Origin of the sequence: Streptomyces sp. NPDC050509 (genome assembly GCF_044457965.1) — a bacterium.
Taxonomy (GTDB): domain Bacteria; phylum Actinomycetota; class Actinomycetes; order Streptomycetales; family Streptomycetaceae; genus Streptomyces.
The window spans coordinates 1-115,343 of record NZ_JBITHL010000010.1 but is presented as its reverse complement, the minus strand read 5'-3'; the positions used below and the strand labels follow the sequence as shown (position 1 = coordinate 115,343).

Annotated in this window: 91 protein-coding genes and 1 pseudogene (1 of these 92 running past the window's edge); 56 read left to right on the top strand and 36 right to left on the bottom strand. The window is 71.9% G+C overall.

Annotated features, from left to right (window positions below; genetic code table 11):
* The 3 genes from ACIBJC_RS27755 to ccrA form a co-directional block, all read left to right on the top strand.
* Positions 1–15,767, top strand: partial view of an amino acid adenylation domain-containing protein gene (locus ACIBJC_RS27755; protein ID WP_399296980.1) — the 3' portion only. 2,119 nt of this gene lie to the left of the window's left edge; only the last 15,767 of its 17,886 coding nucleotides appear in the window; its start codon lies beyond the left edge, outside the window; its stop codon occupies positions 15,765–15,767.
* Positions 15,764–15,979, top strand: coding sequence for an MbtH family protein (locus tag ACIBJC_RS27750; protein WP_399296978.1), 216 nt, complete (start codon positions 15,764–15,766; stop codon positions 15,977–15,979). The genes ACIBJC_RS27755 and ACIBJC_RS27750 overlap by 4 nt, the downstream gene beginning before the upstream one ends.
* 193 nt (positions 15,980–16,172) lie before the next feature.
* Positions 16,173–17,495: a crotonyl-CoA carboxylase/reductase gene (ccrA, locus tag ACIBJC_RS27745; RefSeq protein WP_399296976.1), complete on the top strand. Its 1,323-nt coding sequence runs from the start codon at positions 16,173–16,175 to the stop codon at positions 17,493–17,495.
* A gap of 137 nt (positions 17,496–17,632) precedes the next feature.
* Here the strand turns inward: ccrA and ACIBJC_RS27740 are convergent, their stop codons facing one another.
* On the bottom strand, positions 17,633–18,664 hold the full coding sequence (locus ACIBJC_RS27740) for a superoxide dismutase (protein WP_399296974.1): 1,032 nt from the start codon (positions 18,662–18,664) through the stop codon (positions 17,633–17,635).
* A 287-nt stretch (positions 18,665–18,951) separates the two neighbouring features.
* On the opposite strand from ACIBJC_RS27740, the gene ACIBJC_RS27735 reads away from it, so the two are divergent.
* The 3 genes from ACIBJC_RS27735 (at position 18,952) to ACIBJC_RS27725 (ending at position 22,097) form a co-directional block, all read left to right on the top strand.
* The gene (locus ACIBJC_RS27735; RefSeq protein WP_399297329.1) at positions 18,952–19,689 is read left to right on the top strand and encodes an NPP1 family protein; all 738 of its coding nucleotides are present in this window, start codon (positions 18,952–18,954) and stop codon (positions 19,687–19,689) included.
* A 445-nt stretch (positions 19,690–20,134) separates the two neighbouring features.
* On the top strand, positions 20,135–20,737 hold the full coding sequence (locus tag ACIBJC_RS27730; protein WP_399296972.1) for a SigE family RNA polymerase sigma factor: 603 nt from the start codon (positions 20,135–20,137) through the stop codon (positions 20,735–20,737).
* 58 nt (positions 20,738–20,795) lie between these two features.
* Positions 20,796–22,097: a hypothetical protein gene (locus ACIBJC_RS27725; RefSeq protein WP_399296970.1), complete on the top strand. Its 1,302-nt coding sequence runs from the start codon at positions 20,796–20,798 to the stop codon at positions 22,095–22,097.
* A gap of 24 nt (positions 22,098–22,121) precedes the next feature.
* Here ACIBJC_RS27725 and ACIBJC_RS27720 read toward each other — a convergent pair whose 3' ends face one another.
* On the bottom strand, positions 22,122–23,828 hold the full coding sequence (locus tag ACIBJC_RS27720) for a bifunctional 3'-5' exonuclease/DNA polymerase (protein ID WP_399296968.1): 1,707 nt from the start codon (positions 23,826–23,828) through the stop codon (positions 22,122–22,124).
* 243 nt (positions 23,829–24,071) lie between these two features.
* Here ACIBJC_RS27720 and ACIBJC_RS27715 point away from each other — a divergent pair, with 243 nt between their 5' ends.
* Together ACIBJC_RS27715 and ACIBJC_RS27710 are read left to right on the top strand one after the other, a co-directional pair.
* Positions 24,072–24,986: an NADP-dependent oxidoreductase gene (locus tag ACIBJC_RS27715; protein ID WP_399296966.1), complete on the top strand. Its 915-nt coding sequence runs from the start codon at positions 24,072–24,074 to the stop codon at positions 24,984–24,986.
* Positions 24,987–25,124: 138 nt separating this feature from the next.
* Positions 25,125–25,601, top strand: a complete 477-nt coding sequence (locus ACIBJC_RS27710; protein ID WP_399296964.1) for an ATP-binding protein — start codon at positions 25,125–25,127, stop codon at positions 25,599–25,601.
* A 53-nt stretch (positions 25,602–25,654) separates the two neighbouring features.
* On the opposite strand, the gene ACIBJC_RS27705 is transcribed toward ACIBJC_RS27710, so the two are convergent.
* Positions 25,655–26,269 carry a sugar O-acetyltransferase gene (locus ACIBJC_RS27705; RefSeq protein WP_399296962.1) on the bottom strand — a complete coding sequence of 205 codons (615 nt, stop codon included), beginning with the start codon at positions 26,267–26,269 and terminating at the stop codon, positions 25,655–25,657.
* A 322-nt stretch (positions 26,270–26,591) separates the two neighbouring features.
* Between ACIBJC_RS27705 and ACIBJC_RS27700 the strand changes: the two genes are divergently transcribed.
* Both ACIBJC_RS27700 and ACIBJC_RS27695 read left to right on the top strand, forming a co-directional pair.
* A complete protein-coding gene (locus ACIBJC_RS27700; protein ID WP_399296960.1) occupies positions 26,592–27,854 on the top strand; it encodes a DUF2786 domain-containing protein in 1,263 nt (420 codons plus the stop codon).
* Between the two features lie 79 nt (positions 27,855–27,933).
* Positions 27,934–30,225: an FUSC family protein gene (locus ACIBJC_RS27695; protein WP_399296958.1), complete on the top strand. Its 2,292-nt coding sequence runs from the start codon at positions 27,934–27,936 to the stop codon at positions 30,223–30,225.
* 73 nt (positions 30,226–30,298) lie between these two features.
* On the opposite strand, the gene ACIBJC_RS27690 is transcribed toward ACIBJC_RS27695, so the two are convergent.
* Genes ACIBJC_RS27690 through rpmB form a run of 3 tightly spaced genes read right to left on the bottom strand, consistent with a single transcriptional unit; the run spans position 30,299 to position 31,414 of the window.
* A complete protein-coding gene (locus ACIBJC_RS27690) occupies positions 30,299–30,817 on the bottom strand; it encodes a hypothetical protein (RefSeq protein ID WP_399296956.1) in 519 nt (172 codons plus the stop codon).
* Between the two features lie 55 nt (positions 30,818–30,872).
* Positions 30,873–31,178, bottom strand: coding sequence for a 30S ribosomal protein S14 (gene rpsN, locus ACIBJC_RS27685; RefSeq protein WP_399296954.1), 306 nt, complete (start codon positions 31,176–31,178; stop codon positions 30,873–30,875).
* Positions 31,178–31,414 (bottom strand): 50S ribosomal protein L28, encoded by a 237-nt coding sequence (gene rpmB / locus ACIBJC_RS27680; RefSeq protein WP_399297327.1) that lies wholly within the window; start codon positions 31,412–31,414, stop codon positions 31,178–31,180. Before rpmB ends, rpsN begins: the two co-directional genes overlap by 1 nt.
* A gap of 67 nt (positions 31,415–31,481) precedes the next feature.
* On the opposite strand from rpmB, the gene rpmG reads away from it, so the two are divergent.
* From rpmG to ACIBJC_RS27660, 4 genes are all read left to right on the top strand, one after another.
* The gene (rpmG, locus tag ACIBJC_RS27675) at positions 31,482–31,646 is read left to right on the top strand and encodes a 50S ribosomal protein L33 (protein WP_329822222.1); all 165 of its coding nucleotides are present in this window, start codon (positions 31,482–31,484) and stop codon (positions 31,644–31,646) included.
* A 59-nt stretch (positions 31,647–31,705) separates the two neighbouring features.
* Positions 31,706–31,972 carry a type B 50S ribosomal protein L31 gene (locus ACIBJC_RS27670; RefSeq protein ID WP_399296951.1) on the top strand — a complete coding sequence of 89 codons (267 nt, stop codon included), beginning with the start codon at positions 31,706–31,708 and terminating at the stop codon, positions 31,970–31,972.
* The gene (locus ACIBJC_RS27665) at positions 31,972–33,210 is read left to right on the top strand and encodes a CobW family GTP-binding protein (RefSeq protein ID WP_399296949.1); all 1,239 of its coding nucleotides are present in this window, start codon (positions 31,972–31,974) and stop codon (positions 33,208–33,210) included. The genes ACIBJC_RS27670 and ACIBJC_RS27665 overlap by 1 nt, the downstream gene beginning before the upstream one ends.
* 326 nt (positions 33,211–33,536) lie before the next feature.
* Positions 33,537–33,779: a DUF397 domain-containing protein gene (locus ACIBJC_RS27660; protein ID WP_329822219.1), complete on the top strand. Its 243-nt coding sequence runs from the start codon at positions 33,537–33,539 to the stop codon at positions 33,777–33,779.
* Between the two features lie 219 nt (positions 33,780–33,998).
* On the opposite strand, the gene ACIBJC_RS27655 is transcribed toward ACIBJC_RS27660, so the two are convergent.
* Positions 33,999–34,556: an ATP-binding protein gene (locus tag ACIBJC_RS27655; RefSeq protein WP_399296947.1), complete on the bottom strand. Its 558-nt coding sequence runs from the start codon at positions 34,554–34,556 to the stop codon at positions 33,999–34,001.
* 318 nt (positions 34,557–34,874) lie between these two features.
* On the opposite strand from ACIBJC_RS27655, the gene ACIBJC_RS27650 reads away from it, so the two are divergent.
* The 3 genes from ACIBJC_RS27650 (at position 34,875) to ACIBJC_RS27640 (ending at position 38,038) form a co-directional block, all read left to right on the top strand.
* Positions 34,875–35,756 carry a helix-turn-helix domain-containing protein gene (locus ACIBJC_RS27650; protein WP_399296945.1) on the top strand — a complete coding sequence of 294 codons (882 nt, stop codon included), beginning with the start codon at positions 34,875–34,877 and terminating at the stop codon, positions 35,754–35,756.
* 70 nt (positions 35,757–35,826) lie between these two features.
* Complete coding sequence (locus tag ACIBJC_RS27645; protein WP_399296943.1) at positions 35,827–37,293, top strand: aldehyde dehydrogenase family protein; 1,467 nt, start codon at positions 35,827–35,829, stop codon at positions 37,291–37,293.
* 79 nt (positions 37,294–37,372) lie between these two features.
* Positions 37,373–38,038, top strand: a complete 666-nt coding sequence (locus tag ACIBJC_RS27640) for a PadR family transcriptional regulator (protein ID WP_399296941.1) — start codon at positions 37,373–37,375, stop codon at positions 38,036–38,038.
* Positions 38,039–38,116: 78 nt separating this feature from the next.
* Here ACIBJC_RS27640 and ACIBJC_RS27635 read toward each other — a convergent pair whose 3' ends face one another.
* Both ACIBJC_RS27635 and ACIBJC_RS27630 read right to left on the bottom strand, forming a co-directional pair.
* Entirely contained in the window at positions 38,117–39,553 is a 1,437-nt protein-coding gene (locus tag ACIBJC_RS27635) for a glutamate decarboxylase (RefSeq protein ID WP_399296939.1), read from the bottom strand.
* A gap of 102 nt (positions 39,554–39,655) precedes the next feature.
* On the bottom strand, positions 39,656–41,050 hold the full coding sequence (locus tag ACIBJC_RS27630; RefSeq protein WP_399296937.1) for an ion channel protein: 1,395 nt from the start codon (positions 41,048–41,050) through the stop codon (positions 39,656–39,658).
* 217 nt (positions 41,051–41,267) lie between these two features.
* Here ACIBJC_RS27630 and ACIBJC_RS27625 point away from each other — a divergent pair.
* A pseudogene (locus ACIBJC_RS27625) lies at positions 41,268–42,005 on the top strand (DedA family protein); the annotation flags it as partial.
* Positions 42,006–42,279: 274 nt separating this feature from the next.
* Here ACIBJC_RS27625 and ACIBJC_RS27620 read toward each other — a convergent pair.
* Complete coding sequence (locus ACIBJC_RS27620; RefSeq protein ID WP_399297325.1) at positions 42,280–43,971, bottom strand: threonine/serine exporter ThrE family protein; 1,692 nt, start codon at positions 43,969–43,971, stop codon at positions 42,280–42,282.
* Between the two features lie 325 nt (positions 43,972–44,296).
* A complete protein-coding gene (locus ACIBJC_RS27615; RefSeq protein WP_003968257.1) occupies positions 44,297–44,791 on the bottom strand; it encodes an inorganic diphosphatase in 495 nt (164 codons plus the stop codon).
* Between the two features lie 160 nt (positions 44,792–44,951).
* Between ACIBJC_RS27615 and dacB the strand changes: the two genes are divergently transcribed.
* The 6 genes from dacB to folE all read left to right on the top strand — a co-directional run bounded on the left by dacB (position 44,952) and on the right by folE (position 52,464).
* A complete protein-coding gene (gene dacB / locus ACIBJC_RS27610) occupies positions 44,952–46,418 on the top strand; it encodes a D-alanyl-D-alanine carboxypeptidase/D-alanyl-D-alanine-endopeptidase (RefSeq protein ID WP_399296935.1) in 1,467 nt (488 codons plus the stop codon).
* A 72-nt stretch (positions 46,419–46,490) separates the two neighbouring features.
* On the top strand, positions 46,491–47,618 hold the full coding sequence (locus ACIBJC_RS27605) for a zinc-dependent metalloprotease (RefSeq protein WP_399296933.1): 1,128 nt from the start codon (positions 46,491–46,493) through the stop codon (positions 47,616–47,618).
* A gap of 187 nt (positions 47,619–47,805) precedes the next feature.
* Positions 47,806–48,858 (top strand): tRNA lysidine(34) synthetase TilS, encoded by a 1,053-nt coding sequence (gene tilS, locus ACIBJC_RS27600; RefSeq protein WP_399296931.1) that lies wholly within the window; start codon positions 47,806–47,808, stop codon positions 48,856–48,858.
* A 114-nt stretch (positions 48,859–48,972) separates the two neighbouring features.
* Positions 48,973–49,512, top strand: coding sequence for a hypoxanthine phosphoribosyltransferase (hpt, locus tag ACIBJC_RS27595; protein ID WP_399297323.1), 540 nt, complete (start codon positions 48,973–48,975; stop codon positions 49,510–49,512).
* 201 nt (positions 49,513–49,713) lie between these two features.
* Positions 49,714–51,741, top strand: coding sequence for an ATP-dependent zinc metalloprotease FtsH (gene ftsH, locus ACIBJC_RS27590; RefSeq protein WP_399296930.1), 2,028 nt, complete (start codon positions 49,714–49,716; stop codon positions 51,739–51,741).
* 117 nt (positions 51,742–51,858) lie between these two features.
* Positions 51,859–52,464: a GTP cyclohydrolase I FolE gene (folE, locus tag ACIBJC_RS27585; protein WP_329822206.1), complete on the top strand. Its 606-nt coding sequence runs from the start codon at positions 51,859–51,861 to the stop codon at positions 52,462–52,464.
* Between the two features lie 79 nt (positions 52,465–52,543).
* On the opposite strand, the gene ACIBJC_RS27580 is transcribed toward folE, so the two are convergent.
* From ACIBJC_RS27580 to ACIBJC_RS27555, 6 genes are all read right to left on the bottom strand, one after another.
* Entirely contained in the window at positions 52,544–53,041 is a 498-nt protein-coding gene (locus tag ACIBJC_RS27580) for a DUF3180 domain-containing protein (RefSeq protein WP_399296927.1), read from the bottom strand.
* A 49-nt stretch (positions 53,042–53,090) separates the two neighbouring features.
* A complete protein-coding gene (folK, locus tag ACIBJC_RS27575; RefSeq protein WP_399296925.1) occupies positions 53,091–53,705 on the bottom strand; it encodes a 2-amino-4-hydroxy-6-hydroxymethyldihydropteridine diphosphokinase in 615 nt (204 codons plus the stop codon).
* Complete coding sequence (folB, locus tag ACIBJC_RS27570) at positions 53,702–54,061, bottom strand: dihydroneopterin aldolase (RefSeq protein WP_399296923.1); 360 nt, start codon at positions 54,059–54,061, stop codon at positions 53,702–53,704. The genes folK and folB overlap by 4 nt, the downstream gene beginning before the upstream one ends.
* Positions 54,062–54,254: 193 nt before the next feature.
* Positions 54,255–54,743, bottom strand: a complete 489-nt coding sequence (locus tag ACIBJC_RS27565; RefSeq protein ID WP_399297321.1) for a nuclear transport factor 2 family protein — start codon at positions 54,741–54,743, stop codon at positions 54,255–54,257.
* Positions 54,744–54,751: 8 nt separating this feature from the next.
* Positions 54,752–55,654 (bottom strand): dihydropteroate synthase, encoded by a 903-nt coding sequence (folP, locus tag ACIBJC_RS27560; RefSeq protein WP_399296921.1) that lies wholly within the window; start codon positions 55,652–55,654, stop codon positions 54,752–54,754.
* Between the two features lie 61 nt (positions 55,655–55,715).
* On the bottom strand, positions 55,716–57,527 hold the full coding sequence (locus tag ACIBJC_RS27555; RefSeq protein ID WP_399296919.1) for a phosphatidylglycerol lysyltransferase domain-containing protein: 1,812 nt from the start codon (positions 57,525–57,527) through the stop codon (positions 55,716–55,718).
* A 355-nt stretch (positions 57,528–57,882) separates the two neighbouring features.
* Here ACIBJC_RS27555 and ACIBJC_RS27550 point away from each other — a divergent pair, with 355 nt between their 5' ends.
* Positions 57,883–58,995, top strand: a complete 1,113-nt coding sequence (locus ACIBJC_RS27550; protein ID WP_399296917.1) for an alpha/beta hydrolase — start codon at positions 57,883–57,885, stop codon at positions 58,993–58,995.
* A 55-nt stretch (positions 58,996–59,050) separates the two neighbouring features.
* On the opposite strand, the gene ACIBJC_RS27545 is transcribed toward ACIBJC_RS27550, so the two are convergent.
* Positions 59,051–60,238: an ABC transporter ATP-binding protein gene (locus ACIBJC_RS27545; RefSeq protein WP_399296915.1), complete on the bottom strand. Its 1,188-nt coding sequence runs from the start codon at positions 60,236–60,238 to the stop codon at positions 59,051–59,053.
* A 153-nt stretch (positions 60,239–60,391) separates the two neighbouring features.
* On the opposite strand from ACIBJC_RS27545, the gene ACIBJC_RS27540 reads away from it, so the two are divergent.
* From ACIBJC_RS27540 to ACIBJC_RS27525, 4 genes are all read left to right on the top strand, one after another.
* A complete protein-coding gene (locus ACIBJC_RS27540) occupies positions 60,392–61,084 on the top strand; it encodes an ABC transporter permease (RefSeq protein WP_329822198.1) in 693 nt (230 codons plus the stop codon).
* A 2-nt stretch (positions 61,085–61,086) separates the two neighbouring features.
* Positions 61,087–61,851: an ABC transporter permease gene (locus ACIBJC_RS27535; RefSeq protein WP_399296913.1), complete on the top strand. Its 765-nt coding sequence runs from the start codon at positions 61,087–61,089 to the stop codon at positions 61,849–61,851.
* Between the two features lie 59 nt (positions 61,852–61,910).
* Positions 61,911–62,900: an ABC transporter substrate-binding protein gene (locus ACIBJC_RS27530; RefSeq protein WP_399296911.1), complete on the top strand. Its 990-nt coding sequence runs from the start codon at positions 61,911–61,913 to the stop codon at positions 62,898–62,900.
* Positions 62,901–63,075: 175 nt separating this feature from the next.
* Complete coding sequence (locus ACIBJC_RS27525; protein WP_399296909.1) at positions 63,076–64,209, top strand: coiled-coil domain-containing protein; 1,134 nt, start codon at positions 63,076–63,078, stop codon at positions 64,207–64,209.
* A 36-nt stretch (positions 64,210–64,245) separates the two neighbouring features.
* Here the strand turns inward: ACIBJC_RS27525 and ACIBJC_RS27520 are convergent, their stop codons facing one another.
* Together ACIBJC_RS27520 and ACIBJC_RS27515 are read right to left on the bottom strand one after the other, a co-directional pair.
* A complete protein-coding gene (locus ACIBJC_RS27520) occupies positions 64,246–65,397 on the bottom strand; it encodes an NADH-quinone oxidoreductase subunit D (protein WP_399296907.1) in 1,152 nt (383 codons plus the stop codon).
* Between the two features lie 75 nt (positions 65,398–65,472).
* Complete coding sequence (locus ACIBJC_RS27515) at positions 65,473–66,453, bottom strand: SAM-dependent methyltransferase (protein WP_399296905.1); 981 nt, start codon at positions 66,451–66,453, stop codon at positions 65,473–65,475.
* A 191-nt stretch (positions 66,454–66,644) separates the two neighbouring features.
* Here ACIBJC_RS27515 and ACIBJC_RS27510 point away from each other — a divergent pair, with 191 nt between their 5' ends.
* Together ACIBJC_RS27510 and ACIBJC_RS27505 are read left to right on the top strand one after the other, a co-directional pair.
* Complete coding sequence (locus ACIBJC_RS27510) at positions 66,645–67,844, top strand: histidine kinase (protein ID WP_399296903.1); 1,200 nt, start codon at positions 66,645–66,647, stop codon at positions 67,842–67,844.
* Positions 67,845–67,977: 133 nt separating this feature from the next.
* A complete protein-coding gene (locus ACIBJC_RS27505; RefSeq protein WP_399296901.1) occupies positions 67,978–68,649 on the top strand; it encodes a response regulator in 672 nt (223 codons plus the stop codon).
* 177 nt (positions 68,650–68,826) lie between these two features.
* Here the strand turns inward: ACIBJC_RS27505 and ACIBJC_RS27500 are convergent, their stop codons facing one another.
* A complete protein-coding gene (locus tag ACIBJC_RS27500; RefSeq protein ID WP_399296899.1) occupies positions 68,827–70,068 on the bottom strand; it encodes a threonine aldolase family protein in 1,242 nt (413 codons plus the stop codon).
* A gap of 152 nt (positions 70,069–70,220) precedes the next feature.
* Between ACIBJC_RS27500 and ACIBJC_RS27495 the strand changes: the two genes are divergently transcribed.
* From ACIBJC_RS27495 to ACIBJC_RS27450, 10 genes are all read left to right on the top strand, one after another.
* Positions 70,221–71,174, top strand: a complete 954-nt coding sequence (locus ACIBJC_RS27495; RefSeq protein ID WP_399296897.1) for a Rossmann-like and DUF2520 domain-containing protein — start codon at positions 70,221–70,223, stop codon at positions 71,172–71,174.
* A 122-nt stretch (positions 71,175–71,296) separates the two neighbouring features.
* Positions 71,297–72,346, top strand: a complete 1,050-nt coding sequence (panC, locus tag ACIBJC_RS27490) for a pantoate--beta-alanine ligase (RefSeq protein ID WP_399297319.1) — start codon at positions 71,297–71,299, stop codon at positions 72,344–72,346.
* Positions 72,343–74,223, top strand: a complete 1,881-nt coding sequence (locus ACIBJC_RS27485) for an L-aspartate oxidase (RefSeq protein ID WP_399296895.1) — start codon at positions 72,343–72,345, stop codon at positions 74,221–74,223. Before panC ends, ACIBJC_RS27485 begins: the two co-directional genes overlap by 4 nt.
* A 2-nt stretch (positions 74,224–74,225) precedes the next feature.
* A complete protein-coding gene (nadC, locus tag ACIBJC_RS27480) occupies positions 74,226–75,287 on the top strand; it encodes a carboxylating nicotinate-nucleotide diphosphorylase (RefSeq protein ID WP_399296893.1) in 1,062 nt (353 codons plus the stop codon).
* Positions 75,287–76,084 (top strand): type III pantothenate kinase, encoded by a 798-nt coding sequence (locus ACIBJC_RS27475; protein WP_329822185.1) that lies wholly within the window; start codon positions 75,287–75,289, stop codon positions 76,082–76,084. Before nadC ends, ACIBJC_RS27475 begins: the two co-directional genes overlap by 1 nt.
* Before the next feature lie 254 nt (positions 76,085–76,338).
* On the top strand, positions 76,339–76,971 hold the full coding sequence (locus tag ACIBJC_RS27470; protein WP_399297317.1) for a hypothetical protein: 633 nt from the start codon (positions 76,339–76,341) through the stop codon (positions 76,969–76,971).
* A 14-nt stretch (positions 76,972–76,985) separates the two neighbouring features.
* Complete coding sequence (locus ACIBJC_RS27465; RefSeq protein WP_329822184.1) at positions 76,986–77,174, top strand: hypothetical protein; 189 nt, start codon at positions 76,986–76,988, stop codon at positions 77,172–77,174.
* Between the two features lie 113 nt (positions 77,175–77,287).
* Entirely contained in the window at positions 77,288–77,767 is a 480-nt protein-coding gene (locus tag ACIBJC_RS27460) for a BlaI/MecI/CopY family transcriptional regulator (protein WP_399296890.1), read from the top strand.
* Positions 77,768–77,776: 9 nt separating this feature from the next.
* Complete coding sequence (locus tag ACIBJC_RS27455; protein ID WP_399296888.1) at positions 77,777–78,316, top strand: amino-acid N-acetyltransferase; 540 nt, start codon at positions 77,777–77,779, stop codon at positions 78,314–78,316.
* A gap of 143 nt (positions 78,317–78,459) precedes the next feature.
* A complete protein-coding gene (locus ACIBJC_RS27450) occupies positions 78,460–78,795 on the top strand; it encodes an Lsr2 family protein (RefSeq protein WP_383008360.1) in 336 nt (111 codons plus the stop codon).
* Here ACIBJC_RS27450 and ACIBJC_RS27445 read toward each other — a convergent pair.
* Positions 78,774–79,484, bottom strand: coding sequence for an SCO3374 family protein (locus tag ACIBJC_RS27445; RefSeq protein WP_399296886.1), 711 nt, complete (start codon positions 79,482–79,484; stop codon positions 78,774–78,776). The genes ACIBJC_RS27450 and ACIBJC_RS27445 overlap by 22 nt on opposite strands.
* Before the next feature lie 433 nt (positions 79,485–79,917).
* Here ACIBJC_RS27445 and ACIBJC_RS27440 point away from each other — a divergent pair, with 433 nt between their 5' ends.
* The gene (locus ACIBJC_RS27440; protein ID WP_399296884.1) at positions 79,918–82,440 is read left to right on the top strand and encodes an ATP-dependent Clp protease ATP-binding subunit; all 2,523 of its coding nucleotides are present in this window, start codon (positions 79,918–79,920) and stop codon (positions 82,438–82,440) included.
* 95 nt (positions 82,441–82,535) lie between these two features.
* On the opposite strand, the gene ACIBJC_RS27435 is transcribed toward ACIBJC_RS27440, so the two are convergent.
* Both ACIBJC_RS27435 and ACIBJC_RS27430 read right to left on the bottom strand, forming a co-directional pair.
* Complete coding sequence (locus ACIBJC_RS27435; protein WP_399296882.1) at positions 82,536–85,766, bottom strand: NACHT domain-containing protein; 3,231 nt, start codon at positions 85,764–85,766, stop codon at positions 82,536–82,538.
* Positions 85,763–86,176 carry a trypco2 family protein gene (locus ACIBJC_RS27430; RefSeq protein WP_399296880.1) on the bottom strand — a complete coding sequence of 138 codons (414 nt, stop codon included), beginning with the start codon at positions 86,174–86,176 and terminating at the stop codon, positions 85,763–85,765. Before ACIBJC_RS27430 ends, ACIBJC_RS27435 begins: the two co-directional genes overlap by 4 nt.
* 363 nt (positions 86,177–86,539) lie before the next feature.
* Here ACIBJC_RS27430 and ACIBJC_RS27425 point away from each other — a divergent pair, with 363 nt between their 5' ends.
* Positions 86,540–87,223, top strand: a complete 684-nt coding sequence (locus ACIBJC_RS27425; RefSeq protein WP_399296878.1) for a M23 family metallopeptidase — start codon at positions 86,540–86,542, stop codon at positions 87,221–87,223.
* Positions 87,224–87,259: 36 nt separating this feature from the next.
* On the opposite strand, the gene ACIBJC_RS27420 is transcribed toward ACIBJC_RS27425, so the two are convergent.
* The gene (locus tag ACIBJC_RS27420; RefSeq protein ID WP_399296876.1) at positions 87,260–87,841 is read right to left on the bottom strand and encodes a TetR/AcrR family transcriptional regulator; all 582 of its coding nucleotides are present in this window, start codon (positions 87,839–87,841) and stop codon (positions 87,260–87,262) included.
* Positions 87,842–87,986: 145 nt separating this feature from the next.
* Here ACIBJC_RS27420 and ACIBJC_RS27415 point away from each other — a divergent pair, with 145 nt between their 5' ends.
* Positions 87,987–89,648 carry an MDR family MFS transporter gene (locus ACIBJC_RS27415; RefSeq protein WP_399296873.1) on the top strand — a complete coding sequence of 554 codons (1,662 nt, stop codon included), beginning with the start codon at positions 87,987–87,989 and terminating at the stop codon, positions 89,646–89,648.
* 132 nt (positions 89,649–89,780) lie between these two features.
* Here ACIBJC_RS27415 and cseC read toward each other — a convergent pair whose 3' ends face one another.
* From cseC to ACIBJC_RS27385, 6 genes are all read right to left on the bottom strand, one after another.
* On the bottom strand, positions 89,781–91,094 hold the full coding sequence (gene cseC, locus ACIBJC_RS27410; protein ID WP_399296871.1) for a two-component system sensor histidine kinase CseC: 1,314 nt from the start codon (positions 91,092–91,094) through the stop codon (positions 89,781–89,783).
* Positions 91,091–91,804, bottom strand: coding sequence for a two-component system response regulator CseB (cseB, locus tag ACIBJC_RS27405; RefSeq protein WP_399296869.1), 714 nt, complete (start codon positions 91,802–91,804; stop codon positions 91,091–91,093). Before cseB ends, cseC begins: the two co-directional genes overlap by 4 nt.
* Before the next feature lie 77 nt (positions 91,805–91,881).
* A complete protein-coding gene (locus ACIBJC_RS27400; RefSeq protein ID WP_399296867.1) occupies positions 91,882–92,514 on the bottom strand; it encodes a hypothetical protein in 633 nt (210 codons plus the stop codon).
* A gap of 128 nt (positions 92,515–92,642) precedes the next feature.
* Positions 92,643–93,242 carry a SigE family RNA polymerase sigma factor gene (locus tag ACIBJC_RS27395; protein WP_399296865.1) on the bottom strand — a complete coding sequence of 200 codons (600 nt, stop codon included), beginning with the start codon at positions 93,240–93,242 and terminating at the stop codon, positions 92,643–92,645.
* Positions 93,243–93,434: 192 nt separating this feature from the next.
* Complete coding sequence (locus ACIBJC_RS27390; RefSeq protein ID WP_399296864.1) at positions 93,435–94,400, bottom strand: A/G-specific adenine glycosylase; 966 nt, start codon at positions 94,398–94,400, stop codon at positions 93,435–93,437.
* A 171-nt stretch (positions 94,401–94,571) separates the two neighbouring features.
* Positions 94,572–95,222, bottom strand: a complete 651-nt coding sequence (locus tag ACIBJC_RS27385) for a phosphatase PAP2 family protein (protein WP_399296862.1) — start codon at positions 95,220–95,222, stop codon at positions 94,572–94,574.
* A 169-nt stretch (positions 95,223–95,391) separates the two neighbouring features.
* Between ACIBJC_RS27385 and ACIBJC_RS27380 the strand changes: the two genes are divergently transcribed.
* Positions 95,392–96,288, top strand: coding sequence for a hypothetical protein (locus ACIBJC_RS27380; RefSeq protein WP_399296860.1), 897 nt, complete (start codon positions 95,392–95,394; stop codon positions 96,286–96,288).
* 106 nt (positions 96,289–96,394) lie between these two features.
* On the opposite strand, the gene disA is transcribed toward ACIBJC_RS27380, so the two are convergent.
* Together disA and radA are read right to left on the bottom strand one after the other, a co-directional pair.
* Complete coding sequence (disA, locus tag ACIBJC_RS27375; RefSeq protein ID WP_329822168.1) at positions 96,395–97,519, bottom strand: DNA integrity scanning diadenylate cyclase DisA; 1,125 nt, start codon at positions 97,517–97,519, stop codon at positions 96,395–96,397.
* Between the two features lie 44 nt (positions 97,520–97,563).
* Entirely contained in the window at positions 97,564–98,970 is a 1,407-nt protein-coding gene (gene radA, locus ACIBJC_RS27370; protein ID WP_399296857.1) for a DNA repair protein RadA, read from the bottom strand.
* Positions 98,971–99,190: 220 nt separating this feature from the next.
* Between radA and ACIBJC_RS27365 the strand changes: the two genes are divergently transcribed.
* Positions 99,191–101,098, top strand: a complete 1,908-nt coding sequence (locus ACIBJC_RS27365) for a hypothetical protein (RefSeq protein WP_399296855.1) — start codon at positions 99,191–99,193, stop codon at positions 101,096–101,098.
* Positions 101,099–101,123: 25 nt separating this feature from the next.
* On the opposite strand, the gene ACIBJC_RS27360 is transcribed toward ACIBJC_RS27365, so the two are convergent.
* Positions 101,124–101,990, bottom strand: coding sequence for a hypothetical protein (locus tag ACIBJC_RS27360; protein ID WP_399296853.1), 867 nt, complete (start codon positions 101,988–101,990; stop codon positions 101,124–101,126).
* A 39-nt stretch (positions 101,991–102,029) separates the two neighbouring features.
* Here ACIBJC_RS27360 and ACIBJC_RS27355 point away from each other — a divergent pair, with 39 nt between their 5' ends.
* From ACIBJC_RS27355 to ilvD, 4 genes are all read left to right on the top strand, one after another.
* Positions 102,030–102,959, top strand: coding sequence for a Ppx/GppA family phosphatase (locus ACIBJC_RS27355; protein WP_399296851.1), 930 nt, complete (start codon positions 102,030–102,032; stop codon positions 102,957–102,959).
* Positions 102,960–103,077: 118 nt separating this feature from the next.
* Entirely contained in the window at positions 103,078–104,073 is a 996-nt protein-coding gene (locus ACIBJC_RS27350; RefSeq protein ID WP_399297315.1) for a sugar phosphate isomerase/epimerase family protein, read from the top strand.
* Positions 104,070–104,687, top strand: coding sequence for a TetR family transcriptional regulator (locus ACIBJC_RS27345; RefSeq protein ID WP_399296849.1), 618 nt, complete (start codon positions 104,070–104,072; stop codon positions 104,685–104,687). Before ACIBJC_RS27350 ends, ACIBJC_RS27345 begins: the two co-directional genes overlap by 4 nt.
* A 136-nt stretch (positions 104,688–104,823) precedes the next feature.
* The gene (ilvD, locus tag ACIBJC_RS27340; protein WP_399296847.1) at positions 104,824–106,674 is read left to right on the top strand and encodes a dihydroxy-acid dehydratase; all 1,851 of its coding nucleotides are present in this window, start codon (positions 104,824–104,826) and stop codon (positions 106,672–106,674) included.
* 43 nt (positions 106,675–106,717) lie between these two features.
* On the opposite strand, the gene ACIBJC_RS27335 is transcribed toward ilvD, so the two are convergent.
* Positions 106,718–109,081, bottom strand: coding sequence for a protein kinase (locus ACIBJC_RS27335; RefSeq protein WP_399296845.1), 2,364 nt, complete (start codon positions 109,079–109,081; stop codon positions 106,718–106,720).
* Positions 109,082–109,207: 126 nt separating this feature from the next.
* Between ACIBJC_RS27335 and ACIBJC_RS27330 the strand changes: the two genes are divergently transcribed.
* The 6 genes from ACIBJC_RS27330 to proC all read left to right on the top strand — a co-directional run bounded on the left by ACIBJC_RS27330 (position 109,208) and on the right by proC (position 113,788).
* Positions 109,208–109,522 (top strand): peptidase, encoded by a 315-nt coding sequence (locus tag ACIBJC_RS27330; protein ID WP_399296843.1) that lies wholly within the window; start codon positions 109,208–109,210, stop codon positions 109,520–109,522.
* Positions 109,523–109,840: 318 nt separating this feature from the next.
* A complete protein-coding gene (locus tag ACIBJC_RS27325) occupies positions 109,841–110,311 on the top strand; it encodes a hypothetical protein (protein ID WP_399297313.1) in 471 nt (156 codons plus the stop codon).
* Positions 110,312–110,344: 33 nt separating this feature from the next.
* The gene (locus ACIBJC_RS27320; protein WP_399296841.1) at positions 110,345–111,151 is read left to right on the top strand and encodes a class I SAM-dependent methyltransferase; all 807 of its coding nucleotides are present in this window, start codon (positions 110,345–110,347) and stop codon (positions 111,149–111,151) included.
* A 144-nt stretch (positions 111,152–111,295) separates the two neighbouring features.
* Positions 111,296–112,069: an ABC transporter ATP-binding protein gene (locus ACIBJC_RS27315; RefSeq protein ID WP_399296839.1), complete on the top strand. Its 774-nt coding sequence runs from the start codon at positions 111,296–111,298 to the stop codon at positions 112,067–112,069.
* Entirely contained in the window at positions 112,066–112,878 is an 813-nt protein-coding gene (locus ACIBJC_RS27310) for an ABC transporter permease (protein ID WP_399296837.1), read from the top strand. The genes ACIBJC_RS27315 and ACIBJC_RS27310 overlap by 4 nt, the downstream gene beginning before the upstream one ends.
* A 100-nt stretch (positions 112,879–112,978) precedes the next feature.
* Positions 112,979–113,788: a pyrroline-5-carboxylate reductase gene (proC, locus tag ACIBJC_RS27305; RefSeq protein WP_399296836.1), complete on the top strand. Its 810-nt coding sequence runs from the start codon at positions 112,979–112,981 to the stop codon at positions 113,786–113,788.
* A gap of 33 nt (positions 113,789–113,821) precedes the next feature.
* On the opposite strand, the gene trpS is transcribed toward proC, so the two are convergent.
* Positions 113,822–114,820: a tryptophan--tRNA ligase gene (trpS, locus tag ACIBJC_RS27300; RefSeq protein WP_399296835.1), complete on the bottom strand. Its 999-nt coding sequence runs from the start codon at positions 114,818–114,820 to the stop codon at positions 113,822–113,824.
* Positions 114,821–115,343 lie beyond the last annotated feature (523 nt).

Genomic DNA, 115,343 nt, shown 5'->3' with positions numbered 1-115,343 from the left:
TGCCGCTCTCCGCCGAGCGGGCCGAGGCGCTGCTCGGGCGGTGGCCGGGGCGGCTGTGGGTCGCGGTGATGAACGGCCCGGAGTCGACGGTCGTCACGGGGGACGTCCCGGCGCTGGAGGAACTCGCCGCGTCGTGCGCCCGGGAGGGGATCGACTTCCGTACCTTCTCCGCCGCGTACGCCTCGCACTCGCCGCGCGTGGAGGAGCTGCGCGAACCGCTGCTGGAGGCGCTGGCGGGCATCACCCCGCGCGCGGCGGACATCCCGTTCTACTCCACCGTGGACGTCGCCGCCGTGGACGGGACCGGGCTCGACGCCGCGTACTGGTACCGCAACATGCGCGAGCCGGTCCGCTTCGATCCGGCCGTCCGGCTGCTGCTCGACGCCGGGTACGACGTCTTCGTCGAGCCGTCCGCGCATCTGATGCTGGGCAGCGCCGTCCGCGACATCGCGGCGTCGGCCGGGGCCGAGGCCACCGTCACCGGCACGCTGCGCCGCGGCCACGGATCGCCGCGCCAGTTCCTGTCGGCCGCCGCCGGTCTCCATGTCGCGGGCGGCGCCGTCGACTGGTCCGCGCTGCTGCCCGGTGCGCGGGCGACGGAACTGCCCACCTACGCCTTCCAGCACCGGTCGTTCTGGACGCGGCCCGCGCCGCGGGCCACCGGGCGGTACGGCGACGACCACCCGCTGCTCGACACGGTCATCCCGCGCCCGGACGGCGCGGGCTGGACGATGACCGGGCGGCTCTCGCCGTCCGTGCACCCCTGGCTGGCCGACTGCGGTGGTGCGGCGGTCCTGCTGGAGCTGGTGATCGCCGCCGGGGACCGGGCGGGCTGCGACCGGATCGACGAACTGACGGTCGGGACACCGCTGGCCGTCGAGGCGGGCGGCCCGGCCGACGTGCATGTCACCGTGGACCCGGACGGCGAGGGCCGCAGCGCCGTCGTCGTACACCTCCGGCAGGGCAACGGCTGGGTCCGGGGCGCCTCCGGTGTGCTGAGCGCCGGCACCGGGCGCGCCGAGGTGCCCGTACCGGACGACGACGAGGGCGTCGTGGTGGCGGCGGAGGCGGCCGAGGAGCGGGAAGCGGACGCGTTCGCCCTCCATCCGACCCTGCTCGACCCGGTGCTGCGGCCCTTCGGCGCGCCCGTCACCCTCACCGGCGTGGACCTGCGGGCGGCGGGGGCCTCGGCCGTCCGGGTGCGGACGACGGTGGTGGACGGCGTGACGTCGCTGCTGGTCACGGACGAGTCCGGGATGCCGGTGCTGACCGTGGACTCCGTCGCCCCGCGCTCCCCGGCACCGCCCGCCGCGAGCGGTTCGCTCTTCCGGCTCGGCTGGATGCCGCTGTCCGGCCGCGCTCCCGTGGCCGGACGGTGGCGGGTCCGGGCCCTCGGAGCCGACCCGTGGGACCTCGCCCGGGACGAGGGCGGGCCGGTCGCGGAGCCGGTCACCGCGCCACCCGTCACGGTCGTGCCGTGTGTCGGCGTACGGGACGGCGTCACCGTGCCCGGTCAGGGGTACGAGGCCGCCCTGCGCGTGCTGAAGCTGGCGCGGGAAACCCTCGCGGACGAGCGGGCCCGGCTCGTCGTGGTGACCCGGGGAGCCGTCGCCACCACGGACGGCGTGGTGGACGATCCGGCGATGTCCCCGCTGTGGGGCCTGGTGCGCTCGGCGGCCTCGGAGCACCCCGGGCGGTTCCTGCTGGTCGACGCCGACCGGGAGGCCGGGGCCGAGGACGTCCGCCGGGCGGTCGCGGTCGCGCTGGAGCGGGACGAGCCGCAGATCGCGGTCCGGGCCGGGCGCCGGTACGTGCCACGCGTGACGGAGGATGCGGAGGCTTTCGTACACCCCACCGCGCCCACCGCGCCCACAGCCCCCGCAACCCTCGGACATCCCACCTTCCCCACGGAGGGAACCGTCCTGGTCACCGGCGGCACCGGCGCGCTCGGCTCGCTGGTGGCGCGCCGGCTCGTGGAGCGGCACGGCGTACGGAGCCTCGTCCTGGTGAGCCGGCGGGGGCCCGCCGCCGACGGCGCGCGGGACCTGCGGGACGGACTCACCGCGCTGGGCGCGCGGGTACGGATCGCCGCGTGCGACGTCGCCGACCGCGCCGCGCTGGCCGGGACGGTGGCGTCCGTCCCCGACCTGGCCGCCGTCGTCCACACCGCCGGTCTCATCGACGACGCGCCCCTGGCCGACATCACCCCGGAACGGCTCGCCGGTGTCTTCGCCGCGAAGGCCGAAGCGGCCTGGCACCTGCACGAACTCACCGCGGACCGCGGCCTGTCGGCGTTCGTCCTCTTCTCCTCGTTCTCCGGGCTCATGGGCAACGCGGGCCAGGCGGGCTACGCGGCGGCCAACACCTTCCTCGACGCGCTGGCGAGCCACCGCCGCGCCCTCGGCCTGCCCGCGCTCTCCCTGGCCTGGGGGCTCTGGCGCACCGTCGCAGCGGGCGGTCTCACCCCGGCGGACCTGGCGCAACTGAACCGGTCCGGCATCACGGCGATGACGGAGGAGACGGGGCTGGCGCTCTTCGACCGCGCCCTGGGCGCGGCCGGCCCCCTGGTCGCCCCGGTCGAGGTGGACCGGGCCGCGCTGCGGGACCGCGCCGTCTCCGGCGAACTCCCGGTGGTGCTGCGCGGACTGGTGCCCCGGCCCCGCCGGACCGTCGCGCGGCAGACCGGGACCGGCGAGTGGGACGGCCGGGAACGCCTCGACACGGCCGCCGAGTGGCTGCGCCGCCGCCCCGGGGTGACCCAGGCCGTCGCCGTACCGAGGGAGAACGGCCGCATGGCGGCGTACGTGACCGTCGAGAGCGACGCCGCCCTCGCCGCGCTCCACGCCGAACTGCCCACCTACCTCACTGCGGACGCCGTGGTGACGACGGCGGCGACCCGGCTCCCCCTCCCCGAGCACGCCCCGGCGGGGGAGCGCCCGCCGGGCACGGCGCGCGAGGAGCAGCTGTGCGGGCTCTTCGCCGAACTCCTCGGCCTGACCTGGGTGAACGTCGACGACGGGTTCTTCGACCTGGGCGGGCACTCGCTCCTCGCGACCCGGCTCGTCAGCCGGATCCGCAGCGTGCTCGACACCGAGATCCCCGTACGCGCCCTGTTCGACACCCCCAGCGTCGCCGGTCTCGCCGCCCGCCTCGGCGGCCAGGACCGCCGCCGGGCGGCGCTGGTGCCGATGGAGCGGCCGGACGTCGTACCGCTGTCGTTCGCGCAGCAGCGGCTCTGGTTCCTGTACGCGCTGGAGGGCCCTTCGGCGACGTACAACATCCCGCTCGTGCTGCGGCTGACCGGCGAGGTCGACCCGGTGCCGCTCCGGCAGGCGCTGGACGACATCGTGGAGCGCCACGAAAGCCTGCGCACGGTCTTCCCCGACGTGGACGGCCGCCCGCACCAGCGGATCCTGGAACCAGGTGCCGCCTCCCTCGACTTCGATGTCGTCCGGACCACCGAGGACGCTCTCGACGAGACGGTGGCCGCGGTGGCGTCCCGCGGTTTCGACCTGGCCACCGAGATCCCCGTACGGGTACGGCTCCTCCGGTACGGACCGGACGCGTCCGTGCTGGTCGTGGTGGTGCATCACATCGCGGGCGACGGCTGGTCCGTCGGGCCGCTGGCGCGTGACCTCACCACCGCGTACGCGGCCCGTCGCGCCGGCGTGCGCCCGTCGTGGCAGGCGCTGCCCGTGCAGTACGCCGACTACACGCTCTGGCAGCGCGGCCTCCTCGACGAGGGCGGAAACCTCCTGGCCGACCAGGTCGCCCACTGGACGGAGCGACTGGCCGGCCTCCCCGACCAGCTCGACCTCCCGTTCGACCGGCCGCGCCCCGCGGTGGCCTCGTACGCGGGCGACCTGGCCCGGTTCACCCTCGACGCCGACCTGCACCGGCGGCTGGTCGACCTCGCGCGCACCGGCGACGCCACCGTGTTCATGGTGCTGCAGGCCGCACTGGCCGCCCTGTTCACCCGGCTCGGCGCGGGGACGGACATCCCGCTCGGCGCACCGGTGGCGGGCCGGACCGACGACGCGCTCGACGACCTGATCGGCTTCTTCGTCAACACCCTGGTACTGCGCGCGGACACCTCCGGCGATCCGTCGTTCACCGAACTGCTCGCCCGGGTCCGGGAGACGAGCCTGGCGGCCTACGCCCACCAGGACGTGCCGTTCGAGTACCTGGTGGAACTGCTCAACCCGCAGCGGTCCACCGCCCACCACCCGCTCTTCCAGGTGGCCCTGGCGCTCCAGAACAACGAACAGGGCCGGTTCGAGCTGCCGGGCCTCACCGTGCGCCTCGACGTCGCGTCCACCCGGACCGCACGCTTCGACCTGTTCTTCAGCGTCACCGAGGAGACCGGACCGGACGGCGCCCCCGCCGGCGTGTCCGTCCTGGTCGAGTACGCCACCGCCCTCTTCGACGCCGGAACGGTCTCGGCCCTGGTGGCCCGCTGGGAGCGGCTGCTGCGCGCCGTCGCGGCCGACCCCGGCGCGGCCATCGGCGGCGCCGACCTCCTCACGCCGGAGGAACGGGCCGCGCTGCTCGCCGTACCCGAGCCGGTCACCGTCGACCGCCTGCTGCCGGACCTCTTCGAGGAACACGTAAGGGAACGGCCGGACGCCGTCGCCGTCGTCTCCGGGGACACCCGCTGGACGTACGCGGAGCTCAACGCGCACGCCAACCGCGTGGCCCGGCTGCTGCGCGACGAAGGCGTCGGCCGGGAGGACCGGGTGGCGCTGCTGCTGCCCCGCTCGGCCGGACTCGTCGCGGCGATCCTGGGCGTGCTCAAGGCGGGCGCCGCGTACGTGCCCGTCGACCCGGACTATCCCGCCGAGCGCGTCGCGTACCTCCTCGGCGACGCAGGCCCGAGCCGCGTCCTGGCGACGACGGCCGCCGTGGCCGCCCTCGCGGACACCGCGACGCCCGTCACCGGGGCCCTCGTCCTCGACGCGCCGGAGGTGCTGGCGGCGCTGGCGGCGTACCCCGGCACGGACCCGTGCGTGCCGGGCGACCCCGGGCAGGCCGCGTACGTGATCTACACGTCCGGCTCGACCGGCGCGCCCAAGGGCGTGGTGGTGCCCCACCGCAACGTCGTACGGCTGCTGGAGACCGCGCAGCGGTCCTTCCGGTTCGGCCCCGAGGACATCTGGACGATGTTCCACTCGGCGTCCTTCGACTTCTCCGTCTGGGAGCTGTGGGGCGCGCTGGCCCGGGGCGGCTCGGTCGTCGTGGTGTCCTACGAGGTCAGCCGGTCCCCGGAGAAGTTCGTCGGGCTGCTCGCCGACGAGCGGGTCACGATCCTCAACCAGACGCCGTCGGCCTTCTCCCAGTTGATCGAGGCCGACCGCGAACGCCCGCGGCCACTGGCCCTGCGCACGGTCGTCTTCGGCGGGGAGGCGCTGGACACCTCCCGGCTCGCCGCCTGGTACGAGCGCCACGACGAGCGGGCCCCGCTGCTGGTCAACATGTACGGGATCACCGAGACCACCGTCCACGTCACCCGCCTGGACCTGGACCGCCGCTCCGCCGCCGGGGCGGCACCGGGCGCGATCGGCACGCCGCTGCCCGACCTGACGGCCTATGTGCTCGACGCACGGCTGCGCCCCGTGCCGCCCGGTGTCATCGGCGAGCTGTACGTGGCGGGGGCCGGCGTCGCCCGGGGCTACCTCGGCCGCCCCGGCCTGACCGCGGGCCGGTTCGTGGCGGACCCCTTCGGCGCACCCGGGTCCCGGATGTACCGCACGGGGGACGTGGCGCGCTGGAACCGGAGCGGGGGGCTGGAGTTCGCCGGCCGGGCCGACGACCAGGTCACGGTACGCGGCTTCCGGATCGAGCCGGGCGAGGTCGAGGCCGTACTGCGTGCGCACCCCGCCGTCGCACAGGCGGTGGTGGTCGCGGGCGACAACCGGCTCGTCGCCTACGTCACCTATGTCGTCCCCGGCGACCAGGACACCGGCGACCAGGGCACCGGCGACCAGGACACCGGCGACCAGGGCACCACCGGCGACCAGGGCATCGGCGCCCTGCGGCGGTACGCGCGCACCCGGCTCCCGGACCACCTGGTGCCGTCGGTGGTGGTACCCGTACCGGAGATCCCGTTGACCGCGAACGGAAAGCTGGACCGCGCGGCGCTTCCGGCGCCGGAGCCGCCGGTCCCGTCAGTGCCGTCAGTGCCGTCGGAACGGGCAGCGGCCGGGCGTGCGCCGTTGACGCCGCAGGAGGAGATCCTGGCCGGGCTGTTCGCCGAGGTGCTCGGCGTGCCGACGGCCGGCCCCGACGACGACTTCTTCGACCTGGGCGGGCACTCGCTCCTCGCGACCCGGCTGGTCAGCCGGATCCGCGCCGCACTGGAGGTCGAACTCCCGGTGCGGACGCTCTTCGAGACGCCGACCCCGGCAGGGCTCGCCGAACGCCTCTCGGCGGGTGGCACGGCCCGGCCCGCGCTGGTGCGCCAGGAACGTCCCGAGGCACTGCCGCTCTCCTTCGCACAGCAACGGCTCTGGTTCCTGCACAAGTTCGAGGGCCCTTCGGCTACGTACAACATCCCGCTGGCACTGCGCCTGACCGGGGAGGTGAACCGGGGCGCGCTCGAAGCGGCGCTGAACGACGTCGTCACCCGCCATGAATCCCTGCGCACCGTCTTCCCCGAGCGGGACGGCCGCCCGGGGCAGCGCGTCCTGGACACGGAGCTGTCGCTGCGGATCGAACGGGTCGGCGCGGACGGCCTCTCCGAGGCGCTGGGGGCGGCGGCGCGGTACGCGTTCGATCTGGCGGGGGAGATCCCGGTACGGACGACGCTGTTCGAGGTGGACGAGTCGCCGTCAACATCGACATCGCCGTCGACATCGGTGTTGCTGGTGTTGGTGCATCACATCGCGGGTGACGGCTGGTCGATGGGGCCGCTCGCGCGCGATCTCGTCACGGCGTACACGGCCCGGTGCGAGGGCGCCGCGCCCGCCTGGGCGCCGCTCCCGGTGCAGTACGCGGACTACACGCTCTGGCAGCGGGCGCTGCTCGGCGACGAGTCCGACGCGGAGAGCCTGTTCGCGCGGCAGGTCGCCTACTGGACCGACCGTCTCGCCGGCCTGCCCGACCAGGTGACGATCCCGCTGGACCGACCCCGGCCCGCCGTGGCCTCGTACTCCGGTGAGGTCACCTGGTTCGAGGTGGACGCGGATTTGTGCGGTGCGTTGGGGGCGGTGGCCCGGTCGGTGGGGGCGTCGCTGTTCATGGTGTTGCAGGCAGGGCTGGCGGTGCTGGTCTCGCGGTTGGGTGGGGGAAGCGACATCGCGGTCGGATCGCCGATCGCGGGGCGGACCGACAGCGGGCTCGATGATCTGGTCGGGTTCTTCGTGAATACGTGGGTGTTGCGGACGGATGTGTCGGGGGATCCGTCGTTCGAGGAGTTGGTGGGGCGGGTTCGTGAGGCGAGTCTGGGTGCGTACGAGCATCAGGATGTGCCGTTCGAGTTGCTGGTCGAGCGGTTGAATCCGCGTCGTTCGTCGGCGCACCATCCGCTGTTCCAGATCGCCCTGGCCCTCCAGAACAACGAGGAACCACGCTTCACCCTGCCGGGGCTGGACGTCCGCCCCGAGACCGCGCTCCTGGACACCGCGCGCTTCGACCTGTTCCTGAACCTGGCGGAACGGCCCGACGGCGGCCTCGCGGGCGCCGTCGAATACGCGACGGAGCTGTTCGACCGGGACACCGTCGCCGACTTCACCGAACGCTGGCTCCGCGTCCTGCGGGCCATGGTCGAGCACCCGGACCGCTCGATCAACGACATCGGCATCCTGACGCCCGAGGAGAGCGCACCGCTCACCGCCGCCCCCGCACTGCCCGCCCCCGTCCGCACTCTGCCGGAGTTGTTCCGGGTGTGGGTGGAGCGGGATCCGGGTGCGGTCGCGGTGGTGGCCGGGGGGACGGAGCTGTCGTACCGGGAGGTGGATGAGCGGGCGAACCGTCTCGCTCACTGGCTGATCGGTGAGGTGGTGGGCCCGGAGGGTCGGGTGGTGTTGCTGCTGGAGCGGTCGGTGGATCTGGTGGTGGCGATTCTGGCGGTGGTGAAGGCGGGCGGTGCGTATGTGCCGGTGGATCCGTCGTATCCGGAGGAGCGGATCGCCGTACTCCTGGATGACGTGGATCCTGTGCTCGTACTGCGTGAACTGCCGGACGTGACGGGCCAGTCGCCGTCCGATCCGGACATTGCCGTACGACCGGAGAACTTGGCGTACGTGATGTTCACTTCGGGGTCGACGGGGATGCCGAAGGGTGTCGCGGTGACGCAGGCGGATGTGGTGGGCCTGACCTCGGACGGTTGCTGGGATGAGGCGCAGCGCCGGGTGCTGGTGCACTCGCCGCACGTGTTCGACGCCTCGACCTACGAGCTGTGGGTTCCGCTGACGCATGGCGGCACACTGGTCCTCGCGCCGTCCGGGGAGTTCGACGCGGCGGTGCTGGCACGGACCGTCGCCGATGGGCGCGTCACCGGACTGTGGCTCACCGCCGGGCTGTTCACCCTGATGACCGAGCACCACATGGACTGCTTCGCAGGCGTGGAGCAGGTGTGGACCGGAGGCGATGTGGTGTCGCCCGAGGCGGTCCGCCAGCTCTTCGAGACGTATCCCGGTATCTCGGTGGTGGACGGTTACGGTCCGACGGAGACGACGACGTTCGCGACCCGTCACGTCATGTCACGGGAGAACGCCCCGCACACCACGGTCCCGATCGGTGTCCCCATGGAGGCCATGCGCACCTACGTCCTCGACGAACGGCTGCGCCTGGCCGCGCCGGGCGTCCCCGGCGAGCTGTATGTGACCGGGGCCGGGGTCGCGCGCGGCTACCTCGGCCGTCCCGGCCCCACGGCGGACCGGTTCGTGGCCGATCCGTTCGGCGCGCCCGGGTCCCGGATGTACCGCACCGGGGATGTGGTGCGGTGGAACCGTGGCGGCGAGCTGGAGTTCGTGGGCCGGGCCGACGACCAGGTCAAGGTCCGGGGCTTCCGCGTCGAGCCCGGCGAGGTCGAGGCCGCGCTGCGCGAACAGCCCGAGGTCGCGGGCGCCGTGGTCGTCGCGCGGGAGAACCGCCTCGTCGCCTATGTCGTCCAGGCGCCCGACGCGGCCCCCGAGGTGGGGGAGGAGCAGGTGGACGAGTGGCGTGATGTGTACGACACGATGTACGGGTCGGACGAAGTCGGTTCGCTGGGTGGGGACTTCACGGGGTGGAACAGTTCGTACTCCGGTGAGCCGATTCCGTTGGCGGAGATGGAGTCGTGGCGGGCGGCTGCGGTGGCCCGGATCCGGGAGTCGGCTCCGCGTCGGATCCTGGAGATCGGCGTCGGCTCCGGGCTGTTGCTCGGGCCGTTGCTGAACGAGGTCGAGTCGTACTGGGCGACGGACTTCTCGGCGCCGGTGATCGAGCGGCTGCGCGGCCAGGTCGGTGGGGCGGAACATGTGGAACTGCGGTGCCGGCCGGCGGATGACGTGACCGGGTTGCCGGTGGAGTACTTCGACACGGTGGTGCTGAACTCGATCGTCCAGTACTTCCCGGACGGCGCCTATCTGGCCCGTGTTCTCGACGGCGCCTTGGGGCTGCTGGCGCCCGGCGGCCGGATCTTCATCGGTGACGTACGGCATCAGCGCACGGTCCGTGCCCTGCACACCGCGATACGGGCGGAGCGGGCCGAGTCCGTCGAGGGGTTGCGGACGGCGGTCGAGCAGGCGGTGCTGCTGGAGAAGGAACTCGTCCTGGACCCCGGGTTCTTCGCCTCCTGGGCCGAGGAGAAGAAGGTTGGCGTCGACATCCGGCTGAAGCGGGGTGAGCCGCACAACGAGCTGACGCGGCACCGGTACGAAGTCGTCATCCACCGCGACCCCGAGATGGCGACATCGTTCGCCGACGTACCGGAGCTGAGCTTCACCAGCCTGGACGAACTGCCGGACCCCGATGGTCCCGTACGGCTCACCGGCATCCCCAACCCCCGCCTGACCGGGGAACTGGCCGCCTCCCGGGCCCTGACCCGGCACGCGTCGCTCGACGACATCCGCGCCCACCTCCGCACGGGGACGGGACTGGACCCGGAGGAACTGCACACCTGGGGCGAGCGGGCCGGTCACCGCGTCGTGACCACCTGGTCCCCCGACGACCCCGCCATGTACGACGCCGTACTCCTCCCCGTGCGGAGCGCCGACCGGCTGACCGGCGTGTACCGCTCCCCGGAGGGCCGACGGCCCCGGTCCGCGCTGGTGAACAACCCGCTCGGCTCCCGGACCACCGGCCACCTCCTGGCCCGGCTGCGGGACCGGCTCGCCGGGCGGCTGCCGGACTACCTCGTCCCGACCACCTTCCTCGCCCTCGACGCGATCCCGCTGACCGGCAACGGCAAGGTGGACCGGGCGGCGCTGCCCGAACCCGGCCACCACCAGGTCACCGGCCGTGCCCCGCGCACCCCGCAGGAAGAGGTGCTGTGCGGACTCTTCGCGGAGATCCTGGGGCGGCCGACGGTCGGTGTGGACGACAGCTTCTTCGACCTGGGCGGGCACTCGCTCCTCGCGACCCGGCTGGTCAGCCGGATCCGTGCGGTCCTCGGGGTCGACCTGCCGGTCCGCGCGCTCTTCGAGGCGGCCACCGTGGCCCGGCTCGCCGCGCGCGTCCACGGCGGGTCCGACCGGCCCGCGCTGGCGCGGCAGGAGCGTCCCGGGGTGCTGCCGCTGTCGTTCGCGCAGCAGCGGCTGTGGTTCCTGCACAAGCTGGAGGGGCCGTCGGCGACGTACAACATCGCGCTCGCCCTGCGGCTCACCGGCGACCTGGACCGTGTGGCCCTGGAGGCGGCGCTCGGTGATGTCGTCGGACGGCACGAGACCCTGCGGACCGTGTTCCCCGAGATCGACGGCCATCCGCGCCAGCTCGTCACCGAGGACCGTCCGACCCTGCGTCTCGACCGGGCGTCCGAAGGCGAACTGCCCCAGGCGCTGGGGGCGGCGGCGCGGTACGCGTTCGATCTGGCGGGGGAGATCCCCGTAAGGACGACCCTGTTCGAGGTGGACGAGTCGCCGTCAACATCGACATCGCCGTCGACATCGGTGTTGCTGGTGTTGGTGCATCACATCGCGGGTGACGGCTGGTCGATGGGGCCGCTGGCCCGCGATCTCGTCGCCGCCTACACCGCCCGTCGCAACGGCGTCGTACCCGCGTGGGCGCCGCTGCCCGTGCAGTACGCCGACTACACGCTCTGGCAGCGCACCCTGCTCGGCGAGGAGTCCGACGCCGAGAGCCTGTTCAACCAGCAGGTCGCCTACTGGACCGACCGCCTCGCCGGGCTGCCCGACGAGTCCACCGTGCCGCTCGACCGGCCGCGCCCGGCTGTCGCCTCGTACGAGGGCGACACGGTGTGGTTCGAGGTGGACGCGGGGTTGTGCGGTGCGTTGGGGGCGGTGGCCCGGTCGGTGGGGGCGTCGCTGTTCATGGTGTTGCAGGCGGGGCTGGCGGTGCTCGTGTCGCGGTTGGGCGGCGGGAGCGAGGGGGATGTCGCGGTCGGTTCGCCGATCGCGGGGCGGACGGACAGCGGGCTGGACGATCTGGTCGGGTTCTTCGTGAATACGTGGGTGTTGCGGACGGATGTGTCGGGGGATCCGTCGTTCGAGGAGCTGGTGGGGCGGGTTCGTGAGGCGAGTCTGGGTGCGTACGAGCATCAGGATGTGCCGTTCGAGTTGCTGGTCGAGCGGTTGAATCCGCGCCGTTCGTCGGCGCAGCATCCGCTGTTCCAGATCGCGCTGGCCCTCCAGAACAACGAAGAGGCCCACTTCGACTTCCCGGGCCTGCACGCACGACTGGAACTCGCGCCCACCTACACCTCCCGGTTCGACCTCTTCTTCAGCCTCACCGAGAAGTTCGACGCGTCCGGTGCCCCGGCGGGCATCACGGCGATGGTCGAGTACGCGACGGAGCTTTTCGACCGGGAGACCGTGGAAGAGCTGTCCCACCGTTTCGTCGGCCTGCTGCGGTCCCTCGTCGCGCACCCGGCCCGCCCGATCGGCGCAGCCGAGATCCTCTTCCCGGCCGAACGTATGCGGCTGCTGTCGGCGCCCCAGGAACCCGCCCCCGCACTGCCCGCTCCCGCTCGCACTCTGCCGGAGTTGTTCCGGGCGTGGGTGGAGCGGGATCCGGAGGCGGTCGCGGTGGTGGCCGGGGGGACGGAGCTGTCGTACCGGGAGGTGGATGAGCGGGCGAACCGTCTCGCTCACTGGCTGATCGGTGAGGGGGTGGGCCCGGAGGGTCGGGTGGTGTTGCTGCTGGAGCGGTCGGTGGATCTGGTGGTGGCGATTCTGGCGGTGGTGAAGGCGGGTGGTGCGTATGTGCCGGTGGATCCGTCGTATCCGGAGGAGCGGATCGCCGTACTCCTCGATGACGTGGAACCTGTGCTCGTACTGCGTGAACTGCCGGACGTGACAAGCCAGTCGCCGTCAGATCCGGACATCGCCGTACGACCGGAGAACTTGGCGTACGTGATGTTCACTTCGGGGTCGACGGGGATGCCGAAGGGTGTCGCGGTGACGCAGGCGGACGTCGTGGGCCTGACCTCGGACGGTTGCTGGGATGAGGCGCAGCGCCGGGTGCTGGTGCACTCGCCGCACGTGTTCGACGCCTCGACCTACGAGCTGTGGGTCCCGCTGACCCATGGCGGCACACTGGTCCTCGCGCCTCCGGGCGAGTTCGACGCGGCGGTGCTGGCACGGACCGTCGCCGATGGGCGCGTCACCGGACTGTGGCTGACGGCCGGGCTGTTCACCCTGATGACGGAACAGCACCTGGACTGCTTCGCGGGGGTGGAGCAGGTGTGGACCGGGGGTGATGTGGTGTCGCCCGAGGCGGTCCGCCGGCTCTTCGAGACGTATCCCGGTATCTCGGTGGTGGACGGTTACGGTCCGACGGAGACGACGACGTTCGCGACCCGTCACGTCATGACGCGGGAGAACGCACCACAGGCCACGGTCCCGATCGGTGTCCCGATGGAGGCCATGCGGGCCTACGTCCTCGACGAACGGCTGCGCCTCGTGCCCCCCGGTGTCGTCGGTGAGCTGTACGCGGCCGGGGCCGGGGTCGCCCGCGGCTACCTCGGCCGACCCGACCTGACCGCCCCGCGGTTCCTGCCCGATCCGTACGGCATACCGGGGTCCCGGATGTACCGCACCGGCGACCGCGTCCGGTGGAACCGCCGTGGCGAGCTGGAGTTCGTCGGCCGGGCCGACGACCAGGTCAAGGTCCGGGGCTTCCGCGTCGAGCCCGGCGAGGTCGAAGCCATGCTGCTCGCCGAGCCCGAGGTCGCCCGCGCCGTCGTCCTCGCCAGGGCCGACCGTCTGGTCGCGTATGTCGTCCCGGAGACCACGGCCGTCCCCGAGGTGGGGGAGGAGCAGGTGGACGAGTGGCGTGATGTGTACGACACGATGTACGGGTCGGACGAAGTCGGTTCGCTGGGTGGGGACTTCACGGGGTGGAACAGTTCGTACTCCGGTGAGCCGATTCCGTTGGCGGAGATGGAGTCGTGGCGGGCGGCTGCGGTCGATCGGATCCGGGAGTCGGCTCCGCGCCGGATCCTGGAGATCGGTGTCGGCTCCGGGCTGTTGCTCGGCCCGTTGCTGAACGAGGTCGAGTCCTACTGGGCGACGGACTTCTCCGCTCCCGTGATCGAGCGGCTGCGCGGCCAGGTCGGTGGGGCGGAACATGTGGAACTGCGGTGCCGGCCGGCGGATGACGTGACCGGGTTGCCGGTGGAGTACTTCGACACGGTGGTGCTGAACTCGATCGTCCAGTACTTCCCGGACGGCGCCTATCTGGCCCGTGTTCTCGACGGCGCCTTGGGGCTGCTGGCGCCCGGCGGCCGGATCTTCATCGGAGACGTACGGCACCAACGCACGGTCCGTGCCCTGCACACGGCGGTGCACGCCCGGCGGGCCGAGTCGGTCGAACGGCTCCGGGGCTCCGTCGAGCAGGCGGTGCTGCTGGAGAAGGAACTCGTCCTGGACCCCGGGTTCTTCGCCTCCTGGGCCGAGGAGAAGAAGGTTGGCGTCGACATCCGGCTGAAGCGGGGTGAGCCGCACAACGAGCTGACGCGGCACCGGTACGAAGTCGTCGTCCACCGCGATCCGGCGCGGGTGGCGTCGGTGGCGGACGTACCGGAGCTGAGCTTCACCAGTCTGGACGAACTGCCCGGCATCGCCGGCCCCGTACGGCTCACCGGCATCCCCAACCCCCGCCTGACCGGGGAACTGGCCGCCTCCCGGGCCCTGACCCGGCACGCGTCGCTCGACGACATCCGCGCCCACCTCCGCACGGGGACGGGACTGAACCCGGAGGAGCTGCACGCGTGGGGCGAGCGGGCCGGCCACCGCGTCGTGACCACCTGGTCCCCCGACGACCCCGCCACGTACGAGGCAGTGGTACTCCCCGCCGGGCAGGACGGGCCGCTGACCGGTGTCCACCGTGCGCCGGCCGGACGCCCGCTGTCCGCGCTGGCCAGCAACCCGGTCGGGTCGCGCTTCACGGGCAGGCTGCTGGCCGGCCTGCGCGACCGCCTCGCCGCACGGCTGCCCGTCCACCTGGTGCCGTCGGCGGTCCTCGCCATCGACGCGATCCCGCTGACCGCCAACGGGAAGGTGGACCGGGACGCCCTGCCGGACGGGCTGCCCGCGACCACCGATCGCGCGCCGAGGACCCCGGTCGAGGAGGTCCTGTGCGGACTGTTCGCCGAGATACTCGGCCGGGCCACGGTCGGTGTGGACGACAGCTTCTTCGATCTGGGCGGGCATTCGCTCCTCGCGACCCGGCTGGTCAGCCGGATCCGGGCGGTCCTCGGGGTCGACCTGCCGGTCCGCGCGCTCTTCGAGGCGGCCACCGTGGCCGGTCTGGGCCGGCGGATCCAGGACGGTGGCGAGGACACCGCGTTCGATGTCGTCCTGCCGTTGCGGCGCGGCGGGACCCGGCCACCGCTGTTCTGCGTGCACCCGATCAGCGGGCTGAGCTGGACCTATTCCGGGCTGCTGCGGCACCTGAGCCCCGAATTCCCGGTGTACGGCCTCCAGTCGCGCGGCCTCGCCGACGGCGGCGAGCTGCCACGCTCGGTGGAGGAGGTCACCCAGGACTATGTGGACGAGCTCACCCGCGTCCAGCCGGAGGGGCCGTACCACCTGCTGGGCTGGTCGTTCGGCGGGATGGTGGCCCACGCGATCGCCGCGGAGCTGCAACGCCGTGGCGAGGAGGTCGCCCTGCTCGTGATGCTCGACGCGAGCCCGGCGAAGCCGTGGACGTCCGACGAACTCACGGTCGCCCGCGACATGGACCGTACCGGCGCCTATACGCGGATGCTCGCCGCGTTCGGTATCAACGCCGAGGGCCTGGCCGGGGAGAGCCTGACCCACGAACGGTTCCAGGAGATCGCCCGCGAGCGGAACATCGTGCTGGCGAGCCTGGAGGAGGACCACGTCACCGCGCTGATGCGGGTGATGCGGAACAACGCCGACATCATCGGCAGGCTCCGCCACGAGCCGGTCGCGGTCGACACCCTGCTGTTCGTGGCGGCGGACGAGCCGGAGCCGCTCACCGCCGATGTCTGGGCCGATTACCTCAAGCGGGAGGTCGAGGTGCATCCGGTGCCCTGCGACCACATCGGCATGACACTGCCGGAATCGCTGGCGGTCATCGGCCCGGCGCTGGAACGAAAGCTGCGCGCAGTGGCGCGGAACCGACAGGAAAGGAACAACTCATGACGAATCCGTTCGACGACGCCGACGGCTCCTTCAAGGTGCTGGTCAACGACGAGGGCCAGCACTCGCTGTGGCCCGCCTTCGCGGAGGTGCCCGCCGGGTGGACGGTGGCGCACGGCGAGGACACGCGCGCGGCCTGCCTGGAGTACGTGGAGCAGCACTGGACCGACCTGCGGCCGACGAGCCTGGTCCGCGCCATGGGCGAGGCCCGCTGACGGAGGGCTGCTGGCACGAGCCGTTGACGCGAACCGCTGACGGAGGCCGCTGACCAGAGCCGTTGACGGAGGCCACCGGCACGAGCCGTTGACGGTGACCACCGACAAGAGCCGCCGACGGAGGCCACCGACAAGAGCCGCTGATGAACCCCACTTTCGGAAGCCGCTGACCGAATCCCCTGGAGGGTGCCCCATGTCCGAACTCATCGAGGCCGTGCTGGCCGACGCTCCCGGCGAGCGGCTCGCCGGGCTCCCGGTGCCGGACCGCTACCGGGCGGCCTACATCCGTAAGCAGGACGTCAGCATGTTCGGTGCCGACGAGCAGGATCCCGACGTCCGCCGGTCCGTCCACGTGGGCGAGGTCGCCATGCCCGAACTCGCGCCCGACGAGGTGCTGATGGCGGTGATGGCCTCGGCGGTCAACTTCAACACGGTGTGGTCGGCCACGTTCAGGCCGGTCCCGACCTTCGCCTTCCTGGAGCGCATCGGCAGGCAGAGCGCGCGCGCCGCGCGCCACGACCGCCCCGAGCAGGTGATCGGCTCCGACGCCTCGGGCGTGATCGTACGGACGGGGGCGGCCGTGGAGAACTGGGTGCCGGGTGACCGTGTGGTCGTCAGCCCGACCTACACCAGCGGCCAGGTGACCTCAGGATCCGGTGACGGCATGATCGCCGACGACATCCTCGCCTGGGGGTACGAGACGAACTTCGGCGGGATGGCCGATTTCGCCGTGGTGAAGGCGAACCAGCTCCTGCGCAAGCCCGCGCATCTGACATGGGAGGAGTCCGCGGCCAACATGCTGTGCGGGATGACCGCGTACCGGATGCTGGTCAGCCCCAACGGCGCGCGGATGAAACAGGGCGACATCGTGCTCATCTGGGGCGCAGCGGGCGGCCTCGGCGGCTACGCGGTGCAGATGGTGAAGAACGGCGGCGGGATACCGGTCGCCATGGTCGGCTCCGAGGAGCGCGTCGGCCTCCTGCGGGAACTCGGCTGCGAAGCGGTCATCAACCGGCAGGAGTTCATGAACGCGCCGGGCGGCCTCAAGAACCCGAAGGTGCTGCGGCGGATGGGCGAGGCGATCCGGGGGCTCGTCGGCGAGGACCCGCACATTGTGTTCGAGCACACCGGCCAGGAGACGTTCGGCGCGTCCGTCTATCTCGCGCGGCGCGGCGGCACCGTCGTGACCTGCGGTTCCAGCAGCGGGTACCAGCACGACTACGACAACCGCTACCTGTGGATGAAGGTCAAGCGCATCGTCGGCAGCCACGGCGCGAACACGGCCGAGGCACATGAGGCCAACCGCCTGCTCAGTCTGGGGATGATCGTGCCGACGCTGTCGGTCACCTATCCGCTCACCGAGGCGGGCGAGGCGACCAGGGCCGTCCAGCTCGGCAGGCACGCCGGCAAGGTCGGCATCCGCTGCCTGGCACCGAAGGACGGCCTCGGGGTGGAGGATCCGGCGCTGCGCGCCCGGGTCGGCGAGCGGCGGCTCGGGCTGTTCCGTACGCACTGAGGACGGCGGACGGCCAGCGGTCGGCGGAGGACGGCCGTGGCGCCGGCCCCGTACATAGGGGGCCGCGGCGCCACGGGTCGGGACCGGACTGGACTGGTCGTGACCGGACTGGTCGGGACTGGTCGGGACGGGACGGGTCAGAGCGGAACGGCGACGCCGTTGAACGTCGTCTCGGGCGTCTGCGGCGTGGTGAAGCGGGCGTTGACCAGGTAGAGGCGGTCGTCCCAGCGGGCGACGGTGGTGGGTACGTCGAAGCGCGGGTCGGTGATCGTGCGGCGCAGGGTGGCGGAGCGGAGGCCCGCGTCGAGTGTGAACACGCTGATGAGGTTCAGCCGGTTCTGTACGACGTACAGCGTGCGGCCGAGCCGGAGGAGACCGTCGCCGTTGGCGACGTCCGCCGCGCCCTTCAGGGCCAGCTCCGTCGCGTGACCGGTTGTCAGCTCCACGTGGTAGAGCCTGCCGGGCTGGCTGCTGACGACGATCAGCCCTCGGCCGCCGGGGGCGGTGACGATGCCGTTGGCGTTGTTCACCTCGGGTGTCTGCACCCAGTCGCCGCCGAGGGGGAGGCTGCGGATCCCTCCCCTGCCCCCGGCCGCTCGCGCCCGACCGCGCGGGACGCCGTACAGCACGCTGTCGCGTGAGTCGGTGAACCAGGCGCGGTCGCCGAGCAGGATCACGTCGTTGATGAAGTGACCGGTCGCGGGCGTCGGCTGGTACGTGGCCACGAGGCGGCCGGTACGGGTGTCGAGGACCCTCGCCGATCCGCCGCCGCCTCCGGCCACGTAGAGCAGCCCGTCGTCGTCCAGTTCGACCCCGACGGCCGCCGTGCCCGTCTCGCCCGGGTAGAGGACCGCGCCCTCGCCGGTGCGCAGATCGGTGCGGTACACGGCGCCGTTGGCGCGCGAGCCCATGTACGCGTACGGCCTGCTCCCGATGCTGATCCCCTCGGGGAGGAAGCCGTCGGGCAGCGGGAACCCGGTCGGCCACGCGGGGGCCGGGGTGCCGGTGGCGGCGCTCGCCGGGCCGGTGCCGGCCGTCAGGGCGAGCGCCGCGAGGGCGGTGCCGCCGAGCAGGGCGCGCCGGGACGGGGAAAGCGCGGTGCGGGGGTGCTGGTGGGGTTGCTGGTGGGAGTGTTGGTGGGGGTGTTGGTGGGGGTGGTTCCGGGTCATGGTTCAGGGCCTCCGTGAGACGTGGGGTGAGGGAAGCGGGGAACGCTGCGGACTCGGTGACTCCAGGGGAGAACTCGGCCGGCGGGGCTTCGAACCGGCTTCAGCTCGACGTCAGTTCGACGTCAACTCGGCTTCTGCTGCCGTTCGTTGCTCTGCCCAAGGCTCTGTTTCGTTCGTAACGAGCTGTCATGTGCCGGAGTTCCCCGTGTATGAAGTGGGCATGTCAGTAAGGCCGTCGGCCCCACGTCGCGGTCCATCAGGAGGACGCAGTGAAGAGAAGCTCGCCCATGGTCAAGGCCGCCCTCACCCTCGGTAGCGCCGTCGCGCTGGTCATCGCCCTCCCGGGCAGCGCTTTCGCCGCCCCTCCGGCGGCCCTGTCCGCCAACGCGGACGAGTTGGAGCGCGCGTACCAGCCCGCCTACGACTACGACACCGACGGCTGCTACCCCACCCCGGCCATCGGGCCCGACGGCACCCTCAACGGCGGCCTCAACCCGTCGGGCGCGCCCCAGGGCGAGTGCCGCGACCAGGCGGACCTCGACAACACCAACGGGTACGCGCGCTCCAAGTGCAACAACGGCTGGTGCGCGATCATGTACGGCCTCTACTTCGAGAAGGACCAGGCGTCGGTCGGCGGGCACCGCCACGACTGGGAGCACGTCGTGGTGTGGGTGCAGAACAATCAGGCCCAGTACGTCTCCACCTCCGCGCACGGCGGATTCACCGTCCACAACCGCGACCAGATCCGCTGGGACGGCGCGCACCCCAAGATCGTTTACCACAAGGACGGCCTGAGCACGCACGCCTTCCGCGCCGCCAACGCCAACGACGAGCCGCCGGAGAACCACTACCGCGCATGGCAGTACCCCAGCCTCGTCGGCTGGAACGGCTACCCCGCGGGTCTGCGCGACAAGCTCAGCCAGGCCAATTTCGGCAGCGCCACCTTCGGCCTCAAGGACGGAAGCTTCAACAGCCACCTGGAGAAGGCCAAGCCGGCCGCCATCCCGTTCGACCCGAACGCCTGACGGGCATTCCGACGCCCGACAGGAGCCCTCACGCCTCACGCCTCACGCCTCGCGGACGTGGGGGCTCCTCCCCGCGTCGGCTGTCCGCGCGCCGGGCGCCACCCCGGTCCGCGACGGTGACAGCCGCCCCGGTCCAGCGACGGTGACAGCCACCGCGGTCAGCGCGGCGGGCCGACGGCGATCTGGCCGTACAGGTCAGCGGCCTCGGCCATCAGGTCCTTCGACCGGTGACCGCCGGCCGTGAAGGTGGGAGCAGCGGTACCACCGTTTCCACGGCCGATGGCTTCCGCAGCCGATGGTTTCCGCATGTCGGACGGGGCCGCCGAGTGGGCCTCCTCTTTTTTCTCAGGCCGCTGAAACATTTCCGCCGGGTCACCGCGTCGATGAGGTGGAAGGCGGGGCGGACGCGGGGGAACCGGGCGCCACGGGGGAGACGGGGGAGTCGATGCGGCGCACGGCGTGGACGGGGTGGACGGGAGGTGCGGGGCGTACGGGCAGAGAGACCGCTCGTACGGCCCGTACCTCCCGGGAGGAGGACTTCCGGGAGTTCGCGGCCGGTCGTACGAACCAACTCTTCCGCTCCGCCTGCCTGTTGGCCGGCGGTGACACCTACCTGGCCGAGGACCTGGTGCAGGAGACGCTCGGCCGGATGTACGCGCTGTGGGGGCGCGTCTCCCGGATCGACAACCCGGCGGCGTACGCCCAGACCGTCCTCGTCCGTACGTTCCTCACCCACCAGCGGCGCCGTTCGGCCGGTGAGAGACCGCTCGGGGAGCTCCCCGAGCCCGCCCCGGGGGTAGGCGGACCCGGTGGTTCCGGCGGCCCGGACGACGATCCGGCGCTGCGGATCGCCCTGCTCGGCGCGCTCGGGCGACTCGCGCCCAAGGACCGCGCGGTGGTGGTGCTGCGGTACTGGGAGGACCGCAGCGTCGAGGAGACGGCCGAGGCCATGAACGTCAGCTCCGCCGCCGTACGCACCCGATCGGTGCGCGCGCTCGCGAAACTCCGGGAGCAACTGGGCGGGCACTACGCCGAGTTCGCGGCCTGACGAGATCTTCGGCAACTGATTCTGTCCAGTGGGAAACGAGAGAGAAGTGGGGTCGACCATGCCCTCGGAAAGTTCACAAAAGCCATGTGAAGCGTCGGAAACGGCACCGTTCGAGGGCGAACTCGGCGAGGCGCTGCACCGTACGGGCAGCAGCTTCACGCCCGTCGACCGGGCGGCCCTGGTCGACGCCGGGCTGCGCCGGGGCCGCCGCAGACTGGCCCGGCGGCGCATCGCCGTGGTCACGGGCGGCGCGCTCGTGCTGGGCACGGTCGTGCTGGGCACGGTCGGGTTGGGCGGGATGTACGGGGACCGGCTGCCCGGCGGTACGGCGGCGGACAGCTCCACCGCGTCGGAGGCCGCGACCGGGGCCGCGACCGCCGAGCCCCGCGCGCTGGTCACCGGGGCCGGGGCGGCCTCGGGCGGGGGCCTGACCGGGGCGCTGGCGCGGCTGCTCCCGGAGGGCGAGCTGAGCGACACGGCGGAGAGCCGGAACGGCGGGGCGACGGTGCGCGGCGTCTTCGACGACGGCGAGGGCAGGGCCGAGGTCTCGGTCGGGCTCTCCCGCGTGAACGCCACGGAGGCCGGCGACCAGGTCACCTGCCCGGCCCGCGCCTACACGCCGTACGACTCCTGCGACACCACCGAACTGACCGACGGTTCCCAGCTCATGATCCTCCAGGGATACGTGTATCCGGACCGGCGCGAGGACACCAAGAACTGGCGGGCCGTGCTGCTGACCTCCGACGGTTTCCTGGTCGACGCGAGTGAGTACAACGCCCCGGCGGAGAAGGGCGCGGAGATCAGTCGGCCTGATCCGCCGCTGGACCGGGCGACGCTGAAGGCGCTGGTCACCTCGGACGAGTGGCGCGGAACGGCGGCCCGGCTGCCCGCGCCGCCGCGCGGCAGGGGGCCCGGCGGTGGTGACGGCGGCGGCTCGGCCGGGCGGAGCGACGTGCAGGTCGGTACGGTGTTCGCCTCGCTGCTGCCCACCGCACTGAAGGTGTACGACCAGGGCCGGCAGGAGAACGAATTCGCGTACGCCGTGGTCGACGACGGCAAGGGGCGCAGCCTCGTCCAGATCAATGTGCAGCCCGGCATGTCGGGTGTCGTGGGCGAGTTGTTCGGCGGCGCCACGACCCTGCCGGACGGTACGCAGGTGAAGGCGACAAAGCAGAACGGCGAGAAGGGCGGCGCCGGGGTCGTGCAGTGGACCGTCGACACCATCAGGCCCGACGGGCTGCGGGTCGTCGTCTCCGCCTTCAACTCCGGTGCGCAGAACACCCCGGCCACCCGCGCGACGCCCGCGCTCACCCTCGAACAGCTCACCACGATCGCGACCAGCGAGAAGTGGCTCGGCTGAGACGGGACGCCGGCGGTTCACCGCTCACTTCGCGTCGGAGTACCGCTCCACCGTCGCCGTCGTGAACGTGAACCGCACCGGCGTCTCGCCGAAGGCGATCCTCCCGGCCAGCGCCCCGGCCGCGTCGATCGCCTCCGCCACCGCCTCGGCCTCCTCCGCCGGGCAGTGCACGATCACCTCGTCGTGCTGGAAGAAGACCAGCTCGGCGCGCATCCCCGCGAGCGCCCGGCGCAGCGCCGCCAGCATCAGCAGCGCCCAGTCGGCCGCGCTGCCCTGCACGACGAAGTTACGGGTGAAGCGGCCGCGGGCCCGGCCGTTCGACGAGGCGTACCCGGGGGTGAACTCGCCGCCGGAGGAGTCGGCGGACGCCGGGCCGTCCGGCTCCGGTATCTCCTGCGGAATCCCGGCCTCGTCGTCCTCCGCCCCGGCCGCGCGCGGACTCGTCCGCCCGAGCCAGGTCCGTACGATCCTGCCCTCCTCGCCCGCCCTGGCCGCGTCGTCCACATACGCCACGGCGAGCGGGAACCTCCGGCGCAGCGCCGCCAGATTCTTCAGCCCGTCGCCGGACGTCTGGCCGTAGATCGCTCCCAGCAGGGCGAGCTTCGCGTGGTCCCGGTCGCCCGAGAACCCCCGGTCGGACAGGGCCGTGTACAGATCGCCGGGATGTCCCGCCACCTCCATCAGCCCCGGGTCGCGGGAGATCGCCGCCAGGACGCGCGGCTCCATCTGATCGGCGTCCGCCACCACCAGACGCCACCCCTCGTCGGCGACGACCGCCCGGCGGATCACCCGGGGGATCTGGAGCGCCCCGCCGCCGTTGGTGGTCCAGCGGCCCGAGACCGTACCGCCCGGCTGGTACTCCGGGCGGAACCGGCCGTCCCGTACCCAGTCCTGGAGCCAGCTCCAGCCGTGCGCCGTCCAGATCCGGTACAGCTTCTTGTACTCGATCAGCGGCTCCACCGCCGGATGGCCGATCTCCGCCAGCTCCCAGCGCCGCGTCGACTTCACCCGGATGCCCGCCTGGGCGAACGCCTTCACCACATCCGCCGGCAGGTCCGGCCGCACCCGCCGGCCGAACGCCTCCGACACCGCGTCCGCCAGCTCCGCCAGCCGCCGCGGCTCGCCCCCGCCCGCGTACCGCTCGCCGAGCAGCTCGCGCAGCACCTCCCGGTGCACGTCCGCCCGCCAGGGCAGCCCCGCCCTGCGCATCTCGGCGGCCACCAGCATGCCAGCGGACTCGGACGCGGTGAGCAGCCGCATCCGCCCGGGGTGCTCGGCCGCCGAGTGCCGCCGCTGCTGCTCCGCGTACACCTCCACCAGCGCCTCGAACGGGATCTCCAGCCCCGCGCGCGGCTCGAAGAGCGAGGACTGCGAGCCCGGCTCCGCCGAGCGGGGCGGCGGGTCGGGCGGCACCGGCCCGTTCCGCAACCGCGCCCATGCGGCCGCCGCCGACCGGGGCTCTCCGAGCCGTCCCTCGTGGGCCAGCAACAGCGACTCGCTCGCCTCGATGTCGTAACACCGCTCGACCCGCACCCCCGCCGCCAGCAGGCGCGGATACACCAGCGAGGTGGCCCGCCACACCCAGCGCTCCACCTCGGGCAGACGCGCCCCGACCGCCGTGGCGAGATCCGGCTCCCGCAGTACGGGGCCGGCCGCCCGGCCGTCCTCGCCCAGCGGGACGAGCAGCGCGCCGCCGCCGTCCGTCGGAGCCACCGCCCATCGTCCGGTCATGGGAGCGAGTCTCGCAGGAGGGTCTGACAACGGCCTTCGGCCCCGGCCCGGCACCGCGCGCCGGCCGCCCGGGAGGCGGGCGCGTCCGGTCACCGGGAAGATCGGTCCTGAAGTCGGAACACGGGCACCGGACCGGGTGTTGACAGCTCCGACGGGCCCACGGAGCACGTAAAGCATGTACGGCACGTAGAGCACGTAGAGCACGCAGGACATGTAGAGCACATGAGATCTGTGGAGGTTCAGATGCGCGCGGTCGTTTTCGAGGAATTCGGCGGGCCCGAGGTGCTGCACGTCCAGGACATGGACGAACCGCACGCGGGCCCCGGTGAGGTCCGGGTGGCCGTACGGGCCGCCGGTGTCAACCCGGTGGACTACAAGATCCGCCACGGATGGATGGAAGCGGTCTTTCCCACCCCGCTCCCCGCCGTCCCCGGTGTGGAGTTCGCCGGGATCGTGGACGAGACCGGTGAAGGGGTGACCGACTTCGCCGTCGGCGACGAGGTGCTGGGCTGGTCCGCCACCGGCGCCTACGCCCCGTACGCCCTGGCGGGCATCGTCGTCGCCAAGCCCGCAGGACTGAGCTGGGACGAGGCAGCGGCGCTCCCCGTGGCGGGGGAGACCTCGCTGCGCGTCCTCGACGCGCTCGGGGTCCGGGACGGCGAGACCCTGCTGCTGCACGGCGCGGCGGGCAGTGTCGGTGCCGTGGCCGCCCAGCTCGCGGTGGCGCGCGGCGCCACCGTGATCGGCACGGCCTCCCCGGCCAACCACGACTACGTACGCTCGCTCGGCGCCGTACCCGTGACGTACGGGGACGGCCTGGTCGAGCGGGTCCGCGCGGCGGCGCCCCAGGGGATCGACGCCGTCTTCGACGTGTCGGGGAAGGGGGCGCTGCCCGACTCGATCGAGCTGCGCGGCGGCACCACGGACCGGATCATCACCATCGCCGACATGGCCGCGCAGGAGCTGGGGGTGACCTTCTCCTCCGGCGGCACGCCGCCCGAGAAGCAGCGCGCCGGCCTGGCGGAGAACGCCCGGCTGGCGACGGAGGGCGCGCTGCGCGTACGGATCGCGGGGACCTTCCCCCTTGAGGAGGCCGCGAAGGCGCAGGAGGCGAGCGAGGAGGGGCACGCGGGCGGAAAGCTCGTGATCACGCCCTGAGGGACGGAGGCGATCGTCGGGCCGAGTGCGTCGGATCGCCCGGCCCGACAGGGCCCGGAAGCGGTGATGTGGCACGGCGGTGCTCCTCTCATGCACGATAGGTTGCCCTCTGTGATCTATTGATGTCCGAGAGTAGCGATGCTCACTGACAGTGGACCTGCGCACGACGTCTACGACTCCGGCCGGTCGTGGCTCTCGCTCACCCGGATCCCCCTCCGGCACCAGCCGGAGGCGGCCGGGCGGGCCCGCCGTCACACCCGCGAGGTGCTCGCGCTGCGCCGGGTGGGCGGTGAGTCCGCGGCCACCGTCGAACTGGCGGTCAGCGAACTCGTCACCAACGCCGTGCGGCACGGCGTCTGCGTCTGCGGCTGCACGCGCGGCGCCGTCACCCTCGCCCTGCTGCGGTCGCCGGACGGCGGCTGCCTGCGCGTCGAGGTCGCCGACCCCTCGCGTACGCCGCCGAGATGGCCGACGGGCGTCGAGTCGGTCGACGCGGAGGCGACGGAAGGCAGGGGACTGCTCCTGGTCACCGCCCTGGCCTCGGACTGGGGCGACCACACCGGCCCCACGCGGGGGAAGGTGGTGTGGTGCGAGTTCGCGCCCGGGGAGAGGTAGGGCGGGGCGCCCGGACGTGGTGGACGCGGGTGTGGAGGTGGTGGCGGGCGGGCTCAGTCCCGCCGCTCGTCCGGCCGCACACCGGGCCGTACACCGATGCGCTCGTCCGATCCGGTCAGCTCGCGTATGACCCGCGCCGGGTTCCCCACGGCCAGGACGCCCGCCGGCAGGTCCTTCGTGACGACGGATCCCGCGCCGACCACCGTGTTCTCGCCGATGGTGACCCCGGGGCAGACGATGACCCCGCCGCCCAGCCAGACGTTGTCCCCGATCGTCACCGGTGACGCCTTCTCCCAGCCCGCCCGGCGGCGCTCCGTGTCCAGTTCATGGGTGGGAGTGAGCAGCTGGACATTCGGGCCTATCTGGACGTCGGAGCCGATGGTGATCGGCGCGGCGTCCAGGAAGACCGCGTTGAAGTTGACGAACGTACGGGCCCCGACGCTGATGTACGTCCCGTAGTCGCACTGGAACGGCGGCCGGATCCGGACGTCCTCGCCCACCGAACCCAGCAGCTCCCCGAGGATCTTGGCGCGATCGCCGGGCGCGGCGCCGCCGTTCGCGTTGTACGCCGCGCAGAGCGTGAAGCGGCGCTCGGTGTCCGCCCCCAGCTCCTCGTCGTCGGGGAGGTACCACTCGCCGTCCAGCATGCGCCGCTTGTTCTCGCCCATGGATGCTCCTCCGCGGATGAGAGCCCTCGGATGGAAGCCCTCGGTCGACAGGAGCCCCCAGACTAATCGGCGGCACGGACAGCCAGTTGGTTATCCACAGGCTGTGGACAGGATGGGGCGATGGGGGCCGGGGACGCCACCCCGGTCCCGCCCGGGACGCCCCCCGGGCCCCGGCCCGGAACGGCCCCGCCCCCGGCCGGGTGCGGTCCTGGGCCCCGGACCTGCGACCATCGGGAACGAGAGGCACACGGCACGTCCGTCGGAGGAGACACCCCATGGCCATGGAGCACCGCGAGGCCGCGGCATGCGCGAGGCCCGCGGCATGAGTGAGAAGCATGCCACCGGCGACCCCGTGCGCACGGTCGAGCGCGCCGTCGCCGCGATGCTCGCCACGGGCCCCGACGGCATCGACACCGGCGCCTCCCTCCTCGCCGCCGCCCCCGACGCCGACGCCGAACTCCGGCGGCGCGGCGAGCAGTTCCTGCGCCTGGCCTGGGAACGCGGCTGGCAGCCCGCCGACGTGGCCCGCCTCGTCCGCCGCGATCTGCACGGCCCTCATCCCCGGCTCCTCGCCGAACTGGCGGCCGGGGAGGCGCGGCGGTACGAGCGGCTGCCGCCGCGCTGGGCGGCCCAACTCGCCGACCTCGACCAGGAGTCGGGGCCCGGAGCGGGCGGCGCCGGTTCGTACCGGGCCGACCGTTTCTCGTACGCCACCACCGTCCTGGAGCTGTATCTGCTGCTCGCCCGGCTGCCCGCGATCGAGCCGGTCGGCCCGGTGCCCGGTACGCCCCTCCATCTGCCGCCCGCCGACGGTGAACCGCGCATGCTCACCCGGATCCGCGCGCTGCTCGCCAAGGCGGAGGCCACCGGTTACCCGCAGGAGGCCGAGGCGCTCACCGCCAAGGCGCAGGAGCTGATGGCGCGCCACAGCATCGACGAGGCGCTGCTCGCGGACCGTACGCACCGCGGTGATGTGCCCGGTGCGTGCCGGATCGGCGTGGACGCCCCGTACGAGACGGCGAAGGCGATCCTGCTCGACGCGGTCGCCTCCGCGAACCGCTGCCGTGCGGTCTGGAACAGCGCGTACGGCTTCTCGACGGTCGTCGGGTTCGAGCCGGACCTGGAGGCGGTCGAACTGCTCCACACCTCCCTGCTGGTGCAGGGCACCTCGGCGATGACCCGCGCGGAGGCGGCCCAGCGCGCGGGCGGCCGCAAACGGACGAAGACCTTCCGGCAATCGTTCCTGATGGCGTACGCGTACCGCCTCGGCGAACGCCTGGCGGCGGCGACGGAGCAGGCGACGGGCGAGGCCACGGAGCGGCTGGAGGAGGGCGACGGAGCGGCGCGCGGTGGCCCCGGGCTGCTCCCGGTCCTCGCGGCACGGGAAGCCGCGGTGACCGACCGTACGGACCGGATGTTCCCGGAGACGGTCGCGACGCGCGTGCGCGGCGTGACGGACGCCGAGGGGTGGACCCACGGCGTCTCGGCGGCGGACGCGGCCCACGTGCCCGGCGACGGAGGCGACAAGGGCGGTAGGAGCGACAGGAGCGGTAAGGACCGACGGGGCCGGATCCGCCCCGCCTGACCCCGACTCCTCCAGCGGTCCCTCCCGCGCCGCTTCCCTCTTAGCGCTCCATTCCGGGAGAAATCGCTACCCTCACCCCATGAGCTGGCTCCGGGCGTTGAAGGAGACCGCCCGTTCCGGGTTCAGCATCGAGCGGCGGCGGCTCGAACCGCTCGTCGCGCTGCGCGGGGCCGCCGGTCTCGCCGTGGTCGTGTGCGGCACGCTCGCGCTCTTCGGACCGACCGTCGCCGCCAGCGCCGCGTTCGGCGCGTTCCAGGCGGGGATCGCCACCTTTCAGCGCAGTTGGCGCCCCCGGCCGGTGCTCGCGCTCGCCTCAGGTGCGAGCCTCGCTGTCAGCACGTTCCTCGGCTACCTCACCGGCGCCCACTTCGCGCTGTTCCTCGCCCTCCTCGCGCTCTGGACCTTCCTCGCCGGGCTCGCCTGGACGGCCGGGCCGACCGCGGGGGTGATCGCGTCGTCCAATGTCGCGATCATGCTGGTGACGGTCACCCTCCCGACCTCCGTCGCGACCGCCGCGGGCCACGCGGCCGTGATCGCCGCCGGTGGTCTCGTCCAGGCCGGGATGATCGTGCTCTTCCCCGTCAGACGCTGGGGGCTCCAGCGCGACGCGCTCGCCGACGCCCTCGCCGCGCTGGGCGACTACGCCCGCCGGCTGCGGCACGACCCGACCGCCCCGTTCGACCCGGAACCCCTGATGACGGCCCGCAGCGCCGCCGCCGTCACCCCGTGGCAGGCGCGCAGGCGCCCGGCCGAACTGCACGGCGCACGCGGGCTCGCCGAGCGGATCAGGCCCGTACTCGCCTCGCTCGCCGATCCGGAGGTGGGGGCCGAGGCGGAGGGCCCGGAGCGGGACCGGGTACGGGAACTCCTCGCCGCGGCCGGTTCCGTACTGGACTCCACCGCGCGCGCCGTCCGCCACGGCACGCCGGTCCATCTCGCCCCCGCCGCGGTCGCCGCTCTGCGGACCCCCGACACGGAGACGCTGCTCACCGGCCCGGCCCACCGCGCCGCCACCCGGCTCGTCTCGCTGCTCGACCTGCTGGACGACGTGGTCGAGACGGACGTCGTCGCGACGGACACGGGCGTGAACGCGGACACGGACGGGGACACGGACGGGGACGGGGACACCGTCACGAACACCAACACGGACACGGACACCGGCACACCGGACGTGGATTCCGGCCCGCCCGACGATGTCCGCCCGGCGTCCCGCCCGGCCACCCACCGTGACCGCCCCAGTCTGCTGCGCCTTCTCCCCGTCGTCCTGCGCGACATACGGGGCGAACTCCACCGCGACTCCCCGATCCTGCGGCACGCCGTACGCGTCACGGCCGTCACCTGCGCGGGGTATGTCCTCGGCGCCGCGTTGCCGCTGGGCCACGGCTACTGGGCGCCCATGACCGTCGTCATGGTGATGCGCCCCGACTTCCTCCAGACGTACGGCCGCTCCGTGGCCCGCTTCGGCGGCACCCTCGTCGGGGTCGCGCTGGCCACCGGCATCGTCCAGGCCGCCCATCCCGGCGGTTACGTCTCCGCCGCGCTCGCCGTCGTCAGCGCGGGCCTGATGTATCTGCTGCTGCGCACCGGCTACGCGATCAGCCAGATCTTCGTCTCCGCCTATGTCGTCTTCCTGCTCGGCATGGCGGGGGCCGGGGTCTCGCAGACCGTACGGGACCGGGCCCTGCTCACCCTTCTCGGCGGGCTGCTCGCGATGATCGCGTACGCCGTCTTCCCCGCCTGGGAGACCCCGAGGCTGCGCGCCCGCCTCGCCGACTGGCTGCTCGCGGACGGGCGGTACGCCGCCGCGGTCGTGGGCCACTACGCGCGGCCCGGCGACCGCGGTGGCCCCGACGCGCGCGAGGTGCGCGAGACCCTGCTCGCGACCCGTACGGCGCGGGTCGCCTGGCACACGTCCGAGGAGCGGGCCACGCACGAACCGGTGCGGCACCGGGGCCTGTCACGTACCGCCGCCGACCACGCGGAGCACGCGCTCGCCCAGCTCGCCCGGGTCGCGATGCTGATGGAGGCGCACCTTCCGGAGCGCGGCGCCACGCCCGTACCGGCGGCGGCAGGGCTCGCCGAGACGCTGCGGGAAGCCACGGAACAGGGCGCGAAGGACGTACGGGAACGGCGCGTTCCGCGCTGGGACGCGGTCCGCGAGGAACTGGCGCGCTGGGACGGCGAAGGCGTCCCCGACCAGGTCGTACGGGGCGGGGCGGGCCTGCTCCTCGAAGCGCTGGAGGAACTGTCGGAGGCCCTGGATGTAGGCGCGGGCGAAGGCGTGGACAAGGACCGCGCCGGGAACGGCGGCGGGCCGCGGCCCCCGAAGGGATCCGCGGCCCGCGCACCGGAACAGGGCCCGTCGGCCTGACGCGACAGGCGCGGTGACCAGCGGGCGGTGGAGGAACGTCAGCCGGCGGAGGACCAACGGCCGGCGGAGAACGTCAGCCGGTCGGAAGGTCCGTCGGGAGATCCGTGGGCAGGCCGGTCGGAAGGTCCGTCGGAAGGCCGGTCGGCAGCGAGCCGGCCTCGGTCTTCTTCAGGGTGTCCTTCTTGCCGCCGGTCCAGGAGATCACCAGGGTCTCGCCGTCGTTGGACTCGATCGAGCCCATCGTGCGCTCGGTGTTGCCGTCGCCGCACTTCAGCGTGAGCATCGGCTCGCCGCTCATGTCCTCCACCGCGCCCTGGCAGACGTGCTCGGCGGCCACGAGCGCGACCTTCCCCGAGGAGACGGCCAGCGCCACCGACTTGCCGTCCGTCAGCCCGGCCCACGTTCCCTCGACGCTCGCGGCGTCCACGCCGGAGCCCGCGCCCGATCCCGAGGCGTCACCGCTCGGCGCGGTGGCGCCGGTGTCCTTGCCCGAGTCGCCGCCGTCACTGTCGCTGCCGCACCCTGTGAGCGCGAGTGAGAGCGCGACGACGAGACCGGCCGCGGCGGCGCCGTTCCGTACGAGCTTCTGCACGTTCTTCTCCCCCTGGTCGGTGGTCGGACCTGGCCGTCGGCCAGACCGCGCCAAGCTACCAGGACGACTTGCGCACGCCAGGAAGGAATCCGGCGTGCGCCTGTTCGCGCAGCCGGACCCTGGAGAGGCCGAATTTCCGCAGGTGTCCGCGCGGCCGGCCGTCCACGCTGTCACGGTTCCTCACCCGTGTCGCGCTGGCGTCGCGCGGCTGACGCCGCAACTCGCGCTCCGCCGCGATCCGTTGCTCGGCGGTGGTGCCGGGGTGCCGCAGGATCTCCTTCAGTTCGGCCCGCCGTACGGCGTGGCGCTCGACGGTCAGCTTGCGCCGCTCATTGCGGACGATCTTGCTCTTCTTCGCCATCAGACCTTCACCCCGCGGGCACGGATCCGGGCGACGGCCGCCTCGATGCCGATGGTGTCGAAGGTCCTGATCGCTTTCGTGCTCAGCGTGAGCCGGACATGCCTGCCCTCGCTCGGGAGCCAGTACCGCTTGCGCTGGATGTTGGGGTCGAAGCGGCGGGAGGTGCGCCGGTGCGAGTGGGAGATCTGGTTGCCGAAGCCGGGCTTGGCCCCGGTGAGCTGGCAGTGGGCGGACAACGTCACACCCCTCTCTCGTGGGAAACAAGCTGTTTGGAAATGGGAATCATTTCCATATACTAGCCCCATGGCCCGCAACGAACTCCGCCCGATCGTCAAGCTCCGCTCCACCGCGGGGACCGGCTATACGTACGTCACCCGCAAGAACCGCCGTAACGACCCCGACCGCATGACGCTGCGCAAGTACGACCCGCTCCTGCGCCGGCACGTCGACTTCCGCGAAGAGCGCTGACGCGCCCTCGCCCTCGCCCCCGCACGCTCACCACCACCACGACATGAGGACCGACTGAGATGAAGCCCGGAATCCATCCCGTGTACCGGCACGTCGTCTTCCGCGACAAGGCGGCCGGCTTCGCCTTCCTGACCCGGTCGACCGCCGCCGCCGTCGGCGGCAGAACGGTCGTATGGGAAGACGGCACCACCTACCCCGTGATCGACGTGGAGATCTCCTCGGCGAGCCACCCCTTCTACACGGGCACCGCCCGCGTCATGGACACCGCAGGCCGGGTCGAGCGCTTCGAGCGCCGTTACGGTCGCGGCCGTCCAGGGGCCCGCTGATGGCGGGCGGGGCCGACCTGCCCGTCGCGATCGTCGGCGGACTCCACAGCGACGCGCGCAGGGCCGCCGTGCAGCGGCTGCTGGACACCGTGCCCGGCAGCGTCGCGCTCCACCACGACCTGTCGACGGCCGGGCGCGGCACGGTCCTGCGGACCGTCCGCGACGCCACCGGGACGCTGTCCTACGGGGACGCGCCCCTGGTCAACGACTGTGCCTGCTGCGCCCTGCGCGAGGATCTCGTACCGGAGCTGGAGCGCCTCGCGGACACCGGGCTCACCCGGCTCGCGATCGTCGAACTCTGGGACTCCGTCGAGCCCCGGGCGATGGCGGAGGTCGTGGCTGCCCACGGGGAGGGGCTGGTCGTCAGCTCGGTGATCACGGCGGTCGATCCGGCGCTGGTGCTGCCCTACCTCGGCAACGGCGACGACCTCGCGGACGCCGGGCTCGCCGCCGCGGCCTCGGACCGGCGGACGATCGCCGACACCTGGGCGCGGCAGATGGAGTACGCGCCGGTGCTCGCCCTCGCCGACAGCCCGCTGGCGGACGACGAGGACCGGGCGCTCCTCGCCCAACTGCATCCGACCGCACAGCAGGTGGCGATCGAGGAAGGCGCCGAGGGCACAGGCGCAGGCACCGGCACCGCCGCAGGCCCAGGCCCAGGCCCAGGCCCCGGCACCGGCAGGGGCGCCCGCGACGGTTCCGGGGCGCTCGCCGCCGCGGCCCTCGCCGGTTTCGACGTCGAGGCCGCCGCCGCCCGTCAGCACCCGGCCTGCGCCCTGCTGCCGCAGGAGGCCGACGACCGCGGCGTCACCACGTACGTCTGGCACCGCCGCCGCCCCTTCCACCCCGGCCGGCTCTACGAGGCGCTGGAGGAGCTGTGCTGCGGGGCGGCCCGCAGCCGCGGCAGGTTCTGGCTCGCCGACCGGCCCGACACCCTGCTGGCCTGGGACGCCGCGGGCGGCGCGCTCTGCGTGGAGAGCGCGGGGCCCTGGCTCGCTTCGCTCTCCGACGCCGACTGGGAGGGCGTACCGCCGCTGCGCCGGGCCGCCGCCGCGCTGGACTGGGACCCGCGCCACGGTGACCGCTGCCAGCACCTGGTCTTCGTCTCGCCCGCCCTGGACCGCGACGGGATCGAGCGGCTGCTCGACTCCTGTCTGCTGACCGACGCCGAGTACGGCGCGGGCCCCGCCGCCTGGAAGCGGCTGCCGCCCGTCTTCGACACCTTCCTGGAGGTCTGATGTCCAGCCCCTGTTCGGCCACTTCGTGCCCGGGCCGGGGGAGTCGCCTGTCCGCGCCGGGGTAGCCGCCAGACGTGACCCCGTCGTCGCGGACTGGACCAATATGTGGAGACTGGGCCCGACAGGGATCCTCAGGGGCTTGTTCCGCGTCTCTTTCCGTAGAGCGGGGATTCACGTCTCCGCACGCGGGCGCGGGTATCCGGAAGGGCACCTGTAACCAAGGAACCACCCCGCGTGCACGTGCATCTGCTCATGCATCGGCACATGAAACACAGCTATGATCCGAGACAGTTGACACCTGCACCTTGCAACTCGGGGAGCGACCTGTGCACCACGTGTACAACGGCATAGCGGCCACAGAGCTTCACGGAGTCGTCTGGCAGAAGAGCAGGCACAGCAACTCCCAGGGGTCCTGCGTGGAGTTCGCCAAGCTGCCGAGCGGTGACGTGGCGGTACGCAACTCACGCCACCCCGACGGGCCCGCGCTCGTCTACACCCTCGCCGAGATCGAGTCGATGCTCATCGGCGCCAAGGCGGGCGAGTTCGACCATCTCGTGGCGGGCGCCTGAAGGCATGGCTTGTTACCGACGGTCGCACCCTTGGCCGACGGTAAATCGCACCTCAGTGCGATGAGAACGCGCCAAATTTGGCTGCGTCATGGCCGAAAAATCATGGACAAGGTCCAGACCAATCGGTGCGTTCTTCAGGGAAAAGGGCCTACCGACGACGTTTTTCAGCCAGTCGGCAGGCCCTCACGCTTCGCGCCCGGTCGGCACCCGGGCGCCCTGTCATCGCCCTGTCATCGCCCCGTCGACCGACCCGTCGGCCGGTCCGTCGTCGACCCGGCCGGTCCGGTCGGCCGCCAGGTGGAACAGCGCCCAGACCACCTTGCCGTGCAGCGACCCGGCCAGCGGGTGCCACCCCCAGGTGTCGCTGAACGACTCCACCAGGAACAGCCCCCGGCCGGACTCCGCCGCGCAGTCCTCGTCCGTCTCCCGGGTCGCCGGGCTCGTGACGCTGGGGTCCCGTACCGCGCACACCAGCCGTGACGACCACCGCATCAGATGCAGGCGTACGGGGGGCTCGTGCGGCTCGCGCGGGGTGTCGGCCGGCAGGGCGTGCCGCAGCGCGTTCGTGACCAGTTCGGAGACGACCAGCGCGACATCGTCGAACCGCTCGCTCAGCTCCCACTGGGAGAGCGTGGTCCGGGTGAACTGCCGGGCCCCGCGCACCGCCTCGTACCGGGCGGGCAGGGCGCACGAGGCCGAGCCCGCAGCCCCTGCGGGATCGATCGGGGGAAGCCCTTGCCTTAAAGGCTCAAGCATGGTCGATCCATTCATCCCCATGCGAGCACTCCCGGGGTTCGCGGCCGTAGCGATACTGCGGGTGGTTCAGGCTGCACAACGCGTCACACACGATCCAGCACGCTGGTGCGCGGGGCCCATGGTTCCGAATGCGTACGGCAGATGCAAGGGCAGATGCACGTGCACGCGCCCGCCTTCACCACTCCCGTACCGGTTCTGGCCCATTTCTTCCTGTGACCAGTTTCGCCCTCTCCGCAAAGCCTTCTTATTTCCGTAATCGAATGAGTACGGGGCGAAGCGTTTTGATGGCAGAATCCGGCACTTGGAGTTCCGGGGGTACTCCGAGGAGAACCACATGCGATGGGGAGGGTTGGAGACGTGACCGCAGCCGAATCGGGCGGTTCCGTGGTGCGGCGCATCCTGCTGGGCTCACAACTGAGACGCCTGCGCGAGTCGCGCGGCATCACACGTGAGGCAGCGGGCTACTCGATCCGCGCATCCGAGTCCAAGATCAGCCGTATGGAGTTGGGACGGGTGAGCTTCAAGGCCAGGGACATCGAGGACCTGCTGACTCTCTACGGAGTCGCCGAAGAGGGCGAACGCGCCGCCCTGCTCGGCCTCGCCCGGGAGGCCAATGTCGCGGGATGGTGGCACAGCTTCGGCGATGTGCTGCCCGGCTGGTTCCAGACGTACATCGGTCTCGAAGGCGCCGCCTCCCTCATCCGTATCTACGAGGTGCAGTTCGTGCACGGGCTGCTCCAGACCGAGGCGTACGCGCACGCCGTCGTCACCCGTGGCCAGCCCGACGCCCCCTGCGCCGAGGTCGAGCGCCGGGTCGCCCTCCGGCTGGAGCGGCAGAAGGCCCTCGTCTCCGAACGCGCGCCCCGTTTCCACGCCGTACTCGACGAGGCGGCGCTGAGACGGCCCTACGGCGACCGCGCCGTCATGCAGGGGCAGCTCAAGCACCTCATCGAGATCTCCGAGCAGCCGAACATCACGCTCCAGGTGATGCCGTTCAGCTTCGGCGGCCACGCCGGCGAGAGCGGCGCCTTCACCATGCTGAGCTTCCCCGAGTCCGACCTCTCCGACGTCGTCTTCCTGGAGCAGCTCACCAGCGCGCTCTATCTGGACAAGAACGAGGAGGTCGCGCAGTACGAACGGGTGATGGAACGACTGCAGTCGGACAGCCCGGGTCCCGAAGAGAGCCGCGATGTCCTTCGCGGACTGCTCCAACTGATCTGACGACATCAGTACGATGACATCGCATCAGGAGTACGCACCCGTCGTAAGGGATCGCACCGTAAGGGATCGCATGTCCTACTTCACCGACCTGGCCCACCAGTACATCGACGGCGAGTGGCGGACCGGCAGCGGCTCGTGGGACATCATCGACTTCAACCCGTACAACGGGGAGAAGCTCGCCGCCATCACGGTCGCGACGGCCCGCGAGGTCGACGAGGCGTACCGCGCCGCCGAGCGCGCGCAGCGCCTGTGGGCCGCGACCAACCCGTACCAGCGCAGGCCGGTCTTCGAGCGGGTGCTCAGACTGGTCGAGGAGCGCGAGGACGACATCGTCGAGGCGATCGTCGACGAGCTGGGCGGTACCCGTCTCAAGGCGCGGTACGAGGTCAGCGCGGCCCGGGAGTTCCTGCGCGAGGCGATCCAGCTCTCGCTGCGCCCGGAGGGCCGGATCCTGCCGTCCCCGGTCGACGGCAGGGAGAACCGCGTCTACCGGCTGCCGGTGGGCGTCGTCGGTGTGATCAGCCCCTTCAACTTCCCCTTCCTGATAACGATCAGGTCGGTGGCGCCCGCGCTCGCGCTCGGCAACGCCGTCGTGATCAAGCCGAACCAGAACGCGCCGGTCACCGGGGGCGGTCTGCTGGCCAAGCTCTTCGAGGACGCGGAGCTGCCGGCCGGACTGCTCAACGTCCTCGTGACGGACATCGCGGAGATCGGTGACGCGCTGATCGAGCACCCCGTCCCGAGGGTGATCTCGTTCGCGGGCTCGGACCGGGTGGGCCGCCACATCAGCGCCGTCGCTGCCGGTCACTTCAAGCGGACGGTGCTCGAACTGAGCGGCAACAGCGCCCTCGTCGTCCTCGACGACCTGGACGAGGCCGGTCTCGACCACGCGGTGGACGCGGCGGTCGCCAGCCGGTTCTCCTACCAGGGCCAGGTCTGTATGGCCGCCAACCGGATCCTGGTGGACCGCAGCGTCGAGGCGGCGTTCACCGAGAAGTTCGTGGCACGGGTGTCGGCGCTCAGGACCGGCGACCCGCGCGATCCGGAGACCCAGATCGGCCCGGTGATCAACACCTTCCAGGCGGACGCCCTGACGGCGCTGGTCGACCAGGCCCTCGCGGAGGGCGCGACGGCGCTCGTACGGGGGCGCACGCGGGGCAATCTCGTGGAGCCGACGGTGCTGACCGGGCTGCCGGACGACTCGACGCTGCTGGAGCAGGAGATCTTCGGTCCGGTGGCGCTGCTGATCCCGTTCGACGGGGAGGAGGAGGCGGTACGGATCGCCAACAACACCCCGTACGGGCTGAGCGGCGCCGTGCACACGGCGAACGTGGAGCGGGGCGTCTCCTTCGCGCAGCGGGTCGTCACGGGCATGATGCACGTCAACGGCTCGACCGTGCAGGACGATCCGATGGTCGCCTTCGGCGGGGAGAAGTCCTCGGGGCTCGGCAGGCTCAACGGGGACTCGACGGTGGAGGCGTTCACCACCCAGAAGTGGATCTCGGTGCAGCACGGCCGTACGGAGTACCACCTCTGAGCCGCCCTCGCGGGGCCCCCGCGCGGTGACGGCGCGGGCCCGCCGGGGGCGCGGCACCCCGGGGTCATAACCTGGCCCCATGTCAGCGATCCGTTTGCTCGTGCTCGCCGCGGTCCGTCAGCACGGGCGGGCCCACGGCTATCAGGTCCGCAACGACCTGGAGTACTGGGGCGCGCACGAGTGGTCCAACGCCAAGCCGGGCTCGATCTACCACGCGCTGAAGCAACTGGCGAAGCAGGGCGTCCTGCTCGCGCACGAGGTCGCGCCGAGTACGGCGGGCGGGCCGCCGCGGACGGAGTACGAGATCACGGACGCCGGCCAGGCGGAGTACTTCACGCTGCTGCGCGCCGCGCTGACCTCGTACGACCAGAAGATGGACATCCTGTCGGCCGGGCTCGGCTGCATGCTCGACCTGCCGCGCGCCGAGGTGGTCGAGCTGCTGAAGGAGCGCGTCCGCGCGATCGAGACGTGGCGGGCGGCGGTGACCGAGACCTATGTGCCGGAGGAGGGCCCCGAGCAGCTCGGTCACATCGGCGAGATCATGAACTTCTGGGTCCACTCGGCGGACTCGGGCGCGGAGTGGACGCGGGGCCTGATCGAGCGAATCGAGGGCGGGGCGTACGCCTTCGCGGGGGAGGGCGAGCCCTTTGTGGGGGTGCTCGGCGCGGGCGAGGAGAACCCGTACGCGACAGGTGTTGAGGACCCGTACGCGACGGGTGTTCCCGACGACGGGGACCGCCACTGATCAAGTGCGGCCCATCGGGACGCCGGGGCCGGCCACGCCCGCGGTACGTGCTCGGCGGCTGAGCGCGTACCGCGCCGTTCAGTGGTGGAAGGCGGTGGCGGCCGACGGGTCGCGGTCCATGGGGCGCTCCTGGGCGCGCAGTTCGGGCAGTACCCGCTTCAGGTCGGCCACCAGCATCGCGGCCAGGTCCGCCGAGAAGCCGTTGCGGCAGACCACCCGCAGGACGGACAGGTCCTCGCGGTGGGCGGGGAAGGTGTAGGCGGGCACCAGCCAGCCGTGTTCGCGCAGCCGCCGCGAGACGTCGAAGACATCGAAGTTCGTCACATCGGAGGCGGTGGTGAAGGCGAACACGGGCAGTTGGTCCCCACGGGTGAGCAGCCGGAAGCCGCCCAGCCGCTCGATGCGCACGGAGAGGGTCGTGGCGATGTCCCGCGCGGTCTGCTGGACGGCGCGGTAGCCGTCCCTGCCGAGCCGCAGGAAGGTGTAGTACTGCGCGACGACCTGGGCGCCCGGCCGGGAGAAGTTCAGCGCGAAGGTGGGCATGTCGCCGCCCAGGTAGTTGACGCGGAAGACCAGCTCTTCGGGGAGTTCGGCGGGCGACCGCCACAGCGCCCAGCCGACGCCCGGGTACACCAGCCCGTACTTGTGGCCCGAGGTGTTGATGGAGGAGACGCGCGGCAGCCGGAAGTCCCAGACGAGGTCCTCGTCGAGGAAGGGCGCGATCATGGCGCCCGACGCCCCGTCGACATGGACGGGGACATCGAGCCCCGTACGCTCCTGGAGCGCGTCCAGCACCGCGCACAGCTCGGCGACCGGTTCGTACGAGCCGTCGAAGGTGGAGCCCAGGACGGCCACGACCCCGATGGTGTCCTCGTCGCAGAGGTCGGCGGCGGCCTGCGGGTCGAGGTGGAAGCGGTCGCCCTCCATGGGGACGAGGCGCGCCTCCACCTCCCAGAAGGCGCAGAACTTCTCCCAGCAGACCTGGACGTTGATGCCCATGACCAGATTGGGCCGGGCGGTCGCCGGATAGCGCGCCGCGTTCCGCTTGGCCCAGCGGCGCTTGAGCGCCAGCCCGGCGAGCATGCACGCCTCGCTGGACCCGGTGGTCGAGCAGCCGACGGCGGTCGCCGGATCCGGGGCGTTCCACAGGTCGGCGAGCATCGCCACGCAGCGCCGCTCCAGTTCGGCGGTGCGCGGGTACTCGTCCTTGTCGATCATGTTCTTGTCCTGGCACTCCGCCATCAGCACCCCGGCCTGCGGCTCCATCCAGGTGGTGACGAAGGTCGCCAGGTTGAGCCGTGAGTTGCCGTCGAGCATCAGCTCGTCGTGGACGAGCTGATAGGCGGTGTGCGGCGGGGTCGGTCCTTCGGGAAGGCGCTGGGTGGGCGGCGCCGACGTCATCTCGCTGACCGGATCCGCCTCCCCGTAGAAGGGGTTGAGCGACAGCCGCCGCAGTTCGGCGCGGTCCTCCTCGGGTACGTCGGCTGCCCTGTCCGCGCCTTGGTGGAGTGGCATCGGCGGATCTCCTCGGGGTGGGTACGTGCGGACGGCCCCCTCCGCGAGAATACGGATGAAAGCCGCGTACCGCCCGCCGGGTGGTACGGAGGTGGCTCGGCGTCACCGCAACGACGTGCCGTCCTCGTGGAGCTGCATCTGCGGGCGGCCGGTGACCAGCAGCCAGGCGGGGAGCACGGCCACGCAGAGCAGCGGCAGCACGGTGACGTCGGAGACCATGACCGCCGCCGTGAACAGGCTCAGCCAGCCCTGCCGGGTGACGGCGAGCAGCAGCCCCAGCACGCCGCAGACCACCCCCACGGTGGGGTGGACGGCCGGGACGAGGGCGTGCGCGCACAGGCCGAGCGCGGCCCCGACGAAGACGGCGGGGAAGATCCGGCCGCCCCGGAAGCCGCAGGCGGCGGCGGTGACCAGGGCGGCCAGCTTCACCACCGTCATCAGCGCGAACGAACCGGCCGACCAGCCGTCCGGGTCGCTCGCCAGGGTCTTCACCTCGTCCAGCCCCTTGAAGAGCGTGAGAGGCCCGCCGAGCGCCCCCAGCAGCCCCAGCACCAGCCCGCCGGCGGTCAGGGCGAGCACGGGGTGCCCGATCCGCCGGAAGAGGGCGTGGACGTACGGGAAGGCCCGCACCGCCGCCATGCCCAGCGCCGCGGCCAGCGGGGCGATCACCAGCGCGGCCAGGAGGTCGCTCCAGTGGGTCTCCGAGTACGGCGGCAGATCCAGGTCGAAGGTCGGACGCGCGATCAGTACGGTGGTCAGCCCGCCCGCGCCGGCCGCGACCAGCGGGCCGAACAGTTTGTCCCAGAGCGATCCGGGACCCGGCCGCGCTGCCAGCGTCTCCGTGAGGATCAGGGCGGCGGCCACGGGGGTGCCGAAGAGCGCCCCGATGGTGCCCGCCGCGCCCAGGGAGATCCAGAGCGCGGCCGGGGCGCGCGGCGCCGCCTTGCGGCCGAGCCAGTAGGCCAGGGCGATGTTGGCGGCGGTGATCGGGTTCTCCGGGCCGAGGCTGACCCCGCCGGCCAGCGCGAGCCCCGTGACGACCAGCAGCCCCGGCACGATCCCGGGCGCCATCGGGGCGTCGACCAGCCCGGTGGTCGCCGGGTCGGGGCCGGCGTGCCCGTACACCTGCCGTACGACGATCCCCACCGCCAGTCCGGTCGCCGTGAGCATCACGATCGTCCAGAGCGCCGAGTACGGCCCGATGCCGAGGGCGTCGGGCAGCGTCCCCCAGAGCACCTTCTTGAGCTGCTCGGCGGCCTCGCTCACCCCGAGCAGCACCAGCGCCGAGACCACCCCGATCACCAGGGAGGGCACGACCAGGGGCAGCAGGGCGCGGGCGGAGAGGGAGGCGGGCGGGGCGGGGAGGGTGCCTCGGCCGGAGCCGTGGCCGGGGTCGGAGCTGTGGTCGGAGCCGGAGCCGTGGTCGGGATCGGAGCCGGGGCTGTGGTCGGGTTCGGGTTCGGACGGGGTGCCCTTGGCCATGCGCCCGATGCCCATCGCGCGTACCGCCCTCTCCGCCCTCTGTTTCGCGTCCCGGACCCGTGCGGTCCCGTGTCACGCACAGCTTTGTCCCCCTCTGCCCGGTGTGCATCCCGAGCGCAGGTGCCGGAGGGCGGGTGGAACCTGGAGGGGCGTCCGGCCGTTGATAGCTTGTGCGCGGCCGACCACGCCGATTCGACGATCGACCGACCAAAGACTCAGGAGTCCGGAAACCGTGACCACCCTTGCGCTCGGACCAAGCTGGCTGGACCCGGACTATCTGATCGGGACCTTCGGGCTGATCGGTGTCCTGGTGATCGTCTTTGCCGAGTCCGGTCTTCTCATCGGCTTCTTCCTGCCCGGTGACTCGCTGCTCTTCACCACGGGCCTGCTGGTCACCGCCGGCACGCTGAAGACCCCGCTCTGGATGGTCTGCGGGCTGATCGTGCTCGCCGCGATCGCCGGTGACCAGGTCGGATATCTCTTCGGCCGCAAGGTCGGACCCGCGCTCTTCAAGCGGCCGGACTCCAAGCTCTTCAAGCAGGAGAACGTGGAGAAGGCACACGACTTCTTCGAGAAGTACGGCCCCAAGTCGCTGGTCCTCGCGCGCTTCGTGCCCGTCGTCCGTACGTTCACGCCGATCATCGCCGGTGTGAGCCGGATGAACTACCGCTCGTTCATCACCTTCAACATCATCGGCGGCATCCTCTGGGGTGCGGGCGTCACGCTGCTGGGCGCGGCGCTCGGCAAGATCGCCTTCGTGCACGAGCACATCGAGATGATCCTCATCCTGATCGTGGTGATCTCGGTGCTGCCGATCGTGATCGAGGTCCTGCGGGCGCGCTCCAAGTCGAAGAAGGGGGCCGCGTCCGCCCCCGCCGTCGACGACGGCCTGGTCGGCCCCGGTACGGCCGCCATGGAGGGGTACGGAGCGCAGGGCGCCCCCGCCCCCGGGACGCCGGGCGCGGAGACGATGCGGTTCCCGAAGATCACCGGCGCCTCGGGCCAGGACGGCGCCCACGAGGCTCCCGGGCCCTACCAGGCCCCGGGCGGCTACCAGGCGCCCGGCGGCAACCCCGACGGCCCCGGCGGCGGTCGCGGCCGTCACGCCAAGCGCTGACCCCGAAGCAGTACCGCGGTCCCGGCAGCCGGGTCGTACCGCTCGTACGGCTCGTACCGGCTCGTACCGGCTCGTACCGGCTCGTACCGGCTCGTACCGGGTCGCACGGCTCGTACCGCCGTACCCGTCAGAAGCCGCGCGTCCGCTTGGCCGCGCGGCGGCTCGACGCCCGTCCCGAGCCGGGCACCTTGAGGAACAGCCGGCAGATCTCCCCTCCGAGGTTCACCCCCACCGCGATCGCCAGCGCCAGCGCCACCGCCTGGGAGAGATAGGCGAGCCCGCGGTCCAGCTCGTTCTGCGCGAAGCCCAGCAGCCCGAAGTACGTCGCGGAACCCGGCAGCAGCGGCCCGATCGCCGCCGTGACGTACGGCAGCGCCGACGCGAACTGGTAGCGCGAGAAGAGCTGACCGAACAGGCCCACCACCCCCGCAGCGACGGCCGTGGAGGCCACCGGCGAGATCCTGCCGATGTCGTGCATCGCCGCGTAGACGACCCAGGCGACGCCGCCGTTGAGCGACACCATCAGCACGGTGGAACGTTCCTGCTGAAGCAGTATCGCGAAAGCGAGACTCAGCGTCACCGCCGCCAGGGTCTGCGCCACCGGCCGTACGTCCGCGTGCAGCGCCGCCTCCGGGTTCAGCTCGGCGTGGAGCTGGACCCCCAGGTAGAGCACGATCAGCACACCGACGACGATCGCGATGAAGAAGTACATGACCTCCAGCAGCCGCGCACCCGCCGTGATGTAGTACCCCGTCAGACCGTCCTGCACCCCGGCCACCAGCGCCCGCCCCGGCAGCAGCGCGAAGAGCCCACCGGTGATCACCGCCGAGGGGCGGCCCTCCCAGGACAGGTGCGGCCCCAGCAGCGTCAGCGCCACCCCCATCGCGGCGGGCGGCATCGCCGCCACCACGAACTGGTAGAACTCCGGCAGCCCGCGCCCCGCGCAGAGCCACGCCAGCCGGTCGCCCAGCATCGCGCCGAGCGCCGCGACCACGAACACCAGCACGCTGCCGCCGACCAGCACCGAGGCCGAACCGGCCAGCAGCCCGCTCGCCGCGGTCAGCGCCCAGCCGGGGTACGGGTGCCGGTTACGGCGGATCTCCGCGAGCCGCCGGTACGCCTCCTCCAGCGTGGTGTCCGTGTCCTCGGTGGTGATGTCGTCGATGAGCGTGTAGACGGCGGACAGTCGCGTGTAGTCGGTGCCCCGCCTCCGTACCGTCCTGCTGGCCGTCACCGGGTCGTCGACCAGCGACGGCTGATGGGAGATCGACAGCAGGGTGAAGGTGACGGTCGGCTCGCAGCGGTCGAGCCCGTACGCCCGGCTCACCGCGAACATCGCGGCCTCGACGTCCTCGGCGCCCTCGCCGCCCGCGAGCAGCAGCTCGCCGATGCGCAGCGTCAGGTCCAGGACGCGCGGGACGGCGGGCCCCTGGTCGTCGTGGCGCTGCACTATGTCCGGTACGGGACGGTCCCCGACCGGCATCCGCAGCAGCGTCCGCATCCGGTCCTGCCAGGGCGCCTCCTTGCTCAGCGCCAGCCGCGGGATGCCGTGCGCCGGCGTGAACGCCGAGCTCGCTCCGGCGCCCGCCCCCAGTCCGGTCCCCGGCAGTACGCGGGCGCCGTCCGGCAGATCGAAGGCCGAGCCCTCGGGCTCGGGCGGCGGCTCCGTGCTGGTCCCGTCGGGGAGCGCGAACTCCGACGTCGGATGGTCGTCCTCGGGGAGCGGCGGCTGTTCCACCCCGAGCGGTGGGGTGAAGGCGCTGCGTGCCTCGTCCGACGGAGGCTTTCGGTCCTCGGACCCGTCCGGCTCGGCCACCACGGTCTGCGTCCTCACTCCCTGTCGTAACCGCTCTTCGTCGTATCGCTGCTGTCTCGTACCCGCTCGTCGTCGTACCGCTCGTCGCCGTGCCGTATGTCCCGGCATACGGTCTCCGGCGTACGAACCGTCACGTCCGCCGTCCGCGGTCCGGGTCCGCCATCCACGTCCCGTCCGGGTCCGCCGTCCGCCGTCCGCCGTCCGCCGTCCGCTCAGTATGTGCACGGGAAAGGGGTGGGCACACGCGGACGGGCGGCGCACCCACGAGGGGTACGCCGCCCGTCGTCCGCCCGGCGGCCGTCCGCCGGTCACACGGTTGAGGCGCGCGTCAGTGCGCGCCGCCCTGCGCCTCAAGGCGCTTGTACGAGGCCTCGATCTCGGCCTCGGCCTCGGCGCGGCCGACCCAGTCGGCGCCCTCGACGGACTTGCCGGGCTCCAGGTCCTTGTAGACCTCGAAGAAGTGCTGGATCTCCAGGCGGTCGAACTCCGAGACGTGGTGGATGTCGCGCAGGTGCTCCACCCGGGGGTCGGAGGCCGGGACGCACAGCAGCTTGTCGTCGCCGCCGGCCTCGTCCGTCATCCGGAACATGCCGATGGCGCGGCACTTGATGAGACACCCGGGGAAGGTCGGCTCGTCCAGGATGACCAGCGCGTCCAGCGGGTCGCCGTCCTCGCCCAGGGTGTTCTCGACGAATCCGTAGTCCGCGGGGTAGCTGGTCGAGGTGAAGAGACGACGGTCAAGGCGGATCCGACCGGTCTCGTGGTCCACCTCGTACTTGTTCCGCGAACCCTTAGGGATCTCGATGGTGACGTCGAACTCCACGGGTGGCTCCTCCATGATCAACACAATGTCCGGGTGATGCTGCCGTTGTCGGCCCCCGACCTGACAGGCCGTTACTGGCCGGGGTGCCATGCTCGGGGCAAGGCGCAGTGGTTAAGTGTCCCCCACGCAGCAGTGTGATCGCGAAAGGGGCTGGTCAGCCGTGGTTGAGCCGAAAGCGTGGCAGGTCACGGCGGGTTCCGCCGCGCTCGGCCTCGCCCTCGCCGCCGTGGCGGTGGTGACGGCGGGCCCGTGGGACTCCGGTCAGCGTAAGGCCGAGAGGGAGTGGGCGGTCGCGCAGAACCGCGCGGGTGGCGCACATCACGATCCGTCCGCGCCGCGCACGCCCGCGCCCGCCCCCAGCGCCGCCGGGGTGCTCAGCGCGCTCGCCGCCGCGGACACCACGCGTACCCGGGCCGAACCCGGCGGGGCGCCCCCCGCCGATCTCGGCCGGACGCTCGGCAAGCTGCTCGACGCGGACGCGCTCGGCCCCTCCCGTACGGCGTCCGTCGTCGACACGGCCACCGGCGAGGTCCTGTACGGCAAGGGCGCCGCCACCCCGATGACCCCGGCCTCCACCGTCAAGATCGCGACGATGGTCGCCGCGCTCTCCGCGCTCGGCCCCGACCACCGCATCGCCACCACCGTCATGGCCACCCCGGACCAGCGGAAGCTCACCCTGGTCGGCGGCGGGGACGCCACCCTCGACCGGAAGCGGCTGGGCGCCCTGGCCGGCGACACCGCCCGCGCGCTCCGCGACAGCGGCATCACCAAGGTCGAGCTGCACTACGACACCTCCCTCTACTCGGGCCCCCGGGAACACCCCATCGGCCCCAACGACAACATCGCCCCCGTGGTCCCCCTGATGGCCGGACAGGGGCGGCTCGACAAGTCCACGACCGGTCCCGCGCCGCGCAGCGGCAACCCCGCGGGCGACGCCGCCCGTACCTTCGCCCATCTGCTGCGCGAACGCGGCGTACGCACCGCGCGGCCCCCTGCGGCCGGCAAGCCCGCCAAAGGCGCGGAACCGCTCGCGCGCACCTACTCCGCGCCCCTGGCCGACCTGGTCGAGCGCGCGCTGACCGAGAGCGACAACGACATCGCGGAGTCCCTCGCCCGGCAGACCGCGATCGCCGCGGGCGAACCGGCGAGCTTCGCGGGCGCGGGCCGGGCCGTCGGCGCGGAACTCACCAAGCTCCGACTGCCCCTCAAGGGGACGCGGTTCGCCGACGGCAGCGGACTCAACCGCAAGGACAAGGCCAGCGCCGCCCTGCTGACCGCCCTGCTGACCCGCGCCGCCGACCCGGACCGCCCGGAACTGCGCCCCGTCCTCACCGGCCTGCCCGTCGCCGGGTTCACCGGCACCCTCAGGGGCCGGTACGGGGGCACCCCGCCCGCCGCCGGGCTCATCCGGGCCAAGACCGGCACGCTCACCGGTGTGGACGCCCTGGCCGGCACCGTCGTCGACGGCGAGGGACGGCTCCTCGCCTTCGCGTTCCTGGCCGGTGCGACGAAAGCCCCCGACACCGCCCGGACGGCCCTGGACGCGCTCTCCGCCGCACTGGTCCCGCGTACGCCCTCCGCACCGCCCCCGGCGCCGCTCCCGGCCAGGGGCTCGGCCATCCCCTAGGGGACGAACCAAGGGAAGAACCGGGCGCCCCACACCTCACCGCACCCCGGGCCGAGCACGTACGGTTGACGCATGACGAGCATCGGTGGTGCAGAGATGGTCGACTGGAACCTCGCGGTGGCGACCGCGACCCGCCTCGCGCGGCCGGGACCCGAGGTCACCCGCGACGAGGCGCGCGAGATCGTCGCCGAGCTGCGACGGCACGCCAAGGCGGCGGAGGAACACGTCCGCGGCTACACGAGGATGATCCCCGAGGACCACGAGCCACCGGACACCCCGGTCCTGGTCGTCGACCGCGCCGGCTGGGTCAAGGCCAACGTGGCCGGCTTCCGCGAGCTGCTGAAGCCGCTGTTCGAGAAGATGCAGGAGCGCCGCCCGGGCGGCCCCGGCGGCGCCGTCATCGGCGCGGTCGGCGGCAAGGTCACCGGCGTCGAGGTGGGCATGCTGCTCTCCTTCATGTCCTCCCGGGTCCTCGGCCAGTACGAGACGTTCGCGTCCGCCACCCGCGATCTCCCGGCGGCCGCCGACGGTGGCCGGCTGCTGCTCGTCGCCCCCAACATCGTCCACGTCGAACGGGAACTCGACGTCGACCCGCACGACTTCAGGCTCTGGGTCGCGCTCCACGAGGAGACCCACCGCACGCAGTTCACCGGCGTGCCCTGGCTGCGCGACCACCTCCAGGGCGAGATCCAGTCGTTCCTCGACCAGACCGACGTCGACCCCATGACCGTCGTCGAACGGCTGCGCGAGGCCGCCCAGTCCCTCGCCGGCGGACGCCCCGAGGGCGAGCGGGACGAGGAGGGCAGGAGCATCGTCGAGCTGGTGCAGACCCCGGAACAGCGGGAGATCCTGGGCCGGCTCACCGCCGTGATGTCCCTCCTGGAGGGCCACGCCGACTTCGTGATGGACGGCGTCGGACCGCAGGTCGTGCCCTCCGTCGCCGAGATCCGCGAGAAGTTCCAGCAGCGCAGGGCCCGCGGCGCCAGCCGGCTCGACCTCGCGCTGCGCAAGCTGCTCGGCCTCGACGCCAAGCTCCGCCAGTACCGCGACGGGGAGCGGTTCGTACGCGCCGTGGTCGATCAGGTCGGGATGGACGGCTTCAACCGCGTCTGGACCTCGCCGAACACCCTCCCCACCAAGGCGGAGATCGCCAAACCGGCGGATTGGGTCGCGCGGGTGCACCGTAAGGCGGATTCATGAGCGGAAGCTGACGTCTGGCAGGAGGACGCCTCAGGTATCACCCATCCGAGGGACCGTGGGTGAGGGATAGGCGTGCAATGCTCGGGTAATGGCTCGGTTCTGTCACCATCGACGCACTCTGAGTGACGCTCTCCGTCCTTTCTCCGACCGAGGCACCCCCCAAATAACATCACGAAGGGCACCGGATATGGGTCCCCATCCTGCGGTCGCGGCGATACGCCTGGCGGTCCGCCGCGTACTCCACGAGGTCCTCACCGACCACGCCGACCTCCTTGCCACCACCTCGCACACCACTCCCGCCGCTCACATCCCCCTCCCCGCCGACGAGCCCCCGCTCGTGCTCGTCGCCTGCTCCGGCGGCGCCGACTCCATGGCGCTCGCCTCCGCCCTCGCCTTCGAGGCGCCCAAGCTCGCCGTACGGGCGGGCGCCGTCACCGTCGACCACGGCCTCCAGACAGGCTCCGACCTCCGCGCCGCCGAGGTCGTCGCCCGGCTCGGCGCCATGCGCCTCGACCCCGTCGAATCCGTCGCCGTCACCGTGGGACGCGACGGAGGACCCGAGGCCGCCGCCAGGGACGCGCGCTACGCCGCCCTCGACGCCGCGGCCGAACGCCATCGCGCCGCCGCCGTCCTCCTCGGCCACACCCGCGACGACCAGGCGGAGACGGTCCTCCTCGGCCTCGCCCGGGGCTCAGGCACCCGCTCCCTGTCCGGCATGGCGGCCGTCTCGGGGGCGGCCGGACGCTACCGGCGGCCCTTCCTCCAACTCGACCGGCAGACCGCCCGCAAGGCCTGCCTGGTCCAGTCCATCCCCGTCTGGGACGACCCCCACAACACCGACCCCGCCTACACCCGCTCACGGCTGCGCCACGAAGGGCTGCCGGCCCTGGAGAAAGCTCTCGGCAAGGGCGTCGTCGAGGCCCTCGCCCGTACGGCACAGCTCTCCCGCGACGACGCCGACGCCCTGGACGGCTGGGCCGCCGACGCGGAGCCGACCGTACGGGACGAGACGGGGCAACTCGCCTGCGTCAGGCTGTACGCGCTGCCGCCCGCCGTCCGCCGCCGGGTGCTGCGCCGGGCCGTCATCGCCGCGGGCGCCCCCGCCGGTTCGCTGTTCGCCCGTCACATCGAAGAGGTCGACCGCCTGATCACGGGCTGGCGCGGCCAGGGAGCCATCAATCTGCCCGGCCGCGTGGAGGCCAGGAGGCAGGGTGGCAGACTGGTCATCCGGCAGGGCTGAAGCGCTGATGCACTACGGCTGTGTCTCCCGGGCCGTCAGGACGTGTTCGAGCAGTCCCGTCCGGCCCCGGACCGCTGGCCGACAACGAAAGTGATGCGGGTGGACGACAAGGACATGGGCAACGACCTCCAGTCGGTGCTCATCACCAAGGAAGAGATCGACGCGAAGCTGGCCGAACTGGCCGCGAAGATCGACGCGGAGTACGCAGGCAAGGATCTGCTTCTCGTCGGTGTCCTCAAGGGCGCCGTGATGGTCATGGCGGACCTGGCGCGCGCCCTGTCCACCCCGGTGACGATGGACTGGATGGCCGTCTCCTCGTACGGGGCGGGCACCCAGTCCTCGGGCGTGGTCCGGATCCTCAAGGACCTGGACACGGACATCAAGGGCAAGCACGTCCTGATCGTCGAGGACATCATCGACTCGGGGCTGACGCTGTCGTGGCTGCTGTCCAACCTCGGTTCGCGGGAGCCGGCCTCGCTGGAGGTCTGCACCCTGCTCCGTAAGCCGGATGCCGCAAAGGTCGCGATCGACGTCAAATGGATCGGCTTCGACATTCCCAATGAGTTCGTCGTCGGATACGGGCTGGATTACGCGGAGAAGTACCGCAACATTCCCTTTGTCGGTACCCTCGCGCCCCATGTCTACGGGGGTTAGCCGAGAACCTGGTCCGGGGCGCCGCGCCCGCCGCCGGGAACCTCAGCCCGGCTCGCGCCGTTGGAGCAGGGGAAGACGGGTTCGTCAGCCGTCCCGTGCGGTCGCGGGCCATGATGCTGGGGTACCTTCCCAGGAACAGTCTTTTCTCACAGCAGCATTTACCTACGGGCAGGAGGGACGGGGCGACTTCGCTCCGTATGGATGGACGTGAAGCGATACTTCCGTGGGCCGGTCATGTGGATCGTGCTGGCCGTCCTCGCCGTGGTCGTGTTGATGCAGGTCGTCGGCTCGTCGGGCGGCTACAAGACGGTGGACACCGGTGAGGTCGTCCAGGCGATCGACAAGAACCAGGCCGAGCAGGTCAAACTGACCACCGGCGATGACCAGATCATCAAGGTCGACCTCAAGGACGGCCTGAAGGTCAAGGGCAGCGACAAGATCCAGGCCAGCTACATCGGCAATCAGGGATCCTCGCTGGCCACAACGCTCCAAACGAAGTTCCAGAACGGTGACATCACCAAGGGCTATACGGTCTCGCCTTCGAAGCAGAGCCCGTTCCTCTCGGTGCTGTTCTCGCTGCTGCCCTTCGTGCTGATCGTCGTGGTCTTCCTGTTCCTGATGAATCAGATGCAGGGCGGCGGATCCCGCGTCATGCAGTTCGGGAAGTCCAAGGCCAAGCTCATCACCAAGGACACCCCGAAGACGACCTTCGCCGATGTGGCGGGGTCGGACGAGGCCGTCGAGGAACTCCACGAGATCAAGGAATTCCTCCAGGAGCCGGCGAAGTTCCAGGCCGTCGGCGCCAAGATCCCGAAGGGTGTGCTGCTCTACGGCCCGCCCGGTACGGGCAAGACGCTGCTGGCCCGCGCCGTCGCGGGCGAGGCCGGGGTGCCGTTCTACTCGATCTCGGGCTCCGACTTCGTCGAGATGTTCGTCGGTGTCGGTGCCTCCCGGGTGCGTGACCTCTTCGAGCAGGCCAAGGCGAACGCCCCGGCGATCGTCTTCGTCGACGAGATCGACGCCGTCGGCCGGCACCGCGGCGCGGGCCTCGGCGGCGGACACGACGAGCGCGAGCAGACGCTGAACCAGCTCCTGGTGGAGATGGACGGCTTCGACGTGAAGGGCGGCGTCATCCTGATCGCCGCCACCAACCGGCCGGACATCCTCGACCCGGCGCTGCTGCGCCCGGGCCGGTTCGACCGGCAGATCGCCGTCGACCGTCCGGACATGCAGGGCCGTCTGGAGATCCTCAAGGTCCACCAGAAGGGCAAGCCGGTCGCCCCGGACGTCGATCTCGGCGCCGTCGCCCGTCGTACGCCCGGCTTCACCGGTGCCGACCTGGCGAACGTGCTGAACGAGGCCGCGCTCCTGACAGCGCGCGGCGACGGGAAGCTCGTCGACAACCACGCCCTGGACGAGGCGATCGACCGCGTCGTGGCGGGCCCGCAGAAGCGGACCCGGATCATGTCCGAGAAGGAAAAGAAGATCACCGCGTACCACGAGGGCGGTCACGCCCTGGTCGCCGCGGCGTCTCCGAACTCCGACCCGGTGCACAAGATCACGATCCTGTCCCGTGGCCGGGCCCTGGGGTACACCATGGTCCTGCCCGACGAGGACAAGTACTCGACCACGCGCAACGAGATGCTCGACCAGCTCGCCTACATGATGGGCGGACGCGCGGCGGAGGAACTGGTCTTCCACGACCCGACCACCGGCGCGGCCAACGACATCGAGAAGGCCACGGCCACGGCGCGGGCGATGGTCACGCAGTACGGCATGACCGAGCGGCTCGGAGCGATCAAGTTCGGTGGCGACAACACCGAACCGTTCCTCGGCCGGGAGATGGGGCATCAGCGCGACTACTCGGAAGAGGTCGCGGCGCTGGTCGACGAAGAGGTCAAGAAGCTCATCGAGACCGCGCACAACGAGGCGTGGGAGATCCTGGTCGAGAACCGTGACGTACTCGACAATCTGGTCCTGGCGCTCCTGGAGAAGGAGACGCTCAACAAGGAGCAGATCGCGGAGGTCTTCTCGACCATCGTGAGGCGCCCGTCCCGTCCGGCGTGGACCGGCTCGTCGCGTCGTACTCCGTCGACGCGTCCGCCGGTGCTCTCGCCCAAGGAGCTGGCGCTGACCAACGGCGCCGCCGGTGCCAACGGGGGGCTCCCCTCCGTGACCTCCGGCGAGACGCCCACCGAGGCGGTTCCTGAGGACCGTCCGGAGAGCTGACAGCGGGCCGGGACCCCTCCGAGGGCCCGGAATGGATGCCGCGTCCCCCAGGTTTTAGCCTGGAGGGCGCGGCATTCGTATGCCCGCACACGAGAACGGCACAGGAACGAGGCACACATGACCGACCCGGTGACGCTGGACGGGGAGAGCCCGATCCGCGAATTCGACGAGAAGCGGGCCGAGAATGCCGTGCGTGAGCTGCTGATCGCGGTCGGGGAGGACCCGGACCGCGAGGGGCTGCGGGCGACGCCGGGCCGGGTGGCGCGCGCGTACAGGGAGATATTCGCCGGACTGTGGCAGAACCCCGAGGACGTGCTGACCACGACGTTCGACCTCGGCCACGACGAAATGGTCATGGTGAAGGACATCGAGGTGACCTCGACCTGTGAACACCATCTCGTCCCGTTCGTCGGGGTCGCGCACGTCGGCTACATCCCCTCCACGGACGGAAAGATCACCGGGCTGTCGAAGCTGGCCCGTCTCGTGGACGTCTACGCCCGCAGGCCGCAGGTCCAGGAGCGGCTGACGACGCAGATCGCCGAGTCCGTGATGGAGATCCTGGAGCCGCGCGGGGTGATCGTGGTCATCGAGTGCGAGCACATGTGCATGTCGATGCGCGGGGTGCGGAAGCCCGGGGCGAAGACCATCACCTCGGCCGTACGCGGCCAGCTCCGCGATCCCGCGACCCGCGCCGAGGCGATGAGCCTGATCCTGTCCCGCTGAGCGCCGGGACGGACCCGCGTGGGTGGCCGCCACCGCCCGGACCGCGACGCGCCCTGGCGCCTGACCGGCCGGACAGGCGTCAGGCGGCTGGGCCGGCCGGGGCTGCGCCGTTCTTGGTGTCGTTGCCGTCTTCGGGGAGCTTGCAGACCCGCTCCAGGAAGAACGCGGCGGCGATCACCGCGATGCCCGCCAGTACGGAGAAGCCCGCGTAGATGGCCTGGTCGCGGCGGGCGGGGATGTCGAGGGAGCCGAGCAGGAAGACGCCCGTACCGCCGTACATGCCGGAGACCAGGGCCGCGACCAGCGCGCTCGCCTGGCCGAAGACCACGGCGCGCGCCGCCATCAGCGGATCCACGCCCTGTGCGCCGGGGCGGCGCTCCCGCTGGGCCTTGAGCCGGGAGCGCAGGGAGAGGGCCGTCGCGGCGAGGACCGCGGCGATGGCGGCGAGCACGATGGGCGCCGCGAGCGGCACGCTCGGCAGGGTCCCGAACGAGTCCCACAGGCGGGCGGCGGCCCAGGAGAGCACACCTGCCACCACGAACAGGCCGGCGAGGACGCCGATCCGCAACTGCTTCACCGAGTAAGCCGCCCTTCGCCTCGCTGTACCGACCCGCAGAGCCTAACGACTATTCGGGCAGGCGTAGTTCCAGGTCGGACCGGGGTTGTACGCCGTCCTGGCCGACGTCCGTCAGCAGTTCGGCCACCGGGCCGACGCCCGGAACCTGGGCCTCCGGATCCACGTCGTGCCAGGGGGCGAGTACGAAGGCGCGCTGGTGGGCGCGGGGGTGCGGGAGGGTGAGCTGCGGGTCGTCCGAGACGACGTCCGCGTACGCCAGGATGTCCACGTCGATCGTGCGCGGCCCCCAGCGCTCGTCACGGACCCGGTCGAAGGCTTCCTCGATGGCCTGGCCGCGCTCCAGCAGCGAGGACGGCGGCAGCGTCGTCCTGATGACCACGACCGCGTTGAAGTACGACGGCTGCGAGCCGGGGTCCACTCCCCAGGGCTCCGTCTCGTACACCGGTGAGACCGCTTTGACCCGGACGCCCGGGGTGTCCTCCAGGGCGTCGATGGCGCCCTGGATGGTCTCCAGCCGGTTCCCGAGGTTGGAGCCGAGGGCGACCACGGCGCGCTGCGGGTTGGACAGCGTGCTGTCCGCGGCGTCGACCTGGGCGACCACGGAGGCGGGCACCGGCTGGACCGTGGGGTCGCTCTGCGGCCCGTTCGCTGAAAACAGACTCATACTCGGCTCCGGGTGATGGTGATGGTCACATCGTCAAAGGGCACGGTGATCGGGGCGTCCGGTTTGTGCACGACCACCTCGACCTCCTGGACACCGTCGTGTTTCAGGCAGCTCCGGGCGATGCGCTCCGCCAGCGTCTCGATCAGGTTGACGGGCTCTCCCTGGACGACCTCCACGACCTCCTCCGCCACGATGCCGTAATGGACGGTCTTCGCCAGGTCGTCTTCGGCCGCCGCGGGGCGGGTGTCGAGGCCGAGCACCAGGTCCACGATGAAGGTCTGGCCCTCCTCGCGCTCCCGGGGGAAGACGCCGTGGTGCCCGCGGGCCTTGAGGCCGCGCAGCGCGACACGATCCACGCGAATCACTCCTGCTGTCGTTTGTCGTCGGGACACACGGTCGCGAGCGCGGGCGGCTCGGTACCCACATTTGAATCTACCCGCGGGCACCGACAGTGCCGTCCCGCGGGGGTGACGGATGGAGCGCCGCGAGACTGGTAGCCGCCCCTACCCGCGGGTTCTCTTCGCCAATCCACAGAGACCGATTACCCACTCACGTGGGTGGCACCTCGTCCGGTTCCGTGTCTTCCTCGCCGGCTCCGGTCAGGACGGGGGAACCGTGGTGCGACCAGAGCTTCCACCCCTCCGGCGTGCGCCGGAACACGTTCGTCGCGACGACGAGCTGCCCGACCAGCGGTCCCAGCTCGCCGCCCGACTCGGCGGGGCCGCCGCTGAGGATGTTCTCGGTGCAGGTCACCAGGGCGGTGTCGGCGCTGACGGAGACCTCGACATCGGTGAGGAAGAACTGGATGTACTCCGTGTGCGCCATGATCAGGGCGTACGAACGCAGCACATCCCCGCGTCCGCTCAGCACCGGCCAGCCCGGGTGGACACAGGAGACGCCGGAGTCCTCGCCGTCCAGCCAGAGTCCCGACAGGGCCTCCAGGTCGCCGCGCTCCATCGCCTCGTAGAACGTGGTGTTGGCCCGCTCGACCCGCTCGCCGTCCGTCAGCCCGCTGTCGTCCGGCGCGCCGCTCTCCATCCGGGCGGTCACCGGTCTCCCCCGGCCGGGCCGTGGGAGGCTTCCACCGGGCCGCGGGCGCCCTCGACCGCGCGCGCCACCCGTACGGCGTCGGCCGTCGCCCGTACCTCGTGGACCCGGACCGCCCAGGCGCCCTGGTGGGCGGCGATCGCGGAGACCGCCGCGGTGGCCGCGTCGCGCTCACGGGCGGGCGGCGGAGAGCTCTCGCCGCCCGCGAGGACATGGCCGAGGAACCGTTTGCGGGAGGCCGCGACCAGCAGCGGCCGGCCCAGGGAGCGCAGCTCGGGGAGGTGCGCGAGGAGTTCCAGGTCGTGCTCGGCCTGCTTGGCGAAGCCGAGACCGGGGTCGATCACGAGGCGCTCGGGGGCGATGCCGCCGGCGATCACGGCGTCCATCCGGGCGCGCAGTTCCGCGACGACCTCGGCGACGACGTCCGTGTAGACCGCGCGGCTGTTCATGTCCTGGCTGAAACCGCGCCAGTGCATCACGACGAACGGCACCTCCGCGGCGGCCACGGCGGGCACCATCGCGGGGTCGGCGAGCCCGCCGCTGACATCGTTGACCAGGGCCGCGCCCGCGGCGACGGCCTGTTCGGCGACGACGGCGCGCATGGTGTCGACGGAGACGGTGACGCCCTCGGAGGCCAGGCCGCGCACGACGGGGACGACGCGCCTCAGCTCCTCGTCCTCGTCGACCCGGGTCGCGCCGGGCCGCGTGGACTCGCCGCCGACGTCGACCAGGTCGGCGCCCGCGCCGACGAGATCCAGGCCGCGTTTGACCGCGGTGGTGGTGTCGAACCAGCGACCGCCGTCGGAGAAGGAGTCGGGCGTCACATTGACGACCCCCATGACCGCACACCGGTCCCACTCCGGCAGCCCCAGAACCGTGCCCCGCCCGCGCAACGTACTCATATGCCCCACCCTAGGGCCTCTCGTTCGGATCTTGCCGGGCTCGCGGACCTGGTGGGGCGTCCTATGCCGTACGGACCCCGGGGTCGGACGGGGCGGTGGTGCGGGCGGCGTGGTCGTCGGCGCGGTCGTGGCGCCAGGGGCGTCCCAGATGGCGCAGGGGACGCGGCAGCGACAGGGTGACGAAGCCCTCCGCCTGCATCGCGGCGAAGCCGATCCGGGGCAGGTCGCCGGTGGAGCGGAAGACCACGTAACGGGGCTCCCAGCGGGGCTGGAACTTGGCGTTGAAGCGGTACAGCGACTCGATCTGGAACCAGCGGGAGAGGAAGACCAGCAGTCCGCGCCAGCCGCGCAGCACGGGGCCCGCGCCCAGTCGCTCGCCCCGGGCGAGCGCCGAGCGGAACATCGCGAAGTTGAGCGAGACCCGCACCACCCCGAGCGCGGGCGCGGCGTGCAGCGCGGCGACGATCAGCAGCTCGTTCATGCCCGGGTCTGCGGAGCGGTCGCGGCGCATCAGGTCCAGGGACATCCCGTCCGTCCCCCACGGGACGAAGTGGAGGACGGCCTTCAGGTCGCCGTACGGGCCGGGCGGGCCCGGCTCGGCCTCACCCGGTTTGTGCGCGGTGGCGACCACGGAATCGCCGTCGGCGGGGTCGCCGATCCGGCCGAGCGCCATGGAGAAGCCGCGCTCCGTGTCCGTACCGCGCCAGTCGTCGGCGGCGTCGCGGATCCGGGCCAGCTCTCCCTCGGAGAGGTCACGGACGCGCCGTACGCGGGTTTCGTAGCCGGCGCGCTCGATGCGCGTCACCATCTGGCGTACGTTGCGCATCGAGCGTCCGCGCAAGGAGAAATCCGGCACGTCCACCACCGCTTCGTCGCCCAGCTCCAGCGCGTCGAGCCCGGTCTCGCGGGTCCAGACCTCGCCGCCGGTCTCGCTGCACCCCATCACGGCCGGGGTCCAGGAGTGGGCCTTCGCCTCGTCCATGAAGCGTTCGATGGCGCCGGGCCACGCCTCCACGTCGCCGATGGGGTCGCCGCTGGCGAGCATCACCCCGGAGACGACGCGGTAGCAGACGGCCGCCTTGCCGCTGGGGGAGAAGACCACGCCCTTGTCGCGGCGGAGCGCGAAGTGGCCCAGCGAGTCCCGGCCGCCGTGCCGGTCGAGCAGGGCGCGCAGCCGCCGCTCGTCGTCCTCGGTGAGCCGGGCGACCGGGTGCTCGGGGCGGAAGGCGAGGTAGATGGTGGTGAGGGCGGTGAGCAGGCCGAGCGAGCCGAGGGAGTAGCCGACGGTGCCGCTGACGATCCCCTTGTAGTCGATGGGGCCGTCGAAGCCGAAGAGGCCGTACAGCACATGTTCGAGCCGTTCCGACAGGCTGGGGTTACCGATGGTCCGGTGCGGGTGGGCGCTGACGATGACCAGGCCGAGCCCGATGGATCCCGCGCCCATGAGGACGAAGTTCGCCAGCGCCCGCCAGCGGCTGCGCGGGTCGGGCAGGGCGGCGAACTCCCCGCGGTGGCGTACCAGCAGGGCGAGCAGGCCCAGCGAGAGCAGGGCGCCGATGACCGAGTGCCGGTAGGCGAACTGGGCCACGGTGCCCGCCGGCAGCAGGAACACGGCGGACCGCCACGCGCGGCGCTTGCGCCGTTTGAGCCCGTGCGCGAGCAGCAGCAGGAGTACGCCGGCGCTCAGCGAGAGCGCGGCGGCGAAGGGGCCGAGCGCCCCCGGCAGTACCTCGGCGAAGGAGTGCATCCGGCTGTGGCGGAAGCGCGGGAAGACGCCCGCGGCGATGTCGACGAGACCGATGAGGGCGCAGGCCGTACCGACGAGGGAGGGGACCGACTCCGGGCGCGGACCGCGGAGCAGACGGCGGGCCACGGACGGCGGACGGTGCGGTGCCCTGTCGGAATCGGCAGACCTGTCCGGATGGGCCGACTTGTCCGGACGGACTGACCTGTTCGGACGGACTGACCTGTCCGGATGAGCCGGCCTGTCGGAGCGCGGTGACCTGGTGGAGTGCGTTCCGGGTGACTGTCGTGCACGATCCGGAACCGATCCCGATTTATCCCCATCTAGCGTCACAGACATCGCTTCCCGTGGCTCCGCGAGAGAGTGTGGGCCCGAGTCCGCTTCTTCTTCGCGGGCCGGACATTTTGCGCCCTCTAGGACGCGGCTTTCGGGGGGAGGGTTCCTCTGCATCCGGGAAAATCTCACGGAAGAAAGCTCGGTCGACATGGGTCTCACCAGCCGTAAAGTCCTGGCCTTGGCCGTCCTGCTGGCTGTCCTCCTGTTCGTCGCGACCATCTGGCTCTGGCCGCGGCTGTCGCGGCGTACGGCGCGGGCCGTGCTCGGCAGGATCGGGCTCATGTTCGCCACCCAGGTGGCGATCTTCGCGGCGGTGGGCCTGGTGGCCAACCAGTACTTCCTCTTCTACGGCACGTGGGGCGATCTCTTCGGCCAGGAGCAGGAGCTGGGCTCCGTGGTCGGCCGGGCGGCGGACGGTACGCACATGGCGGTCATGGACACGCAGCGCACGGCCGTTCCCGGCGGGGGCCGGCCGGCGACGGCGGGGCAGATCCAGAAGGTCGCCGTCGCGGGGGCGACGTCCGGGATCGACTCCACGGCGTACGTCTATCTGCCGCCCGAGTACTTCCAGCCGCAGTTCGCCCGGCAGACCTTCCCGGCCGCCGTGGTGCTCACCGGCTACCCGGGGGTGGCCGAGAACCTGATCAAGGGCCTGAACTACCCGTCGACCGCCTGGCGGCTCGCCCGGCGCGGCGCGATGCAGCCGATGATTCTGGTGATGCTGCGGCCCACCGTGGCGCCGCCGCGCGACACCGAGTGCGTGGACGTCCCCGGCGGCCCGCAGACCGAGACCTTCCTCGGCAAGGACCTGCCCCGGGCCGTGTCGAAGACGTACCGGGTCAAGACCTCGCCCCGTAACTGGGGCATCATCGGCAACTCCACCGGCGGCTACTGCGCGCTGAAGATCGCCATGCACCACCCGGAGCGGTACTCGGTGGGCGCCGGACTCTCCGCGTACTACAAGGCGGCGGAGGACCCGACGACCGGCGACCTCTTCCACGGCGACCAGCGGCTGCGCAACCGGGCCGACCTGCTGTGGAGCCTGGACCACGGGCGGCAGGGCGACTCGTCGCTGCTCGTCACCAGCTCCAGGAAGGGCGAGCGGAACCTCACGTCCACCGAGCAGTTCATCCAGAAGGTCAAGGCGCCCTCGAAGGTGTCGTCGATCATCCTCAAGAGCGGGGCGCACAACTTCAACACCTGGCGCCGGGAGATCCCGCCGGCCCTGGAGTGGATGTCGAGCCGGCTCAGCGCGAACTGAGCCGGCTCCGCCCGGGCGCTCAGGGAGCCCGGGGCGCTCAGGGCCCTCAGGACGCTCAGGGGGCGACGAGCTTGCTGACGGTCTCCAGCTCGACGTCCGTACGGGCGATGGCCTGCGCGTCCGCGTCGATCGACCGGCGCAGCGCCTCGTGCAGCCGCGCCGGGGTGAGGACCCCGAGGAACCGCCCGGTCTCCGCCCGGTCGATCACCGCTATCCAGCCGGCGTCGTGCTGGAGCATCGTGGCGAACGCCTGCTTGAGCGAGGCGCCGACCGGCAGCCACGCCTCCATGCGGCGCGCGTGCTCCCGTACGGTCCCCGAGGGGGCACCGCCCGCCGTGGCGGCCCGGTCGGCGGAGAGCCAGCCGTGCAGGTTGTCGTCGGAGTCCAGGACGACGGCCCAGCGCGCGCCTTCCTTGGTGAGCTTCGCCGCGGCGCGCGCGAGCGGGTCGTCGAGATGGACGACGGGCGGCTGTTCGAGGTCGCCCTCCTCGATGGGGGTGACGGAGAGCCGCTTCAGGCCGCGGTCCGCGCCGACGAAGTCCGCGACGTACGGGGTGGCCGGGGCGCCGAGCACCGCCGCCGGGGCGTCGAACTGCTCGATCCTGCCGTGTCCGTAGACGGCGATGCGGTCGCCGAGCCGGACGGCCTCCTCGATGTCGTGCGTGACGAACAGCACGGTCTTGCGTACGGCCGCCTGGAGCCTGAGGAACTCGCTCTGGAGGTGGTCGCGTACGACGGGGTCGACCGCGCCGAAGGGCTCGTCCATCAGCAGGACGGGCGGGTCGGCGGCGAGGGCGCGGGCCACCCCGACGCGCTGGCGCTGGCCGCCGGAGAGCTGCTCGGGGTAGCGGTCGCCGTAGACGGACGGGTCCAGGCCGACCAGATCGAGGAGTTCGGCGGCGCGCGCCCGGCCCTTCGCGCGCTGCCAGCCGAGGAGATGCGGGACGGTCGCGGTGTTCTCCAGGACCGTCTTGTGCGGGAAGAGGCCGACCTGCTGGATGACATAGCCGATACGGCGCCGGAGGCTGACCGGATCGATCGCGGATATGTCGTCCCCGTCGAGGAATATCCGCCCCTCCGACGGTTCGATGAGGCGGTTGACCATTTTCATGGTCGTGGTCTTGCCGCAGCCGGAAGGTCCGACGAGCGTGACCAGTTCGCCTTCGGAGACCTCGAAGGAGAGGTCGTCCACAGCGGTGGTGCCGTCCGGGTACCGCTTGGTGACATGCTCGAATCGGATCATGGTTCCCCATTGTGCGGCGCGTTGTGTGAAGGCAATGTTGCTGGAATGTGGCGGACTTCCGCGAATGTCAGAGGTCGGGGATAGGCTCGCCGGAGTGGGAGGTCGTGGAGGCCGACGTGTGTGCGCGGCGGCCGGACGGGGAGGCGGGGGTGGATGGGTACGCAAGGATGCCTGGCGGCGAACGACTGGATCTGCGGGGAATATCTTCGCTCCCGTAGCCAGGAGTTGATCGACGCCACGGTCCAGCACGTGTGGATCACGGTGGTCTCGGTCGCCATAGGACTGCTGGTCGCATTTCCGCTCGCGCTGCTCGCGCGGAGCAGGCCCGCATTCACCGCCCCCGTACTGGGCCTGACGACCCTGCTCTACACGATTCCCTCGCTCGCGATGTTCTCGCTGCTGCTGCCGGTCTTCGGACTCTCCGCCGGTCTGGTGATCACGGGTCTCGTGCTCTATTCGCTGACCATTCTCGTACGGAACATCATGGCGGGACTGGCCTCGGTGCCGGAAGAGGCCAGGGAGGCCGCCCGCGGGATGGGGTACGGGCCGGGGCGGCTGCTCTGGGAGGTCGAGCTGCCGCTCGCGCTGCCCGCGCTCATGGCCGGCCTGCGGATCGCCACGGTGTCGACGGTCGCGCTGACGACGGTCGGTTCGATCGTGGGGCGCGGCGGGCTCGGCAATCTCATCGACGACGCGTTGCAGAGCTTCTTCAAGGCGCAGGTGCTGACGGCGTCCGTGCTGTGCGTGCTGCTGGCCGTCGTGGCCGACCTGCTGCTGCTCGGGGTCCAGCGGGCGCTGACGCCCTGGACCCGCATACGGACGCGCGCGGCGAAGGCGGTGGGGTGACCATGGGGTTTCTCGGGGACGCGTGGAGCTGGCTGGCGACGGGGGCCAACTGGTCGGGCGACGGCGGGGTGTGGCAGCGGCTGGAGGAGCACGTCGTCGTCAGCGGGGTCTCGCTGGCGCTCGCCTGTGCGATAGCCCTGCCCCTGGCGCTCTTCCTGGGGCACCTCGGCAAGGGCGGCGCGCTCGCCATCAACATCTCCAACGTGGGGCGGGCGATCCCCGTCTTCGCCGTGCTCGCGCTCTTCATGGTCTCGCCGCTGCGCAACTCCGGCTCGGTGCCGACGATCATCGCGCTGGTGCTCTTCTCGGTGCCGCCGCTGCTCACCAACGCCTATGTGGGCATGCGCGAGGTGGATCCGGCGGTGGTGGAGGCGGCGCGGGGCATGGGGATGTCCGGGCGCCAGGTCTTCGTCCGCGTGGAGCTGCCCCTCGCCTACCCGATGATCATGACCGGGCTGCGGTCGGCCGCCGTCCAGGTGGTGGCCACCGCCACCATCGCGGCGATGGTGGGACAGGGCGGGCTCGGCCGGATCATCACCGCGGGGTTCAACACGTACGACACCGGGCAGGTGGTCGCGGGCGCGCTGCTCGTCGCGCTCCTGGCGCTGCTCGTCGAGGGCGCGCTGGTGGCGCTGGACCGGGTGATCGACCCGGCGCCGTCCCTCGCCGGGACGCCTGACGACGGCGGGGGTCCCGCCCGTACGACCGGCCGTGCGACGACGGACGGCCGGGTGAAGACGAACGACCGGGTGAAGACGACCGTGTGACGACGACCCGTGTGATCACGACTGGCTTGGCTTTTCTGCTTCTTTGGAGAGTGGACATCATGAGCAAGACCTCGCGTTTCGCGGGCGCGGTACTCGCGGTGGCGGCACTGACCGCGTCGCTCGCCGCGTGCGGCGGCGACAGCCTGGAGAAGAACAAGAGCGGCGCGGACTCCGGTTCCGGTTCGGCTTCCGGATCCGGCGAGAAGGGCTCCCTGGTCGTCGGCGCCGCCGCGTTCACGGAGTCCAAGGTGCTGGCGGAGCTGTACGCCCAGGTGCTGGGCGGCGCCGGCTACTCCACGTCCGTCACGACCGTGAAGAACCGTGAGCTGTACGAGCCGTCCCTGGAGAAGGGCGAGATCGACGTGGTGCCCGAGTACGCCGCGACGATCACCGAATTCCTCAACGCCAAGGTCAACGGGGCCAAGGCGGCGCAGGAGAAGCCCCTCGCCTCCAGCGACACCGCGGCGACGGTCGCCGAGCTGAAGAAGCTCGCCGAGCCGCGCGGGCTGAAGGTGCTGCCCGCCGGGCAGGCCGTCGACCAGAATGCCTTCGCCGTCAGCAAGGAATTCGCCGACAAGAACAAGCTCAAGACGCTTTCCGATCTTGGAAAATCCAAGATCAAAGTCAAGATCGCGGCGGGCGACGAGTGCGAGGTGCGGCCCTTCTGCGCCCCGGGTCTCAAGAGGACCTACGGTATTGATGTAGCGGGCATCGACCCCAAGGGAGTCGGTACGCCGCAGTCCAAGCAGGCGGTCAAGGACGGCGTGGACCAGGTGGCCCTGAGCTCCACCACCGACGGCACGCTCGACAGTTACGGACTCGTGGTGCTGGAGGACGACAAGAAGCTCCAGAACGCGGACAACGTACTGCCGGTGGTCAATGCCAAGGACGCCGGTTCGCAGGAGATAGCCGATGCTCTCGGCAAGCTGACGGATGCCCTGACGACCGCCGATCTCGCGCAGTTGAACCTCAAGGTCGACTCCGAGCGCGCCAAGCCCGAGGACGTGGCCAAGGAGTATCTGGAGTCCAAAGGTCTGGTCAAGAAGTAGCCGAAGTGCGCCGCGTGAACGGTAAGCGGGCGGTAAGTCGCGGCAGGCAAAACGGAGTTCTGTAGAGGAAACAGGAGACGAGAGGGAGGGACGGGGGAGCGGAGTCGACAACAGGCCGGGAAAGATTGTCCGACCGGTGCCCCAATCGGCTTCCACGCACGGTAAATTTCAGGCCATGCCACGTGGACGCCACCGCCATTCCCCACCCCTCCACAAGCTTCTGCCGCCGACGGCGGTCGCCGGAGCCGCGGTTCTCTGCGCTGCGGGCTCCTGGCTGTTCGCGGATCCCCTGGTGCTCCGTGGGCTGATCACGGCGGCGGCCGTCGCCGCGGTCAGCGGCGCCGTCTTCATGCGGAGCTGGGACCGGAACGCGGGCCGCCGTGTCGCCGAGCTGACGCGCGGCCGGGAGAGCGACCACTGGAAGACCGAGGAGCGCATAGCCGAACTGGAGGCCGACGTCGAGGAGTCGCGCGAACTGCGCGCCAAACTGGACGCCAAACTCCGCTCCAAGCGGGTCGAGTTGGCGGGCCTGCGCGGCGAGCACGCCGCGCTGCTGCGCCGGTACGCCACCGCGGAGACCGAGCGGGCGACCGCCCTGGAGGGGCGGCGTCAGCTCGCCCTGGAGGCGGCGGCCGAGCCCAAGGCGCTGACGGCCGCGAGCGGCGGGCCGACCAAGGCCGCGTACGTCGGAGCGGCGCGCGCCCTGGACGAGCTGACGCGCAACGGCGTGACCCAGCAGGTGAAGCGCACCGTCGCGGCGGCCCGCGCCCGCGATCTGGCCGAGCGGGCGACGGAGGCGGAGGAGCCGCAGGGGAAGCACGCGGCGGCCGCCGGGGCGGAGCAGCACAGCCGCCCGGCGTCCGCCCTTCCCGCCTCCGCCACCCCGTCCGAGCCTCCCGTGCCGATCGCGTCCGCGATCGTCCCGTACTCCCCGATGGGTCGGCCCGGGCGTCGCCCCGAGGGCGGCTTCGACTTCTTCGGCGGCCAGTGCGCCCACGTCCTGGAGGACCAGAACGGTTCCGAGGACGGGGCAGGGGACGGCGACGGGGCCCAGGACAGGGCCCAGGCCGGGGAGACACCGGCGGACCCGGCGGAACCGGTTCGGGCTCCGGCCGCCGCCGCGCCCGTACCCCTGGACCGGCTGGCGCGCGTGGCGCGCGAGGACCTGGCCGACGTGGTGGGCGAAGAGGCGCTCGCCGAGCGGCGCAGGGCCGAGGAGCGGGGGATCGGCCAGGTCATCGACCTGACCGCGCACGACGAGACGGAGCAGCTTCCCCTCGGCGAGCTGCGCGGCGCGATCAGCTCGTAGGCGGTAAGGCCGTAGCGGCGCTACGGCCTTACCCGCTCACTTGTCGATGTCGCCGACGACGAAGAACAGCGACCCCAGGATCGACACCATGTCGGCGACCTGCGTCCCGGGCAGCAGTTCGGTCAGCGCCTGGATGTTGTTGAACGAGGCGGAGCGGAGCTTCAGCCGGTACGGCGTCTTCTCGCCCTTGGACACCAGGTAGTAGCCGTTGACGCCGAGCGGATTCTCCGTCCAGGCGTACGTGTGGCCCTCCGGCGCCTTCAGCACCTTGGGCAGCCGCTGATTGACCGGCCCCTGCGGCAGCTCGCCGATCCGGTCCAGACAGGCGTCCGCCAGCGCCAGCGCGTTGTGCGACTGCTCCAGCAGGCACTCGAAACGGGCCAGGCAGTCGCCGTCCTCCCGGGTCACCACCGTGAGTACGTCCGCCAGCTCGCCGTACGCGAGGTACGGCTCGTCGCGGCGCAGGTCGAAGTCGACCCCGGAGGCGCGGGCGATCGGCCCCGACACCCCGTACGCGTGCACCGCCTCCCGTGACAGCACCCCGACGCCGCGCGTGCGCCCCCGGAAGATCTCGTTGCCGAGGACCAGCCGGTCGTACACGTCCATCCGCGAGCGCACATCGGCGATCGCGTGCCTGGCCCGGCCCAGCCACCCCGCGGGCAGGTCCTCCTTGAGGCCGCCGACCCGGTTGAACATGTAGTGCATCCGGCCGCCGGAGACCTCCTCCATCACAGCCTGGAGCTCCTCGCGCTCCCGGAACGCGTGGAACACCGGGGTGATCCCGCCCAGTTCGAGGGGGTACGAGCCGAGGAACATCAGGTGGTTGAGGACCCGGTTCAGCTCGGCGAGCAGCGTCCTGAGCCAGACGGCGCGCTCGGGGACCTCCATGCCGAGCATCCGCTCGACGGCCATCACCACACCCAGCTCGTTGGAGAACGCCGACAGCCAGTCGTGGCGGTTGGCGAGCATCACGATCTGCCGGTAGTCGCGCGCCTCGAACAGTTTCTCCGCGCCCCGGTGCATGTAGCCGATCACCGGCTCCGCGTGCTGGATCACCTCGCCGTCGAGCACCAGGCGCAGCCGGAGCACCCCGTGGGTGGAGGGGTGCTGCGGACCGATATTGAGCACCATGTCGGTGCTCTCCGCCGCGCCGCCGATGCCGACCGTCGTCCGGGTGGTCTCCGTCATGGGCGACAGTCTCTCAGAGGCGCGCGGAGCCGCCGCGAACCCCCTTCGCCGTCCGCCGATCGCCGTCCTCCGACGTCAGAGGTCCCCCGGTCCCCACAGGTCCCGTGGTGTGATCCCGGCCGGCTGCGTCAGCCAGCCGAAGTCCCCGAGGCCGCCGCGCGCCGTCAGCTCCGCCGCCTCACCGGCCCCCGCGAGCGCCCGTACGTACGCCGCCGGGTCCGAGGACGCGAGAGCGAGCGGCGGGCGCGCCCCGCGCACGCCCAGCCGGTGCAGCGCCTCGCGCTGGCCGAGCAACTCGGCGCCGGGCAGCGGGCAGGCGTCCGCGCACGCGTCCAGCGCCACATGCGCGGTGAGGTCGCGGCTCCCGTCCGGTACGGGGGCCACCTCCCGGCCCGCCCGGAAACCGGTGAGCGTGCCGAACGGCGGCCGGGCGTCCCGTACGTGCGCGTAGTCCACGGCGACCGCGAGCCCCCGCTCCAGCGTGGAGACCGCCGCCGCCCACGCCTCGTCGCGCGGGCGGCCGATCTCCGCCCGGGTGCCGGGCCCGGCCGGCGGCCACCAGCGGGCGAGCCACCGCGCGTCGGCGCCCTCCACGGGCCCGCCCAGTTCCTCGGAGCCGTCCGGCCGTACGAGGACGTACCGTACGACTCCCTCGGGGTCCGTCTCGGCGATGTCGAGCGGCACGTTGTCCAGCCACTCGTTCGCGAAGAGCAGCCCGACGGTCCCGGCCGGCGGCTCCGCGCACCACTCCACGCGCGGGTCGAGCCCCGGCGGGCGCGGGGCGCGTTCCACGGCGTACGGGCGCACCGTCAGCCCCTCCGGAACCGCCGCCAGCACGCCGGTCAGCAGCTCACCCCGGCCCGCGCCGATGTCGACGAGCGCCACCTCGTCGCGGTCGAGCAGCCGGGCGGTCCGCACCAGCAGCCGGGCGACGGCCGCGGCGAAGAGGGGGGAGGCGTGCACCGAGGTACGGAAGTGGCCCGCGGGGCCCTCGGGACGCAGATAGAAGCCGCCGGGGCCGTACAGCGCCGCCTCCGCCGCCGTACGCCAGCGCACCGGCCGGGAGCCGGGTCCGGCTCCCGGCCCGGAACCGGGCCCGCCGCTTCGCGCTTCCCGCGACTTACACGTCTCACCCGTCACGTCATCCGTCACGGGGCCAAGTCTCCACCTTGGGGAGTAGGCTTCCGCCGACCGGATCGATCCTCCGGTTGACCCTCCGGCTTATCCGCTTCCCTACGCTGGGTTACGTGCAGCGCTTCTACGACTTTCTTCGACGACACCCGACGGGCGTCGACAGCTTCTGGGCTGTCCTGCTCTTCGGGATCTCGCTGTTGTGGGCGGTCCAGGAGAACAGCGGCGTCGAGCCACGGCTGATCGCGATCGCCTTGACCGTCCCGCTCTCCCTGGCGGTGGCGCTGCGCCGGCGCGTGCCCGAGTACATGCTGCTGCTGGTGGCGGCCGTGGGCGTCGCGCAGCTCGTGCTGAACGTCCATGTGAGCCCGGCCGACTTCGCGATGCTGGTCCTCATCTACACCGTCGCCGCGCGCGGCGGATCCCGCTGGGCCCCCCGGTTCGCGCTGGCCGGCGGCGTGCTCGCCGCACCGCTGTCACAGCTCCGCTGGCCGGTGGACGAGGCGGGCGTCGCGGGCCGGATCTTCTTCACCGCCGTGCTGACCGTGCCGTTCCTGCTGGCCTGGGTGCTGGGCGACTCGCTGCGGACCCGCAGCGCCTACTTCGCGCAGTTGGAGGAGCGCGCCACGCGCCTGGAGAAGGAGCGCGAGGCGCAGGCCAAGGTGGCGGTCGCCGCCGAACGCGCCAGGATCGCCCGCGAGCTGCACGACGTCGTCGCGCACAACGTGTCGGTCATGGTGGTCCAGGCGGACGGCGCCGCCTATGTCCTGGACGCCGCGCCCGACCAGGCCAAACAGGCCCTGGAGACCATTTCGACCACCGGGCGGCAGGCGCTCGCGGAGATGCGGCGGCTGCTGGGCGTGCTGCGGACCGGCGACGCCAAGGAGAGCGGGGAGTACGTTCCGCAGCCCGACGTCGGACAGATCGAGGACCTGGTCGAGAAGGTACGGGAGGCGGGCCTGGCCGTGGACTTCAAGATCGAGGGCACCCCGAGGCCGCTGCCCAGCGGCGTCGAGCTGACCGCGTACCGCATCGTGCAGGAGGCCCTCACGAACTCGCGCAAGCACGGCGGCCCGGACGTCGGGGCCAGCGTCCGGCTCGTCTACTTCGACGACGGGCTCGGCCTGCTCGTCGAGGACGACGGCCGGGGCGCGGCGCACGAACTGTACGAGGACGGCGGCGCGGACGGGCGCGGCCACGGCATGATCGGCATGCGGGAGCGGGTCGGCATGGTCGGCGGCACGCTGGACGCGGGCCCGCGGCCGGGCGGCGGTTTCCGGATCAGCGCGCTGCTGCCCCTGAAGGCGGGACACTAGTGCGTGTTTCGAAAGTCCCGCCCGGCCCGGCAAGCTCCGCGCCGTCGTGGCACCGGGCCCGGTGCCACCGTCCCTTCCGCGGCGACACCACCCTCCGCACCACTGATGGCCCCTACCGGACAAGGAACCCCCGATGTCGATCCGCGTGATGCTCGTCGACGACCAGATGCTGCTGCGGACCGGCTTCCGTATGGTGCTGGCCGCGCAACCGGACATGGATGTCGTCGCGGAGGCCGGGGACGGCGCGGAGGCGATCGAGAACCTGCGCTCCACCGAGGTCGACGTCGTCCTGATGGACGTACGGATGCCCCGGCTGGACGGCGTCGAGGCGACCCGCAGGATCTGTGCCGTGCCCGACGCCCCGAAGGTCCTCATCCTGACCACCTTCGACCTCGACGAGTACGCCTTCTCCGGGCTCAAGGCCGGGGCCAGCGGCTTCATGCTGAAGGACGTGCCCCCGGGCGAGCTGCTGAACGCGATCCGTGCGGTGCACAGCGGCGACTCGGTCGTCGCGCCGTCCACGACACGCCGCCTCCTCGACCGCTTCGCACCGCTGCTGCCCAGCAGCGGCAAGCCGAAGAACAAGGAGCTGGAACGGCTGACCGACCGCGAGCGCGAGGTCATGATGCTGGTCGCGCAGGGACTGTCGAACGGTGAGATCGCCGGACGGCTGGTGCTCTCCGAGGCGACCGTGAAGACCCACGTCGGCCGGATCCTCACCAAGCTCGGGCTGCGCGACCGGGTCCAGGTGGTCGTCCTCGCCTACGAGTCGGGACTGGTCAGGGCGGGCGGCGGAGCGGTCTGACCCGGGGGCCACGACACGCCTCCGGCCGCGGTGGGCCCTGGTCGGGCTGCGTGTCAGTCCCTCTCAGCGCGGCGCGCGCCCCTCAGCGCGGCAGTCCCTCCAGGAAGTCGCTGCCGAGCCTGGCCACCACGGTGACGTCGAGCTGATGCATCACATGGCGTCCGCGCCGCCGCGTCGTCAGGCCCGCTCCCGCTCCTGCTCCTCCCGCACACGGCGTACGAAGTCCTCGACCGCCGCCCGTATGTCCTGCGCCGTCCACTCCAGACCCGCCTCCGCCACGGTCACCTCCGTGAAGGCGAGGCCCGGGGGCCCGGCGGGCGCCGGGTGCCAGGTACGGAACAGCGTCACCTCCGTCTCCTCGGCCTGCCGCACCGCCGCCTCGGTCAGCACCTCCGGCGCGTACGGCAGCCACACCTGGAACTGGTGGGTGTGCGGCGGCTCGGGGTGGACGCGGAACCACGGGACCGGGGACGCGGCCAGGCTCTCCGCCAGCGCCGCGGCCACCACGCGCGCCTGCGCCACGTACGCGGGCAGCCGGGGCAGCTCGCGCTCCAGGCCCAGCAGGGCCGACAGAGCGGCCGGGAACTGCTGGAAGACCTGGCCGCCGTAGCGGTGGCGCCAGGCACGCGCCTCCTCCACCAGCTCCTCGGGGCCCACCAGCGCCGCGCCCGACAGCCCGTCCAGGGACTTGTAGAAGGACACGTACACGCTGTCCGCCAGGCCCGCGATCTCGGCGAGCGGGCGGCCCAAGTGCGCGACGCTCTCCCACAGGCGCGCGCCGTCGAAATGCACCACCGCGTCCCGCTCGCGCGCCGCCTCCACGACCGCGACCAGCTCGTCCCAGCCGGGCAGGACGAAGCCGGCGTCCCGCAGCGGCAGTTCCAGCATCAGCGTGCCGAAGGGCTCCGCCAGGTCCCGTATCTCCTGTGCGGTCGGCAGTCGCGGCTCCGTCGTCGGACGGACCGTGAGCAGCCCGCTCACCGCCGACAGCGCGTCGCGCTCATGGACCTCCGAGTGCGCGAGCGGATGCAGCGCCACCGTGCGGTTGCCCGTACGCCCCGCCCAGCACCGCAGCGCCACCTGCTGCGCCATGGTGCCCGTCGGGAAGAACACCGCGGCCGGGAAGCCGAGCAGCCCGGCCACGCGCCGCTCCAGCTCGGCGACCACCCCGTCCCCGTACATGTCCGCGGGATCGTCCAGGTCGTGCACCGCCCCCGCGTCCGCCGCGAGGGCCGCCAGCCGCTCGCCCAGCCGCAGATCCATGGCGGGGCGCGCCAGCGCGCGGCGGGATCCGCGCCACGCGGCCAGCCTCCGCCGCCGTACGGCCTCGTCCGCCCCGGCGGCCTTCCCGGTCTCCCCGGCCGTTCCGGGCTCCCCGGATTTCCCGGTCACCCCGGCCGTCCCGCTCGTCTCGTCCATGGACCGATGATGGCCCACCCCGGACCCGCCGTGGTGGGCCTGTGGATATCGCCCACAGCCTGTGGACAACTCGGGTGGCGGTGCGAAACGCTGGCGTAGCATGGCGAGAAATCGTCCGGTACCCCCTGCGGACTGGAACGGAAGGCCCTCGCGTGAACGCATCAGCTCAAGAGTCCTTCGATCCCCGGGACCGTCCCGCCCGGCTCACGGTCGGCGTCGTCGGCGCGGGCCGCGTCGGGCCGGCGCTCGCCGCGTCGCTCCAGCTCGCCGGTCACCGCCCGGTCGCCATCTCGGGCGTCTCGGACGCTTCCGTACGGAGGGCGGGCGCCCTGCTCCCCGACGTCCCGCTGGTCACCCCCGCCGAGGTGCTGGCCCGCGCCGAGCTGGTCCTGCTGACCGTTCCCGACGACGCCCTGCCCGGCCTGGTCGAGGGGCTGGTCGAGACCCGTGCCGTACGGCCGGGGCAGCTCCTCGTCCACACCTCGGGGCGGTACGGCACCCGGGTCCTCGACCCCGCGCTGCGGGCCGGCGCCCTGCCGCTCGCGCTGCACCCCGCGATGACCTTCACCGGCACCTCCGTGGACGTCCAGCGGCTGGCCGGCTGCTCCTTCGGGGTCACCGCGCCCGAGGAGCTGCGGCTGGCCGCCGAGGCGCTGGTCATCGAGATGGGCGGCGAGCCCGAGTGGATCGCCGAGGAGTCCCGCCCGCTCTACCACGCGGCGCTCGCCCTGGGCGCGAACCACCTGGTCACGCTGGTGGCGCAGTCCATGGAGCTGCTCCGGGCCGCCGGGGTCGCCGCCCCGGACCGGATGCTCGGACCCCTGCTCGGCGCGGCCCTGGACAACGCGCTGCGCTCCGGCGACGCGGCCCTGACCGGCCCCGTGGCGCGCGGCGACGCGGGTACGGTCGCCGCGCATGTCGCGGAGTTGCGCGCGCACGCCCCCGGCGCCGTCGCGGGCTACCTCGCGATGGCCCGTACGACCGCCGACCGGGCGCTGGCGCACGGGCTGCTCAAGCCGGAGCTGGCGGAGGACCTGCTCGACGTGCTCGCGGGCGGCGACAACGTCGGGGATACCCGCGGCGGTGGCACCGGAGGCACCCGATGAGCCCGATCAGCCCGGCCGCACGGACCGGCCCCGCCGGACAGGCCGCCGAGACCGGAGAGCCCGGACGGGCCGGAGAGCCCGGACGGGCCGGAGACACCGGACGGACCGGAGAGACGGATCCCATGAGTTTCGAACTCGCCGCCACGCGCGCGGACCTCGACCGCCTCCTGGACCGACGCGCCCCCGGCGCCCGGATCGGCGTCCTGTTGACGATGGGGGCGCTCCACGAAGGCCACGCGACGCTCGTACGCGCCGCCCGCACCCGGGTAGGCCCCCAGGGCCTGGTCGTGGTCACCGTCTTCGTCAACCCGCTCCAGTTCGGCGCCGGGGAGGACCTGGACCGCTATCCGCGCACCCTTGAGGCCGACCTGAAGGTCGCGCGGGAGGCCGGCGCCGATGTGGTCTTCGCGCCGGGCGCCGACGAGGTCTACCCGGGCGGCGCCCCGCAGATCACCCTCTCTGCGGGCCCCATGGGCGAGCACTTCGAAGGCGCCTCACGCCCCGGTCACTTCGACGGCATGCTCACCGTCGTCGCCAAGCTCCTCCATCTCACCCGCGCCGATGTCACCTTCTTCGGCCTCAAGGACGCCCAACAGCTCGCGCTGGTCCGCCGGATGGCCCGCGACCTGAACTTCCCCGTCGAGATCGTCGGCGTACCGACGGTCCGCGAGGACGACGGCCTCGCGCTCTCCAGCCGCAACCGCTACCTGTCCGTGGCCGAGCGCCGTACCGCCCTGGCGCTCTCCCGTGCCCTGTTCGCCGCCCGCGACCGGCTCGCGGCCCAGCACGCGCTGCGCGCCCGCGCCGCGTCCGCCCCGGCGCCCGGCGCCCGTGCCGCCGGGCTCTCCGCCCTCGGCGAGCCGCGCCTCGCGGCCGACGCCCACGCGGTGGCCGCCGCCAGGACCCCGGACGGTACGGAGCCCGCCGCGGCCCCCGCGGCGTACCGGCCCTGCGGGGCGGACGCCGTACGGGCCGCCGCCCAAGGTGTCCTCGACGACGCCGCCCGCGCCGTACCGCCGCTGGACCTCGACTATCTCGCCCTGGTGGACCCCGCCGACTTCACCGAGGTCCCCGACGGCCACACCGGCGAGGCGGTCCTCGTCGTCGCCGCGAAGGTCGGCACCACCCGGCTGATCGACAACATCCCCCTGACCTTCGGAGCCCCCCAGTGACCGGACGCCCGACCGGAACCGGAATACGGCTGACCGCCCCCGCCCCCGGCTGGGCCGTCGAGGCCGATGTCGTCGTGGTCGGCTCCGGCGTCGCCGGACTCACCACCGCCCTGCGCTGCACCGCCGCCGGTCTCCGTACCGTCGTCGTCACCAAGGCTCGGCTGGACGACGGCTCCACCCGCTGGGCGCAGGGCGGCATAGCCGCCGCCCTCGGCGAGGGGGACACTCCCGAGCAGCACCTCGACGACACGCTCGTCGCCGGCGCCGGACTCTGCGACGAGGAGGCGGTCCGCACCCTGGTCACCGAGGGCCCGGCCGCCGTACGCCGCCTCATCGACACCGGCGCGCGCTTCGACGCCTCCGCCGAGGGCGAGCTGCACCTCACCCGTGAGGGCGGCCACCACCGCCGCCGCATCGCCCACGCGGGGGGCGACGCCACCGGCGCCGAGATCTCCCGCGCCCTGGTCGAGGCGGTCCGCGAGGCCGCGCTCCACACCGTCGAGAACGCGCTCGTCCTCGACCTCCTGACGGACGAACAGGGCCGCACGTCGGGCGTCACCCTCCATGTCATGGGCGAGGGGCAGCACGACGGCGTCGGCGCCGTCCACGCCCCCGCCGTGGTCCTCGCCACCGGCGGCATGGGCCAGGTCTTCTCCGCGACGACCAACCCCCCGGTCTCCACCGGCGACGGCGTGGCGCTGGCGCTGCGCGCGGGCGCGGAGGTCTCCGACCTGGAGTTCGTGCAGTTCCACCCGACGGTGCTGTTCCTCGGCGCCGGGGCCGAGGGCCAGCAGCCGCTGGTCTCGGAGGCGGTACGCGGCGAGGGCGCCCACCTCGTCGACGCCGAGGGCGTCCGCTTCATGCTCGACCAGCACGAACTGGCGGAGCTGGCCCCCCGCGACATCGTCGCCAAGGCGATCATGCGCCGGATGCGCGAGCGGGGCGCCGAGCACATGTATCTCGACGCGCGGCACTTCGGCGCCGAGATGTGGGCGACCCGCTTCCCGACGATCCTCGCCGCCTGCCGCTCCCACGGCATCGACCCGGTGACGGAGCCGATCCCGGTGGCACCCGCCGCCCACTACGCGTCCGGGGGGATCCGTACGGACCTGCGCGGCCGTACGACGGTCCCGGGCCTGTACGCGAGCGGCGAAGCCGCCTGTACGGGGGTCCACGGAGCCAACCGGCTGGCCTCCAACTCCCTCCTGGAGGGCCTGGTCTTCGCGGAGCGCATCGCCGCCGACATCGCGGAAGGAGCAGTGCGCGGCGCCGGGGACGGGGCCGGGGGCGCCACGCCCCGGCGCGGGCCCGCCGAGGCCGCCGCCGTACCGGTCGAACGGGCCGGCACGCTCCATCTCCCGCTCATCGCCCCCGAGGCCCGCGCCGGCATCCAGCGCGTCATGTCCCGGGGCGCCGGAGTGCTCCGCTCCGCCGCGAGCCTCGAAGGAGCCGCGGAGGCCCTGGAGGCCGTGTTCCAGCACGCCCTGAGCCCGGACACCGAACGGCCCGCCGACACCGAACGGCCCGCCGACGCCGAACAGCCCGCCGGGACCCCCGGCAAGGCCGCCGTCCCAGGCGTCGACGCCTGGGAGACGACGAACCTCCTCTGTGTCGCGCGCGTCCTCGTCGCCACCGCCCTGGAGCGCGAGGAGACCCGCGGCTGCCACTGGCGCGAGGACCGGCCCGAGCGCGACGACGCCAACTGGCGCGCCCACCTCGTCGCCCGGCTCGCACCCGACCGCGGCCTGGTGCTGCGCCGTACCCCGACGGCCGCCTTCCCGCCCGTCGACCCTCCTTACGCCGACCTCTCCCAGGTCGAGCCCTCTTACGTCGATGACGTACCCCCACGTCCAGCCAACGCCCCCAGGGAGCCGTAACCGTGAGCACGCCCGAAGACAGTCCGCGCCCCGAGCCCGTGGACGTACCGCTCATCCAGATCGGCGCCCCCGCCGGGGCCACCGGCGGCGGCTGCGGTGACCACTGCGGCTGCGGCGGCGAGGACGGATACGACCCCGACGGCCCCGAGGACCTGGAGTGCGGGCTCGACCCCGCCCTCGCCCAGCTTCTCGCCGACGCCGGTCTCGACCCCGTCCAGGTCGAGGACATCGCCCATGTCGCCATCGAGGAGGACCTCGACCGCGGCGTGGACGTGACGACCCTCGCGACGGTCCCCGAGGACGCCGTCGCCACCGCCGACTTCACCGCCCGCGAGAGCGGTACGGTCGCCGGCCTGCACATCGTCGAGGCCGTTCTCTCCCTCGTCTGTACGGAGGAGTTCGAGGTCGAGCGGCACGTCCTGGACGGCGACCGCGTCGAGGCCGGGCAGAAGCTGCTCAGCGTCACCACGCGCACCCGCGATCTGCTCACCGCCGAGCGCAGCGCGCTCAACCTCCTGTGCCGGCTGTCCGGCATCGCGACCGCCACGCGCGCGTGGGCCGACGCGCTCGAAGGCACCGGCGCCAAGGTCCGCGACACCCGCAAGACCACCCCGGGGCTGCGCGCCCTGGAGAAGTACGCGGTGAGGTGCGGCGGTGGCGTCAACCACCGGATGTCGCTCTCCGACGCCGCCCTGGTCAAGGACAACCACGTCGTCGCGGCGGGCGGCGTGGCCCCGGCGTTCAAGGCCGTACGGGCCACCCTGGAGGAGCTGGGCACGCCCGATCTGGCGATCGAGGTGGAGGTCGACACGCTGCACCAGGTACGCGAAGTCCTGGACGCCGACGCCGATCTGATCCTGCTGGACAACTTCACCCCGGCCGAGACCTCCGAGGCCGTCGGCATCGTCGCGGGCCGCGCGGTCCTGGAGTCCTCGGGACGGCTCACGCTGGCCAACGCCCGCGCGTACGCCGACACGGGCGTCGACTTCCTCGCGGTCGGCGCGCTGACGCACTCCTCCCCGATCCTCGACATCGGCCTGGACCTGCGCGAGGTCGGCGCCTGATGCTGCTCACCATCGACGTGGGCAACACCCACACCGTGCTCGGCCTGTTCGACGGCGAGGAGATCGTCGAGCACTGGCGCATCTCCACGGACGCGCGCCGGACCGCCGACGAACTCGCCGTCCTCCTCCAGGGCCTGATGGGCATGCACCCGCTCCTCGGCGAGGAACTGGGCGACGGCATCGAGGGCATCGCGATCTGCTCGACGGTCCCCTCCGTCCTGCACGAGCTGCGCGAGGTGACCCGCCGCTACTACGGCGACGTGCCCGCCGTCCTCGTGGAGCCCGGCATCAAGACGGGCGTGCCGATCCTGATGGACAACCCCAAGGAGGTCGGCGCCGACCGCATCATCAACGCGGTCGCGGCGGTCGAGCTGTACGGGGGCCCCGCGATCGTCGTCGACTTCGGTACGGCGACGACCTTCGACGCGGTCAGCGAGCGCGGCGAGTACACGGGCGGGGTCATCGCCCCCGGCATCGAGATCTCGGTCGAGGCGCTGGGCGTCAAGGGCGCGCAGCTCCGCAAGATCGAGCTGGCCAGGCCGCGCAGCGTGATCGGCAAGAACACCGTCGAGGCGATGCAGTCGGGCATCCTGTACGGCTTCGCGGGCCAGGTCGACGGCGTGGTGTCGCGCATGGCGCGCGAGCTGTCCGACGACCCGGAAGAGGTGACGGTCATCGCGACCGGCGGCCTCGCGCCGATGGTCCTCGGCGAGGCGTCCGTGATCGACGAGCACGAGCCGTGGCTGACCTTGATCGGCCTGCGCCTGGTGTACGAGCGCAACGTCTCCCGTATGTGAGGCGCCTCCCGTACGCACGGCGCTGACCGCGCGTACGGGAGGTCCCGGCAGTCCCCGGCTGTCCGGGACCGGGCCGCCCCCGTCCGGGCCCGTGGGGGTGGCTCACGGGCCCGGACGGGCCCTCTGTGCGACAGGGCCCGTCCGCCCGCGTCGCCACGGCGGCCAGGCGCGCCCGAAGTGGGGTATTAAGCGGATTTTGTCCCTTTGGCGCGTACTGTCGCCCCATGCCCACGCCCTACGGATCCCGCGGCGGTATGGCGTTCGGCGCTGACGAGCTGTGTGTGCTCCGACGCGCCCTCGCCGTCGCCCTTCACCCCGCCCCGCTCCCGCGCGAAGACGTCCAGGACTGCCTGCGGCTCGCCGAATCCGTGGACGAGGCCGTACGCGAGGCGGGGCGGATGCGGGCGTTCCTGGTCGCCGATCTGGCCCGGTACCGCCAGGCGCTGCCCGGCTCCGTCACCGGCTATCTCGAACTGCTCCAGGACGCCCTGGCCACCGGCTACCCGCCGGGCCCCGACGATCTCGCCGCGCTGCGCGCCCTGCGGGGCAACCCGGCCGCCGGGGCCCTGCTCGACCACTGCCGGCGGCTCGCCGAGCGCTCGGTACGGGCCCGCTTCGCGGGGCTGGCCGCCGATCGCCGTACGGTCCCGGCGGCCCCCGCGCCCCGTACCCGGCTCCTCGCGCTGCCCGGCGGCCGGGCCGCCGACAAGCCCGCGCACGAGCCCCGTAAGCCCGCCAGGCCCGCCGAACCGGCCGAACCCGCGCGGCCCCGCGAGCCCGCAGAACCCCGCCGCCCCGCGCCGGACAAGCCGATGCCCAAGCCGTCCGAGGTCTTCCCACCCCGCCGCAGACCCGCGCCCCCGCCGGAGCGGCTCGCCGTCGGCTAGCTACTCTGGACGGCATGGACTACGTCTCCGCGCTGCTGCCCCCCGTGGTCATGGCCACGTTCTTCACCCTCCTGGTCAGGACGATCGTCAAGAGCCAGGGCGGCCCCAACAAGGCCAAGGAGGACGCGGCGGTCGACGCGGCCCTGGCCCGCGCGGAGGCCGCCGGGCAGCATGGCGGCGCCCCGGAGGCGCACCGCGTCTGAGGAATCCCCGTCCGGGGCACCGGACGCACGGACGTACGACTGAAATTCAGTCGTACGTCCTTTTTGTTACGTCAATAACCGGCCATTCGGACATCTCGCACTATGGTGGCGGGGTGCCCCGTCAATTGGGAGACCTGGAAGACGCCGTCATGACGCGCGTCTGGCAATGGAACCGTCCGGTCACCGTCCGGGAAGTCCTCGAAGACCTTCAGCGGGAACGGTCCATCGCCTACACCACCGTCATGACCGTAATGGACAATCTCCATCAGAAGGGCTGGGTGCGCCGGGAAGTGGACGGCCGCGCCTATCGATATACGGCTGTCTCCACCCGTGCCGCCTACGCCGCGGCACTGATGAACGAAGCCTGGTCGAAGAGTGACAATCCGGCCGCGGCTCTGGTCGCCTTCTTCGGCATGATGTCGGCCGAGCAGCGCCGGGCCCTTGAGGACGCCGTCCGTATGGTCCGGGTGAACGGCCCCGACGTACCGGATGTCCCGGAACCCCTTGAAGCGCTCGAAACCCCCGAAGTCCCCGAAGCCCCGGAGGGCCGGCCGGGAGAGGGCGCCGACGGGGGTTCCGGGGCGGGGCGATAGCGTCCGGTCATGCCCTCAGTGCCATCCGTTACCAATGCCGATGCAAATGCCCTCACCGTCCGGCGGGCCAGGACCAGGGATGTACCGGCGATCCGGCGTCTTGTCGACCCTTACGTGAGCGAAGGCATCCTGCTCGACAAAGCGCCCGTGACGCTTTACGAGGACATCCAGGAGTTCTGGGTCGCGGAACGCGACGCGGACGCGAGCGTCATCGGCTGCGGTGCCTTGCACGTGATGTGGGAGGACCTTGCCGAAGTGCGCACACTGGCCGTTGATCCTGCGGTCAAGGGGGTCGGCGCGGGCCATCTTCTCCTGGACAAGTTGCTGGAGACGGCCCGCTGGCTCGGAGTGCGCCGGGTATTCTGCCTGACCTTCGAAGTCGAGTTCTTCGCGAAGCGGGGCTTCGAGGAGATCGGTGAGACCCCGGTCGGGCGAGATGTGTACCGAGAGCTGCTGCGTTCCTATGACGAGGGCGTTGCCGAGTTCCTGGGTCTCGAACGGGTGAAGCCGAACACCTTGGGCAACAGCCGGATGCTTCTGCATCTGTGATCGTCCGACTCCGCAGAGCTCCATGTCCGAATCGCGCACGTTTCCCGTCCTGTTGCGGCTGTGAACCTCTCCCGGGGGTTTGTGTTTTCCTGAGAAAAGCGGTTTCCTTTCCGCGTACTGCATTTTCGATGAAAGGAAATCCGGTGGCACAGAAGGTTCAGGTCCTTCTTGTCGATGACCTCGACGGCGGCGAGGCGGACGAGACGGTGACGTTCGCTCTGGATGGCAAGACCTACGAGATCGACCTCACCACGGCCAATGCGGACAAGCTGCGGGGTCTCCTCGATCCGTACGCCAAGGGTGGCCGGCGTACCGGTGGCCGTGCCGCGGGCAGCCGTGGCAAGGGTCGCGTAGCGGCCGGTGGCAACAAGGACACCGCCGAAATCCGCAAGTGGGCGAAGGAGAACGGCTACAGCGTCAACGACCGCGGCCGTGTTCCCGCCGAGATCCGTGAAGCCTACGAGAAGGCCAACGGCTGAGTATTCGCTCGGAACACATTTCCGCGCAGCAGGCGGGCCCGGTGGCACTCGGTGGCCGCCGCGTCCACAAGCCGTACGAGATCGGGGGCACCCCCACCACTGCCCCCGTTACCGTCCCCCCGTCCGGAGAGAGCGAACGCCGGCAGCGTCGGTTCCACCTCGCGTCCAGGCTCGGGGGGCCGCAGCCATACGGCGGCCCCCGGCGCGGTGGTGCCCCCACCGGTCCGCCGCGGGGGAGCGGCACTCCGTACGGTCGCGGGCAGGGCCGCCGGTGTGACGGCCGGTACGGGGGCGGTCATCCGTCCGCCCACGCCGAGCACCGTCAGCCCCAGGGCGATGCCACCCCAGTCCAGCCAGTCGAGCAGACCGGGCAGTTCGTCCGCGCTCCCCTCGGCCACCAGCAGCCGGACCAGTCCGCCGCATCCGCTGAGCGCCACCGGGCCGCTCGCGGGGCCGATCCGCCGCAGCAGCGCGGCGCCCGCGTCCGCGGGCAGCTCCAGCACGTCGAAGCGGACCCCGGTGAGCAGTCCCAGCGGCGGCCCGGACACCGTCGGCCAGCCGAGCCCGTCCGCGTACCAGCCCTCGCACCACCCCGCGTACCACTCTGCGTACGGCTCCGCGTACCGCGCGTGCCAGGGGCCGCGGACGTCGCCGGACGGCGTGCGGGGGGACGGAACAGTCGGAGCCATACCCCGGGGAACTCCCGATCCCCGCCCGGAGTTACGGTGAGTGGGCGTCCCGTCGCCCACAGTCCCTGATTCGGGGGCGCGCGGGCGCGTCGGGGAGCGCAAGGGTGTTCGCCCGTAGCGGAGTGAATCGGGGTGCGCCGCATGGAGTGTCGGTGCCTGCGGGTAAGACATTCCTAGTGGGAAGGGGCGACACGCGGTTCCTGGCGTCTCGCGTTCGCCATCGGCGTAGTGATGGCGAGGGTATCTGCCTGGCCTGCGGGAACATCGTCTCCCACCATCAGGTTGAAGCTGTTGTCCGGCGTTCGGGGCTGGGAGCCTGGGACAGGTAGTCGGCAGTTGGAATGAGCGGTCCCCGCTTGCGGGACTAAGCTGCGGAAGGACAGGGAGGGGACCGACCCCTTTACTGCCTGACCGCTCTGAGGAGCGATTAACGATGTTCGAGAGGTTCACCGACCGCGCGCGGCGGGTTGTCGTCCTGGCTCAGGAAGAAGCCCGGATGCTCAACCACAACTACATCGGCACCGAGCACATCCTCCTGGGCCTTATCCACGAGGGTGAGGGTGTCGCCGCTAAGGCCCTGGAGAGCCTCGGGATTTCGCTCGAGGCGGTCCGCCAGCAGGTGGAGGAGATCATCGGCCAGGGCCAGCAGGCCCCGTCCGGGCACATCCCCTTCACCCCCCGTGCCAAGAAGGTCCTGGAGCTGTCGCTCCGCGAGGCCCTTCAGCTCGGCCACAACTACATCGGCACCGAGCACATCCTGCTCGGCCTGATCCGCGAGGGCGAGGGCGTCGCCGCCCAGGTCCTCGTGAAGCTGGGCGCCGATCTCAACCGGGTGCGGCAGCAGGTCATCCAGTTGCTCTCCGGCTACCAGGGCAAGGAGGCCGCCACAGCGGGCGGTCCTGCGGAGGGCACGCCCTCCACGTCCCTGGTCCTCGACCAGTTCGGCCGGAATCTCACCCAGGCCGCCCGCGAATCCAAGCTCGACCCGGTCATCGGGCGCGAGAAGGAGATCGAGCGGGTCATGCAGGTGCTGTCCCGCCGTACGAAGAACAACCCGGTCCTCATCGGCGAGCCCGGCGTCGGCAAGACGGCGGTCGTCGAAGGACTGGCCCAGGCCATCGTCAAGGGCGAGGTGCCCGAGACCCTCAAGGACAAGCACCTCTACACCCTCGACCTCGGCGCGCTCGTCGCCGGATCCCGCTACCGCGGTGACTTCGAGGAGCGCCTGAAGAAGGTCCTGAAGGAGATCCGCACCCGCGGCGACATCATCCTGTTCATCGACGAGCTGCACACCCTCGTGGGTGCCGGCGCCGCCGAGGGCGCGATCGACGCCGCCAGCATCCTGAAGCCGATGCTGGCCCGCGGTGAGCTCCAGACCATCGGTGCGACGACGCTCGACGAGTACCGCAAGCACCTGGAGAAGGACGCGGCCCTTGAGCGCCGCTTCCAGCCGATCCAGGTCGCGGAGCCGTCGCTGCCGCACACGATCGAGATCCTGAAGGGTCTGCGCGACCGTTACGAGGCGCACCACCGCGTGTCCATCACGGACTCCGCGCTGGTCGCCGCCGCGACGCTCGCCGACCGCTACATCTCGGACCGCTTCCTGCCGGACAAGGCGATCGACCTGATCGACGAGGCCGGCTCCCGGATGCGCATCCGCCGGATGACCGCGCCGCCGGACCTCCGCGAGTTCGACGAGAAGATCGCCGGAGTCCGCCGCGACAAGGAGTCGGCCATCGACTCCCAGGACTTCGAGAAGGCCGCCTCTCTCCGTGACAAGGAGAAGCAGCTCCTCGCCGCGAAGACCAAGCGGGAGAAGGAGTGGAAGGCCGGCGACATGGACGTCGTCGCCGAGGTGGACGAGGAGCTGATCGCCGAGGTCCTGGCGACGGCCACGGGCATCCCGGTCTTCAAGCTCACGGAAGAGGAGTCCTCCCGGCTGCTCCGCATGGAGGACGAGCTGCACAAGCGCGTCATCGGCCAGAAGGACGCCATCAAGGCGCTCTCGCAGGCGATCCGCCGTACGCGAGCGGGTCTGAAGGACCCGAAGCGCCCCGGAGGCTCGTTCATCTTCGCCGGCCCGTCCGGTGTCGGTAAGACCGAGCTGTCCAAGACGCTCGCCGAATTCCTCTTCGGTGACGAGGACGCGCTGATCGCCCTCGACATGTCGGAGTTCAGCGAGAAGCACACGGTTTCCCGCCTCTTCGGTTCTCCCCCCGGATACGTGGGATACGAAGAGGGCGGCCAGCTCACCGAGAAGGTCCGCAGGAAGCCGTTCTCCGTCGTTCTCTTCGACGAGGTCGAGAAGGCCCACCCGGATATCTTCAATTCCCTTCTCCAGATCCTGGAGGACGGTCGCCTGACCGACTCCCAGGGCCGGGTCGTGGACTTCAAGAACACGGTCATCATCATGACGACCAACCTCGGGACGCGGGACATCTCGAAGGGCTTCAACCTGGGCTTCGCCGCGCAGGGCGACACGAAGACGAACTACGAGCGGATGAAGAACAAGGTCAACGAAGAGCTGAAGCAGCACTTCCGTCCCGAGTTCCTCAACCGTGTCGACGACACGGTCGTCTTCCACCAGCTCACCGAGGAAGACATCATCCAGATCGTCGACCTCATGGTCGACAAGGTGGACGAGCGCCTCAAGGACCGCGACATGGGCCTTGAGCTGAGCCCGAACGCCAAGTCGCTCCTCGCGAAGAAGGGCTACGACCCGGTCCTGGGCGCCCGGCCGCTGCGCCGGACGATCCAGCGGGAGATCGAGGACATCCTCTCCGAGAAGATCCTCTTCGGTGAGCTGCGCCCCGGTCACATCGTGGTCGTGGACACGGAGGGCGAGGGTGACGCGAAGAAGTTCACCTTCCGCGGCGAGGAGAAGTCGCCTCTCCCGGACGTCCCCCCGATCGAGCAGGCAGCGGGCGGCGGCCCGAACCTGACGAAGGAGGCGTGACGCGCCAAGCGCGCGTGACGCTGTTGGCCTGAGCGCCTGAAGGGGCTGCCCCGGACCGTTTCTTACGGGTCCGGGGCAGCCCCTTTTCGTCTGTCCTAGGCGTCTACGGTCAGGCGGTCGCCGAGGGGTTCGGTGCCGAGGAGGGTGGGCAGGACACCGGACCACTTGGACGAGACGGTGATCCGCAGCCCAGGAAGACCGTGCAGGGGCGTCAGATCCAGTTCTTCGCCGTCCTGGACCAGGGTGTTGAGGGTGAGCTCTGCGAGGGCGGGGAATGCCTCGGCGACATGTTCCAGCCCGGCGTGGTCGGATCCGATGTGCAGTTCCAGGCTGGTGATCTGCGGTGCCGGGGTGGTGGTGCCGCGTCGGCCGTGGACCAGCCAGGTGCACGAATCGAGATGCAACGTCAGGGCACGGAGCGCGGGCCACAGCCTCAGCGTGGAGAGATCGATCCGCTTGTCGCACATGACGTCGAGAACGATCACGCCGGGGTGGGCACGGGGAAGACTACGGGTGGAGAGCGTGCTCGGGTACTCAAGAAGCAGTGCGGTGAGTTCGGGGATATGTCTGATCGGAGCCAGTTGCGCCTGGGTGACGCCGTGCAGGCTCAGGTTGAGCAGCTCGATGTGTGTCTTCTTGAGCGAGGAGAATTTCGTGAGCGCTGGGTTGTAGAGGACGGACAGCTCTTTCAGGAGCGGCAGCCGCTGGACGAACGAAAGATCGGTCAGCGTGGTGTTCTTCGAGATGGACAGATGGCGGACCTCTACATCGGCCAGATGACGGGTCAGTTGGAGTCCCGTGAAGTTACCTTGGAGCATGAGGGTGCCGAAGGGGGCGAGCCCTCCGAGCAGGCGCAGCTGGTCGATGCTCTCCACCAGGATGGCCTCCTCCGCGAGCGACAGGCCAGCGAGCACTTCACTCGCGTACTCCTCCACGGGGAAGTTTCCCCAGCCCTCCACAAGTTCGCTCCGAGCCGCCCGGCTCCCACGCCGGGCGAGCTGCTTCGCGTAGGGAATGGCATCGGCGCCTCCGATGCGGCACAGAAGGTCAGCCATGCGCACAACTCCGTCAGAGTTCAGCTCGGACTGTTCGGGGAGGAGGGGCAGCACGTACTCCTCCAGCGATGCCACCGCCTCCACCTCCGCGCTGTTCTCGGGCGGGAGCAGTGCGCGGATACCGGCGGCGACCGACTGACTGACGGATTCGTCGACCACGACCGTGCCGAGGAGGCAGCGGGCGGCGAGCGTGTACAGGGTCATGCGCTCCGCGCGTTCCCGGGCCCCTTCCCCGTTCTTCAGCAACCCCTCGATCAGCTCGCGGACTTCGGCGGGGCGGCAGTGGCCCACCGCCAGCAGGACGGTGTCCTGCCACTGCTCGTTGTGGGCGTTACGGAGCAGCTCCGTGAGCGAGCCGCTTTCCACGAGCGCCCGGGCCGCCAAGTAGTCCTGGAAGGTCCGGTGGATGAACTGAATCTCGTCGTCGGCCCGTTCTTGGAGAAGGCCGCTGCGGTTGAGCAGATGGGTGAGCACCGACGTCGGTGACCCCTGCGACCTCACCTGCGGCAGGCGGCGCATCGCCACCTTGATCTGCCTCTCCGCCCCCTCGCGGGAGAGCTGTGCCTGGCCGCCCCGTACCAGCCAGACCGCCAGGGACTGCAACAGCTCCAGGTGCTCATCGAAGCCCATCGTGATGCCGTCCGGGTTGGCGATCCCGCGCTGTTTGTCCCGGGTGCCGAGCAGCATCGCGAGCGTGGAGCGGTACAGCTCCCAGCGGGTGTCCGGCAGCAGGCCGCCCCTGCGGCGGTGCAGGGCGCAGATGACGGCGCAGAGCAAGGGGGTCTGGGCAAGGGTGCGCAGGGCGTCGTTCTGGCCGAACTGGGTCCGCAGCTCGGTCTCCAGCGTGGTCAGTTCGGCGCGCTCCGCCTTGGCCCGCCCCTCGTCCGCGTAGGTGTCGCATTCGAGGCGTGCGGCCCGGTGCCAGGCAGTGACGAACGCCTGGATGTCCTCGTGGCGCATCGGGAGGAGCTGCAGCTCGTCGAATCTCTCGGAGCGCAGCCACTCCTCCTCAATGGCGAGCGGGCGGACCGTGGCCAGGCAGCGCGTGTTCGGGTACAGGTCGAGAAGTTCGTTCAGCCAGACCCGGGTGTTCTCGCGCTCGTCCGGGGGTACCTCGTCCACGCCGTCGATCAAGAGGAAGCCCCGTCCGGCCTCCAGCACCCGCTGCGCCCAACCCGGGGGCGCGTCGTCGGCCAGGATCTGGGCCACGGAGGGAAGCTGCGCGGGTGCGGGCAGCCCGTTGCCCCTGGCGTGCACCGTGCGCAGGGGGACGACGAACGGCACCAAACCGTTGAGATCGGCCAGTTCGGGGCCGAGGGTGCCACAGGCCGCGTGGGCCGCGAGCCACCAGACCAGAGTGGTCTTGCCCGCGCCGGCCTCGCCGCGCAGGAGGGCGCGAGGGCGGTCCGCCAGCAGGGTGTCGATACGGCTCGGCTGGACCGGGGGCGGCCGGTGCGGATCCAGCCTGTCCAGGACACCCGGCCGCTCCCGCACGCCCGCCTCCAGGCTCAGATACGCCGTGTCCAGGTCCCAGGTCGACTCATTCGTGCCCAGTTCGTCGATGCCGAAGATCCGGGTCTTGCGGTAGCGCGCCCTGATGGCTTTCGCGTACCCCTTCTCGAAGCGTTCGTCCTGTGGGTGGACATCGGCCAGCGGTGCGATCCGGAACGTGTCACGGACGGGGACGCCCGCCTCCAAGATCTGGACCATCGGGACGCCCTCCACCCGCAGGTGGCCCCGTCCCCGGGGCACCTCGGTGACGATGCCGAGCAGGACGGCGCCCGCGAAGACCGGGGAGCCGGAGAGGCCCTGGAGCGGGGTGGTGTCATCGGCGCGTTCCGCTGCCGCCGCGTGGTCCAGTTCACAGACCAGGGCCGAACGGAGCGTGCCGGCCGCCGGGAGGACCGTCGCGCGGTACTGGTCCAGCTCCAGGGCGCCGTCCGCCCCGTACCGCTGGATGTCCGGGAAGCCGACGATCTCGCAGTGCGGCAGCGGCGCCTCCGTGGCGAGTACGCCGATACGGAGACGGCCGAGCGGGGCCGCCACCTCCGGGGCGAGGACGTCGTGGTCGGTGACGAGCAGGGCGGCGTCCAGGGTGTCGTCGCGCCACTGGACCTCGGCGGTGACGGTGTCCGCCCGGCCGGGGTGGGCGACCGTCGTCCTGTCCGTGGTGCCGATCACATGCGCGCAGGTCAGTACGGAGCGTGGGGTGAGCAGGACGCCCGTGCCCTGCTGCTCGCCGAAGACCGCGACGACGCGAGCAGCGCTCACCGCGCGCCGCCGTCCGAGCCGGAGCCGGTGCCGCCCGACGCGCCGCCGCCGAAGCCCGCCGTACTGCCGTGGTCCTTGTTGCCGACCCTCCAGGGCGCGCCGGAGCGGGCGTCCTGGGGCTTCAGGGTGAAGGCGACCTTGTGGGTGTGGCCCGAGGTCCGGGAGGCGTCCGCGCCGGCCTCGACCACCCAGGCCTTGACCTTCGCGCCGCCCTTGATCTCCTTGCGCAGCTCCAGGGTGAACTCCATCTGGATGTCACCGACCTCGAAGGCCACGGGAGCGCCCGTGGCGCGGGTGGCGGCGTCCAGGAGCTGGTCGCGTACGGACTGGATCGCGTCGGCCAGTTCGATGCCGTCGAAGTCGTGCTCGTGCTCGTGGTCGTCGGGACGGGCGTGGGCCGGTGCGGTCATGGTGGTGTCCCCCTGGCGAAGTTCCTGGAATCGGAAGTTTCCGAGACTAGGGCGCGGGCCAGGCCTTTGGTCCTGAAACGGACAGTCCTTCTACCCGGTGGCCGTGACAAGGCGCACAGGCGTTTTCGGCGCTACTAGACGGAATAGTGCGGAAGGCGCGGGTTCGACAGGAAGGCCCGGCTGTGCGGCGCCTGTGCGGTGCGCGGGACAGGGGGTGCGTCAAGAGGCCGACGGCCGCGGCCGGTGCTACGACGAGATGTCGTAGATGGGGTGTTTTGGGATGCGAGTGGGTCCGGGTTACCAAGGTGTGGCCAGCCCGGCGCATGAGTGCCGGGACCATTCTTGCCCGGAGGTTCATCCCGTATGTCGCAGCGCAACCTGTCCCGTCTGTCCCGCCCGTCCGCCCTTCGTGCCCGTGCCGGCGTTCTGGCTGCCGGACTCGGAGTGACGATGGTGGCCGGGGCCGGGACCGCGTTCGCCGCGACCAGCGGTGACGCCGCCGCGAGCCCCGCCGGCTCCTCGGCCTCGGTCGTGAGCTCGGCCGCCGCCGTCCAGAAGCAGGCCACCGTGCAGGCCAAGGCCGCCGACGCCGCGCAGAGCAAGGACGCGGCGAACGCCAAGAAGGCCGCCGCCTGGACCGACCCCGTCAAGAAGTACACGCTGAGCGCGAAGTTCGGCCGTGGTGGCTCGATGTGGTCGCACAAGCACTCCGGCCAGGACTTTGCCGTGCCGATCGGTACCGCCGTCCACGCCGCCCACAAGGGCACCGTCGTCAAGGCCGGTCCCAACGGTGCCGGTGACGGTCCCGCGTACGGCAACGCGATCGTCGTCAAGCACAAGAACGGCACGTACTCGCAGTACGCGCACCTGTCGAAGATCGACGTCCGGATCGGCCAGGCCGTCAAGACGGGGCAGAAGATCGCCCTGTCCGGCAACACCGGTAACTCCAGCGGCCCGCACCTGCACTTCGAGATCCGTACGACGCCGAACTACGGCTCCGGGGTCGACCCGGTGCCCTTCCTGCGCTCCGTCGGTGTCAAGGTCTGACGCCTCGCACAGAGGGGCCGCGTACGGGGCCACGTCTCAGGACGTGGCCCCGTGGTGCGCCTTGGTGATCAGTTCCATGGAGACCTCCAGGATGGCTTCGCGCTTCTCCTCGGGGTCTCCTTCGACGTCCTTGAGCGCGAACGTGCCCGCGTGCATCGTGAAGAGCGCGCTCACGCACCGGACCTGGTCGGTCATGGAGGCGCCGGGGTCCTTGAACAGGTCGAACAAACCCACCATGCGGCTCTTGAAGCTCTCGCCGACGCTCAGTTCGCGTACGGTCGCCTGGTTCTCCTGCATGAAGCGGAAGAGCGGCGCGGCGCTCGCGAGGGCCGTGCTGTAGCGGTGCAGGATCTGCTTCTTGCTCTCCAGGGTGTGCGGCTGCTCCTGGCCCCAGGCGATCAGTTCGTCGATCGGGCGCGTGAGGTCCTGGAAGAGGCTGACCAGGATGTCTTCCTTGGTCTTGAAGTGGTAGTAGAGCGCCGCCTTCGTGACGTCCAGCCGTTCGGCGATCTCCCGCAGCGAGGTCTTCTCGTACCCCTGTTCCGCGAACAGCTCCAGCGCGACGTCCTGGATGCGCTGGCGGGTGTTCCCCCGCCGGGGGTGCTGCGTGCTGCCCATGGGTGCTCTCCCAAAATACTTACTTGACGCCCGGCAAGTAGAGGTCTACCTTACCGCAGTGTAGTCAGCTAGCCGGTCGGCAAGTAAGGGCCCCGGCGGGCACATGTACCAGGCATCAGGGTGTACCAGGGGAGCGGTGGGGACGATGAGTTCGAACGGGAAACAGCCAGGGACGGTCGCGGAGGCGGCGCCGGCGGGGGACGGGGCAGCAGGGTCCATAGCCACAGGGGGGCACGGGGACGCGGGGGCCACGGCGACCGCGACCGCCGAGGCAGCGCCGAGCGGTGGACGGCAGCCGCGCAGCGTGCGCGTCGTCCTGCTGGCGCTGATGATCGCGATGCTGCTCGCCATGCTGGACAACATGATCGTCGGTACGGCGATGCCGACCATCGTCGGTGAGCTGGGCGGCCTCGCGCACCTGTCCTGGGTGGTCACCGCGTACACCCTCGCCACGGCGGCCTCCACACCGATCTGGGGCAAGCTCGGAGACCTGTACGGACGCAAGGGCGTCTTCCTCGCCTCGATCGTCGTCTTCCTGATCGGCTCCGTGCTCAGCGGCATGGCCCAGGACATGGGCCAGCTCATCGGCTTCCGGGCCGTCCAGGGACTCGGCGCCGGCGGTCTGATGGTCGGCGTCATGGCCATCATCGGTGACCTGATCCCGCCCCGGGAGCGCGGCAAGTACCAGGGCATGATGGCCGGTGTCATGGCCCTCGCCATGATCGGCGGACCGCTGGTCGGCGGCACGATCACCGACCACCTCGGCTGGCGCTGGAGCTTCTACATCAACCTGCCGCTGGGCGCCGTCGCGCTCGCGATGATCACCGCCGTGCTGCACCTGCCCGCCAAGGAGCGCTCGAAGGCCAAGGTCGACTACCTCGGTGCCGGGCTGCTGACCATCGGCATCACCTCGATCGTGCTGGTCACGACCTGGGGCGGTACGGAGTACGCCTGGACCTCCGGGATGATCCTGCTGCTGATCTTCGTCGGGGTCGCCGCGCTCGTCGGGTTCGTCGCCGTACAGACCAAGGCGCCCGAACCGATCATGCCGCTGCACATCTTCCGCAACCGCAACTTCACGATCATGTCGGTCGTCGGCTTCCTGACCGGCTTCGTGATGTTCGGCGCGGTGCTCTTCCTCCCGCTCTACCAGCAGGCCGTGCAGGGCGCCTCCGCCACCAACTCCGGTCTGCTGCTCCTGCCGATGCTCCTGTCGATGATGCTGGTCTCGCTGGTCGTGGGGCGGATCACCACCAACACCGGCAAGTACCGGATCTTCCCGATCCTGGGCAGCGGCCTGATGGTCGCGGGGCTCTTCCTCCTCGCGCAGATGGGCCCGGACACCTCGCGGCTGACCTCGGGCGTCTACATGGCGGTGCTCGGCGCCGGTCTGGGCTTTCTGATGCAGATCACCATGCTCGTCGCGCAGAACAGCGTCGAGATGAAGGACATGGGCGTCGGCTCGTCCACCACCACCCTCTTCCGTACGCTCGGCGGCTCCTTCGGCGCCGCGATCATGGGCGCGCTCTTCACCGGCCGGGTGCAGGACGAGATGGCGTCCCGCGCGGGCTCCGGCGGTGCCGGGGTGACGGAGCAGTCCGCGCAGCTCGACGCCGCGAGCCTGGCGAAGCTGCCGGACGTGGTGCGCGAGGCGTACCAGCAGGCGGTCTCCGCCGGTACGCACTCGGCGTTCCTGCTCGGCGCGTGCATCGCGGTGATCGGTTTCGCGGTGGCGTTCTTCGTCCGTGAGGTCCCGCTGCGGGGCGCCGGTCCGAAGGAGCCCGAGGAGGCCCAGCCGGCGGTCTGACCCGCACCGCCTTCCCCTGCGTCCCGGCCCTGTCCCGCCCCCGCGGGACAGGGCCGGCGGCCGTGTCCCGCGGGGGCCCTCCGGGCCTCTCAGGGGCTCCGGGGCCCTCCGGGAGCTCTGGACGGGTGCCGCTCAGTCCTGGAGGTGCTGCGGCATCGGGAAGCTGCCCGTGTTCGTCGGCGCGTGCTCCGGGAGCCAGAGGACCGCGATCGCGCCGCTCGCACCGGTGCCCGGCGCCCCCGCGGGGGCCGCGTTGCGGAACGTGAGACGGGCGCCCAGGACGCGGGACTGGCCTGCGGCGATGGTCAGGCCCAGGCCGTGGCCGTATCCCGCGCGGTCCGTGGCGCCCGTACGGAAGCGGCTGGGGCCCTCGCGGAGCAGCTCCTCGGGGAAGCCGGGCCCGTGGTCCCGTATCCGTACGACACGCCCCTCCACGGTGACCTCGACCGGCGTCCCGCCGTGCTTGGCGGCGTTGGCCAGCAGATTGCCGAGGATGCGCTCCAGCCGGCGCGGGTCGGTGTTGACCCACGAGTCGTGGACCACCTGGACCTCGATGTCCGGGTTGAGCAGGGCCACCCGCCGCGCGACGAACTCGCCGAGCTCGATCTCCTGGAGCTCCGCCCGCTCCGAGGCGCTGTCGAGCCGCGCGACCTCAAGGACGTCCTCGACCAGGGTCCGCATGGCCTGCGCCCGGTCGCGCACCAGCTCGGTGGGGCGCCCCGGCGGCAGCAGTTCGGCCGCCGTGAGCAGCCCCGTCACCGGGGTGCGCAGTTCGTGGGCGATGTCCGCGGTGACGCGGCGCTCCGCCTCGATCCGCTCGTTCAGCGCGTCCGTCAGCGCGTCCACGGCGCGGGCCAGCTCGTCCGTCTCGTCGCGTACGACACCGCCGACGGCCTCCCCGACCCGTACGTCCGTATTGCCCTGCGCGACCCGGCCCGCCGCCGCGGCGGCCCTGCGCAGCCGCCGCGAGAGCTGGCCGCCGACCAGCACCCCGAGGGCGCAGCCGCCGAAGACCACCGAGACCGAGCCGATGATCAGGGACCGGTCCAGGTCCTTCATGATCGTGGTGGAGCGGTCGGCGAACTTGCTGTGCAGCGAGAGCACGGAGCCGTCGCCGAGCGGGACGGCCGCCCAGACATCGGGCACCCCGTTCTCCCCCTCCTGCACATAGGTCGCACGTCTGCCCTCGTGCATCTTCCGCTCCAGGGAGCGCGGCAGCGCCGGGTCGTCGACCTTGGTGCCGAACTTCGGATCCTTGGTGCTGTCGTACATCCGCTGGGCGAAGAGCAGCCGTTCCAACTGGACTTCGCGCGCGTTGTCGAGCATGGAGACCCGGGCCGAGTTGTGGACGACCAGACTCAGGGCGACCGCCACGAGCGCGCTGACCGCCGCGATCGCGATGCTGATCTTCCACCTGACGCCGGTGCGCAGGACGAGGTGTTTCATGCCTTGAGCTTGTATCCGAAACCGCGGACGGTGTCGATCCGGTCCTGACCGATCTTGGTGCGCAGCCGCTGCACATGGACGTCCACGACACGGGTGTCGCCGCCCCAGCCGTAGTCCCAGACCCGCTCCAGCAGCTTGTCGCGGGAGAGTACGGTGCCGGGCGCGGCGGAGAACTCCAGGAGGAGCCGCATCTCCGTCGGGGTCAGCGCCACCCGCGCGCCGCTCCGCCGTACCTCCATGCCCTCCGTGTCGATCTCCAGATCGCCGAAGGACAGCACGCCGTGCTCGTCGGGCTCGCCCTGCCCGCCCGGTCCGCCCGGCTCCCCGGCCGGGCCGCCGGCGTGGCCGAACCGGCGCAGTACGGCGCGGATCCTGGCGACGAGCACCGCGCCGTCGAAGGGCTTGGTCACGTAGTCGTCCGCACCCGCCTCCAGGCCGAGCACCACGTCGATCGAGTCGGCGCGCGCCGACAGCATGATCACGGGCACGGTCGACTCGTCACGGATCCGCCGGCACAGGCTGACGCCGTCCAGGCCGGGCACCATCACATCGAGCAGCGCGATGTCGGGCCGGTTCGCGCGGAACGCCTCCAGGCCGGAGAGTCCGTCCGGCATCGCGGTGACCGCGAAGCCGTCGCGCTCCAGCGCGAGTTGGGTGGCTTCGCGGATGACGTCGTCGTCCTCGACGAACAGGACATGGGTCTCTGCCATCCTGCGGCTCTCAGTTCTCGGTTCTCGGGTGTCGGTCAGGTGGTTGCTGCGCCGGTCGGCGGTACGGCGGTACGGCGTCAGCCGTCGTCGGCCACGGAGGGCTCGGGCCTGGGCGCCGCCCGGCTGTAGTCGTTGCGTACGCGGTACCGCTCGCTGAACTTGCCGTCGCCCCAGCTATAGGTGACCACGTCCTCGCCGGAGGGGTACGACATCGGGTCGCCCTTGGCGTACACCTGCTGGGTGACGACCAGTTCGCCGCGGTCGATCGTGGAGTAGACCGCAGGCTCCTCGGCCGCGAAGACGTTCTCGTACGCCCTGTCCTTCTCGCGGTACACGAACGTCCCGACGCCGACGGCGTCGCCGCACGTCATCACGTTGATCACCACATCGGGCGCGGCACCGTCGGTGAGGTCCCCGTACGACGTGTCCACCGGGTAGGTGCCCTCGCCGCACTGTTTGAGATCGGCCTTGATCCGCGGGCTGACCTTCGGGTCGCCCCGGAGCAGGGACACCGCGTCGACGGTCTCGGAGGGGGGCACCGCCGAGGCCTTGTTCGGGGGTACGCCCCGCTCGACCGGTGTGGTCACGGCCGCGCCCTCGTCCCGGGTTCCCGTACCGCCGGTGGAACAGCCGGCCGCGAGCAGCCCGAAGGCGGCGAGCCCGGCCAGAACCGTGCTGCCCGCCGCCAGGGACGCGTGCCCCTTCGACACCCGGCCCGACGGTGCTGGTCCCGACGGTCCTTGCCCGGGCGGTCCTTGTCCTGGCGGTCCGTTCGCCGCCGGTCCCTGGCCCGCCGGTCCGCTCTCCGCCGATCTGCTCCCCGACCGATCGGGGCCTCTCAGGCCGCGCACCTCTCCCGCCCCCGTTCCTGGCGGCCACCCCGGCCGCCACGTGCGTCACGACGGACCACCGTCGGCTTCTGAGGCGCGTTGGCGTCCCGGCTCTCGGCCGCGCGGCTCTCCAGCTCCTCGCGGAGCCGCGCCAGCGCGCGGTGCAGCGTGCTCTTCACCGTACCCGCCGACATGCCGAGCGCCGCGGCCGTCTCCTCCGTGCTCATCTGCTCCCAGTGTCGCAGCACGACGACGCTGCGTTGCTTGGGAGCCAGAACGCCGAGAATGTCCATCAGCAGCGCGCGGTCGGCCCGCTGTTCGCTGCCGTCCTCGACGCTCGCGTCGGGAAGCTGCTCGGTGGGGACCTCTTCGAGCTTGCGGGCGCGCCACCACTCCGTACGGGTGTTGATCATGACGCGGCGGAGATAGGCGTCGGCGAGGGACTTGTCGGCGATGCCGTCCCAGCGGCCGTACGTACGGGCCAGCGCGGTCTGGAGGAGATCCTGCGCGTCGACAGGATCGGGTACGAGGCGGCGGGCGCTCCGCAGAAGTGCCTCCTGCCGGGTCCGCACGTACTCCTCGAATCCGAGCACCTCACCCTGCGCCATGCCAACCGCCTCCGACCCCGTGATCATCCGTGCCGTTCCCTGACGGCACTTTCCTGACGCCACTGAAATTACGGAGCACTTGTCACGAGGCTGTGCGGGACAGCCGTCGGCGGACGCACGGCTGTCCATCGGTTGTGTAACGGCGGTCCGATCGGGGTAACGGGGTCGGGCCCCGGGTCGGTACGAGCTGCCTCAGCTCTGCGGCAGCCGGTACAGGGCGTTCTCCAGGGGCTCGACCAGTCCGTCCGCGACCAGCCCGTCCAGGGCACGCGCCCGCTGCACCGGCTCGTCCCACACCGCGTCCAGCGCCGCCTGCGGTACGGGGGTGAGCGCCTCCCGCAGGACGGCGAGGAGCTTGCCGCGCACCTGGCGGTCCGTGCCCGCGTAGGTCTGGCCGCGCCGGGCCGGGCCCTCGTGGGCCGGCTTCCCGGCGAGCTGCCAGGCGCACCGCGCGACGATCGGGCAGCGCGCGCACCCCTCGTTCTTCGCCGTGCAGATCAGCGCGCCCAGCTCCATGGAGGAGGCGGCCCAGCGCGCCGCCGTCGCCGCTTCCTCGGGCAGCAGCGCACGGGCGAGCTTGCGCTCGGCGGCGGTGGTCGCGTTCGGCGGGTACTGGACACCGTTCACGGCGCGGGCCAGGACGCGCCGTACGTTCGTGTCGAGCACGGCGTGCCGCTGCCCGTACGCGAACGACGCGACCGCGGCGGCCGTGTACTCGCCGATGCCGGGCAGCGAGAGCAGTTGCGCGTGCTCGCGGGGTACGTCACCGCCGTGCCGCTCCGTTATCGCCAGCGCGGCTCCGTGCAGCCGCAGCGCGCGGCGCGGGTAGCCGAGCCGGCCCCAGGCGCGTACGGCCTCGCCGGGCGCCTCGGCGGCCAGGTCGGCGGGGCGGGGCCAGCGGGCGAGCCACTGCTCGTACACCGGGAGGACCCGGCTCACCGGGGTCTGCTGGAGCATGAACTCGCTGACCATCACCCCCCAGGCGCCCGCCTCGGGGCGGCGCCAGGGCAGATCGCGGGCGTGCGTCTCGAACCACGCGATGACGGGGGTGTGGAGGGCGGAGGGAGGGGCGGCCGGACCGGTCCCGGCCGCCGGGGCGGGGTGCGACGGGGGCGACGGGTGGCGCGGGGGCGTCGAGTGCGCGGAGGTAGCAGTCATGGCACCACCGATCCTGACATGTGCGGGCGCGAGGACGGTGCAGCAGGCAGGCGTACGCCGGAGTACGCCGGAGGGCACCACGCGCCCGGGCCAACGCCCGCGCGCCGGGGCGGCACCACGCTCTCCGGAAGTACGCCTTTCCCTCTTCCCCGTTTTCTTCCGCGGTCGGGCTCAGCTCCGGCCGGCGCTGTGGCGTCCGCGCGCCACGACCGGTGCGCCGTCGCCGGGACCCGCCAGCCAGAGCGCCGCGCCCGACCTGCTGGCGCGCATCGTCTCGACCAGGGCCTGTACGGGACGGGCCGCGAGCAGCACGACGATCGTGGCCACCACACCGCCCACCACCAGGCCCACCGCCACGTCGTGCGGGTAGTGGACGCCGACGAAGACCCGCGAGAACGCCATCAGCAGCGCCATCGGCACCGTCAGATACGCGAGTACGGGGCGTGCGAGCACGAGGGTGATCGCCGCGGCGCCGGCGATCGTCGAGTGGTTGCTGGGGAAGGACCAGTCACCCACGGGCGGACAGGGGATGAGGGAGACGGCTCCCGCGACGGTCCGGCAGGGCCGGTCCTCCTGGATCACCGACTTGGACGCTTCGCTGCACACGTAGGCGAAGGCGGTCGCGAGCGGGGCGAGCACCGCGACAGCCACGGCGCGCGAGCCGGTCGGTCTGGCCTGCCACCAGATCACGACGAAGAGGACCCCGAACAAGAGCAGTCCGGCTTCTGTCCATATTTCCGCCAGGAACTGGAACCAGGAAGGGGTGGTGTGGGCGAAGTCGACGACATCGCGATAGAGGCCGCTGGTGGCGCTGCTGTTCATGGAGAGAACGTACCGAGGCCATCCTGAGTTCCCCCAACCGCCATCTGAATACGTATCAGCCGAAGAACGCCGCCCGACTCGCCCCTCCGGGATGATGATCCGTAAAACTTGCGTGCACGGGCGGCATGTGGGGCGGGAGTTGGCCCGGATCTCTCGTACAGTTTGCGCCGTGGGATCTTTGCGCAATCCGGTCGGGCCGCTTCCCTCCACCATCTACTGGCGACGGAGGGCAGTAGCGGCGACGCTGATCGCGCTGCTCGCTCTGCTGGTCGTATGGGTCGTCACCTCGGGCGGAGGTGGCGGCAAGAAGGCCGACGGCAAGGGCGACGGCGCCAATCCCGTGACGTCCATCACCCCAGGGCCCTCCGGCTCGGGCCCCGCCATCAGCGAACAGCCGGGCGGTCGCGACGAGTCGGACGGCGCAGGCGGGGACGACGGCGGCCCGAGCGGTACGGACGCGGGCGCCGACGGCGGCAAGAACGGCGACACCGGCGGATCCGGCTCGGGCGGGGACAGCGGCGGCGCGGGCTCGGGTGGCGGCGACGGCGCGTCGGGCGGCGGCTCCGCCGGTTCCGCCGGCTCGTCCGGCTCCTCAGGTGCCGGTACGGGCTCCGGCACCGGCACCACCACCTCGGGCCAGCAGGTGCCAGGGGACTCCGCGCTGCCGGACTGCGCCCCGGGCTCCCTGACGCTGACCCTCTCCACGACGAAGGTCGCCTACGGGCCCGGCGAGAAGCCCGTGTTTCGGCTGGCCGCCAAGAACACCTCAGCGACCACCTGCAAGGCGGACTTCGGGCCGAAGGCCGTGGCGCTCACCGTCACCGACTCCGACGACGACAAGGTCTGGTCCTCCAAGGACTGCCCCCGGGCCGGCAGCGCGCTGTTCCGGGTACCGGCGGACTCCACCGTCACCCGTACCGTCGAGTGGGACCGCGGGCGCAGCGCCGCCCAGTGCGCCACCCCGCCGGCCGGCGCGGTCGGCCCCGGAACGTACCTGGTGGAGGCCGTGGCGCCGGGCGCGACGGTCAAGCAGGGGCAGCAGTCGATCCGCCTGGAGAAGGACTGACCCGCGAGGGCACCGGATACCCGATACCCGATACCCCATACGTGAACGCCCCGGCCGGGATCCCTTCCCCGGCCGGGGCGTTCACGTACGGGCTGGAGCTGTACGGCTAGACGTACCGCTCCAGGATCGACGACTCCGCCAGGCGGGACAGACCCTCGCGGACGCTCCGTGCGCGGGCCTCGCCGACGCCGTCCACCGTCTGGAGGTCGTCCACGCTCGCCGCCAGCAGCTTCTGGAGCCCGCCGAAGTGCTCGACCAGCCGCTCGATGATGGCGCCCGGAAGCCGCGGCACCTTCGCCAGCAGCCGGTAACCGCGGGGCGAGACCGCCGAGTCGAGAGTCTCCGGTGAGCCGCTGTAGCCCAGGGCCCGCGCCACGATGGGCAGTTCCAGCAGCTCCGGGTGGGTGAGCGCGTCCAGTTCGACCAGCGCCTCGTCGACCGTACGGGCCCGTTTCGCGGTCGGTTCCGGGACGTAGTCGCGGGCCACGAGGTCCCGCTCCGGCTCCACGCCCGCGATCAACTCGTCCAACTGGAGCGAGAGAAGCCGGCCGTCGGTGCCCAGCTCGACCACGTACTCGGCGATCTCCGTGGCGATCCGGCGCACCATCTCCAGCCGCTGCGCCACCGCCGTCACGTCCCGGACCGTCACCAGGTCCTCGATCTCCAGGGCGGAGAGCGTGCCCGCGACCTCGTCCAGACGGAGCTTGTACCGCTCCAGGGTCGCCAGCGCCTGGTTCGCCCGCGACAGGATCGCCGCCGACTCCTCCAGGACCCGGCGCTCCCCGTTGACGTACAGCGCGATCAGCCGCATCGACTGCGACACGGAGACCACGGGGAAGCCGCACTGCTTGGAGACCCGGTCCGCCGTGCGGTGCCGGGTGCCCGTCTCCTCGGTGGGGATCGAGGACTCCGGGACGAGCTGCACGCCCGCCCGGAGGATCTTGGTGATGTCCTTGTCGAGGATGAGCGCGCCGTCGAGCTTGCACAGCTCGCGCAGCCGGGTCGCGGTGAACTCCACGTCCAGCACGAACCCGCCCGTACACATCGACTCGACGGTCTTGTCCATCCCCAGGACGATGAGACCGCCGGTATTACCGCGCAGGATGCGCTCCAGCCCGTCGCGCAGCGCCATCCCCGGCGCGACAGCGCTCAGGGACGCGCGGATCAGCGCTTCGTTGCCGGAGCCCGCGCCGGACTTTCCGGGTGCTGATGCCCGGTCGTTGGCTGCCACTGCACTCCTCCGGCTCGTACGGATGGGCGAGACCAGGGCAAAGTCTACCGGCGAGCGTTGTCGTCCCGTGGGGCGTCCGCCCGACCTCGGCGCGGCAGCACCCTCAGAGCGTCGCCCATGTCGGCCACCTCCGTCACCTTCATACCGGGCGGGACCTTGCCCGGGTCGGTCGGAACGAGCGCCTGGGTGAAGCCCAGACGGTGTGCCTCCGCCAGCCTGCGCTGGACCCCTGTGACCCGTCTGACCTCGCCCGCGAGCCCGACCTCGCCGATCGCGACCAGGTTCTTCGGCAGCGGGGTGTCGCTCGCCGCAGAGGCCAGCGCGAGGGCCACCGCCAGGTCCGCGGCGGGCTCCGTGAGCTTCACGCCGCCCACGGTCGCGCTGTAGATGTCGCGCTTGCCGAGCGCGCTGATCCGGCCGCGCTGCTCCAGAACGGCCAGCATCATCGAGACCCGGGAGGTCTCCAGACCCGAGGTGGTGCGCCGGGGCGAGGGGATCTGGGAGTCCACCGTGAGCGCCTGCACCTCGGCGACGAGCGGCCGGCGCCCTTCGAGGGTGACGGTGAGACAGGTGCCGGGGACGGGCTCGTCGCGCCGGGTCAGGAAGAGCCCCGACGGGTCGGCGAGGCCGGTGATCCCCTCGTCGTGCAGCTCGAAGCAGCCGACCTCGTCCGTCGCGCCGTACCGGTTCTTCACGCCGCGGACCAGCCGCAGCCGCGCGTGCCGGTCGCCCTCGAAGGACAGCACGACGTCCACGAGGTGTTCGAGCAGCCGGGGGCCCGCGATCGCGCCGTCCTTCGTCACATGGCCGACCAGCAGGGTGGCCATGTCGCGCTCCTTCGACGCCCGGATGAGCGCCCCCGCGACCTCCCTGACCTGCGCCATGCCGCCCGGCGCCCCGTCGATCTCGGGCGAGGCGACGGTCTGTACGGAGTCCATGATCAGCAGCGACGGCTTGACCGCGTCGAGATGGCCGAGGACGGCGGAGAGATCCGTCTCGGCGGCGAGGTAGAGATGGTCGCTGATGGCCTTGATCCGGTCGGCGCGCAGCCGGACCTGGCTGGTGGACTCCTCGCCCGTCACGTAGAGCGTGCGGTGCTCGTCGTCGGCCGCCTTCGCCGCGACGTCCAGCAGCAGCGTGGACTTCCCCACGCCCGGCTCGCCCGCGACCAGCACCACGGCCCCGGGCACCAGCCCGCCGCCCAGCACCCGGTCCAGCTCGGGCACACCGGTCGAGCGCGCCTTCGCCGTACGGATGTCGACCTGGCCGATGGGGAGCGCGGCCGTGGAGACCCGGCCGGCCGCCGTCGTCCGCACCGCGGGCGCGCCGTACTCCTCGACCGTCCCCCACGCCTGGCACTCGGGGCAGCGGCCGAGCCACTTGGCGGTCGTCCAGCCGCACTCGGTGCAGCGGTAGGACGGCCGGTCCTTGGATTTCGCACGGGCAGCCATGGCGTCACCGTATAGGGGCCCACCGACAGCCGGGACCACCCTGCCGGACCGCCGGCGTTCCGGGAGGGCATAAGCCAGGTGAGGGAGGCCCCTGTACCACTTCGAAGCCATCGAAACACGACATTCGTGTCCCCCTTTGAGGGATAGCTTCACCCGTAAGGATTAAATGTGCTCAAGGGGTGTGAAGGGTACGGGCCGCCCTGTCTACGGTCGCCGGGTGATGAGCAGCAGCCCCGAAACCTCCACGCACACCACCGGCGCACACCGCGCGCTCCGTCGTGCGCCCCGTTCGGTGGCGCAGCGCCCTCCGGCACGGTACGAGCCGTATCTGGACGGCCTGTTCACCTACTGCCTCTCCGTGCTCTGCGACCACGACGCGGCCACCGAGGTGCTCGGCGATGTCCTGGCCATCTCCGAGCGGCAGTACGGCCGTTGCCCCTCCGGCGCCGGGGAGCGCAAGGCCTGGCTCTACGCCCTCGCCCGCTGGGCCTGTCTGCGCAAGCTCACCGAACAGCGCCGTACCCGCCAGGGGGCGCATTCAGGCCACCGCGAGCCCGCCCCGGACCCCGACCCCGCGCCGCCCTCCGCCGGAGTCGCACCGGAGACCGCCGAACGCCGCCGCCGCGAACTCGCCCTGCTGGCCTGGCCCGAGGCCGCCGGTACGACGCCGGAGCAGCGCGAGGTCCTGGAACTGGTGGTACGGCACCGGCTCGGCCCGCGTGACGTGGCCGCCGTACTCTCCAAGGAACTCTCCGCGACCCGGGAACTGCTCTCGTCCGCCGCCTGCGAGGTCGAGCGCACCCGCGCCGCGCTCGCCGTCGTGGACACCGGCGACTGCCCCTCCGTCGCCAGGCTCACCGGCGACCATCACGTCCTGCTCTCTGCCGCTCTCCGCCGCGAACTGGTCCGCCACGTGGACGACTGCCCGCGCTGCCGCCGCGCCGCTGAGCGCGCCGAGGCCGCGGGGCCGTGGCCCGGCTCGGGTGCGACACCGCCCGCCCTGCCCGGCTCGCCCGCCCCGTCCGTCACCGAGGACCTGTCGGACGGCGTCGGCTCGGCGCCGCTGCCGCTCGTCGAGGCGCCGCGCGGCGCCGCGTACGCCGCCATGACCCAGGCACCCCGCGCCCGCGCCACCGCCCCGCGCTTCGGCCGCAACGGCTTCCCGATGGACCCCAAGGACCGCGCGGCCCGCCGCGACCGGCTGCGGGCGCGCGCCGTGACGACCACCGTGGTCGCGACCGTCGTCGCCGCGCCCGTCCTCGCCCTCTGGGCGGCGTACCGCGGCGCGCCGGGGACCGGCGAGGGCCGCGACGGCGCCTCGGTCACCGCGGGCGAGACCGCGGGCCCGCCCGCCCCGGACGGGCACCCGTACGACGATCCGTACCAGCACTACGAGTACGACGAGCACTACGAGAACGCGGGCAGCGCCCAGAACCGGCCCGGCGCCCGCTTCACCGAGGGCAGCCGCGCCCCCGACGTCTCCGTCGAGATCATCAGCGACGGTACGGGCGCGCCGCCGCCCGGCGCGGGCCACGCCGACCCCGGCGGGCTCACGGTCGAGGCACGCCCCGCCGGCGCCATGACGCTGATCACGCTGCGGGCCTCCGGCGGCGAGCGGGTCTCCTGGACGGCCGGGACCCGGGCCCCCTGGATCACCCTGAGCCGGCACTACGGCACGCTCGCGCCCGGCGAGTCCGTCACCGTCCGCGCCCTCGTGGACCACGCGCGCGAACCGGCGGGCCCGTGGAGCGCGCGGATCACGCTCTACCCGGCGGGCGCCGCCGTACGGATCCACGGGTACGGCACCAGGCCCCCGCTCCCCGGCCGCCCGGCCCACGGCGGACCGCCCGGCCACACCGCGCGCCCCGGGGACCCGGGCCACCCCGGGCCCGGCAGGCCGACGTGGGCGGGCCCCGCGGAGCCGGGCCCGAGCCCGTCGGGCCCCTCGGCCCCGGGCTCCACGGCTCCGACCGGCGGGCCCGGGACCTCCGCCCCCGGGCCCGGGGGCCCGTCGCAGTCGCCCCCCGACCCGGATCCGCCCGATCCGGACCCCAGCGCCACTTCCAGTCCCGGTTCCAGCGCCGGTTCCAGCGCGGCCGGGGTCAGCCCGTCCGCCGTACCCCGCTGAGCGGCGCCCGCGTCAGGCCTTCGTCTCAGGCCTTCGTCTCAGGCTCCGCCGGAGCCGGCGGGTCCGCCGGGTGCGGGGCCAGCAGCGGAAGCTCGCTCGCCACGCGCCGCTCGCACAGCTCCACCAACTGGTCGTAGCCCTCTTTGCCCATCAGTTCCGTCAGCTCGGGCCTGTACGTCTTGTACACCGGCTCGCCCGCGCCGTGCGCCGAGGTCGCCGACGTGCACCACCAGTGCAGATCGTGGCCGCCCGACCCCCAGCCGCGCCGGTCGTACTCGCCGATCGACACCTGGAGCACACGCGTGTCGTCGGGCCGGTCGATCCAGTCGTACGTACGCCGCACCGGCAACTGCCAGCAGACGTCCGGCTTCGTCTCCAGCGGCTCACGGCCCTCCCGCAGCGCCAGGATGTGCAGCGAGCACCCCGCGCCCGCCGCGAAGCCGGGACGGTTCTGGAAGATGCAGGACCCCTCCCAGCGCCGCGTCTGGCGCTCGCCGTCCTCGTCGGTCTGCGTCCAGCCCGTGGCCGTCCCCTCCTCGTGGAACTGCCACAGCTCGGGCGTGAGGCGCGCCACATGCCCCGCGACCCGCGCCTCGTCGTCCTCGTCGGAGAAGTGGGCGCCCAGCGTGCAGCAGCCGTCGTCGGCGCGGCCCGCCTGGATGCCCTGGCAGCCGCTGCCGAAGATGCAGCTCCACCGTGACGTGAGCCACGTCAGATCGCAGCGGAACACCTGCTCGTCGTCGGCCGGGTCCGGGAACTCGACCCAGGCACGGGCGAAGTCCAGCCCCTTCTCGTCAGGGACCGCCCGGGCGCTGCCCCGGGTCCCCTGCTGCTGGTCCTGCTTCTTCGGGCCCTTGGCTTTGCCCGGCTTCGCCTTTTTCGTCTTTGGCACATGCCCAGCGTATGCGGCGTTCGCAGTAGCGTTCCGCTCATGAGACTCGGAGTCCTGGACGTCGGTTCGAACACCGTGCACCTGCTGGCGGTCGACGCCCACCGCGGTGCCCGCCCGCTGCCGGCGCATTCGTACAAGGCGGAGCTGCGCCTCGCCGAACTGCTCGACCCCGACGGCGCGATCGGCCCCGACGGGGTCGACCGTCTGGTGGCGACGATCGCGGACGCCCTCCAGGCGGCCGAGGACAAGGGCTGCGAGGACGTCCTGCCGTTCGCCACCTCCGCCGTACGCGAGGCCGTCAACGCCGAACAGGTCCTGTCGCGCGTCAAGAGCGAGACCGGTGTGGATCTTGAGGTCCTCACCGGTGACCAGGAGGCCAGGCTGACCTTCCTCGCCGCCCGCCGCTGGTTCGGCTGGTCGGCCGGGAAGCTGCTCGTGCTGGACATCGGCGGCGGCTCCCTGGAGATCGCGTACGGGATCGACGAGGAGCCGGACGCGGCCGTCTCCCTGCCCCTGGGCGCCGGCCGGCTCACGGCGGGCTGGCTGCCCGGGGACCCGCCGGACCCGATCGACGTGAAGGCGCTGCGCCGCCATGTACGGGCCAGGATCGCCCGTACGGTCGGGGAGTTCGCCCGGTTCGGCAGCCCGGACCACGTGGTGGCCACGTCCAAGACCTTCAAGCAGCTCGCGCGGCTGGCGGGCGCTGCCAGGTCCGGCGAGGGGCTGTACGTGCAGCGCGAGCTGAGTCGTACGGCCCTGGAGGAGTGGGTGCCGAAGCTGGCCACGATGAACGCCGTCCAGCGCGCCGGACTCCCCGGGGTCTCCGAGGGCAGGTCGGCGCAGTTGCTGGCGGGCGCGCTGGTCGCGGAGGGCGCGATGGACCTGTTCGGGGTCGAGACGCTGGAGGTCTGCCCGTGGGCGCTGCGCGAGGGCGTGATCCTGCGCCGCCTCGACCAGCTCGCACCCTGACCGACCAGCGCGCACCGTGACCCGGGCGGCTCGCGCCGTGACCGGGTGGGGGCCGCGTAGCGGGACAGGCCGACGGTCGCCCCGCCGTGGCCCGTACGCTGTCCCCGTGGCAGATCCAGTGGTGCGCATCCCGGATACGAAGGTCGCGCTGTCGACGGCCTCGGTCTATCCGGAGTCCACGGCGACGGCCTTCGAGATCGCCGCGCGCCTCGGCTACGACGGCGTCGAGGTCATGGTCTGGACGGACCCCGTCAGCCAGGACATCGAGGCGCTGCGCCGGCTCTCCGACTACCACGGCGTCCCGATCCTCGCCGTGCACGCGCCCTGTCTGCTGATCACCCAGCGGGTCTGGTCGACGGACCCGTGGGTGAAGCTCCAGCGGGCGCGGGCGGCGGCCGAGAAGCTCGGCGCGTCCACGGTCGTCGTGCATCCGCCGTTCCGCTGGCAGCGCCAGTACGCGCGCGACTTCGTCACCGGTATCTGGCGGATGGCGGACGAGACGGACGTACGGTTCGCCGTCGAGAACATGTACCCGTGGCGCTACCGGGACCGCGAGATGCCCGCGTACGCGCCCGGCTGGGACGTCACCCAGGACGACTACCGGCACTTCACCGTCGATCTCTCGCACACCGCGACCTCCCGCAGCGACGCCATGGCCATGGCCGGCCGCATGGGCGACCGGCTGGGCCACGTCCACCTCGCGGACGGCAACGGCTCGGCGAAGGACGAGCACCTGGTGCCGGGGCGCGGTACGCAGCCGTGCGCCGAGCTGCTGGAGGGGCTCGCGGACGGCGGCTTCGACGGCCATGTCGTGATCGAGGTCAACACCCGGCGCGCGATGTCGGCGGCGGAGCGCGAGGCGGACCTCGCGGAGGCGCTGGCCTTCGCGCGCCTGCACCTCGCGTCGCCGCCTGTTTCGGCGTCGGCCTCCACCTCCGCCAAGTCCTCGGCCACGTCCGACACCTCCGCCTCCGCGTCCCCCGCCCCCACCAGGTCGCAGCCCTCGCCGACGGTACGGGCGCCCCGTACGCCCCGTACCCCTCGCACCCCCCGTCGGCCCCGCAGCTCCGGCTCGTCCGGCGCCTCGGGCTCGTCCGGAGCGCGCCCGTCATGACCGCCGGCGCCACCCCCCGCCGCCGGGGCCGCCCCGCCCGCAAGGACGCGGAGTCCGGTCCCAGCGCCCGGCAGAAGATCCTGGGGGCGGCCCGCGCGGAGTTCGCGGAGCGCGGGTACGACAAGACGTCCGTCCGCGGTATCGCCAGGGCGGCGGGCGTCGACCCCGCGCTCGTCCACCACTACTTCGGGACGAAGGACGAGGTCTTCGCGTCCGCCGTCGAGATCTCCTTCGAACCGGCCCTGACGGTGCCCGCCAAGGTGCTCGCCGGGAGCCCCGACGCGATCGGGGAACAGCTCGCCCGCAACTTCTTCGCCGTCTGGGAGAACCCGGCGACCAGGGCCCCGCTGCTCGCGGTCATCCGCTCCGCGCTCACGCACGACGCCGCGGCGGCGGTGCTGCGTACGTTCGTGCTGCGCCGGCTGCTCGGCCAGGTCGCGGAGGGGCTGGACGTACCGGATCCGGAGTTCCGCGCCGAGCTGTCCGCCTCGCACATGATCGGCATCGCGCTCCTGCGGTACGTGATCAAGGCGGAGCCGCTGGCGTCGGCGGACATCGAGGAGATCATCACGATGGTCGCGCCCACGCTCCAGCGCTATCTGACCGAAAGCTGAACAGTCGTCCCGTATTCCGGACACCTTGTCCAGGTCTTGGATCCGGGGCGTACGCTCGAAGAAGTCATTTCTGCCGAAGGAATCGGCCGGAAGATCTGCTGAGATCCGCTGAGATCCGCTGAAGGAGCGAGAGACGATGCCCGAGCTGAGGTCCCGCACTGTCACCCACGGCCGCAACATGGCGGGCGCACGCGCCCTTATGCGGGCATCGGGCGTAGCGAGCGAGGACATCGGCAAGCCGATCGTCGCGGTGGCCAACTCCTTCACCGAGTTCGTGCCCGGGCACACCCACCTCGCACCGGTCGGCCGGATCGTCTCGGACGCCATCAAGGCCGCGGGCGCCGTCCCGCGCGAGTTCAACACGATCGCCGTGGACGACGGCATCGCGATGGGCCACGGCGGCATGCTCTACTCCCTGCCGTCCCGCGACCTGATCGCCGACTCCGTCGAGTACATGGTCGAGGCGCACTGCGCGGACGCGCTGATCTGCATCTCCAACTGCGACAAGATCACCCCGGGCATGCTGATGGCCGCCCTGCGCCTCAACATCCCGACGGTCTTCGTCTCCGGCGGCCCCATGGAGGCCGGCAAGGCGACCCTCGTGGACGGTACGGTCCGAAAACTCGACCTGGTCAACGCGATCTCCGACGCGGTGAACGAGTCCATCTCGGACGAGGACATCCTCCGTATCGAGGAGAACGCCTGCCCGACCTGCGGCTCCTGTTCCGGCATGTTCACCGCCAACTCGATGAACTGCCTGACCGAGGCCATGGGCCTCTCCCTCCCCGGCAACGGCTCCGTCCTCGCCACGCACACCGCCCGCAGGGCGCTGTACGAGAACGCGGGCCGCACGGTCGTCGAGATCACCAAGCGCCACTACGAGCAGGACGACGCGTCGGTCCTGCCGCGCGCCATCGCCACCCGCGCGGCCTTCGACAACGCCATGGCGCTCGACATCGCCATGGGCGGCTCCACCAACACGATCCTGCACCTGCTCGCCGCCGCCCAGGAGGCCGAGCTGGACTACGACCTCAGCGACATCGACGCCGTCTCGCGCCGCGTCCCCTGCCTCGCCAAGGTCGCGCCGAACGTCGCCCCGGGCGGCACGTACTACATGGAGGACATCCACCGGGCCGGCGGCATCCCCGCCATCCTGGGTGAGCTGTACCGCGGCGGTCTGCTCAACGAGGACGTCCACACCGTCCACGCCCCCGGCATCAAGGAGTGGCTGGAGACCTGGGACGTGCGCGGCGGCTCGCCGTCCGAGGAGGCCGTCGAGCTGTGGCACGCGGCCCCCGGCTGCGTCCGCTCCGCCGAGGCGTTCTCGCAGTCCGAGCGGTGGGCCACGCTCGACACGGACGCCTCGGGCGGCTGCATCCGCGATGTCGCCCACGCCTACTCCGAGGACGGCGGTCTGGCGGTCCTGAAGGGCAACCTGGCCGTCGACGGCTGCGTCGTGAAGACGGCGGGTGTCGACGAGTCGATCTGGACCTTCGAGGGCCCGGCCGTCGTCTGCGAATCGCAGGAGGACGCCGTCGAGAAGATCCTCCGCAAGGAGATCGCCGAGGGCGATGTGATCGTCATCCGGTACGAGGGACCGCGGGGCGGCCCCGGTATGCAGGAGATGCTGTACCCCACGTCGTACCTGAAGGGCCGCGGCCTCGGGAAGGCCTGTGCGCTGGTCACGGACGGTCGCTTCTCCGGCGGTACGTCGGGGCTCTCGATCGGCCACGCCTCGCCGGAGGCGGCCTCGGGCGGCACGATCGCGCTGGTGAACGACGGCGACCGGATCCGTATCGACATCCCGAACCGCACGATCGAGCTGCTGGTCGGCGACGCGGAACTCGCGGAGCGCCGCGCGGCGCTGAACGGCGTGTACGCCCCGGTGAGCCGCGAGCGCAAGGTCTCCCAGGCGCTGCGCGCGTACGCCGCGATGGCGACGAGCGCGGACAAGGGCGCGGTCCGGGACATCTCCCGCCTCGGCTGAGCCCTTCCGGGACCCGGGCCCCGGGTCCCGGGGCCCCGGACCGTCACCAGGAAGCGGGATCCCGCCCGGCGACGGCGAAGACGGATCCGTCGGGCGCGCTCCCGACGACCGTCGTCGCCCCGGACTCGTTGCCGGAGCCGGAGCCGGAGCCGGGGCCGGGGGCCGTGACGGGCGCGGGCAGCGTGGCGACGAGCGTGTCGGGCCCGTCGGCCATCCGCGGCTTCGTCTGCCCCAGCAGCCTCCCGCGCCCGGCGTCCACGGCGAGCAGCCGGCCGTCGCCCCCGCTCAGATAGACCCGGTCCCCGGTGGCGGCGGGGCGCGAGGCGCGCGTCACCGACGTCTCCAGCCGCCAGCGGACGCCCGCGCTCTCCGCACCGGTGTCGACGGCGAGCAGCGAGCCCGTGTAGCCGATGACGTAGACGGTGTCGCCCACGACGGTGGCCTGCGCCTGGTCGACCGGCGCGGTCAGCGGGACCCGCCGTACCGTACGGCTCGACGCGTCCAGCCGTACGACCGCCCTGGTGAAGCCGTCCGCGTCCCCTCCGAGCAGGAACAGCGCGTCGTCCGAGGCTCCGGCCGGGGCCAGGGTGCCCGTCAGCCGCTTCTCCCAGCGCACCGCTCCGGTGGCCGGGTCGATCGAACGGACATCGGTCGCCGAGCCGTCGGCCGACGGCGTCGTGGCGAACAGCGCGTCGCCGGTGCCGCTCGCCGCCGTCCAGACGGTGCCGGTCGCGCCGAGCCGCTTCGTCCAGCGTTCGTCGCCGGTCGCGCCGTCGAGGGAGCGCACCCGCCCGTCGTACGAGACGAGGAGCACCGTGTCGCCGCTGTGCCGGACGGTGGCGTACGAGGAGATGCCGACGGCCCAGCGCTCGGCGCCCGAGGCCGGGTCGAGCGCCGCCAGTTGCTTCCCGCCGCCGCCCGTGCCGCCCGTATCGCCCGCGCCGCCCGCGACGACATGCAGGAGTCCGCCGGAGAGCACCGGCGCTGCGCCCTCGTCTGTCGCGGCGGCGCGCCCGCCCTTCGCGGCCTTCACGGACCACTCCGTACGACCGTCGACGGGGTCGAGCCGCGCGGCCGTGACGCCGGGCCCGGCGCAGTAGACGGCCGTGGCGTCGGAGGCGCACACGGGCACCTGATTGCCACCGGACCCGCCCGATCCGTCCGACCCGCCCGATCCGGTGCCGAGCGTGGTGTCCCACGGCCGGAACGTCCGGGACGGCGGCTCCTCCGCCGTGGCCCGGGTGGCGTCGTACATGGCCCGTGCGCCGAGGAAACCCGCACCGGCCACAGCCACCAGCGCCAGCGCGACCGCCACCGTACGCACCCGGCGCGGCGACCGCGCGGACGCCGATGACGGTTGGACGGATGGCCGGTCGGACGACGCCGACGGAACGGTCTCGGAGCCCCGCGCGTGGTTCGTTGGCACCGCGTGGTTCGTGGGCACGGAGCCCGAACCCGGGCCCGCGGTCTCCAGGGGACCGGGCCCGCGCTGCACCGGTACGAGCGCCCGCGCCCCGTACGGCCCGCGCAGGTCGTACGGGGTGGACGGGCGTCCCCCGTCCGGCGCGGCGCCCGACGCGGGATCCGTCGTCCGCAGCGCGCTCATCACCTCGTCCGGCGTCGGCCGCTCCGCCGGGTCCTTCGCCAGGCACCGCGATATCAACGGAACGAGCCGATCCGGTACGCCCGTCAGATCCGGCTCGTCGTGCACGACCTGGTACGCGACGATGTACGGGCTGTCCGAGTCGAAAGGACCGCGCCCGGTCGCCGCGTGCACCAGGACCGCGCCCATCGCGAACACATCGGCGGCGGGCCCGACTTCGCGCGGTCGCTGGAACTGCTCGGGCGCCATGAACGGCGGCGTGCCGATCAGCTTGCCCGTCTCCGTCCGCAGATCGCTGTCCGTGGGGCGCGAGATGCCGAAGTCGATGACCTTGGGCCCGTCGGACGCCAACAGGACGTTGCTGGGCTTGAGATCGCGGTGCACCACCCCGGCGCGGTGGATGTCCCGCAGCCCCTCGGCGAGTCCCGCCCCGAGCCTGGTCAACTCCTCGGCGTCCAGCGGCCCGTTCCGCTTCACCCGCTCGGAGAGGGTGGGCCCGTCGATGAACAGGGTCGCCATCCAGGGCCGCGGGGCCTCCGGATCGGCGTCCACGACGGGCGCGGTGAACGCCCCGCTCACCCGGCGCGCCGCCGCGACCTCCTGCTGGAAGCGGGCCCTGAACTCGGGATCAGAGGCGTGACCCGCATGGATGACCTTGACGGCGAGCCGCAACCCCGAGGCGGAGGTGGCGAGATGGACCTCGCCCATTCCGCCCGAGCCCAGGGCTGATTCGAGCAGGTAGCGGCCGGCGTAATCCGGATGCTCCGCTTCCGGGGCCGACCCGGTGTTGCGCAGTGGTGGCATTTGCCCACCCCCGTGTATTCGTGCGCAAGCGCGACGCACGGAGCCTAGTCGATGGTGCGTGCTATCAAGCCATGGCTTGCTAGCCTGCGCGGCGCAGAGCACACACCGTCAACGGGGGAGGACCGCATGAGCGTCGAAGAGGTTGAGAACACCGCGAGAGAAGCCGCGGAAGCGGAAGTGGGGACGCCGGCCGCCAAGCGCTACGCGGTCCACCCGGACTACCGGGTGAACGTCCGCAGCGGACCCGGCACCCACTACTCGCTCGTCAAGGTGCTCCCGTACGGCGCGAGCGTGCCGATCAACTGCCAGCAGGAGGGGGAGCGGATCACGGGCCCGTACGGCACGACGACGCTCTGGGACAACATCGCCAACGGGCAGTTCATCTCGGACGCGTACGTCTACACGGGAAGCAGCGGCTACGTCGCCCCGCACTGCGCCTGAGCGACGAGCCTGAGCACCGGGCCTGAGGCGCCGCGCTTGAACGCCGGCCCTGAGCACCGGCCCTGACGTGCCGCGCTTGAACGTCGGCCCTGAGCACCGGCCCTGAGGTGCCGCGCCCGGGTGCCGCGCCCGACCCGCCCGCGCGCCGGGGATAATCGCTCCGTGAGCGAGCACCCCGAGCACTCCCCGCACGCCGAGCGTCCCGAGGACGCCTCCGCGGCCACGTCCGCCACCGCGGCCCCCGCGGCCACGTCCGCCACCGCCTCCGACAGGAAGGCGGGCGGCGAACGTGGCCGTGGTGGCCCGGAGCCCGAGGCGATCCTGTTCTTCGGTACGACCTGGCTCGCCCGCGACGGCGGCTACGCGGCCCGCCGCGCCGCGGTCGCCGCTGGCTCCCTCACCACCGCCGTCGCCGCCTGCTTCGTACTCCGCTTCGCCTACGAGGGCCTGGAGATCGCGAAGGTGGGCTCCTTCGTCGGTCTGCTCCTCGTCGTGATGTTCTCGGTGTGCAGCGCCATCGCCTTCCGCAGGACCTGGGACGGCTTCACCCGCCGCCCGGCCGACCCCGCCCACGAGGAGTCGCTGCGCAGCGTCAAGGCGATCGGCTTCATGGGCGCCCTGATCGCCTACTTCCTGCGCTCCCTGGCCGAAGCCCCGGGCGAGGGGCTGCGCCGCAAGGAGTACGCAACGGCCCTCGCGCAGTACGAACGCCGCCGCACCGCCCGCGCGGGCAACCCCGCCGCCCGGGCCGCCGCCAAGTCCAGGGCCAGGAAGCCCAAGCGGGCATAGCCCTTCCTCCATGGCGGGCGCCACGATGGGCACATGACTCCTGCCACGGCTCCCCGCCCGACGCCTCGCCCCACTTCTCGCCCCACCCCTGGCCCCACCTCGCGCGCCCTCTCCTTCGACGCCGTCGCCGACCAGTACGACGAGGCGCGCCCCGGCTACCCGCCGGCCCTCTTCGACGCGATCGAGGAACTGGCCGGCCGCCCGCTCCAGGGCGCCCGCGTCATCGACGTGGGCGCGGGGACGGGGATCGCCACCCGCCTGCTGCGCGCACGCGGCGCCCGGGTCACCGCCGTCGAGCCGGGCCCCGGCATGGCGGAGCGGCTGCACCGTACCCAGCCCGCCGTCCCCCTCCTGCGCGGCCTCGGCGACGCCCTGCCCCTCGCCGACGGCTGCGCCGACCTGATCACGTACGCCCAGGCCTGGCACTGGACCGATCCGGCCCGCTCCCTGCCCGAGGCCCTGCGGGTGCTCAGGCCCGGTGGCGCGCTCGCCCTGTGGTGGAACGTCGCCGACGCCGACATCCCCTGGATCGCCGACCAGGATCTGCGGATCCGCCGCTGGGCCGACGACGGCGCCCACGGTGCGCACAGCGTCTCCGGCCGGGGCGGGGAACTGCCCGCGGAGCTGCGCCCGGCCGAGCGCCGGGTGCCGTGGACCCGCCGCGTCCCGCTCGACACGCACCTCGCCCACCTCGGCAGCCACTCCATCTTCCGGATGCGCGGGGAAGAGGCGACGGCCGCCTTCCTCGCGGCCGAGCGCGCGGAACTGCTCGGGCTCTTCCCCGACGGGACCGTCGAGGAGGCGTACGTCGTGGAGCTGACGGTCACGCGCCGCGCCTGACCCCCGGCGCCTGACCCTCGACGCCGGTCGCCGAAACCTGAGCCGTCCGTCCGCCCGCCCGCTCGCCCGCCCGCCCGAACGACCTGAGCCGTCCGCCCGCCCGAACGCTTGACGAGCCCGTCGGCCGGGCCCATTATTCATCACATGATGAATTTGTCCGAAGGTGCTGCCGCCGTGCACGCCCGCGGCCTCACCGTCCACCGAGGCGACCGCGCCGTCCTGCGCGGCCTCGACTTCTCCGTACCGCCCGGCAGGATCACCGGATTCCTCGGCCCCTCCGGCTGCGGCAAGTCCACCCTGATGCGCGCCGTCGTCGGCACCCAGGCCCAGGTCACCGGCGTCCTCGACGTCCTCGGCCGCCCCGCCGGCGACGCCGCGCTGCGCGCCCGTATCGGATACGTCACCCAGGCGCCCTCCGTCTACGACGACCTCACGGTCCGCCAGAACCTCGACTACTTCGCCGCCGTCCTCGACCCGGGCCGCACACGCCGTACCGCACGCAAGGAAGCCGTCGCCCGCGCGATCACCGACGTCGACCTCGCCTCCCACGCCGACTCCCTGGCCGGACGCCTCTCCGGCGGCCAGCGCAGCCGGGTCTCCCTCGCCGTCGCCCTGCTCGGCACACCGGAACTCCTCGTCCTCGACGAGCCGACCGTCGGCCTCGACCCCGTACTCCGCCGCGACCTGTGGACCCTCTTCCACCGCATCGCCACCGACCGCGCCGCGACGATCCTCGTCTCCTCCCACGTCATGGACGAGGCCGAACGCTGCCACCGGCTCCTCCTCATGCGCGACGGCGAAGTCCTCGCCGAGGACACCCCGGAAGCCCTGCGCACCCGTACGCACACCGAGACCGTCGAAGCGGCCTTCCTCCACCTGGTCGACGAGGCCGACACACTCCAGGGAAACCCCCGATGACCACCGCCGATACGACCACCACCGACACAACCGCCGCCAACACGGCCGCCGCCGACACGACCGCCACCACAGCCACCGTCGCCCGCACCCTGGCCACCGCCGCCCGCGTACTGCGCCAGCTCCGCCACGACCCGCGCTCGATCGGGCTGATGATCCTCGTCCCGTGCGCGATGCTCGTCCTGCTCCGCTACGTCTTCGACGGCAGCCCCCGCACCTTCGACTCCATCGGCGCCTCGCTGCTCGGCATCTTCCCGCTGATCACGATGTTCCTGGTGACCTCCATCGCCACCCTCCGCGAACGCACCTCGGGCACCCTGGAACGCCTTCTCGCGATGACCCTGGGCAAGGGCGACCTGATCGCCGGCTACGCCCTCGCCTTCGGCCTCGTCGCCGTCGTCCAGTCCGTACTGGCCACCGGCCTCGCGGTGGGGGTCCTCGGCCTGGACGTCGTCGGCTCGGCCTGGCTGCTCCTCCTCGTCGCGCTCCTCGACGCCCTGCTCGGCACGGCCCTCGGCCTCTTCGTCTCGGCGTTCGCGTCCTCCGAGTTCCAGGCCGTGCAGTTCATGCCCGCGGTGATCTTTCCGCAGCTCCTCCTCTGCGGACTGTTCGCACCCCGGACCGCCATGCACCCCGTCCTGGAGGCCGTCTCCGACGTCCTGCCCATGTCGTACGCCGTCGACGGCATGAACCAGGTCCTGCGCCACCCCGACATCACCGGCGACTTCGTCCGCGACGCGGCGATCGTCGCGGGCTGCGCCCTCCTTGTCCTCGGCCTGGGCGCCGCCACCCTCCGCCGCCGTACGACCTGACCCCTACGCCCCGACCGCTCCTCGGACACCTCACGCGCGCTGCCCGCCTCCGGTGCGACGATGGAAGCCAAGACCGTCCCCTACGGCGAGGTGACCCGCAATGCCCCAGACCGTCGCAGTCCTCGGCACAGGAAAGATCGGCGAGGCCCTGCTCAGCGGCATGATCCGGGCCGGCTGGCGGGCAACGGATCTGCTGGTCACCACACGCCGCCCGGAACGCGCCGAGAAGCTGCGCGACCGGTACGGCGTCGAGCCCGTCACCAACGCCGAAGCCGCCAAGCGCGCCGACATCCTCATCCTGGCGGTCAAGCCCCAGGACATGGGCACCCTCCTCGACGAACTCACCCCCCACCTCACCGCCGACCGCCTGATCATCAGCGCCGCCGCCGGTATCCCCACGGCCTTCATCGAGGAACGCCTCGCCCCGGGCACCCCCGTCGTACGCGTCATGCCCAACACGCCCGTCCTGGTGGACGAGGGCATGTCCGTCATCTCGGGCGGCAGCCACGCCCTCCCCGCACACCTCACCCACGCCGAGGAGATCTTCGGCGGCGTCGGCAAGACCCTGCGCGTCCCCGAGTCCCAGCAGGACGCCTGCACCGCGCTCTCCGGCTCCGGCCCGGCGTACTTCTACTACCTGGTCGAGGCCATGACCGACGCGGGCATCCTCCTCGGCCTGCCCCGCTCCCAGGCCCACGACCTGATCGTCCAGGCCGCCATCGGCGCCGCCGTCATGCTGCGGGACAGCGGCGAGCACCCGGTGAAGCTCCGCGAGGCCGTGACCTCCCCGGCCGGGACCACCATCAGCGCCATCCGGGAGCTGGAGAACCACGGGGTACGGGCGGCCCTCATCGCGGCACTGGAAGCGGCCCGCGACCGCAGCCGCGCCCTGGCCTCGGGCAACGGCTGAGGTCACATCCGGGGGCCGGGTCCCGGACAGGGCTCAACCGGCGGGCAGCAACCCGGCCGCCCGGTACGCGGCGTCGACCACGGGCCGTGCCATCCCCCTGGCCCGCGAGGCCCCCTCCTTCAGTACGGCGTCCACCTGACCGGGGTCCGCGGCCAGCACCGCGTGCCGCTCCCGCACCGGCCGCAGCAGCTCGATCACGGCCTCGGCGGTGGCCCGCTTCAACTCCCCGTACGACGTGTACGCCTCGGCCAGCGCGGCCGGATCCCTGCCCACGCACCCGGCCAGGATCTCCAGCAGATTGGCCACGCCCGGTGTGTTCTCCCGGTCGTACGCGACCTCCTGCCCGCTGTCCGTCACCGCGCGCATGATCTTCTTCCGCACCACATCGGCGTCGTCCAGCAGATAGACGATCCCGGCGGTCGCATCATGGGACTTCCCCATCTTCGAGGCCGGGTCCTGAAGATCCATGACCCGCGCGGCCACGGGCGGCCGGGTGGCCTTCGGCACGGAGAAGGTGTGCCCGTACCGCTGGTTGAACCGCACGGCGAGATCCCGGGTCAGCTCCACATGCTGGGTCTGGTCCTCACCGACCGGAACCTCGTCCGTGCGATAGGCCAGGATGTCCGCCGCCATCAGCACCGGATACGACAGCAGGGAGAACCGCACACTCTCCCCGGATGCCAGGGCCCGCACGCTCTTCTCCTTGTACTGGATCATGCGCCGCAGCTCCCCGTCGGTGGCCGTGCACTCCAGCAGATACGAGAGCCGCGTGTGCTCGTCCACATGGCTCTGGACGAACACGGTGCAGAGCGCGGGGTCGAGTCCGGCCGCGAGCAGCAGCGTCGCGGCCTGCCGACTGAGCCGGCGCACCCGGGCCGGATCGTGCTCGACTGTCAGCGCGTGCAGATCCACGACACTGAAGAGCCCGTCGGCCCGGTGCTGATCGACCTCGACCCACCGGCGCACGGCTCCGAGGTAGTTGCCCAGCGTCAGATGTCCGGTCGGCTTGACCCCGCTGAAGATCCGCGTCATCTCTCATCACCCTCTCGGTCGGAGCCGCCGCCACCTGCGGCTCGCCCCCGAGCTGGGGAAACGCGAACGGCCGCCGAAGCGGCGGCCGTTGATCGCATACGTGTGAGGCGGCCGCCGTCAGGCGGCCCACCACTGAAGGATGCACGCATGCGTTGTCATGCCGCGAAGCCTAGCGGCAGAGCAGCGCCGGACCCCTCAAGTTGACACGCCGCACACGGAACCGTAATGTTCTCCGAGCTGTCCGACGTGAGCACCGGTCGAGTGCCGGTCCCCGGACAGTCATTTCGCAGGACCTACGAGAAGCGAGCGACTTCGTGTCGCATTGTTTTGCGTGCGCCTATGCGAATGAGGAATCGACGTTCGAACCCGGACGCCGGCACCGAAGCCCCGATTAGCGTCGGAGCCCAGGATTCCGCTAAAGTCTCACTCGTCGGAACGGCCGCAGGGCCGGGAGGACAAGCCCCGCTGACTGGGAATCAGGCCCGAAAGGATCTGATAGAGTCGGAACCGCCGGAAAGGGAAA

Coding starts and splice junctions, on each gene's coding strand:
- ACIBJC_RS27750 (WP_399296978.1), top strand. CDS start 15,764: ATGACGAATCCGTTCGACGACGCCGACGGCTCCTTCAAGGTGCTGGTC.
- ccrA (WP_399296976.1), top strand. CDS start 16,173: ATGTCCGAACTCATCGAGGCCGTGCTGGCCGACGCTCCCGGCGAGCGG.
- ACIBJC_RS27740 (WP_399296974.1), bottom strand. CDS start 18,664: ATGACCCGGAACCACCCCCACCAACACCCCCACCAACACTCCCACCAG.
- ACIBJC_RS27735 (WP_399297329.1), top strand. CDS start 18,952: ATGGTCAAGGCCGCCCTCACCCTCGGTAGCGCCGTCGCGCTGGTCATC.
- ACIBJC_RS27730 (WP_399296972.1), top strand. CDS start 20,135: ATGCGGCGCACGGCGTGGACGGGGTGGACGGGAGGTGCGGGGCGTACG.
- ACIBJC_RS27725 (WP_399296970.1), top strand. CDS start 20,796: ATGCCCTCGGAAAGTTCACAAAAGCCATGTGAAGCGTCGGAAACGGCA.
- ACIBJC_RS27720 (WP_399296968.1), bottom strand. CDS start 23,828: ATGACCGGACGATGGGCGGTGGCTCCGACGGACGGCGGCGGCGCGCTG.
- ACIBJC_RS27715 (WP_399296966.1), top strand. CDS start 24,072: ATGCGCGCGGTCGTTTTCGAGGAATTCGGCGGGCCCGAGGTGCTGCAC.
- ACIBJC_RS27710 (WP_399296964.1), top strand. CDS start 25,125: ATGCTCACTGACAGTGGACCTGCGCACGACGTCTACGACTCCGGCCGG.
- ACIBJC_RS27705 (WP_399296962.1), bottom strand. CDS start 26,269: ATGGGCGAGAACAAGCGGCGCATGCTGGACGGCGAGTGGTACCTCCCC.
- ACIBJC_RS27700 (WP_399296960.1), top strand. CDS start 26,592: ATGAGTGAGAAGCATGCCACCGGCGACCCCGTGCGCACGGTCGAGCGC.
- ACIBJC_RS27695 (WP_399296958.1), top strand. CDS start 27,934: ATGAGCTGGCTCCGGGCGTTGAAGGAGACCGCCCGTTCCGGGTTCAGC.
- rpsN (WP_399296954.1), bottom strand. CDS start 31,178: ATGGCGAAGAAGAGCAAGATCGTCCGCAATGAGCGGCGCAAGCTGACC.
- rpmG (WP_329822222.1), top strand. CDS start 31,482: ATGGCCCGCAACGAACTCCGCCCGATCGTCAAGCTCCGCTCCACCGCG.
- ACIBJC_RS27670 (WP_399296951.1), top strand. CDS start 31,706: ATGAAGCCCGGAATCCATCCCGTGTACCGGCACGTCGTCTTCCGCGAC.
- ACIBJC_RS27665 (WP_399296949.1), top strand. CDS start 31,972: ATGGCGGGCGGGGCCGACCTGCCCGTCGCGATCGTCGGCGGACTCCAC.
- ACIBJC_RS27655 (WP_399296947.1), bottom strand. CDS start 34,556: ATGGGGATGAATGGATCGACCATGCTTGAGCCTTTAAGGCAAGGGCTT.
- ACIBJC_RS27650 (WP_399296945.1), top strand. CDS start 34,875: ATGGGGAGGGTTGGAGACGTGACCGCAGCCGAATCGGGCGGTTCCGTG.
- ACIBJC_RS27645 (WP_399296943.1), top strand. CDS start 35,827: ATGTCCTACTTCACCGACCTGGCCCACCAGTACATCGACGGCGAGTGG.
- ACIBJC_RS27640 (WP_399296941.1), top strand. CDS start 37,373: ATGTCAGCGATCCGTTTGCTCGTGCTCGCCGCGGTCCGTCAGCACGGG.
- ACIBJC_RS27635 (WP_399296939.1), bottom strand. CDS start 39,553: ATGCCACTCCACCAAGGCGCGGACAGGGCAGCCGACGTACCCGAGGAG.
- ACIBJC_RS27630 (WP_399296937.1), bottom strand. CDS start 41,050: ATGGGCATCGGGCGCATGGCCAAGGGCACCCCGTCCGAACCCGAACCC.
- ACIBJC_RS27605 (WP_399296933.1), top strand. CDS start 46,491: ATGACGAGCATCGGTGGTGCAGAGATGGTCGACTGGAACCTCGCGGTG.
- tilS (WP_399296931.1), top strand. CDS start 47,806: ATGGGTCCCCATCCTGCGGTCGCGGCGATACGCCTGGCGGTCCGCCGC.
- hpt (WP_399297323.1), top strand. CDS start 48,973: ATGGGCAACGACCTCCAGTCGGTGCTCATCACCAAGGAAGAGATCGAC.
- ftsH (WP_399296930.1), top strand. CDS start 49,714: ATGGACGTGAAGCGATACTTCCGTGGGCCGGTCATGTGGATCGTGCTG.
- folE (WP_329822206.1), top strand. CDS start 51,859: ATGACCGACCCGGTGACGCTGGACGGGGAGAGCCCGATCCGCGAATTC.
- folK (WP_399296925.1), bottom strand. CDS start 53,705: ATGAGTCTGTTTTCAGCGAACGGGCCGCAGAGCGACCCCACGGTCCAG.
- ACIBJC_RS27565 (WP_399297321.1), bottom strand. CDS start 54,743: ATGGAGAGCGGCGCGCCGGACGACAGCGGGCTGACGGACGGCGAGCGG.
- folP (WP_399296921.1), bottom strand. CDS start 55,654: ATGAGTACGTTGCGCGGGCGGGGCACGGTTCTGGGGCTGCCGGAGTGG.
- ACIBJC_RS27550 (WP_399296917.1), top strand. CDS start 57,883: ATGGGTCTCACCAGCCGTAAAGTCCTGGCCTTGGCCGTCCTGCTGGCT.
- ACIBJC_RS27545 (WP_399296915.1), bottom strand. CDS start 60,238: ATGATCCGATTCGAGCATGTCACCAAGCGGTACCCGGACGGCACCACC.
- ACIBJC_RS27540 (WP_329822198.1), top strand. CDS start 60,392: ATGGGTACGCAAGGATGCCTGGCGGCGAACGACTGGATCTGCGGGGAA.
- ACIBJC_RS27535 (WP_399296913.1), top strand. CDS start 61,087: ATGGGGTTTCTCGGGGACGCGTGGAGCTGGCTGGCGACGGGGGCCAAC.
- ACIBJC_RS27530 (WP_399296911.1), top strand. CDS start 61,911: ATGAGCAAGACCTCGCGTTTCGCGGGCGCGGTACTCGCGGTGGCGGCA.
- ACIBJC_RS27525 (WP_399296909.1), top strand. CDS start 63,076: ATGCCACGTGGACGCCACCGCCATTCCCCACCCCTCCACAAGCTTCTG.
- ACIBJC_RS27520 (WP_399296907.1), bottom strand. CDS start 65,397: ATGACGGAGACCACCCGGACGACGGTCGGCATCGGCGGCGCGGCGGAG.
- ACIBJC_RS27505 (WP_399296901.1), top strand. CDS start 67,978: ATGTCGATCCGCGTGATGCTCGTCGACGACCAGATGCTGCTGCGGACC.
- ACIBJC_RS27500 (WP_399296899.1), bottom strand. CDS start 70,068: ATGGACGAGACGAGCGGGACGGCCGGGGTGACCGGGAAATCCGGGGAG.
- panC (WP_399297319.1), top strand. CDS start 71,297: ATGAGTTTCGAACTCGCCGCCACGCGCGCGGACCTCGACCGCCTCCTG.
- ACIBJC_RS27475 (WP_329822185.1), top strand. CDS start 75,287: ATGCTGCTCACCATCGACGTGGGCAACACCCACACCGTGCTCGGCCTG.
- ACIBJC_RS27470 (WP_399297317.1), top strand. CDS start 76,339: ATGGCGTTCGGCGCTGACGAGCTGTGTGTGCTCCGACGCGCCCTCGCC.
- ACIBJC_RS27465 (WP_329822184.1), top strand. CDS start 76,986: ATGGACTACGTCTCCGCGCTGCTGCCCCCCGTGGTCATGGCCACGTTC.
- ACIBJC_RS27455 (WP_399296888.1), top strand. CDS start 77,777: ATGCCCTCAGTGCCATCCGTTACCAATGCCGATGCAAATGCCCTCACC.
- ACIBJC_RS27445 (WP_399296886.1), bottom strand. CDS start 79,484: ATGGCTCCGACTGTTCCGTCCCCCCGCACGCCGTCCGGCGACGTCCGC.
- ACIBJC_RS27440 (WP_399296884.1), top strand. CDS start 79,918: ATGTTCGAGAGGTTCACCGACCGCGCGCGGCGGGTTGTCGTCCTGGCT.
- ACIBJC_RS27430 (WP_399296880.1), bottom strand. CDS start 86,176: ATGACCGCACCGGCCCACGCCCGTCCCGACGACCACGAGCACGAGCAC.
- ACIBJC_RS27425 (WP_399296878.1), top strand. CDS start 86,540: ATGTCGCAGCGCAACCTGTCCCGTCTGTCCCGCCCGTCCGCCCTTCGT.
- ACIBJC_RS27420 (WP_399296876.1), bottom strand. CDS start 87,841: ATGGGCAGCACGCAGCACCCCCGGCGGGGGAACACCCGCCAGCGCATC.
- ACIBJC_RS27415 (WP_399296873.1), top strand. CDS start 87,987: ATGAGTTCGAACGGGAAACAGCCAGGGACGGTCGCGGAGGCGGCGCCG.
- cseC (WP_399296871.1), bottom strand. CDS start 91,094: ATGAAACACCTCGTCCTGCGCACCGGCGTCAGGTGGAAGATCAGCATC.
- cseB (WP_399296869.1), bottom strand. CDS start 91,804: ATGGCAGAGACCCATGTCCTGTTCGTCGAGGACGACGACGTCATCCGC.
- ACIBJC_RS27395 (WP_399296865.1), bottom strand. CDS start 93,242: ATGGCGCAGGGTGAGGTGCTCGGATTCGAGGAGTACGTGCGGACCCGG.
- ACIBJC_RS27390 (WP_399296864.1), bottom strand. CDS start 94,400: ATGACTGCTACCTCCGCGCACTCGACGCCCCCGCGCCACCCGTCGCCC.
- ACIBJC_RS27385 (WP_399296862.1), bottom strand. CDS start 95,222: ATGAACAGCAGCGCCACCAGCGGCCTCTATCGCGATGTCGTCGACTTC.
- radA (WP_399296857.1), bottom strand. CDS start 98,970: ATGGCTGCCCGTGCGAAATCCAAGGACCGGCCGTCCTACCGCTGCACC.
- ACIBJC_RS27365 (WP_399296855.1), top strand. CDS start 99,191: ATGAGCAGCAGCCCCGAAACCTCCACGCACACCACCGGCGCACACCGC.
- ACIBJC_RS27355 (WP_399296851.1), top strand. CDS start 102,030: ATGAGACTCGGAGTCCTGGACGTCGGTTCGAACACCGTGCACCTGCTG.
- ACIBJC_RS27345 (WP_399296849.1), top strand. CDS start 104,070: ATGACCGCCGGCGCCACCCCCCGCCGCCGGGGCCGCCCCGCCCGCAAG.
- ilvD (WP_399296847.1), top strand. CDS start 104,824: ATGCCCGAGCTGAGGTCCCGCACTGTCACCCACGGCCGCAACATGGCG.
- ACIBJC_RS27335 (WP_399296845.1), bottom strand. CDS start 109,081: ATGCCACCACTGCGCAACACCGGGTCGGCCCCGGAAGCGGAGCATCCG.
- ACIBJC_RS27330 (WP_399296843.1), top strand. CDS start 109,208: ATGAGCGTCGAAGAGGTTGAGAACACCGCGAGAGAAGCCGCGGAAGCG.
- ACIBJC_RS27320 (WP_399296841.1), top strand. CDS start 110,345: ATGACTCCTGCCACGGCTCCCCGCCCGACGCCTCGCCCCACTTCTCGC.
- ACIBJC_RS27315 (WP_399296839.1), top strand. CDS start 111,296: ATGATGAATTTGTCCGAAGGTGCTGCCGCCGTGCACGCCCGCGGCCTC.
- ACIBJC_RS27310 (WP_399296837.1), top strand. CDS start 112,066: ATGACCACCGCCGATACGACCACCACCGACACAACCGCCGCCAACACG.
- proC (WP_399296836.1), top strand. CDS start 112,979: ATGCCCCAGACCGTCGCAGTCCTCGGCACAGGAAAGATCGGCGAGGCC.
- trpS (WP_399296835.1), bottom strand. CDS start 114,820: ATGACGCGGATCTTCAGCGGGGTCAAGCCGACCGGACATCTGACGCTG.